Here is a 115,343-nt window from a genome sequence, read left to right as displayed (position 1 = left end):
ACGGCGTAGCTCGACTTGGGGTGCGCCGGCTTCTCCTCCAGGGAGAGCGCGCGACCCGAGGCGTCGAACTCCACGACGCCGTAGGACGTCGCGTCGGCCACCCGGTAGGCGAAGACGGCGCCGCCGTCGATGTCCTGGAACCGCTGGAGGCGCGAGCCGAGGCCCGCGCCGTAGAAGATGTTGTCCCCGAGCACGAGGGCGACGGAGTCCGACCCCACGAAGTCCGCGCCCAGGACGAACGCCTGCGCGAGGCCGTTGGGCTCGGCCTGGACGGTGTAGCTGATGGAGATGCCGAACTGCGACCCGTCACCGAGCAGCCGGCTGAACTGGTCGGCGTCGTGGGGGGTCGTGATGACCAGCACGTCGCGGATCCCGGCGAGGATCAGGGTGGAGAGCGGGTAGTAGATCATCGGCTTGTCGTAGACCGGGACGAGCTGCTTGCTGACGCCCATCGTGATCGGGTGCAGCCGCGTCCCCGAACCGCCGGCCAAGATGATTCCGCGCATGGACGGACAGTCTGCCGCACCGGGAGGGCACGGACCGCAGCGGCACACCCGGGCCCGGGCGCCGTGGTGACCGGTGTGACGTAGCGGGTGGGTGAGGTCCGGGCAACCGGGCGTGACCGGCGGACGGTGGCCGATAGCCTCGACCCGCGGCCGACGGGGGGACAGGGACATGCACAGGATCGGCGGGATCACGCGGGACTACGCGTGGGGGTCTCCCGACGCCATCCCGGCGTTGCTGGACTTCGCCCCGCCGGGTGGCCCGGTGGCCGAGATGTGGTTCGGCGCCCACCCCAGCGCGCCGGCCGGCGTGGACGGCGGCGCCCGCGACCTCGCCGCGCTCATCGCCGCCGACCCCAGCGCCATGCTCGGGGACGACGTGCGGGCTCGCTTCGGGGACCGGCTGCCCTACCTGCTCAAGATCGTGGCCCCGCAGCGGCCGCTGTCGCTGCAGGTCCACCCGAACGTCGAGCGGGCCAGCGCCGGCTTCGACGCGGAGGACCGCGCGGGGGTCCCGATCGACGCGCCCCACCGCAACTACCGCGACCGCAACCACAAGCCCGAGCTCGTCTACGCCCTGACGCCGTTCGAGGCGCTGTGCGGGTTCCGCGCGCCCCGGCGCGCGGCCGAGCTGTTCGCCGGGCTCGCCTCGCCGCTGGCCGAGAAGCTGCACGCCCTGCTCCGGTCCGACCCGTCCCCCGAGGGCGTGCGTGCCGCCTTCACGTGCCTCCTCGACCGCCGCAGCCGGCCGTCGCCGCAGGACGTCCGCGTGCTGGTGGAGGCGTGCCGGGAGCGGCTGCGGAGCGGGTCGACGTCGCCGCGTGCCGACTCCACCGTGCTGACCCTCGCCGCGGCGTACCCCGGTGACCCGGGCATCGTGGCGTCGTTGCTGCTCAACCCCGTGACGCTGCAGCCGGGAGAGGCGCTGTTCGTCCCGGCCGGCGGGGTGCACGCCTATCTCGGGGGGCTCGGCGTCGAGGTCATGGCGAGCTCGGACAACGTGCTCCGGGCCGGCCTGACCACCAAGCACGTCGACGTCGACGAGCTCCTCGGAGCCGTGGACTACGTGGCGGCGCCGCCCATCCGCACGGCGCCGGAGGTGTTCCACGGCGCGACCCGGGTCTTCTACGCACCCGTGGACGACTTCGAGCTGTCCGTCACGGACCTCGTCGACGACGAGGTGCACCCGCTGCCCGGGCGCGGGCCGCGGATCCTGCTCTGCCTGGCGGGCACCGTCACCGTCACGTCGGCCGACGACGAGGTCGTGCTCGTGCAGGGCTCGGCGGTGTTCGTCGCGGCCGTCGAGGGTGTGCTGTCCGCCCGCGGGACGGGGACGCTGGTCCAGGCCGACGTGCCCTGACGCACGGCGCCGGTCGCCGGGCACCCGGTCCGCGAACCCCTCGTAGAGTTCTCGCCGTGCTCGCCCCCATCTGCTGCGTCTGCCTCACCCCGACGGTCCCGGCAGGACCCGACTGGCTGTTCCGCTGCCCGCGGTGCCGCACCCACGCCTCCACGCTCGACGTCCGGATCAACACCGAGGCGTCCGTCATCGACGAGGACTCCCGCGCCACCGGCCTCGCCGGTCTGCGCCGCCAGAACAACGCGACGGTCGTGCGCCGGGTGCTGGACTGGGGCGTGCCCCCGGGCGCGACCCTGCTCGACGTCGGCAGCGCGCACGGCTGGTTCCTGGAGCGCGCGACCGCCGAGGGCCTGCACGCCGTCGGCGTCGAGCCGGACGTCGGCGTCGCCCAGCGCGCCATCGACGCCGGGTCGAGCGTCCGGGTCGGCTTCTTCCCGGACGCCCTGGCGCCGGACGAGCGGTTCGCGGTGATCACCTTCAACGACGTGCTCGAGCACCTGCCCGACCCCCGCGCGGCGCTCGCCCAGTCCGTGGAGCGGCTCGCCCCCGGGGGACTGCTGGTCGTCAACATCCCCGACCGCCGCGGTCTGGTCTACCGCGTGGCGGACGTCCTGCGCCGGGTCGGTGTGACGTCCGTCTTCGAGCGGCTGTGGCAGGTCGGGCTCCCGTCGCCGCACCTGTGGTACTTCGACGGCCCGGGGCTGGTGCGGCTCGGACGGGACCTCGGGCTCGAGCCGGTGGAGGTGTCGCACCTGCCGAGCATGAGCCGCCAGGGCCTGTGGGCCCGCGCCCACTTCGACCGGCGGCCCTCGCCCGTGACGGTCGCCTCGGTGGCGGTCGGGTGGCTGGCGGCGCCGCTGCTGAACTCCCGGGCGCTCAGCGACATCATGCTCGTGGCCTTCCGCCGACCGGCCGGGCCCGTCGTCGGCTGACGCGGTCAGCCCGCGGTGACCCGCTCGGACGCCAGCAGGCGGGCGCGCCGGTCCGGGTCGGCGGCGAGCTCGCGCGCCATCGGGGCCGCGAGGGCGACGACCGAGCCGTCCGCCGCGAGCACGCCGAGCAGTGCCTGCAGCCACGCGGCCACGTCCTCGTCCGACTCGCCGCAGCCGACGACGACCCGCCCCGGCGACGCGGCCGCGCCGGCCCAGCGGAGCAGGTCGGCGTGCGGCACCGGCGGCCGGCCCGGCAGGTCGAGCGCGGTGGCGGACGGGTCCGTGACCGGCGCCCACCCGATCACGTCGCCGTAGGTCATCACGGCGCCCGCCGCGTCGACGGCGCCGTCGGGCAGGTCGCCGTCGAACCGGCGCGCGAGGGCGGGCAGCGACACCGCGACGAGCTGCCGTGCGGCGGCGTGCGCGCCGGGCGCGTCCGTGACGACGACGTCGGCGTCGCCGGCCGCGCCGCCCAGCGCGACCTCGGCGCCGCTGCGCCACGCCGCCAGCGCCCAGACCGCCGTGCGCCAGTGCGGCGGCAGGTCGAGCCCGACCCGGACGCCGGGCTCGACGTCGAGCTCCTCGACGAGCAGGTTGGTGGTCTTCGCCACCCAGTTCGCCAGGACCGCGCCCGACAGCTCGACGCGCTCGCCGTCACCGCCGTACCAGGTCAGGCGAGGACGGCCGGGGTCGGCCGTGACGAGGTCGAGGACGTCGGCGACGGAGCGGGGTGGGATCACGCCGCCAGGCTAGGCGCCGTCCGGGCGGCGGCCGGCACGCGCGGCGGGCGCGACCGGGCCGGTCGGGCGCCGCCATCTACCACCTACCGGCTTGACTATCGCGAACGACACGCGTGTAATTCATGCAGCGAGACACCACCCGTCGACCCGAGCCGGAGGCACCGCCCATGTGGAATCTGCTCGACGCGGACGGACCGTTCCCCTCCGACCACGCCATGGCACCGTCGCCGGTGGCACCCGTCCTGCCGATCTTCGGCGCACCCGCCGACGACGGCCTCATGGGCTGGCAGGAGCGCGCGCTGTGCGCCCAGACCGACCCGGAGGCGTTCTTCCCGGAGAAGGGCGGCTCCACGCGCGAGGCGAAGAAGGTCTGCACCGGCTGTGACGTCCGGGCCGAGTGCCTGGAGTACGCGCTGGAGCACGACGAGCGCTTCGGCATCTGGGGCGGCCTGTCCGAGCGGGAGCGGCGCAAGCTCAAGCGTCGAGCGGTCTGACCGCCACCCCGGTCACGCCGGGGCGCATGATGGACGCCAGGATGACCGACTCACCGCCGACCGTCACCGGCTCCATCCCCGTGACCCGACGTACCCCGCTGACCGCCGTCCTCGTGACGCGCGGTGCGACGCGCTACCTGCCGGCCGCGCTCGCGGCCGTGGCGTCGCAGACCCGTCCCGCTGCCCGTGTCGTGGTGGTCGACGCGGCACCCACCGCGGCCCGGTCCGGTGGGGCCTGCGACCCGCGTGCCCCCCGCGACGCCGACCCCGTCACCCGCCTCGCCGCCGCGGCGTTCGCCGAGCGTGCCACCGACGTGCACGTCGTGGCGGTCCCCGGCGCCCGGACCTTCGGACACGCCGTGCGCGACGGCCTCGCCCAGGTGGCCGCCGACGACGACGCGGGCGGGTGGCTCTGGCTGCTGCACGACGACTGCGCCCCCGCGCCGACCGCGCTCGCCGAGCTGGTCCGGGTGGTGGAGCACGCGCCGTCCGTGGCCGTGGCCGGGGCGAAGCAGCGCGGGTGGGACGACCCGGCGCGGCTCGTCGAGCTGGGTGTGACGACCTCCCGGCTGGGCCGGCGCATGACCGGCGTCGAGCCCGGCGAGGTGGACCAGGGCCAGCACGACGGGCGCGAGGACGTGCTCGCGGTCGGCCTGGCCGGTGCTCTGGTGCGCCGCGACGTGTGGGACGAGCTCGGCGGCACCGAGCCGTCCCTGGGACCGTTCGGCGACGGCCTGGACCTCTGCCGGCGCGCACGGCTGGCCGGGCACCGGGTCGTCGTCGTCCCCCGTGCGGTCGTCCGGCACGCCCAGGCGTCCCTGCGCGGGCTGCGCGAGGACGACCGTCGGACGACCGGCGCCGCCCCGGAGCCGGACCCGCGGCGGTCCTACGCGGCCCGCCGACGGGCGCACGTCCACTCGCGCCTCGCCTCGTCGCCGCTGCCGCTCGTGCCGCTGCTGACCGTCGGGTTCCTCCTCTCCGCCGTCGTGCGGGCGCTGGGTCGCATCGCCGGCAAGGACGGCCGGCTCGCCCTGGCCGAGGTGGCGGCGCCCGTCGTGGCGGTGCTGCACCCGGTCCGCATGGCCCGCGCCCGTGCTCGAGCCCGGCGCACCCGCCGGCTGCCGCGGCGGTCGCTGCGGCCGCTGCAGTCCACCTGGCGCGACGTGCTGCGCGAGGAGCGGGACCGCGCGTTCGGCCGCGCAGCGGCCCGCCGCGTGGTGCGCGCCCCCAGCGAGCTGGAGATCGCGGAGCTGGCGACGCTCACCGCGCGGCGCCGCGCCGGGCTCGCCGCGCTCGTCGTGGCGCTGGTGGCGGTGACCGTGGCCGCGGTCGGGTCGCTCGTCGTCGCGGTCGGGGGCGGCCGCACCCTCGTCGGTGGCGGACTGCTCCCCGCCGGCGGGGACGTCGGCGACCTGTGGCGGTCCGCGACGTCGGGCTGGGTGACGGCCGGCCTGGGCACCGCCGCTCCCGGTGACCCGCTGCTCGCCGTGCTGGTCCCCGTCTCCGCGCTGACCGGCGGGGACGTGCAGCGCGCGGTCGACGTGCTGTTCCTCGGCTCCGTGCTGCTCGGCGGGCTCGGTGCCTGGTTCGCCGCCGGCGCCGCGACCCGCTCGGTCGGCCTGCGCTGGTGGGCGGCGCTGGTCTGGGTGGCCGCCCCGTCCCTCGGCCTCGCCCTCGACCAGGGCCGCGTGGGCGCCGCCCTCGCGCACGCGGCGCTGCCGTGGGTGGCGCTGGGCGTGGCCCGCGCCCTGGGCGTCCAGCGTGCCGACGTCGTGCTGTCCGGCCTCGTCGACGCCCGCCGCGGCGACGCCGACCCGGCCGGCCGGCCGGCCGGGCGCACCCTCCCCGCGGACGGGTCGGCGCCCCCCACGGCGAGGGCGTCGTCCGCCGGCGGCGGCGCCGGCCCGTCGACGGCGGCCCTCACCGGTGCGACGTCGGCAGCCACCTCGCCGTCCGCCACCGTCGCTGTCGCCACCGTGCCGGCCCGCACCGACGCCACGACCGCCCGGCACCCGGACGAGGTCGCGGCGCCGAGCCGGCCGGGCGCGGACGCCGCCCTCGAGGAGCCCGCCCGCACCGAGCCCGGCTCGGTCGTGCCCGGTCCGCACCTCGTCGGCGCGTCCACCCCCGGCACCGCCGCCCCGGCCCCGGCGCTCGGCCGTTCGGGCCCGACGGCGCCCGATTCCGGCCCGTCCGACCCGGCCGCGCCCACGTCCGGCTCGGTCACCGCCGCGGCGGCCGCGGGGCTGGCGTTCGCGGTCGCCGCGGCGGGCGCACCCGTCCTCCTGCCGGCCGGGCTGCTCGTCCTCGCCGTCGTCGCCCCGGCCGCACGCCGGCACCGGCGCCACCTCGTGCTGGTGGCCCTGCCGGCGCTGGCGCTCAGCGGCCCGCTGCTGGCGGACGCCGTCGACCGTCTGCGGGACGGCGGCTGGCGTGCCCTGCTCGCCGAGCCCGGGCTGCCCGTCGGCTCGACCCCCGCTCCGGCGTGGCAGCAGCTGCTCGGGTGGCCCTCGTCGCCCGACGCCCCCCTGGCGGCCGGGCTGGGCCGCGCCACGGCCGACGTCCTGCCGCATCTGCTGGGCGGGTCGCTCCTGCTGCTCGCCCTGCTCGCGCTGCTGCGCGGGCGGTCCGTGGCCCGCGGGGTGCGCGCCGGCTGGACCGTCGCTGCGGTCGGCCTGGCGGCCGCGCTGGTGGCCGGCCAGGTCGAGACCGCCGTCGTCGACGGCGCCGTGCTGCGGGGCTGGCCGGGGGCCGGTGCGTCGCTGGTGGTCGCGGGGCTGCTCGCCGCCGCGGTGCTGGGCGCCGACGGCGTGCGCGCCCGGATGGCCCGCCGCGCGTTCGGGTGGCGTCAGGTCGGGGCCGTCGTGCTCGCCGTGGTGGCCGTGCTGGCCCCGCTCGCCTCGCTCACCGGGTGGCTCGTGCGCGTCCACACCGGCGACGGGGCACCGGTCGTCGCCGGCGTGGAGGGGCCCGTCGTGCCGGCCGTCGCCCAGCAGGCGCAGACGTCCGGCGCCCGCTCGCGCGTGCTGGCCCTGGCTGCGCAGCGGGACGGGGCCGTCGGCTACGCGCTCTGGCGCGGTGACGGGCCGCAGGTCACCGAGACGTCCGCCGCCCAGCGTGCCCGGACGCTGACCGGACCGGCCGGGGACGCCGGCGTGGTCGAGCCCGACGCCGCCACCGGCGAGGTCGAGCTGCTCGTGGCGCGACTGGCCTCCGGCGCGGTGGGGGACGTCTCGGCGGACCTCGGGTCGCTGGCCGTCGGCGCGGTGCTCGTGCCGCCCGCGCAGGCCGGGGACGACGAGGCCGCCCGGGCGCAGCTCGTGGGCCGGCTCGACGCCTCCGCGGGTCTCGAGCGCATCACCGAGAGCCCGGCCGGTGTGGTCTGGCGTGTCGTGGCGCCCGCCGGGGCCCCTGCGGTGGTGTCGTCCTGGGCGCGGCTGGTGACCCCGGGTGCCGACGGCGAGGCGACCGCGACCGCGCTGGCCGCCGGCCCGCTGTCCGTGCGCGACCGCGTGCCGGCCGGGGAGCCGGGCCGGACCGTCGTCCTGGCCGAGCGGCACGACGCCGGGTGGCGCGCGTGGCTGGACGGGCGCCGGCTGCCGGCGGTGGAGGCGGGGTGGCGGCAGGCGTTCGAGGTGGGCCCCGAGGGCGGCACCCTGACCGTGCGCCAGGCGCCCCTCAACCGGGTGCCGTGGCTCGTCGTCCAGGGCCTCGTGCTCGGGCTCACCGTGCTGCTCGCGCTGCCGGTGCGCCGTCGGCGGGGAGGGCCCCGATGAGCCGCACCCCGGGCGGGGCAGGCCGTGCCGGACGCCTCGGCCGCGTGGTGAGCGGGGTCGGCGTCGCCGCGCTCCTCGGGGGCGTGACGGCGCTGGGGCTGCGGCTGCCCGCAGCGGCTCCGGCGGACGACGTCCGCACCGTCGTCCCCGTCCCGCCGACCGCGACCACGCTCGTGTGCCCCGGGCCGGTGGTCCTGGCCGCCGACGACGCCGCGAGCGACGCCGCCTTCGACCCGGCGCCGGTCGAGACCCGCACGACCCTGCGGGCCGTGAGCCTGCCGCCGTCCCCCGACGAGGGTGAGCCGTCCACCGGCACGTCGTCCGACGCGTCCACCGAGACGGAGCCCGCCCCGGACGCCCCGGCCGCCGAGGTGAGCCCGCTCGGCGGCGGCGCGCCCCTGGTCACCCTGGACGACCGGTCCGTGGGCGGGCTCGACGCCGTGCCCGGCCCGACCCTGGTGCGCGCCGAGCCGGCCGGGGACGTCGCCGTGACCGCCGGTGCCGCGAGCGCGTCGATCACCACGCAGGGCGACCTGCGCGGTCTCGCGGCGGCCTCGTGCCGCGCACCGGCGGCGAGCACCTGGCTGGTCGGCGGGAGCACGGAGATCGGCAGCAGCGCGCTGCTGGTCGTGGCCAACCCCGGACGCACCCCCGCCGAGGTGTCGCTGGACCTGTGGGGTCCGACCGGGGCTCTGGACCCGGCCGGCGCGTCGACCTTCCTCGTCGCGCCCGGCGAGCAGCGCGGGGTGCTCCTCGAGGGCGTCGCGGCCGAGCAGCGCCGCGTCGCGGTGCACGTCAGCGCCGCGGGCGGCGTGGTCAGTGCGCATGTGCAGGACAGCCGGCTCAACGGGTTCACGCCCGCCGGCACGGACCTGGTGACGGCGGGCACGGAGCCCGCGACCCGGCAGGTGCTCACCGGCGTCGTCGTGCCCGCGTCCACCCTGGAGGAGCCCGACACCGCGCTCGTGCGCGTGCTGGCTCCCGGTCGCGACCGCGCGGTCGTGCGGCTCACCGTGCTGGGCCCGGACGGGCCGGTCAGCCTGCCGGGCGCGGAGCGCCTGGACCTCGGGCCCGGCGAGGTGACCGACGTCTCGTTGGCCGGCCTGCCCGCCGGTGCGTACACCGTGGTGGTGGACGCCGACACCGCCGTGGTGGCCGGCGCGATGCTCACGCGCGAGGGGAACCCGGTCGAGCTCGGCGACGTGCCGACCCTCGAGCGCGCGTGGGCCGCTGCCGTGCCGGTGGGGGAGACGGGCGTCGTCGCCGTGCCCGGCGGCGTGGTGGGCACCGTCGTCGCGGCCGCCGTGCCCCCCGTGCCCGACGACGTCCTGGAGGGCGGTGCCGGCAGCACGGGTGCCCCGGCGACGGGGGTGCTCCGGGTCCTGGGTACCGACGGCACGGTCCTGAGCAGCCAGGACGTCGACGTCCCGGCAGGCCGGACCGCACGGTTCGACCTGGCCGCCCTCGCCGCGGGGGTCGAGGTCGCCGCGGTGGAGCTCGTCCCGTCCGGGACGGACGACCCCGGCCGGGCCGCGCTCGCGTGGTCGGTCCTGGCCACCAGCGGCTCGGGCGCCCAGGAGCTGGTGTCGGTGCTCAGCCCCGTGCCGGCGCCGGACGCGCAGCCGGACGTCGTCGTCGGCGCGGCCGACCGGCTCGGCCTGCGCTGAGGCCCGGCCGCAGCCGGCTCACCCCGCGCGTCGGGTCAGCAGGACGGCGTCGGGTCAGCCGGGCCGCGTCGACTCGGCCGGGCGGCGTAGGGTCACGCGCGCGGCGTCCGCCGGGTGGCGCGCAGCTCCACGCGCTCCCGCACGGCCATCCCCACGGTGATGGCCAGGCGCAGCGGCGCGTGGTACCAGCGGTGGTAGCGGCGGTGCAGGTAGCGGCGCGCGCTGGCGTGGTGCGCGGAGATCATCCGCGCCGGCCGCTCGCGCCACGACGTGCCGCCGACATGGGTGACGTGCGCGGACGGCACGTAGACGTTGTGCCACCCGGCACGGCCGAGCCGCTCGCCGAGGTCGACGTCCTCGAAGAACATGAAGTACCCGGGGTCGAACCCGCCGACGGCGGCGAACGCCTCCCGGCGCACCAGCAGGCAGGCGCCGGACAGCCAGCCCGCCGTCCGCTCGCCCGCCTGAGCCGACTCCTGACGGCGCTGGTAGGCCGCGGTCCACGGGTTGCCCGGCCACAGCCGCACGAACAGCGCGTGCCCCAGCCCCTGGGTCAGGGACGGCAGCTCACGCGCCGACGGGTACACGGTGCCGTCCGGGTTGAGCAGCGCCGGGCCCAGGGCGCCGGCGCCCGGGTGCCGGTCGGCCGCGTCGATCAGCAGGTCCAGGGAGCTCGGCTCCCAGACGATGTCGGGGTTCACGACGACCAGCCACGGCTCGTCCCCGTCCGCGGCGCCCAGGTTCGCGGCCCGCCCGTAGCCGAGGTTCTCCCCGGCCCGCAGGACGGTGCCGCCGTGCGCCGCGGCGACCTGCTCGGGCCGGTCACCGGCGGAGCCGTTGTCGACGAGCACGAGGTGCACCGGCCGGGTGGTCGCCGTCCTCAGCGACCGCGCGAGGTCGTCCAGCTCCGGGCCCGGGTTGTAGGTCACGCAGATCACGCGGACCGGCTCGTCGGTGGCGGGGCTCATCGGGGCCCAGGCTAGTGCCCGCCGGTGCCCACCCGTGCCGCTCAGTGCCCGCCCGAGTACTCCGGGTCGACCTCCTCCGGCGAGCGGGCCAGCAGGTGCGCGACCTGCTCCACGACGACGTCCCGGACCAGGTCCTCCAGCTCCTCGGCGTCGACGGCGCGCGTCTCGACGGGCCGGCGGTACACGACGATCCGGGGCGCGAGCCCGGCGTCGGACGGGAAGTAGCGACCGAGCGGGACGCCCCCGTGCTCCCAGGGAGCCGGCTGGGACGGCGGGACGTCCTCGACCGCGAACTCGGCGCCGTCCAGCTCGCTCGCCCACCGCTTCTCGAGCCGCTCGACGGCGGCCAGGACGAGGTCGTCGAAGCGCTCGGCCCGGGTCCGGTAGGCCGGCAGACCGGCCGGCAGCAGCGGCCCGCGGGGGCCGCGACCGCGGCGGTCACGGCGCCGTGCGGGTCGCGCTGCCGGGTGGACCGGCTCGCGGGGGGCGGGCGCTCTGCTCACCTGCAGCACCCTAGCCGCGGGCGTGGCCATGGTCGGTGGCGTGCGGTGGCGTGCGGTGGCGCGCGGTGGTCGGGTGCGGCGGCCGGGTGCCGGCGCGGCCCGGTCCGCGCCGGCGGGGTGCCGGCCGCGGGGCCTGCACCGGCGCCCGGGTTCGCAGGTCGCCGCGGGCCGACGGTACGGTCTGCGTGTGAGATCCGTCCGTCAGTGCTCGCGCACGGCCTGCGACAGCGGCGCCGTGGCGACCTTGACGTACGTGTACTCCGACCAGACGGCCGTCCTGGGGCCGCTCGCGAACCACGCCGAGCCGCACTCCTACGACCTGTGCGCCGAGCACGCCGAGCGGCTGACCGCTCCGCGCGGCTGGGAGGTCGTGCGGCTCACCCCCGACTTCGTCCAGTCCGGCCCGAGCCACGACGACCTCCTCGCGCTCGCCGACGCCGTCCGGGAGGCCGGCCGTCCCCGGCACCGGGCCGCCGCCCCCGCGGACCGGACCGTGGACCGTCCGGTCGACCGCTCGGTCGACGTGCCCGAGATCGGTCGCCGCGGGCACCTGCGGGTGCTGCGCGGCGAGGGAGGCTGACGCGCGTCGTGGCCGGGCCCGCGCGTGACCGCGCCCGTGCTGCGGCGCGCTCGGACGCCCCTGCGCTGCCCAGCACGTTCGCGACGCCGGCCGGCGCGGTCGACGCCGCACGCAACGCCGCCCGGCGTGCCGGCCTGCCGTCGCAGCGCGGACGACGCCGGACCGCCGAGGTGCAGGTGCCGCTCGGCTCCCTGGTCACCGCCCCGGCGCCGTCGGCGGCCCAGGTCGCCCGCTGCGGGGAGTGCGCCGGGACGTTCCTCACGCGGCTCGCGATGACCCTCACCGACGGCACCCCCGTGACGTTCGTGTCCTGCCACCAGTGCGAGGCCAAGGCCTGGATCGCCGAGGACGGCGCCCCCCTCGCGCTGGACGAGGTGCTCACCAGCGCCACCCGCAGCTGACCACCCGCCTCCGACACGTCACGCCCGACCCCGCGGCGGCTCGACCGCCCGCGCGCCCTCCGCCCGACCCCACGCGTGACCCGGGTCCGGCCGCCCGGGGTGGCCACGGCCGGGCGTCGGGGCGCGGGCTTAGGCTGTCCGTCGTGCCCGAGAACCTCTCCGACCACCTGGCCGCCCCCGACCTGACCGCCCTGATCAAGGCGTACGACGTGCGCGGCGTCGTGCCCGACCAGCTCGACGCGCGCATCGCGCGGGCGATCGGGGCCGCGTTCGCCGACGTCGTGGTGCTCCCGGACGCGGCGTCGTCCGGCCGGCCCGCGGTGGTGATCGGCAACGACATGCGCCCCTCGGGGCCCGAGCTCGTCGAGGCCTTCGGCGACGGCCTCGCGGCCCGCGGCGTCGACGTCGTGCGGATCGGGCTGTGCTCCACGGACGGCCTCTACTACGCCTCCGGGTCCCTCGGCGTGCCCGGGGCGATGTTCACCGCGAGCCACAACCCGGCGCAGTACAACGGCATCAAGCTCTGCCGCTCCGGCGCGCGGCCCGTGGGGCAGGACACCGGCCTCTCGCAGGTCCGCGACCTGGCGGGCACCTACCTGGCCGACGGCGTCCCGGAGGTGGACCCCGGCGCACGCGGCGCCGTCACCGACCGCGACCTGCTCGCCGACTACGCCGGCTTCCTGCGCTCGCTGGTGGACCTGTCCGGCATCCGCCCGCTCAAGGTCGTGGTCGACGCGGGCAACGGCATGGGCGGGTTCACCGCACCCGCGGTCCTCGGCACGGGGGCCGGCCTGCCCGCGCTGCCGCTCGAGGTCGTCCCGCTGTACTTCGAGCTCGACGGCACCTTCCCCAACCACGAGGCCAACCCGCTCGAGCCGGAGAACCTGCGCGACCTGCAGGCCGCCGTCGTCCAGCACGGCGCCGACCTCGGGCTGGCGTTCGACGGGGACGCCGACCGCTGCTTCGTCATCGACGAGCACGGCGACCCGGTCAGCCCGTCCGCGATCACGGCGCTCGTCGGGCTGCGCGAGATCGAGCGGGAGCGGGCCGCCGGCCGGACCGCGACCGTCATCCACAACCTCATCACCTCCCAGGTCGTCCCGGACCTGGTGACCGCGGCCGGGGCCACCGCCGTCCGCACCCGCGTGGGCCACTCGTTCATCAAGGCGGAGATGGCCGAGCACGACGCCGTCTTCGGCGGCGAGCACAGCGCGCACTACTACTTCCGGGACTTCTGGTTCGCCGACACCGGGATGCTCGCGGCGATGCACGTCCTGGCCGCGCTGGGCGGCGGGAGCACCCCCCTGTCCTTCCTCGCCGAGGCCTACCAGCCGTACGTCGCGTCCGGGGAGATCAACTCCGTGGTGGACGACGTGGCCTCGGCGCGCGAGCGCGTGGTGCACGCCTACGTGACGCAGCAGGGCGCCGGCCCGGTGGAGGTCGACGAGATGGACGGCCTGACGATCAGCCACTGGGAGAGCCACCCGCGCTGGTGGTTCAACCTGCGCGCCTCGAACACCGAGCCGCTGCTGCGCCTGAACGTCGAGGCGGCCGACGAGGACATCATGGAGAAGGTCCGCGGCGACGTGCTCGCCCTCGTGCGCGACACGACGCCGCCGGTCTCGGCCGCGGGTGTCACCGGCGCCACGGGCGTGTCCGGCGCCGACACCGCCGCCAAGGAGAGCCGGTGACCGGGCCGACCGGGGTGCCGGCTGCCGTGCCCGTGCCCGTGCCCGTGCCCGTGCCCGCGCCCGCGCTGGAGCCGTGGCTCCGGGAGATCCTGCGGTGCCCGGTCACCGGCGCGACGCTGGTCGACGGCGTCGGACCGGACGGCTCCCCGGAGCTGGTGTCCACCGACCCGGACGACCCGCTGGCGTACCCCGTCCGGGACGGCATCCCGGTGCTGCTCGCGGACGACGCCCGGCCGGTCGGGCGCACCGCCGGCGGGGCGTGACCCTGCGCCGGAGCGCGGCCCGGCCTACCCTGACGGCGTGACGAGCGCCGCCCGGCGCTGACCGAGACCACACCCGGCGGTCGCGCGCACCGACGAGGAGGACCCCCATGGCCGCAGGCCTGGCAGCGCTCTTGGACGACATCGCGGCACTCGCGAAGGTGGCCGCGGCGTCGGTCGACGACGTCAGCGCGGCCGCCGGACGGGCGAGCGTGAAGGCCGCGGGGGTCGTGGTCGACGACACCGCCGTGACGCCGCGCTACGTCAGCGGGTTCACCCCCGACCGTGAGCTGCCGATGATCCGGCGGATCGCGGTCGGGTCGCTGCGCAACAAGCTGCTGTTCATCCTCCCCGCCGCCCTGCTGCTCAGCCAGTTCCTGCCGTGGCTGCTCACGCCGCTGCTCATGGTGGGCGGCACGTACCTCGCGTTCGAGGGTGCGGAGAAGCTCTACGAGCTCGTCACCGGGCACGGCAAGGAGTCGGCGGAGTCGCCCGAGGTGGGAGACGGCCACCAGACCCCGCTGCCCGCCGGGGCCCAGGGCGAGGACACCGAGAAGGTCATGGTGGCCGGCGCGATCCGGACGGACTTCATCCTGTCGACCGAGATCATGGTCATCGCGCTCAACGAGGTGGCCGACCAGGGGCTGGCGTCGCGCGCGGTCATCCTCGCCGTGGTCGCCGTGATGATCACGGTGCTCGTCTACGGCGTCGTCGCGCTCATCGTGAAGATGGACGACATCGGCCTGCACCTGGCCGCCACCCGCCAGGGACGCGTCGCGGCCGCCGGCCGGATGATGGTGCGGGCGATGCCCAAGGTCCTCGCCGTGCTGTCGACCGTCGGGATCGTCGCGATGCTGTGGGTCGGTGGTCACATCCTGCTCGTCGGGGTCGACGAGCTCGGCTGGCACGCGCCCTACGACGTGGTGCACCACGCCGAGGAGGCCGTGCACGGCGTGGCCGGCGTCGGCGGGGTGCTGGGGTGGCTGACGAACACGCTGGCCTCCGCGCTCGTCGGGCTGCTGGTGGGCGCCGTCGTCGTCGCCGTGCTGCACCTGATCCCCCGGCGCAAGGGCGCCGCGGCCGCGCACTGAGTCGCGGCGCAGGCCGCGCCGCGCCGACGCCGCGCCGACGCCGGGCGGGCGCCACCCGCCCGCGGCCGAGCCGGGTCAGAGCTCCCGGACCGTGCCGCCCTCGACGGCCCACCGGCGGTCCACCCGCACCGCGTCCAGCATCCGCCGGTCGTGCGTGACCAGCAGCAGGGTCCCCGTGTACGACTCCAGCGCGCTCTCGAGCTGCTCGATCGCCGGCAGGTCCAGGTGGTTGCTCGGCTCGTCCAGGACGAGCAGGTTCACCCCGCGCGCCTGCAGCAGTGCGAGGGCCGCGCGCGTGCGCTCACCCGGTGACAGCGAGCCGGCCGGGCGCAGCACGTGCGCCGCCCGGAGCCCGAACTTGGCCAGCAGCGTCCGCACCTCGGCGTCCGGCCAGTCCGGGATCTGGGCGCCGAACGCCTCGAGCAGCGGCAGCGGGGAGTCCAGGACGGCGCGGGCCTGGTCGACCTCGCCGACGGCGACGCTCGAGCCCAGGGACGACGACCCCTCGTCCAGCGGCACGCGCCCGAGGAGCGCACCCAGGAGCGTCGTCTTGCCCGCGCCGTTCGGCCCCGTGACAGCGACCCGGTCCCCGGCCTCCAGCTGCAGGCTGACCGGCCCGAGCGTGAACGCCCCGAGCCGGACGACCGCGCCCCGCAGCGTGGCCGCGACCGAGCTGCCGCGCGGGGCCGCGGCGATCTCGTAGCGCAGCTCCCACTCCTTGCGCGGCTCGGGGACCTCCTCGAGCCGCTCGATCATCCGGTCGGTCTGGCGCGCCTTGGCCGCCTGCTTCTCCGAGCCCTCACGCATGTGGTGGCGGATGTGCTTGTCCGGGTCGCCCTTGCGGATCGCGTTGCGCACGCCCTTGTCCATCCACCCGCGCTGCGTCCGGCCGCGCTCCTCCAGGCCGGACCGGCGGTCGGCGTACTCGTCGTAGGCCTCCCGCGCGTGCCGCCGGGCGGTCCTGCGCTCCTCGAGGTACGCGTCGTACCCGCCGCCGTACACGTTGACCTGCTGCTGGGCGAGGTCCAGCTCGACGACGCCGGTCACGCAGCGGGCCAGGAACTCGCGGTCGTGCGACACCACGACGATGCCCGCGCGCTGGGCCCGGACGAACTCCTCGAGGCGCTCGAGCCCGTCCAGGTCGAGGTCGTTGGTGGGCTCGTCGAGCAGCAGCACGTCGAACCGCGACAGCAGCAGAGCGGCCAGGCCGACCCGGGCCGCCTGCCCGCCGGACAGGCCCGTCATGGGGTGCGTGACGTCGAGCGCCAGCCCCAGGTCGGCCAGCACCTGGCCGGTGCGCTCCTCCAGGTCCGCGGCGCCCAGCGCCATCCATCGGTCGAAGGCCGCGGAGTAGGCGTCGTCGGCGCCCGGGGTGCCGGCGGCCAGGGCGTCGGCGGCCGCGTCCAGGGCCCGCTGGGCGTCCGCCACGCCGGTGCGTCGGGCGAGGTGCCCGGCGACGGTCTCCCCGGGGCGCCGCTCGGTCTCCTGCGGCAGCCAGCCGACGACGGCGTCGGCGGGGGACAGGGTGATGGTCCCGGCGTCCGGGGCGTCCACCCCGGCCAGGAGGCGCAGCAGCGTGGACTTGCCGGCGCCGTTCGCCCCCACGAGCCCGACGACGTCCCCCGGCGCCACGGTCAGCGACAGGTCGGAGAACAGCGTGCGGTCGGCGAAGGCCGCGGCCACGCCGCGGGCCAGGAGCGAGGCGGTCACGGGAACAGTCTCGCAGCGCCGGTGGTTAGGATCGACGAGCACGGCGTCGGTGATGCCAACGGCCCAGAGGGGCCGCGCCGGGCGAGAGGTCGAGGCCATCCGGTCGCGCTGGTGCGCGACACGGCCTCACGCGTGCCCCGTGGGCACCCCTCGAACCGTGCACCCGCCTCCCGAGCACTGGAGTGTCATGACCACGCTGTCCACGTTTGACGAGGTCCCCGGCCGCTACAAGGTCCGCGACCTGTCCCTGGCCACCGCCGGCCGCCACCAGATCCGGCTCGCGGAGCACGAGATGCCGGGCCTCATGGCGCTGCGCGCCGAGTACGGCCCGTCGCAGCCCCTGGCCGGCGCCCGCATCGCCGGGTCGATCCACATGACGGTGCAGACGGCCGTCCTCATCGAGACGCTCACCGCGCTCGGTGCCGAGGTCCGCTGGGCCTCCTGCAACATCTTCTCCACCCAGGACGAGGCCGCTGCCGCCGTCGTCGTGGGCGCCGGCACCCCCGAGGCCCCCACCGGCGTGCCGGTGTTCGCCTGGAAGGGCGAGTCGCTCGAGGAGTACTGGGAGTGCACCGAGCAGATCCTGGTGTGGCCCGGTGACGTGCGCCCGAACATGATCCTGGACGACGGCGGGGACGCCACGCTCCTGGTGCACAAGGGTGCCGAGTTCGAGCGCCTGGGCGTCGTGCCCACCGACGGGCAGCCCGGCGACCGCGGGTACTCCGAGGAGTACAACCTGATCCTCGGTGTGCTGCGCCGGTCCCTCGAGGGGGACCCGCAGCGGTGGACCCGCATCGCCGCCGAGATCCAGGGCGTCACCGAGGAGACCACCACCGGCGTGCACCGCCTGTACCAGCTCCACGAGGCCGGCGAGCTGCTGTTCCCGGCCATCAACGTCAACGACTCGGTCACCAAGTCGAAGTTCGACAACAAGTACGGCATCCGCCACTCGCTGCCCGACGGCATCAACCGCGCCACCGACGTCCTCATGGGCGGCAAGCTCGCGTTCGTCGCCGGCTACGGCGACGTCGGCAAGGGCGCCGCGGAGGCGTTCCGCGGCCAGGGTGCGCGCGTCGTCGTCTCCGAGGTCGACCCGATCTGCGCCCTGCAGGCCGCGATGGACGGCTACCAGGTCGTGCGCCTGGAGGACGTCGTCGGGCAGGCGGACTTCTTCATCACCACGACCGGCAACCGCGACGTCATCACGGCCGAGCACATGCAGGCCATGAAGAACAAGGCGGTCGTCGGCAACATCGGCCACTTCGACAACGAGATCGACATGGCCGGTCTGGCCGCGATCCCGGGCATCGTCCGCACCGAGATCAAGCCGCAGGTGCACGAGTGGGTGTTCCCCGACGGCCGCTCGATCATCGTGCTGTCCGAGGGGCGCCTGCTGAACCTGGGCAACGCGACGGGGCACCCGTCGTTCGTCATGAGCTCCTCGTTCACGAACCAGGTCATCGCCCAGATCGAGCTGTTCACCAAGCGCGAGGAGTACCCGGTCGGCGTCTACCGCCTGCCCAAGGTCCTCGACGAGAAGGTCGCGCGGCTGCACCTGGACGCGCTCGGCGCGCGTCTGACGGTGCTGGACAAGACGCAGGCCGAGTACCTCGGCGTCGATGCGGCCGGCCCGTTCAAGCCGGAGCACTACCGGTACTAGGCCGCCCGCAGGCGCCCCGCCGCGGGCGCCGTACCGCCCGGTCGCAGCAGCGCCCCGGCACGGTCGTCACGACCGTGCCGGGGCGCTGCCGGCATCCGGGCGGTTCCCGGGGTGACCGTCGGTCGGTCCCGGCGTGACCGTCAGTCCGCCGGGTCGGGGATGGCGTGCGGCAGACGCTGCAGCAGGCCGGCCTCCACCTCGGCGGCCTCGGCGGCGTCCGCGGCGGCCGCGTACTCGCGGTCGCGCCGCTCGGCCAGCACCGCCGCGAGGAAGGCCTCCGGGTGCGTCCCGGGCGGGGGCGACGGCGCGACGTACCGGGCCACCTCGCCCGCCAGCCGCTGACCCATCTGCACGCGCGAGGCGGGGTGCAGGGTCGCCGCGCGGCCCAGGAACTGGCGTGCGGAGAGCGCGAGCCCGTCCGGCAGGCGGCGCATGTCCGCGGCCTCGGCCCACCGGGCCAGCCCGTACGGCATGGTCACCGGCGGCAGGGGGCGGGCCGCCCCGCGGACCCGGACCGCGTACGTGCCGGCCAGGATGTCCCCGACCCGCTTGCCGTGGTCGTTGACCAGCGACGTGATGAGCGCCACCGACCCGAACGTCAGCCACAGCTCGCCGATGCCGGTGAGCGCGCGGATGAGCGCCTGCCGGAAGCGGACCGGGCCGCCGTCGTCGCGCACCACCCGGATCCCCGCGGCGAGCTTGCCCAGCGAGCGGCCACGGGTCAGCGTCTCGACGGTGACGGGCACGAGCACCATGACGGTCGCCGCCGCCGCGACGGCCAGCGCCTGACCCGCCTGGGGACCGAGCTCGGGGGCGAGCACCCCGATCACGACGGACAGCCCCAGGAGCAGGATCCCGAGCACGAGCACGTCCAGCAGACCCGCGAGCATGCGGGTCGCGAACGACGCCGGGCGCGCGTCGAGCAGGACCCCCTCGCCGGTGAGGATGCCGTCGGTCATCGTGCTCCGTCCGTCCGCCGTGCCGTCTGGGTGCCCGTCGGCCTGCCTGTCGGCATGCCGCCCGCATGCCTGCGGCGTGCCGGTCCGCGTGCCTGCGGCGTGCTGGTCGGCGTGCCGGGCCGCCGTCGAACGCGCGTCGGCGCCGGGCTCCGGCGGGCCCGGCGGGCCCGGGTGGCGCCTGTGGCAGGGTATCCGCCGTGGACCTCGACGCCTTCACGGCCGTGCGGACGAGTCGGTGGGAGCGGCTGGACGCGCTCGCGCGGCGCCGCCGGCTGTCCGGCGCCGAGGCGGACGAGCTCGTGCGCCTGTACCAGGCGGTCGCGACCGACCTGTCGACGATCCGCTCCGCCGCTCCGGACGCCGTCACCGTGGCGCGCCTGTCGGACCTGCTGGGCCGCGCCCGCAGCACCATCGCCGGCGCGCACGAGCCGGCCTGGACCGACGTCACCCGCTTCGTCGTGCTGTCGCTCCCGGCCGCGCTGTACCGCATCCGCTGGTGGACCGTCGCGGTGACGGTCGCCTGCGTGGTGGTCGCCGTCGTCGCGGGCTCCTGGGTGGCGACCCAGCCGGACGCCCTGCGCGCGATGGGGACGCCCTCGCAGCGCGCGGAGTACGCCCAGGACGCCTTCGCCGAGTACTACGACCCGTCCGCCGGGTTCGCGGCGATGGTCTGGACCAACAACGCCTGGATCGCCGCCCAGTGCGTGGGCCTGGGCATCAGCGGGGTGTGGCCGCTGTTCGTGCTGGCCAACAACGCCGTGATGGTCGGGGCGACGGGCGGGATGATGGCCGACGAGGGCCGGCTGGGCCTGTTCCTGTCCCTCATCGCCCCGCACGGCCTGCTCGAGCTCACCGCGGTGTTCGTCGCCGGCGCTGCGGGCCTGCGCCTGTTCTGGACCTGGGTGGACCCCGGGCGTCGTCCTCGCGCGCGTGCGCTCGCCGAGGAGGGACGCGCCCTGTTCACCGTCGCCGTCGGGCTGGCCGGCGCACTGGCCGTGTCCGGGCTGATCGAGGGGTTCGTCACCGGCTCGACGCTGCCGTGGGCGGTGAAGATCACGATCGGTGCGGCGGCGCTCGCGGCGTTCTGGGCCTACACGATCGTGCTCGGCCGGCGCGCCGTGGCGGCGGGCCACACCGGGGACCTCGACACCGACCGCGCCGGGCACGTCCTGCCCGTCGCCGGCTGACGTCCGCCCGGCTCGCCGGAGGCGGGTGGCGCACTGCCGCCGGCGTCAGCCGCGGTCGGCCAGCCTCGCCCGCAGGTGCGCGAGCAGCTCCGCGCGTGACTCGAGCCCGAGCCGCTGACGCATGCGTGCCACGTGGTGCTCGACGGTCTTGGCCGAGATGTAGAGCCGCTCGGAGATCTCCCGGTAGGTGAGGCCCGCCAGCACCAGGCGCGCGACCTCGAGCTCGCGCTCGGTGAGGTGGATGGTGGCCTCGGTCGGCTCGGGCTGCACCGAGTGCACGCGTGCGGGCTGGTGAGCCGGGTCGCCGGGGCGCTCGCTGCCTTGCTCGCGCACGCGCTCACTGCCCCGCTCGGCCGGCCGCGCCCCGTCCCGCTCGGACGGCCGCTCCGTCGTCCGGTCACCCGGTACCGCGCGGTGCAGGTCGCGCGCGAGCTGCATGAGCTGGGACATGGTCCGGTGGTCGGTCGTCCGGGCGGCGGCGTGCCCCGCGAGGCGCGAGCCGTCCCAGCCCAGGCCGACGGAGTGCAGCCGACGCCCGGCCCGCTCGACCGCGGTGGGGTCGACGCGCCCGGCCAGCACCTGCATCCAGACCTTCCCGGCCTCGGCGAGGATCGCGGCGTACCGGCTGACCTGGGCGCCCCGGACCAGCGCCGTGGCGTGCGGCTCGAGGTCCTGCGGGCGCTCGGCCAGGATCGCGGCGTGCACCCCGTACCAGTGCATCGGCGTGGCCCAGAGCACCGGGTGGCCGGCCGCCGCGAGCAGCTCCTGCGCCCGCTGGCGTGGCACCGCGAGCCGGTGCCCCTGGTCCAGCCGGGCCGCCGCGACCGCGATCTCGCCGAGGGGGAGCAGCGTGAACAGGTCCACCTCGTAGCCCAGCAGGGCCTCGCGGGCGTGCGGCCACAGGCGCACGAGCCCGGGCAGGTCGCTGCTGCGCCGGGCGATGCCGATCTCCAGGGCCTGGTGGAACAGGTGGTCGCGCGGCTCCAGCGGCCGGCCGGTGCGCACGGCCTCGGCCATGTCCGCCCGGGCGGCGTCGAACCGCCCCGCGACCATCGCCGACCACGCCCGCAGCAGCTGGTGACGCGGGCGGGCCACCGGCCCGCCGGCGCCGGACTCCAGCGCCTGGTCGAGGACGCGCTCGGCGTGCACCGGCTCCCCGCCGCTGACCGCGGCCAGCGCCGCGAGAGCGTCGGGGGTGTCGGGCAGCAGCATGCCGCGACCGGCGGCGCGGAGCAGGCCCGAGGCCTGCTGCAGGGTCGGCAGGGCGGCGCCGCCGTCGCCCACGAGGGACTCGCGGACCCCGCGGACGAGCAGCCCCTCGGCGCCCGCCCACAGGGTGGGGGCGCGGTCGCCCGCGCTCGCCGGGGCGCCCGTCCGCCCGGGGACCCCCGCACCCAGGGCGGCGAACGGCTCCAGCGTGGCCGGTCCGCCCCCGGAGTCGGCGAGCCACGTGTACAGCTCCGCACTGCGCCGCAGCAGCCCGCGGTGCGCGAAGGCGGAGGCGGCCACGTGCACGGCGGCGGCCGTCGCCGTCGTCCGGGGTCCGGCCAGCACGTCGTCCGCCAGGCGCAGGGCGGTGTCCAGGTCGCCGGCGAGCGCCTCGCACACCGCGCGGCGGACGGCGGTGTCCGGGGAGGTCGCCCCTGCGGCGACGGCGGCCGCGTAGAAGGACGCCGCCTGCGCCGGGTCGGTCTCACGCATGTCGTCCCCGGCTCGCTCCAGCACGGCCGCCAGCTCGGGCGAGCGCAGCTGCAGCGTGCCGACCCGCCGCGCGACCTGGACCGCCGCGACGCCGCCCGCGGCGTCGGCGGCGATGGACGCGGCCAGGACCGCCTGGGTGCGGGGCGCCGGCGTCGCGGCCAGCGCGACCTGCCGCACCACGGGCACCAGGGTGCCGTCGGACCGCAGGAGCCCGGCGGCCCGCGCCGCCTGCAGCAGCTCGCCCACGGCGGTGGGGGCCAGGTCCAGCACCGTGGCGAGGGTGCCGAGGTCCGGGTCCGTGCCCACGGCCAGGGCGAGCACGACGGCCCGCAGCGGCCCGGCCGGCGCCCCGAGCTCGCCGTCGACCTGCGCCACCAGGTCCCACGGCAGGGGAGCCGAGGCGCGGGGGCCGACGGAGAGGGCCGCGCCGGTCGGGGTCCCGGAGAGCAGCAGCTCCACGAGCCGCGGCACGCCGCCGGTGACCCGCAGCACGTGGTCCACCAGGAGGGCCGGGGCGGGTCGGCCCAGGTGCGCCGCCGCCCGCGCGCACACGGTGGCGCGGTCCATCGGCCCGAGGGCGATCGTCGCGGACCGCAGGCGCAGCTCGTGGACGAGCTCGCCGAGCAGCGGCCGCTCCGGCCAGGGCCGGAACGCGACGACCACCTGGCTGCCGGGCCGCTCGACGGTGGCGAGGAGCACGGCCAGGGCCTCGTCCGGGAGGAGGTGGGCGTCGTCCACGAGCACGGCGCCACCGCCGTGCGCCGTCGCCGACGGCTCCGTGCCGGGGCCCCCGCGGACCGTCGTGACCGTGCGGCCACCCGTCCGCAGCGCGGTCCGCAGCGCCCCCAGCGACGCGGTCTTCCCCGTCCCGCCCACGCCGGACAGCCCGAGCGTCAGCGGTGCGTGCGGGTCGGCCGCCAGCCGCGCCGCGAGCGCCTGCACGGCTGCCGGGACACCGTCGGACGCGCCCGCCGGGGGCGACGAGAGGTCGGGTGCGCCGGCGCCGACCGATCCGGAGAGGCCGACCGACCCAGGGAGGTCGTCGAGCCGGGTGCCCCGGCCGCCGGGGCGACCCGGCGCGGGGGAGGAGGCGACCGCCGTCATCCGACGGACGCCTCCTCGTCGCTCGGGGGAGCCGTGGGAGCCGCGCCGCGCACCGGGTACCCCGGTGCCTGCGGCGGCCGGGGGTCAGCCGGCGCGAGCCACGGCAGCGCGGTCGTCGCCGGTCCGGGCGGATCGAGCACCGTGGGGCCGTCCTCCGTCCCGCCGGTCGCCCCACCGGTCCCCCCGGTGCGGGTCGCGGGGGCGTGCAGGGTGTCGACGCCCTGCACCGCCGTCACGCCGGTCGCCGGGTCGTCCGGCGTGTCGTCACCCGGCGAGGCGAGCGCCGCACCGGAAGCCGCGAGCGCAGCCAGTGCCAGCACGACGGCGCCGCTGCCCAGCAAGGTTGCGAACCGTGCGGGCCGGCGTGGCGCGGGTCGCAGGTGCGCCCGGCGGCCGCGGGCGACGGGCCAGGCGCCCGCTCCCGGCTCGGTCGGCGCATCCGACGAGGTGGCCAGCGAACCCGCCAGCAGCGCAGCGCCGCGCGCGACGGCGCTGGTCTCGCCGCCCAGCACGGTCAGGGGCGCCTCGAAGCGCTCGGCGACCACCTCGGCGAGCAGCGGCATGGTGGCGACCCGGCCGAGCAGCAGCACCCGGTCGACACCGGTGCGGGCGTGACCGGCGACGACGTCGGCAGCGGTCGCCGCCGTGCGGACCGCGCGGCCGCGCAGCCGGTCGTCGAGCTCGGAGGCGACGATGCGGACCTCGTGGCGCGCGTCACCACCGGCCCACGTCACCGTCGTCGCCGGCGTCGTGGCCAGCTCGGCGCCGGCCACCGCGCACACGGCGCGCAGACCGGCCGCGTCCGCGCGGGAGATCGCGGACGTCGCGTCGCCGAGCACGGCCCGCACGTGGGCGACGACGGCGTCCTCCACGTCCAGGGCGCCGAGCCCGGTCAGCGCCCGGGGGACGCCGACCACGGTGGCGGTCTCGTCGTCACGGCCGACCTCGACCACGCTCACGTCCGTGCGGTCGTCGCGCACGTCCAGCACCGCCACCACGTCGTTCGGACGGAGCGCGTCCGACGTCCGGGCGTGCGCCACCGCGGCGAGGGGCGCGGGCACGAGCCCGACCGGGAGCGCGAGGTCGGCGACGGCGGCGCGCAGCAGCCCGACCCGGTACGGACCCCACGACGCGGGGTGGGCCACGACGACGGCCATCGGCGGCGCGCCCACGGTGGTGCGCGCGCGCGCCACCGACCCGGTCACGAGGTCGGCGAGCCCTGCCTCGGGCGATCCGGAGCCGGTGCGCGGGGCCGCCGGGTCACCGAGACGCTCGAGGAGCCGGTCCACCACCTCGGCACCCCCCGGACCGGCAGCTCCCGGACCAGCAGGGCCCGAGCCGCCGACCGTCTGCACACCCTCGGGTCCGCTGATGGCGATGGCGACCGGCCCTCCGCCGAGGTCGACCCCGAGCGCGTACTCCATCGTGTGGTCCTCCCCGTGCGGTGGCCAGGAGGGAGCGTCGTCGCACCCTGGGGCCCCGCGTGGCCATGATGCCCCCCGTATGGTGCCCCAGACCACCCACTATGTCCGTTTCACCCCCATCGAGCGAGGGGGTCGACCCGGTGTCCGCGCGTCGGGCGGGAGTGTTCCCGCCCTTGTCACCCAGCCGTCACCGCGAGGTCACCGCCGCCTGGCGTGCCCTGCGCAGGACCGGTGCGGGCCTGCCCGGACGGGCCTGCGGTGGGCCCGTCCACATCGGGGCGAATCGGACAAATCCCCCAACGCGGCACCGCAAGTAGGGGGGCGGTCCCCGATGGACCTGTCGGCGGGCCTCCCTAGCCTCGCCCGTGGGCAGCACGCCCGCACCGGAACTCGAGAGGGACCGACATGTCCAACGTTGCCAGCTCACTGCTCGACTTCATCCTCAACCTGCTCAAGGACCCCGAGGCCGCGCAGGCCTTCCTGGACGACCCGCAGGCGGCCCTCGAGGACGCCGGCCTGGAGGACATCACCTCCGTCGACCTCGACGACATCATGCCCGTCGTCCTCGACCAGTCCGCCGTCGAGGTGGACTCCAGCTCCGACAAGTCCTACGACACCGGTGGCAACACCGGCGGCGCCACGCTGAGCGGCTCGGGCTCGGCGTCCGGTGGCGGCGCGGGTGGCGGCTCCGGTGCCGCCCCGCAGATCGTCGTCGTCCCGGCGGCGTCGGGCGGCTCCAGCGGCTCCAGCGGCTCCGGCAGCTCGGCGGGTGCGGTGGACGCGGACGACGACGGCGTCGTGCCGGCTCTGCAGAACCTCATCGCGACCTACACCTACAACACGAGCATCGTCGACGACCGCGACACGATCGTGGACTCCTCGGTGAACCAGAACATCTGGGCCGAGGGCGACGTGTCGCAGATGTTCGACATCAACCCGGTCGTCGCCAACGGCGGCGTCGCCGCGGGCGGCAACATCAACGGGGCAGCGGTCGTCGGGTCCGGCAACGTGGTCGGTGACGACAACACCGTGGGCAACCTCGAGGACAACTCGGACAACAGCGACAACTCCGTCGACGACCACTCCGACAACAGCGACAACTCGGACAACTCCGACAACTCGGACAACTCCGACAACTCGGACAACAGCGACAACTCGGTGGACGACCACTCCGACAACTCCGACAACAGCGACAACTCGGACAACTCGGTGGTCGACAACAGCGACAACTCCGACAACAGCGACAACTCGGACAACAGCGACAACTCCGACAACAGCGACAACAGCGACAACTCGGTGACCGACAACAGCGACAACTCGGATAACTCCGACAACTCGGACAACTCCGACAACAGCGACAACTCGGTGACCGACAACAGCGACAACTCGGACAACTCCGACAACTCCGACAACAGCGACAACTCGGACAACTCCGACAACTCGGACAACTCGGACAACTCCGACAACAGCGACAACTCGGACAACTCCGACAACTCGGTGACGGACAACTCCGACAACAGCGACAACTCGGACAACAGCGACAACTCCGACAACTCGGTGACCGACAACTCGGACAACAGCGACAACTCCGACAACTCGGTCACTGACAACTCGGACAACAGCGACAACTCGGTGACCGACAACAGCGACAACTCTGACAACTCGGACAACAGCGACAACTCGGACAACAGCGACAACTCCGACAACTCGGTGACCGACAGCTCGGACAACAGCGACAACTCGGTGACCGACAACAGCGACAACAGCGACAACTCCGACAACTCCGACAACTCGGTGACCGACAACTCCGACAACTCGGACAACTCGGACAACAGCGACAACTCCGTCGACGAGAGCCTGCACATCGACGCGGACGTCAGCATCGACCTCGACAACATCGGGAACGACAACTCCGACAACAGCGACAACAGCGACAACTCCGACAACTCGGTGGACCTCGACGAGGCCCTGCCGGAGGAGCCGGAGATGGACGTCATCTGACGCCCGCGCACGGCTGACCCTGGTCCCGCAGCACCCGCACCCGCGGGTGTTGCGGGACCAGCCCGTGCAGTGGCTTACTCGACCGGACACCTGGAGCTGCCGTGCGATCCCTCTCAGACCTGCTCGACCGCGCCCTCGCGGTCACCGCCACCGCCGACCGACCGGACCTGACGGCCCGGCTCGAGGCCGCGCGACGCCGGCTGCAGGACCCGCACGTGCGGGTGCTCGTCGTGGGGGAGTTCAAGCAGGGCAAGAGCCAGCTCGTCAACGCACTCGTGAACGCCCCGGTGTGCCCGGTCGACGACGACGTCGCGACCTCCGTGCCGACCGTCGTCGCCCACGGCACGCAGCCCACGGCCACGCTGGTCCTGGCCCCGCCCGACGCCCCCGAGGAGCCCGGCGCCCCGACCGAGGCGCTCACCCGCCTCGAGGTCCCGCTCGAGGAGCTCGCCCAGCACGTCTCCGAGCTCGGCAACCCGGGGAACGCCCGGCGCCTCGCCTACGCCGAGGTCACCCTGCCGCGGCAGCTGCTCGCCGGCGGGCTGGTGCTGGTCGACACCCCCGGCGTGGGCGGGCTGGGCTCCACGCACGCCGCGAACACCATGGCGGCCCTGCCGTCGGCCGACGCCGTCCTGCTGGTCTCGGACGCCGCGCAGGAGTACTCCGAGCCCGAGCTGGAGTTCCTCGGGCACGCCATGAAGCTGTGCCCCAACGTCGCCTGCGTCCTGACCAAGACCGACCTGTACCCCAGCTGGCGCGACGTGGCCGAGATCGACCGCCGCCACCTGGACGCGGCCGGGGCCCGGGTGCGGCTCATGCCGGTGTCCTCGTCGCTGCGGCTGCACGCCGCCCGGACCCGGGACCCCGAGCTGCACGAGGAATCCGGCTTCGCCGACCTGGTGCGCCACCTGCGCGACGACGTCGTCGGGCACGCCGGCATGCTGGCCCAGCGCTCCCTGACCCACGACGTGCTCGCGGTGACCGACCACCTGCTGCTGTCGCTGCGAGCCGAGCTGAGCGCCCTGGAGGACCCGGCCGGCAGCGGGGCGATGATCGCCGAGCTGGTCGCCGCGCGGGAGACCACGGGAGAGCTGCGCCGGCGGTCGGCGCGGTGGCAGCAGACGCTCGGCGACGGCGTCACCGACCTCACCTCGGACATCGAGTACGACCTGCGCGACCGGCTGCGCAAGATCACGCGCGAGGCCGAGGAGGCCATCGAGGCGGCCGACCCGGGCATGGTGTGGGACGAGTTCGACGACTGGGTGGTCCAGCGCATCGCCTCGGCGGTGGCGGCCAACTTCGTCTGGGCGCACGAGCGGTCCCAGTGGCTCGCCCAGCGCGTCGCCGACCACTTCGACCGGGACGGCACCGTCGCGCTGCCCGAGCTGCTGCGCGGCGACAGCGACGAGGCGCTGGAGCTGGTCGCCAAGCTGGAGCGGGTCGAGGTCGAGCGCGTGGGGCCGACGCAGAAGGCGCTGATCGCGCTGCGCGGGTCCTACGGCGGCATCCTCATGTTCGGCATGGTCACGGCGGTGGCGTTGGGGATGTCGATCATCAACCCCATCTCGGTCGGCATCGGGGTCATCATGGGCGGCAAGGCGTACCGCGACGACCACAAGGCGCGCGTGAAGCGGCGTCAGGTCGAGGCGAAGGCTGCGGTCCGCCGGCACGTCGACGAGGTGATCTTCCAGGTGAGCAAGGACTCCAAGGACCGGCTCCGGCAGGTCCAGCGCGTGCTGCGGGACCACTTCACCACGACGGCCGAGGAGCTGTTCCGCTCCCTCGACGACTCCGTGCGGACCGCCAAGGAGGCGGCGCGCACCGGCGACGCCGGCCGCACCGAGCGGCTCGCCGCGGTCCGGGCCGCGGTGGGGCGGGTGGAGGCCGTCCGGGCCGAGGCCCAGGACCTGGCGGGGGACCGGCCGGAGCCGGTGAAGGTGCCCGCATGACCCGCACGTCCGGTGCGACGGCCACGTCCGGCATCCCCGCCCCGTCCGGTGCGGACGAGGCACGCCGGCTGCTCCTGGCGGCGGTCGACGTGTACGCCGCCGACCCCGAGGCGCGGGCGGTCCTCGAGCACGCCCTGGACCGGCTGGACGCACCCCTGCAGGTCGCCCTGGCCGGCAAGCTCAAGGCCGGGAAGTCCACCCTGCTCAACGCGCTCATGGGGGTGGAGCTGGCCGCCAGCGACCACGCCGAGTGCACCCGGGTCGTCACCTGGTACCGCTTCGCCGACTCCGCCGCGGTGACGGTGCACCCGGTCCTGGGGGAGCCGTGGTCCAGCCCCCCGCGGCGCGGGACGCACGGGCTGGAGATCGACCTGCGGGGACGGACCGCGGAGGAGGTCGACCACGTCGAGGTGCGCTGGCCCGCTCCCGGGCTGCGCGGGCTCACACTCATCGACACCCCCGGGCTCGACTCGCTGTCCCGCGACGTCTCGCGGCGGACCAGCCACTTCCTGACCGCGGAGGGCGAGGAGTCCGACGTCGACGCGGTCGTCTACCTCATGCGCCACCTGCACGCGACGGACGTGCGGTTCCTGGAGTCGTTCCAGCACGTGCGCTCCGCCCGCGGCGCCACCCCGGGCACGGTGGCCGTGCTGTCACGCGCCGACGAGGTCGGGGTGGGCCGGATCGACGCGATGATCTCGGCCGGCCGGGTGGCCGAGCGGTACCGCGCGGACGCCGCGCTGCGGCCGCTGTGCCAGACCGTGCTGCCGGTGGACGGGCTGCTCGCCCAGACCGGGCAGACGCTGCGCGAGGACGAGCTGGCCGACCTGCGCTCGCTCGCGGCCCTGGACCGGTCCGTCACCGACGGCCTGCTGCTGTCCGTGGACCGGTTCCGGCGCCCGTCGCTGAGCCTGCCCGTGGCGGCCCCGGCGCGTGCGCAGCTGCTCGCCCGGTTCGGGCTCTTCGGGGTCCGGCTGACGCTGGCCCTGCTGCGCACCAAGGAGCTGCGCGCGGCGGCGCTGTCCGAGGAGCTCGTGCGGCGCAGCGGCCTGGCCGAGCTGCGCCGGGTGCTCGACGCCCAGCTGACCGAGCGTCGCGACCACCTGCGGGCGTCGGCGGCGGTCGCTGCGCTGGCCCGGGTCGTCGCGGACCACCCGGTGCCGGGCTCGCCCGAGCTGGCCGCGGAGTGCGAGCGCCTCACCCTGGCGGCGCAGGGGACCCACGAGCTGGAGCTGCTGGCCGCCCTGCGGGCCGCGGACATCGACCTCTCCGCGGCCGACGTCGAGGCGGCCGAGCGGCTGCTCGGGGCGTCCGGGCTCGACCCGGTGGACCGCCTGGGCCTGCGTCCGGGTGCGCGGACGTCCGACGTCGAGGCGGCGGCCGTGCTCGCCCTGACGCGGTGGCAGGACCACGCCGAGGACCCGCTGCTCAACCGGGACACCCGGCACGCGTGCCGGCTGCTGGCCCGCACGTGCGAGGCGCTGCTGTCGGGGGTGCGGTCGACCGGTGCGGTGCCCGCAGCGACCGGCGCGAACGCCCCGGTCGCGGCCGGTCAGGTCAGCGCAGCACCCGCACCCGCCTGAACCACGCCGTCGCCGCGGGCAGCAGCATGGTGACGACCGCCGGCACGATCAGCGTGGCCTGGACGAGCAGCACGATGCGCCCGACGTCGTGCAGAAGACCGCGGGCGGGGTCCGTCACGAGGTCCTGGACGACGATCGCGACGGCGATCCCGAGGACCCCGGTGAGGACCAGCAGGTTCCGGGCCCAGGTCCGGCCGGTGCGCAGGAGCAGTGCGAGCGCGGTGTGGACGGCGGCGACCAGCGCGACGCTGCCGGCGGTCGCCAGGAACGCGTACCGCGCGGCGTCGGTGACGACCTGGGGTGAACGCGTCGGCGCCTGCTCGACGACCATCGCGGCGAACCGTGCGCGGATCGCGTCCTGCTCGAGCCACAGCGCCGCGACGGCGACGCCCGCCGCGACGACGGCGAGCAGCCACAGGACGGTGGACACCGTGACCACGCGGGGCCGCTCGCCCGGGTCCAGGACCGTGGCGAACTGCTCACCGCCGAGCACCGGCCGCTCCGGCGCCTGTGCCGGCCGTGCCGGCACCGGGTCCGCCGGCGCCGGCGACGGCCGCACCGGCACGCCGCTGGGGCGCTCGCGTGCGTCAGGCCCCGAAGTCATGGGGCGACCGTAGTCGGCCGGTGGCGCCGGGGGCGAGGTCGGCGTCCGGGTGCCACACGACCGCGTGAGTGTCCGCCTCGTCCGCCACGAAGCGGACCAGGTGCTCGGCCTCGTCCCGCACGTCGGCGGTCTCCGCGCGGGTCAGGCGCCGGAACGGCTCGACGGTGAGCGTCGCCCGGCGCGCCGCGCGGTCCACCGTCCAGGACCCGGCGACCGTGCCGTCGACGAGCAGCGTGCCGGGGACGGCGCCGTTCGCCCGCCAGAGCCGGCGGCGGGCGTCGTCGTCCACCACCCTGGTGCGGTCCGCGTGGGACAGCAGCAGGTTGTCGTACTCGGGCAGCAGGCGGGCCGGCGCCGGCGTCCCGGGATCCGGTCGGGGCGCGTCCGGCAGGTCGAACAGCTCACGCCCGCGCCCCCTGGACCCGGGTGCGGACCCGGGCGCCGGCTCGGCGCGGAAGGTGACGAGCCGCGGGCGCAGCCGCTCGACCACGGGGGCCAGCCGGGTCAGCCCGCTCCACAGCTGCACGTCCGCGACCGAGGCCGGCCCGAACGCGCGCAGGTACCGCAGCACGAGGTCGTCCAGGGCCGCGTCGTGGGCGTCCGGGTCGGACAGGTCCACGGGGTCGCGCCCGAGCCACGCGCCGGTGGTCGTCCAGGTGGTCGCGCCCGAGCGTCCCCACACCGCGCGAGGTGGCACCTGCACGAGCGGCAGCGTGCCCCGGGCCGCGTACGCGAGGGCCGTGGGGTCCACGTCCGGCCACAGCTCGGCAAGGCGGCGGCCGAGCGGGCCGGTGGCCGTCGGGCTCGCCTCCACCACCGCCCTGGCCGCGGCCTCGAGCCGGGCGAGGTCGACGTCCCGCAGGGCGGGCCCCCAGGCGTTCGTGCGCAGGCCGGCGCGCAGGATCGGCTCGCACAGCGCCGGCAGGACCAGGGCGTCGTCGGCGACGAGGAGGTGGATCGTCCCGCGCATGACCGCGATCCGGACGACCGTGCGGTCCAGCAGCCGGTCGGCCAGGTCGGCGTGCCGGAAGCCGGCCAACCGGGTCCACAGGCCGGTGTACGGAGCCCACGGCGCCTGCGCCTGCAGCCCGACCAGGTGCGCCGTCTCCTCGGCGACCGTCCCCTCGTGCCGGGCGAGCAGGTGCTGGCGGGCCAGCAGGGCGCGCCCCAGCGACCGGCGGTCCAGGGTCGGCGCGTCGGGTCGGGCGGGCGGGACCACGGGTCAGCGGCCGGCGGCCGGGTCGTCGGTGGGCGCGGGGTCGGTGGGCACGTCGTCCGCACGGACGTCGTCGGTCTGTGCGCCGTCGGTCGCGGGACGGACGCCGGACCGGCCGGCCCGGTCTCTCAGCGACGCACGGTGCGCCGCCACGGTGGACCCGGCGGGCGGGTCGGTGCGCGGCGCCGCGAGCAGGGGCCGCACCCGGTCGCCGCGGACGGCGAGCCAGTCGCCGTCGTCGTGCACCAGGACGTCGTCCGGCGCCAGGGTCGCCAGCGCGTGCGCGAGGGCGGCGTCGTCGTCGGTGCGGGCGATGGTCACGGAGCCGGAGCCGGACCCGTCCGCGCCCTGCCGGGCGGTCACGGTGCCTCGGGGTTCCGGCGGGCCGCCCACGGGTGCGACCCAGGTGAACGTCCGCAGCAGCGGCTCGGCGCCCGGGTCACCCGCGACGAACCGCGGGTTCCACGCCCACACGGCCCGGCCCGGCCCGGTCGACCCGGCGCCGCGGAGCACCCGGTCGACGACCGCGTCGTCGGCGGGTGTGCGCTGGTGGGGCGGACGGCGGACCGGCGCGGACGCCGCCAGGGCCGCGACCACGCCCGCCACACCGGCCACGGTGAGCAGCGCGCGCTGGGCGGCGACGGCCGCCAGTCGCGCCTCGGGCGGGGTCGGTCGCATGGTCATGCGGCGATGGTCGCGCGCGCGGCTGCGCACCACAAGGACGACCCTGCTCCACCACGGGCTGCGCGCCCCGGACGGGCGACCCCCGGGCTCCCTGGTCACAGGCGTCCCGCCGCCTTGAGCGCCAGGTAGGTGTCCGCCAGGCGCGGGGCGATCTCGTCGGGCGGTGCGTCGACGACCTCGGCGCCGCGCTGGCGCAGCCGGACCGCCGCCGCGGCCCGCTCGAGCTCGGCGCGCTCGGCGGCCGCGGCGTCGAACACCTCGGACGCGCTGTCCCGCCCGGCGCGCAGCGCGTCCACCTCCGGGTCGCGGACGGAGGCCAGCACCACCTGGTGGTCGCCGGTCAGCTGGCCGATGACGCCCAGCAGCCCGGACTCGACGGTCGCCGGCTCGAGCGCCGAGAGCAGCACGACGAGGGAGCGCTGGGAGAGCCGGGCACGCACGAGCGCGACCACGGCGGGCCAGTCCGTCTCCACGAGGGCGGGCTCCAGCGGCGCGAGCGCGTCGGCGAGCGCCGGTAGCAGCCGCGGACCCTGGGCGCCCGCGACCCGGGCACGCACGCGCCGGTCGTAGGCGACCAGCTCGACCCGGTCACCGGCGCGGGACGCCAGCGCCGCGAGCAGCAGGGCGGCCTCGATGGACGCGTCGAGCCGTGGCGCGTCCCCGATCCGTGCCGCCGACGTGCGCGAGGTGTCCACCACGAGCAGCACCCGGCGGTCGCGCTCGGGACGCCAGGTCCGGACCACGACCTCCGACCGCCGGGCGGACGCGCGCCAGTCGATCGAGCGGACGTCGTCGCCCATGACGTACTCGCGCAGGGAGTCGAACTCGGTGCCCTGCCCGCGCACCTGCACCGCGGCGCCGCCGTCGATCTCGCGGAGCCGGACCAGGCGGCTGGGCAGGTGACGGCGCGAGGCGAACTCGGGCAGCACGCGCAGCGCGGCGGGGGCGGGCACGGAGGCCTGCCGGGCGGCCAGCCCGAGCGGACCGAAGGAGCGGACGGTGACCAGGTCGGCCGGCCGGTCCCCGCGACGCGACGGCACGAGCACGGTCACGACCCGGCGGGACTCACCGGCCGGCAGGTCGACCGCGTGCCGGTTGACCTGGGCCCCGGCGGACGGCGGCCAGGCGTCCCGGACCAGCGCCCGCAGCCGGCGGGCGCTGGTGTTCGTCACCGTGAGCACCGACCGGGTCTGCTCGGTCAGCCGCACGGACGCGGGCACCGAGCGCTGCACCGCCACGAGGCGCGGGGGGGCGGCGAGGGCGGCGTCCACCGCGCACGTCACGGCGACGGCGATCGCCCACACCAGCACCGTCCCCGGGACCGGGACGAGCAGGACCGCGACGACGCCCACGGCGGCGAGGGCCACCGCGCGCCACGTGACCACCACCTAGTGCTCCCCGCCGCTCACCCGGTGCGTCACCGGGGGACCGGCACGGCGGCCAGCACGGTGTCCAGCACGCTCTCGGTGGTGACGCCCTCGAGCTCCGCCTCCGCCCGCAGCTGCACCCGGTGCCGCAGCGTGGGGTGGGCGAGCGCCTTGACGTCGTCGGGCGTCACGTACCCGCGCCCGGACAGCCACGCCCACGCCCGCGCCGTCGCCAGCAGCGCGGTGGCGCCACGCGGGGAGACCCCCAGCGACAGGGACGGCGACTGGCGGGTCGCGCGGCACACGTCGACGGCGTAGCCGAGCACCTCGCGGGCGACCTGGACCCGGGCGACCTCGGCGCGGGCGCGGGCCAGCACCTGCGGTCCGGCGACCGGGCGGATCCCGGCGCCGCGCAGGTCGCGCGGGTCGAAGCCGGCCGCGTGCCGGGCGAGCACCTCGACCTCCTGCTCGCGCTCGGGCAGCGGCAGGACCAGCTTGAGCAGGAACCGGTCCAGCTGGGCCTCGGGCAGCGCGTAGGTCCCCTCGTACTCGACGGGGTTCTGCGTCGCGATCACCAGGAACGGGTCGGGCAGCGGGCGCGGGACGCCGTCCACGCTGACCTGCCGCTCCTCCATCGCCTCCAGCAGCGACGCCTGGGTCTTGGGCGGGGTCCGGTTGATCTCGTCCGCGAGCAGCAGGTTCGTGAACACCGGTCCCTCGCGGAAGGAGAACTCGGCCGACCGGGCGTCGTAGACCAGCGACCCGGTCACGTCGCCGGGCATGAGGTCCGGCGTGAACTGCACCCGCTTGGTGTCCAGGTCCAGGGCGGCGGAGAGGCTGCGCACGAGCAGCGTCTTGGCCACACCCGGCACGCCCTCGAGCAGGACGTGCCCACGGCACAGCAGCGCGATGACCAGCCCGGTCACGGCGGCGTCCTGCCCGACGACGGCCTTGGCCACCTCGGCGCGCACCGCGCCCAGGGTGGCGCGCAGCTCGGCGGACGGTGACGGCGGCGTGGGGGCGGGACCGCCGGTCGGCGCCGCAGGCGTCCCGGGGGCGTGCGTCCCGGGGGCGTGCGCCCCCGCGGGGTGCGGCTCCGGTCCGGGCGCCTGCGTCCCGGCACCGCCCGTCCCCGACGGCTCCGCGCCGGCCACGGGGACGCCGAGGTCGGGCGCCGGCTGGGGCGTGGGGCGGGTCTGCCCCTGGTCCTCGGGCGGGTGCTCGGCGATGGGCGTGGGGCCCGTGGGGTGTGCCTCGGTCACGGTCGGTGAACCTCGCTCTCCAGGTCGTCGAGCCTGCGTGCCAGCTCGGTCAGTCCGGCGTCGTCGGTGGGTGGTGGTCCGTACAGCAGCGCGGCGACGTCGTCCGCGGGACGACCGGCCGCCTGCGCGAGGGCGTCGATGACGGCGACGGCGCCGGCCGAGCGCGGCAGCCCCAGGCGGGCGGCCGTCCGGCTGGCGGTCCCCGCCCGCAGGGAGGCGGCCGCGTGCCCGTAGGCGCGGGAGCGACGGTACAGCCGGCCCCGGCCTCGGGTGGCCTCCGCGGCCTGGACGGTGACCGGCAGCGGTTCGGTGACCAGGCGGCCCAGGCGGCGTCCGCGCCAGAGCGCGGCGACCACGGCCACGACCAGCGCCTGGAGCGCGACGGGACCGGCCCACGGAGGCAGCAGGTCGCCGAGCGCGGGTCCGGGCGCCTCGGTGGTGCCGAGGTCGTCGAAGGACGGCACGTACCAGACCACCCGGTCCTGCGCGCCGAGCAGGCGCAGCGCCAGCGCGGCGTTGCCGTCCTCGGCCAGCCGGGCGTTGGTGAGGACGGACGGCTCCGCGAGCGCGGTCACGCGCCGGTCGCCCTCCACGACGAGCAGCGCCCCGGCCCCGGGGTCGTCGCCGGGGAAGCACGTCGTGGCGTCGTCGGTGAGCGCCCGGTAGCCCGCGCTGCCGGTGCGCAGCGACCCGGCGGCGATCGCGTCGGGGTCGTCGCAGGCCGGCACCCGGTCGGTCTCGGTGCCCGAGCCGGTCGCCGGCTCGGCCGCGTCCGTCACGCCGGCCAGCAGCGACGAGCCCGGGTCCAGCAGGACCAGGTCGTTGTCCGTGCCGGCCAGGGCCTCCTCCTGCTCGGGGAGCAGGAGCGTGCTGGCCGTGACCAGCAGCGTGCCGCCACCGTCGGCGGCGGCGACCGCGGCGTTCGTGCGCCGGACGTACTCGATCTGGACGCCCTGGCGCTCCAGGATGCGGGCGAGCGCCTGTGCTCCGCCGTCGTCGGGGTTGTCCGGCGCGAGCGGGGCGGTCGACCGGGACGGCTCGGGCAGGAGGGCGGCCAGCACGACGAGCAGCGCGAGCCCGACCCCGACCGCCGTCCACCGCCACCGAGCACGTCGCGCGCCGGGCCGGCCGGACGGTCGCGGGTCCTGCCGTCCGGCACCCGCGGGCGTGCCCGACGGCGTGCCGGCGCGCTCGTCCGGCAGACCCGTCCGCTCGGACCCGCCTGACGGGCCCGGCCGACCCGACGGGCCGGGCTGACCCCGCTGACCCGGCTGACCCGGCTGACCCGGCTCACCCGGCGCCAGGCTCGCGACCACGCCGCGAGGGTCGGCCGGCGGTCCGGTGTCCAGGCCGCCCGCGCGCGCCGCCGGACCGGCGGGACGTGCCCCGTTGCTCATCGGGCGGCCACGGGCGCCGGCGGCCCGGCCGGGCGCGTGCCGGCGACCTGGCGGTCCAGGGCGCGCATCCACGCGTCGGCGTCGGCGTCGGCGGACGCCTTGCCGTAGCAGACGTCGTCGAACAGGCGGGCGGCGCGGCGCAGGTCCGCGGTCCGCGCGGGCAGGCGGGCGCCGGCCGCCTCGGCGGCCTCGTCGGCGGTCCGCCCGGGGGAGTCGACGAGCACGGCGCGCTCCTCGAGCGAGCGGACCACCGCTCGGAACCGCTCCAGGACGGCCGCCGCCCAGTCCCCGCGCGCCGCGGCGTCGTCGGCGGCGGCCCGCAGCTGGTCGGCGGTGCGCGTGTCGTCGCCGAGCACGACGACCGACGCGGTGGCCGTCCGGCGTGCGGCCCGCACGGGCCCGGCGACCCAGAACGCGATCCCTACCACCAGGAGCAGGACCAGCACGACGAGCGCCACGACGGCGAGCGGGGGCAGCGGCAGGGCGTCCGGGGCACCGGCGAACAGGGAGTCGAGCCACTCCAGGAACCGGTCGAGCAGGCTGGGGTCCTGGTGGTACGCCGGGTCGGCCAGCTCCTCGGTGGCCCAGCGCCGGGCGGTCTCGGCGTCCGGGACGACGGGGACCTCAGCGCGCACGGGTGGGTCCTCCGCTCACACCGTCTCGCCGGCCGCTCGGGTGAGCTCCACGTCCAGTCCCTCGCGCCGCATCCGCACGTCGATGTAGAGCAGGGCGATCACGGCTGCCATGAAGGACGTCGTCAGGGTGTACGCGATCGCGTTGGCGATCGACGACAGGGCGAGCCCGCCGAAGGACGTCAGCAGCGGGTCCTGCAGGACGAACGCGGAGATCAGCGCCGCCGGCGTGATGATGATCTGGGCGACGATCGCCACCATGATCGAGGTGAGCAGATAGATCCCGAGCAGGCGCCAGAAGCTGCCGCGGGTCAGCCGCCACCCGCGCCGCAGCGCCGTCCCGACGCTCGTGCCCTCGAGCACCAGCGCCGGCGGGATCAGCAGGATCCGCACCAGGAACCACACCGTCGCGACCAGCAGGCCGAGGCCGCCCAGCAGCCCCACCGCCGCGAGCAGCCCCCACTGCTCGGACTCGCCGAGCACCACGAGCAGGCCCACCCAGGCGCCCCACGCCACGAGCACGAGCACGGTGGTCACGAAGGAGAAGACGAGCAGCAGCAGCACGCGCCGCCACGACTGCGACCAGACCTCGCCGACCGGGATCCGCTGCCCGATGACGGACCGGCTCACCGAGACGATCAGCAAGCCGGTCAGCACGGTGGTCGCGATCGCGATCAGCGGCGCGGTGACGACCGACGCCAGCGCCGGCCCGAGCGTCTCGGCGAAGCCGAGCTCGCCGGTCGGGTCCAGGCTCGCCGACACCTCGCCGATCTGGCCGGCCACCAGCCCGCCGACGTACCACTGCAGCACGGCCTGGATCGTGACGGCCACCGCCACGACCACCGCGCTCAGCCCGAACATGACCCGCGGGTTCGCGCGGATCGCGCGGAACGCGCCGTCGAGGATCTCGCCGAGGCCCAGCGGCCGCAGGGGGATGATCCCCGGACGGGGCGCGGGCGGGGCGAACCCGTACGCGGGCGGTCGGGGCATGCCGCCGCTCGGGTCAGGACCCGGGTACCCCGGCACCGACCCCGACGGCCCCGACGGACCGCCCGGGGCGGGCGGCGCCGTCACGGGCGAGGTGTACCCCGGGCCCCAGCCGCCGCCCGCACCCACGGGGGTGATCCCGGGGGAGGTCGGCGCGCCGCCGTACGGGGGCGGGACGGGTCGACCGCCGGCCGCCGTCCCCGGGTCGCCCCCCGTCCCGTCCGGGTCGGGCTGCGGCGCGCCGCCCACCGCGGGCTGGGCCGGGGCGGTCCAGCCGGGCGTCGTCGGTTCGCTCGGGGTCGTCATCGCTGGCCTCTTTCGCACAGGCGGCGGGGCCGCACGGGTCGCGGTGGTCGGTTCACGGAGCAGGTCGGGCGGCAGGTCGGGCGGCAGGTCGGGCGGCCGGTCGCAGGGGCTGGTCGGAGCGCCCGGTCGGGCACGCCGGGCCGCAGGTCGCCCGGCTGCGGCCATCGTGCCACGCGGGTCCGACGTCCACGGGCGTCCACCCGGGTGACGCCCGTCGCGGCGCCCGCACGGGGTGCCGTGTTTCCCCGGCCGTGGACCCGGGCGCGACCGCGGGGATGACACGATGGGGCCATGAAGGGACGTGTGCTGGTGGTCGACGACGACGTCGCGCTCGCGGAGATGATCGGGATCGTGCTGCGCTCGGAGGGCTTCGACCCGGTCCTGTGCGCGGACGGTGACGAGGCGCTGGGCATGTTCCGCCAGGTCCAGCCGGACCTGGTGCTGCTGGACCTCATGCTCCCCGGCAAGGACGGCACCGAGGTGTGCCGCCTCATCCGCGCGGAGTCCGGCGTCCCGATCGTCATGCTGACCGCCAAGAGCGACACGGTCGACGTCGTCCTGGGTCTGGAGTCGGGCGCCGACGACTACATCTCCAAGCCGTTCAAGCCCAAGGAGCTCGTCGCCCGGGTCCGGGCGCGCCTGCGCCGCAGCGACGAGCCGACCCCCGAGCACCTGGCCATCGGGGACCTGGAGATCGACGTCACCGGCCACCGGGTCACCCGGGGCGGGACCGCCATCCCGCTCACGCCGCTGGAGTTCGACCTGCTGGTCGCGCTGGCCCGCAAGCCGTGGCAGGTGTTCACCCGCGAGGTCCTGCTGGAGCGCGTCTGGGGCTACCGGCACGCGGCCGACACCCGGCTGGTCAACGTCCACGTGCAGCGGCTGCGGTCCAAGATCGAGGCCGACCCGGAGCGTCCCGAGATCGTCGTGACGGTGCGCGGGGTCGGCTACAAGGCGGGCGCGACCCCCCGGTGAGCCGGTTCTGGCGGCACACCCGGGTCCGCCTGCTGCTCCTCTCGCGCCGCGCGGTGCGCCGGTGGCGCTCGTCCCTGCAGGTGCGGGTCATCACCTCCACCCTGGTGATCGGCCTGGTGACGCTCCTGGTGCTGGGCGGGTTCCTGTCCGACCGTCTCCGGGACGGCCTCTTCGACCAGCGCCTGCGCGAGGTGCTCGACGAGAGCTCGCGCTCCACCCGCCAGGTGCAGGACACCTTCGACGCCGCCCCGGCCGACACCCAGGTCCAGCAGCTCTTCGTCGACCTCGTCCAGGGCCTGCAGGTGGGCGGCTCCGGCGAGCGCGACGTCTTCATCCAGCGGCCCGTCGGGCAGAACCCCGTGCTCGTGACGTCCGTGGCGTCGGACGAGCGGCTGGTGCCGCTCATCAGCGACGAGCTCCGCCGGCAGGTGTCCGGCGGCGACGGGCAGCGCTGGCAGCCCGTCGGCATCCCCGTCGGCGACCCCGTCGGGTCCCGGGTGGACCCCGGTGTCATGGTCGGGTCCCAGGTCGAGCTGCCCGGCAGCGGTCGCTACGAGCTCTACTACCTCTACACGCTGGCCCCCGAGCAGCGGACCCTGCGCTTCGTCCAGGGCGTGCTGGCAGCCGGCGCCGTCGCCGTCGTCGCGCTGCTCGGCGGCATGACGTGGCTGGTCACCCGGCAGACGGTCAGCCCGGTGCGCAGCGCCGCCCGGGTCGCCGAGCGCCTCGCGGACGGGCACCTCACCGAGCGGATGGAGGTCCGCGGGCAGGACGAGATGGCCACGCTGGCGCGGTCCTTCAACGAGATGGCCGAGTCCCTGCAGGTGCAGATCCGGCGGATGGAGGACCTGTCGGCGCTGCAGCGCAGGTTCGTCTCGGACGTGTCCCACGAGCTGCGCACCCCGCTGACCACGATCCGGATGGCCGGCGAGGTCCTGCACTCGGTGCGCGAGGACTTCCCCCCGGCCGCGCGGCGGTCCGCGGAGCTGCTGACCACGCAGCTGGACCGGTTCGAGGACCTGCTGGCGGACCTGCTGGAGATCAGCCGGTTCGACGCGGGGTTCGCCATGCTCGACGCCGAGGGTCGCGACGTGCGCGACGTCGTGGCGGCGGCGGTGGAGCAGGCACTGCCGCTCGCGTCGTCGAAGGGCACGTGGCTGCGGGTCGACATGCCCGACACCCGGTGCACCGCCGACATCGACCCCCGGCGCGTCGAGCGGATCCTGCGCAACCTGCTCGTCAACGCGATCGAGCACGCCGAGGGCACGGCGGTCGAGGTCACGGTCGGCCTGGACGCGCAGGCGGTCGCCGTGGTGGTGCGCGACCACGGCGTCGGGATGACCCCGGCGGAGGCCGAGCACGTGTTCGACCGGTTCTGGCGGGCGGACCCGGCGCGCGCCCGCACGACCGGCGGGACGGGGCTGGGCCTGGCGATCTCGCTGGAGGACGCGCACCTGCACGGCGGGTGGCTCGAGGCGTGGGGGCGCCGGGCGTACGGCGCGAGCTTCCGGCTCACGCTGCCGCGCCGGGCGGGCATCACGCTGACGTCCTCGCCGCTGCCGCTGGTGCCGGACCTCGCGTCCGACGACGTCCCGGACCTCGCGCTCGACGCGGCCGTCCGCCCGACGTCGGACCCGGCGTCCCTGCCGGACCTTGACCACCTGGAGGCACGATGAGCGCGGCACCCGCCCGGTTGCGACGCCGGCTCGCCGTCGTCGCGGTCTGGGCCGTGACGGTCCTGGTGGCGGGCTGCGTGTCCATCCCGACCGCCGGCCCGGTCGCCGAGGGCGACGGCACGGTGGACGAGCCCGGCAGCGTCTTCCCGCTCGCCTACAGCCCCCCGACCGACGCCTCGCCGACGGCGATCGTGCAGGGGTTCCTGTCCGCGTCGGCGGCGGGCCTGGGCGACAGCTACGCCGTGGCCCGGCAGTACCTCACCGCACCCGCCCGCACCTCGTGGGCCCCGGGCGAGGGCGTCGCCGTGTACTCCACGGCGGAGAACCTGGAGTTCGACGACTCGCGGGACTCGCAGGTCAGCGTCACGTTCCCCATGGTGGCGACGCTCGACGCCGACGGCCGGTACGCCGAGAGCCCGCCGAACGCCGAGCAGGACGCCGTCTTCGACCTCGTGCAGGACGCCCAGGGGCAGTGGCGGATCACCGCCCTGGACAACGGGGTCCTGCTGTCCCAGCCGATCTTCGACTCGGTCTACCGCGCCACGCCGCTGTACTTCCTCGGTCCCACCGCCGACGTCCTGGTGCCGGAGGTGCGCTGGTTCCCCGAGCGCAACACCGCCACGTACGCCGTGCGGGCGCTGCTCCAGGGGCCGTCGCCGTGGCTGCGCGACGCGGTGCGCACCGCCTTCCCGGAGGGCACCGCTCTCGCGCTCGAGTCCGTGCCCGTGGGCGCGGACGGCACGGCGACGGTCGACCTCAGCGCGGCGGTGGCCGCCGCGGGCACGGACGACCGCGCGCTCATGAAGGCCCAGCTCGCCGAGGTGCTCGAGCTGCCCGGCATCCGCGACGTCGCGGTGTCCATCGCCGGGCTGCCCATGGTGGAGCCGGAGCCCGCGGAGCTGCGGCGCGACCCGTCCCCGGGGACGGTGGCGCGGATGATCCGCGACGGCCAGGTCCTTCAGCTCGACGGTGACGAGCCGACCTTCGCCGCCGACGTCGCGCCGCTCGCCGTCCCCGACCCCCACGGGCTCGCGTGGGCACGGGACGGCGGCCCGACCGTGCTGCTGTCCGGCGCCGACACCCTGGTGCTGGCGCCGGCCCCGGGGGGCGCGCCGCGTGCCCTGGTCCAGGGGCCCGCGCTGGTCGCGCCCTCCGTCGACCCGGCGTCGTGGGTGTGGACGGGCCCGTCGCAGTCCGCCGGCCGCCTCACCGCCGTGCAGGTCGACGGACCCGTGGTCGACGTGGGCGCGGAGTGGCTCGACGGGCGGGTGGTGCGCTCGCTGCGGGTGTCCCGCGACGGCGCGCGGGTCGCGATCGTGTCCGCCGGCCCGGACGGTGTGACCGTCGACGTGGCGGGCGTGGTGCGGGACGGGTCCGGCACGCCGCAGCGCCTGACGGAGCGGATGCGCGTCGGCGCACGGCTGCTGACGGCCACGCAGGTCGCCTGGCTGGACGAGTCGACGCTCGCCGTGCTCGGGACGAGCGGGACGATGACCGGTCCCACGGTCCACCTGGTCCCGACCGCCGGACCCACGCGCCCGCTGCCGGCGATCGACGGCGCGGTGTCCCTCGCCGCCGGCCGCGGGGAGCGGGCGCTGTACGTCGCGACCGACGCCGGGGTGCTGCTGACCCTGCGCGGGACGTCCTGGGTCGAGGTCGTCACGGGCGTGCAGTCGCCCGCGTTCCCCGGCTGAGGACGGCCGCGCCGGCTGCCGCCGACGCCGTCCTCGGCCGAGGTCGAGGCTGACCCGGGGTGACCGCCCCGCGTGTCGACCCCCGCGTGTCGACCCCGGGCGGCCCGCGAGCGCGGTCGTCCACCGCGGCCCCGCGGTGCCCTGGTGGGGCGCTCCGGCCGCCGGGGACCCTGGCGCGGTGAGCGTCCCTGATGCGGGTGCGGACCCGTCTCCGCCGCCGCGCTCCAGGGGCGGGTGGCGGGCAGGGCTCGTCCGTGCCGCCCGCGACCTGGCAGGGCTCGTCGTCCCGGTGGAGTGCGCCGGGTGCGGGCTGCTGGACGTGCCGCTGTGCGCGGCGTGCCGGGCGATGCTGGACGGTCCGGCGTGGCGGTGCGAGGCCGGCGCGCCGCGGCTGGACCGGGTGGGACGAGCCCCGCTGCCGGTGTGGACGCTGACCGCGTACACCGGGGCGGTGCGCGAGCTGGTGGTGGCGTGGAAGGACCGCGGGCGCGTCGACCTGACCCCGGTCCTGACCGCGGCGCTCGCCGCGGCGGCGCGGGACGTCGCCCCGGTGCTCCGGGCGGCCGGTGCGACCGGCGCGGCAGGGCCGGCTCGGCCGGCCGGATCCGCGGGGCCCCCCGGGCCGGCCGGCGCCGGGCCACCGCTGCTCGTGGTGCCCGCGCCGTCGTCCGGGGCCGCCCGACGCCGACGCGGCGTCGACCTCACCGGCCGCCTGGCCGTCGCCGTGGCGCGAGCGTGCACGACCCACGGCGTGCCGGCGTCGGCGGCGCCCGTGCTGGTGCAGCGCCGTGGGGCGCGGGACCAGGTGGGCCTGGGGGCGCGGGCCCGGCGCAGCAACGTCGGCGGCCGCATCCGCTGGCGCCGGGGCGCCGCGCGACCCGCCGCGGGGCAGCCGGTGCTGCTCGTCGACGACGTGCTGACCACCGGCGCCACGCTCGCGGCCTGCGACGACGTGGTCCGTGGGGCCGGTGCGCGGGTCGTCGCGGCACTCACCCTGGCCGCCACACCACCGCCCGGGCGGCGGGCCGCCCAGGCGCCCGTCGCGCTGCAGAGAGCCTGCGCCCGGAGCGTGCCGTCTCACGATCCGGTCACGACAACCCCCGCGTGGTGACCCCCAAGAGTCGGGTCTACGGTGGGCCGCAGAGCCGGTCCAGGGCCGTCGGTGCAGAGCTCGCCGACCTCCCCGGGGGTGGACCGCGCGCCCCGTAGCGCGGAGGAGGTGGTGCAGACCCGACCGCCCTCCCAGGGCGCGTCCGCTATCCCGCCGGGCGGCTGAGCCCGCCCCGAAACACCCGGAGGTCCTCATGGACATTGTCGTCGTCGGCCGGCACGCAGAGCTGCCCGAGAAGTTCCGCCGTCACGTGGACGAGAAGCTGGCCAAGGTCGAGCAGCTGGCGCCACGCGCCCAGCGGATCGACGTGGAGGTCACCCACGAGAACAACCCCCGACTCGCCGGCATCCGCGAACGGGTCGAGCTGACGGTGGTGGACAGCGGTCCCGTGGTCCGTGCCGAGGCGACCGCCGACGACCGGTACGCCGCCCTCGACCTCGCCGCCGGCAGGCTGCTCGAACGGCTCCGTCGCAACCGCGACCGACGCAAGGGGCACCGCGGCAACACTCCTCTCACCCCCGTCGACGTGCGCCCACCGGAACCCGTCGTCGACACCGAGCCCGCTCCCGCCCCCGCACCCGGGGAAGCGGTCGAGCACGTGCTCGGGGACTCGCCGGTCGTCATCCGCGAGAAGGTCCACGAGGCCCACCCGATGACCGTGGACGACGCGCTGTACGAGATGGAGATGGTGGGACACGACTTCTACCTGTTCATCGACGCCGAGACGGCGCAGCCGTCGGTCGCCTACCGGCGCCACGGCTGGTCGTACGGGGTCATCAAGCTCGACACCCCGGTGATGCGCGCCGGCCTCGCCGGCTCAGCCGGGCAGGCGGCCGCGGCGGGCTGACGCACGGGGTCCGGCGCGCACGCGGTCCGGCGCGCACGGTCGCGTGCGCGCCGGTCGGGTGCAGGTCCGGGCGATGTGGGTGCGGGGCGGGAGGATGGGCGCATGCTCTCCTCCCGCCCCGTCGACGTCCTGAGCCTGGGCCAGGCCCGCCGGGTGGCGCTCGGCGCGCAGGGCCTGGACCGCCCCCGGCCCGCCGCCGGCAGCCGCGTGACCATGCGCCAGCTGCAGGGTGTGGTCGACCGGCTCGGGCTGCTGCAGATCGACTCGGTGAACGTCCTCGCCCGGGCGCACCTCATGCCCGTCTACTCCCGGCTCGGCGCCTACGACGTCGGGCTGATCGACCGGGCCTCGGGCACGCCGCCGCGCCGGCTCGTGGAGTACTGGGCGCACGTGGCGTCGTACGTCCCGCCGACGACGTACCGGCTGCTGGAGTGGCGCCAGCGCCGGTACGCCACCGAGGCGTGGGGGTCGATCAGCGGTGTGGCCCTGAGCCACTCCGGCATCGTCGCGGAGATCCGCGAGCTGCTCACCGAGCGCGGGCCGATGACCGCGAGCGAGGTGCACGCCCTGTACGAGGCGGACCATCCGCGCACCCGCACCGAGTGGGGCTGGAACTGGACCGTCGCCAAGCGTGCGCTGGAGTTCCTGTTCTTCACCGGTGAGGTCACGTCCGCGCGGCGCAACGCGGCGTTCGAGCGGCTGTACGACCTCACCGAGCGGGTGCTCCCGCCCGAGGTGGTGGCCGCGCCGCCGGTCGCCGAGGACGACGCCGTCCGGGCGCTGGTGGAGATCTCGGCGCGGGCTCACGGCGTCGGGACGCTGTCGTGCCTGGCCGACTACTTCCGGCTGCGGCAGGGCCCCACCCGCAAGGCCGTCGACGAGCTCGTGGAGGACGGCGTCCTGCTGCCCGTGGCGGTCCGCGGCTGGGACCGGCCCGCCTGGCTGCACGCCGACGCCCGACGTCCCCGCGCGGCGACCGCGCGGACCCTGCTGAGTCCCTTCGACCCGCTGGTGTTCGAACGGCGCCGGCTGCAGGAGCTGTTCGGCATGCACTACCGGATCGAGATCTACGTCCCGGCCGAGCAGCGTGTGCACGGGTACTACGTGCTGCCGTTCCTGCTCGGCGAGCAGCTGTGCGCCCGGGTGGACCTCAAGGCCGACCGTGCGGTCCGGGTGCTGCGGGTGGTCGCGGCCCACGCCGAGCCCGGCGCGCCGCCCGAGACGACGTCGGCGCTGGCGGCCGAGCTGCGCGAGATGGCGTCGTGGCTGGGGCTGGACGACGTCGTGGTCGGGCCCGAGCGGGGGGACCTGGCGTCGCGGCTGGCGGCCGAGCTGGCCGGACCGGGGCACGGCGTCGTGGTCGCACCGACCGCCGGTGCGGCGGGGGAGCAGGCCGCGACCTCCCCCCGCGGGAGGGCAGATCCTGGTCGGCCGCTCGCCTAGGATGGGCAGGTCTGTCGAGGCGATGTCGCACAACCGCTGCGGCTCGCGGAGCCAGCCGAACACGGTCCGCCCGGCCACCCGGCCGCGGACGACGGATGACCATGGGAGTCACGCGTGCCTGCGATCCTCGAGAAGGTCCTGCGCTTCGGTGAGGGACGGATCGTCAAGAAGCTGTCCGGCCTCGCGGCGCAGGTCAACGCGCTGGAGGACAGCTTCACCGCGCTGTCCGACACCGAGCTGCGCGAGGAGACCGACCGGTTCAAGGCACGCCTGGCCGAGGGCGAGACGCTCGACGACCTGCTCCCCGAGGCGTTCGCCGCGGTCCGCGAGGCCGCCCGGCGCACGCTCGGCCAGCGGCACTTCGACGTGCAGCTCATGGGTGGGGCGGCCCTGCACCTGGGCAACATCGCCGAGATGAAGACCGGCGAGGGCAAGACCCTGGTGGCGACCGCGCCGGCGTACCTCAACGCGCTGTCCGGCAAGGGCGTGCACGTCGTCACGGTCAACGACTACCTGGCCAGCTACCAGGCCGAGCTCATGGGCCGGGTCTACCGGTTCCTCGGCCTGACCAGCGGCGTCATCCTGTCCGGGCAGACGCCCGCCGAGCGGCGCGAGCAGTACGCGTGCGACATCACCTACGGGACCAACAACGAGTTCGGCTTCGACTACCTGCGCGACAACATGGCGTGGACGACCGAGGAGCTGGTCCAGCGCGGCCACAACTTCGCCATCGTCGACGAGGTCGACTCCATCCTCATCGACGAGGCCCGCACCCCGCTGATCATCTCCGGCCCCGCGTCCGGCGACGCGAACCGCTGGTACGCCGAGTTCGCCAAGGTCGCCCGCCGCCTCCAGGCCGAGCGCGACTACGAGGTTGACGAGAAGAAGCGCACGGTCGGCGTGCTGGAGTCCGGCATCGAGCGCGTCGAGGACTACCTCGGCATCGAGAACCTCTACGAGTCCCTCAACACCCCGCTGATCGGCTTCCTCAACAACGCCATCAAGGCCAAGGAGCTGTTCAAGCGGGACAAGGACTACGTCGTGATGAACGGCGAGGTGCTCATCGTCGACGAGCACACCGGCCGCATCCTGGCCGGCCGCCGCTACAACGAGGGCATGCACCAGGCCATCGAGGCCAAGGAGGGCGTGGTCATCAAGGCCGAGAACCAGACCCTCGCCACGATCACGCTGCAGAACTACTTCCGCCTGTACTCCAAGCTCGCCGGGATGACCGGCACGGCCGAGACCGAGGCCGCCGAGTTCCAGGGCACCTACAAGCTCGGTGTCGTCCCGATCCCCACGAACCGGCCCATGCAGCGCCTGGACCAGGGGGACCTGGTCTACAAGGGCGTGGACGGCAAGTTCGACGCCGTCGTCGCCGACATCGTCGAGCGTCACGCCAAGGGCCAGCCGGTCCTGGTGGGCACGACGAGCGTCGAGAAGAGCGAGCTCCTCTCGGCCAAGCTGCGCAAGCAGGGCGTGCCGCACGAGGTCCTCAACGCCAAGCAGCACGCGCGCGAGGCGTCGATCGTCGCCCAGGCCGGCCGCAAGGGCGCCGTCACGGTGGCGACGAACATGGCCGGCCGCGGGACCGACATCATGCTCGGCGGCAACGCCGAGTTCATGGCCATCGCCGACCTCGCGGCACGCGGCCTGAACCCCGCCGAGACGCCGGAGGAGTACGAGGCCGCGTGGCCGTCCGCCCTGGAGAAGGCGCACGAGGCGGTCAAGGCCGAGCACGAGGAGGTCGTCGAGCTCGGCGGGCTGTACGTGCTCGGGACGGAGCGGCACGAGTCGCGGCGCATCGACAACCAGCTGCGCGGGCGGTCCGGACGCCAGGGTGACCCGGGCGAGTCCCGCTTCTACCTGTCGCTGCAGGACGACCTCATGCGCCTGTTCAACTCCGGGATGGCCGAGTCGCTGATGACCCGCGCCGGGTTCCCGGACGACATGCCGCTCGAGTCCAAGATGGTCACGCGCGGGATCATGAGCGCGCAGTCGCAGGTCGAGTCCCGCAACTTCGAGATCCGCAAGAACGTCCTGAAGTACGACGACGTCCTGTCGCGCCAGCGCTCGGTGATCTACGCCGAGCGCCGCCGCGTGCTCGACGGCGAGGACATGGGCGACCAGGTCCAGCACTTCATCTCCGACGTCATCACCGCCTACGTCGGCGGCGCCACGGCCGAGGGGTCGCCGGAGACCTGGGACCTCGAGGCCCTGTGGACGGCGCTCAAGGCCGTGTACCCGGTGTCCATCACGGTCGAGGAGGTCGTCGAGGAGGCCGGTGGGCCGACCCGCGTCTCGGCCGAGATGCTCACCACCGAGCTGCTCAGCGACGCCCGGCACGCCTACGCCGAGCGCGAGGAGCAGATCGGCGCGGACAACATGCGCCAGCTCGAGCGTCGCGTCGTGCTCAGCGTCCTGGACCGCAAGTGGCGCGAGCACCTCTACGAGATGGACTACCTCAAGGAGGGCATCGGGCTGCGCGCGATGGCCCAGCGCGACCCGCTGGTGGAGTACCAGCGCGAGGGCTTCCAGCTGTTCGGGGCGATGACGGAGGCGATCAAGGAGGAGTCGGTCGGCTTCCTGTTCAACCTCGAGGTCAAGGTGACGCCCGCGCCGGAGGACGGTCCGGCCATCACGGCCGCGTCGGCGGCCCAGGCGGCCGCGAGCGCGGGTGCGGCGGCCGCCGGGCCCCGCAGGTCCGCCGACGACGAGGTGGACACGCTGCCGGCCCCGAGCGGCACGCTCGTCGCCAAGGGACTCGACGGCCCCGACCGGAGCGCCCCGCTGCAGTACACCGCACCGACGGTCGACGGGGACGCCGACGTCAAGACGGTCACCGCCGACGGCCGGACCGGAGCGCCTGCTGCGGCCGGCAACGGCGGCTCCGCCGCCGGCAACCGGGGGGACCGCCGCAAGGCCGAGCGTGAGGGCCGCAGGAAGCCCTGACGGCGCCGGGCCCACCGCGCACCGCCGCCCGACGGCCGAGCCCTCGACGGGCCGGCCGGAGGGCGGCGGACGGGGCGCGCCCGCACGCCGGCGGTGGCCCTGGACTGCGGTGACGGTCCGGCGTGGTGCGTGCGGGCAGGACGGTGCGGGTGAGGCAGGATCTGCGGACCAGACGTCCCCCGCAGAAGTGGAAACCGCGTGTTCCTTCCCAGATCAGCGTCCCGCCGACGTACCGCTGTCGCAGGACTTGCTGCCGCTCTCCTCAGCACCATGATCGCCACCGCGCCGACGGCCGGTGCTGCCGTCGAGGACCCGCCCGTCGCCGTGACCCCGCCGCCGGACGGCGGCCAGCCGCCCGGCGAGGTCGGGACCGACGGGAAGGCGGACGCCAACGACAAGCTCGGTGACCACGACCGCGAGCTGCTCGCCGAGGCGCAGGCCGGCGGCGAGGAGGCCGTGACCGTGCTGCTGGCCACCGAGGCCGGCCAGGCGCCGGCCGTGGCCGAGCAGGTGGCCGGCCTCGGTGGTGACGTCGGGTTCACGGACGACGAGCTCGGCTACGTGCGCGCGCAGCTGCCGACCGGCGCGGTCGAGAAGGCCGCGTCGTCGGACAGCGTCCTGCGGGTGGACCTCAACGAGGGGCTGGCCCTGCCCGACCCGACGGCGGACGAGCGCCGCGAGGCGCGGCGGCCCGGATCGGCGCCGGTGCCCGGCCCGAGCGCGCAGACCCCCGTCCGGAACCCGTACATGCCGACCGCCGAGATCGGCGCCGCGTCGTTCGTCCGCAGCCACCCGGAGTGGGACGGCCGCGGTGTCACGATCGGGATCCTGGACAGCGGGGTCGACCTCGACCACCCGTCCCTGCAGACGACGTCGACCGGCGAGCGCAAGATCGTCGACTGGGTCACCGCGACGGACCCGCTGGTCGACGGCGACCCCACCTGGCGGGCCATGCGCGCCGTCGTGGCGGGCCCGACGTTCGCCTACCAGGGGTCGACGTGGACGGCCCCTGCCGGCGACTTCCGCATCAACCGGTTCTCCGAGGCCATCACCGCCGGCTCCGAGGTCGGCGGCGACGTCAACCGCGACGGGGACACCACGGACGTCTGGGGCGTGCTGTACCGGGCGTCCGACAACGCGATCTGGGTCGACACCGACCAGGACCTGGACTTCACCGACGAGGAGCTGCGGCGCCCGTACGGCGAGGCGTTCCAGGTCGGTCACCTCGGGACCGACGACCCGGCGACCGCCGTGCAGGAGAGCATGCCGTTCGTGGTCGAGTTCCGCGAGGACGTCGACCTGACGCCTGCGGGCTTCGCCGGCCAGACGGCCGACTTCGTCAACATCGGGATCGTCGAGGCCGCCCACGGCTCCCACGTCGCCGGGATCGCCGCGGGCAACGCGCTGTTCGGCGGGGACGTCTCCGGCGCCGCGCCGGGTGCGACGCTCGTGTCCAGCCGCGCCTGCACCTGGAGCGGCAGCTGCACGGCGGTCGCCCTGGTGGAGGGCATGATCGACCTGGTCCGCAACCGCGGGGTCGACGTGGTCAACATGTCGATCGGCGGGCTGCCGGCGCTGAACGACGGCAACAACGCCCGAGCGCTGCTCTACAACCGCCTCATCGCCGAGACCGGCGTGCAGATCTTCCTGTCGGCGGGGAACAGCGGCCCGGGGCTCAACACCGTCGGTGACCCCGGCGTGGCCACGGACGCCGTCGCCGTCGGGGCGGCGGTCTCACGCGACACGTACCTGGCGAACTACGGCGCCGCCGTCTCGGCGGACCAGGCGCTGTTCACCTTCTCCTCGCGCGGCCCGCGGGAGGACGGCGGGCTCAAGCCCAACATCACGGCGCCCGGGTCGGCGATCTCGACCGTGCCGCTGTGGCAGGAGGGTGGGCCGGTGCCGGAGGCCGGGTACGACCTGCCGCCCGGCTACGCGATGTTCAACGGCACGTCCATGGCCTCGCCCATGGCGGCCGGCGGCGCGGCCCTGCTGCTGTCCGCGGCCCGCGCGGAGGAGATCGCGGTCACCCCGGCGCAGCTGCGCAAGGCCATCTACAGCTCGGCCGACTTCGAGCGCGGGCTGCCCAGCTACGAGCAGGGACTGGGGCAGCTGGACGTCCCCGACGCGTGGTCGCTGCTGCGGCGCGCCGACCGGCTCGAGCCGGTCGGGTACGAGGTGACCGCCCCGGTCTGCACCCCGCTGTCCGGGCTGCTCGCGACGCCGCACGTGGGCACGGGCGTCTACGACCGCTGCCCCGCTTCCGCCGGGGGCGCGGTGCCCGGGACCCAGAAGACCTACGAGGTCACGGTGACGCGGACGTCCGGCGACGCCGGCGACCGCGTGCACACCGTGTCCCTGCTGAGTGACGACGGCACCTTCCGGGCGCCTCGCACCGTGCGTCTGCCGCTGGACGTCCCGGTGACCATCCCGGTCCGGGCCAACCCGGCGAGCGGTGCGCACGGCGCCGTGCTCCAGCTCGACGACCCCCGTGTGCTGGGGGTCGAGCAGTCCGTCTCGCTGGTGGTGGTGGCGTCCGACGAGCTCGCGGCGCCGTCGTTCGGGTGGGAGACCTCCGGCAGCGTCGAGCGTGCGCGCACGCAGAGCCACTTCGTCACGGTGCCCGAGGGCGCGGCGGCGCTCCGGGTCAACCTGACCGGCATCGCCGCGGGGAGCCAGACCCGCTTCATCGCGATCAACCCGAACGGCATCGCGGTCGACCCGACCGCGAGCTCGCAGTGCTTCACCAACTTCTCCGACGTCACGGCGTGCGACCCGTCGGCGCGGACGTACGCGGACCCGGCTCCGGGGGTGTGGGAGATCGAGGTCGAGGCTCGCCGGACGACGCCGACCCTGGCCAACCCGTACGTCGTGGGCGCCGGCGTCCTCGGGGTCGAGGTCGAGCCCGCCGTGACGGAGATCGAGTCGGCCGGACTCGGTGAGGTGCTCCCGCTCGCCTGGACGGTCACCAACACGTTCGGCGAGACGACCGTGGCCGGTCAGGGCGGTCCGCTGGGCAGCGGCGCCCGGAGCCGGCAGACGGTCGCCGACGGCGCGACGCAGGAGTACGCCGTCGACGTGCCGGAGGGCGCGGAGCGGCTGGACGTCAGCATCGGGTCGCCGTCCGACGCGCGGGCCGACCTCGACCTGGTCGTGCTCCTCGACGGCGTGCAGGTGGCCATCGACGCGGACGGCGACTCCGAGGAGTCGGTGTCCATCACCGACCCGGCGCCCGGCACCTACACGGTGCTGGTCGACGGGTTCGAGGTGCCGGCCGGGACGACCGAGTTCGACTACCTGGACGTCTTCTACGCCGGCTCGCTGGGCGAGCTGGCGGTGACGTCGGCGCCGGTCACGCTCGCGCCCGGGGCGACCACCGAGATCACCGGCACGGTGACCGTCGGCGCCGTCCCGGCCGCGGGTCGGTCGCTGTTCGGCACCATGTCGGTCGTCACCGGCGACGGTGCGGTGGTCGGGACCGGCAGCGTGCTGGTCCGGGAGGTCCGCCCCTGACGACGGGCTCGTCAGCAGCACACGGGAGGCCCGCGACGGACGTCGCGGGCCTCCCGTGCGCCCGGGCGTTGAGCGTCGAGTCAGCGGGTCGGGGGCGTCAGCGCGCCGTCACCGTCCGGACCAGCAGCGGCGTGCCCTGCTGGCAGGTCGTCATCACGTCCTCGGCGAGCGTGCCCTCGACGGTGACCTCGGCCCCGACGGGCAGCTGGTCGGGGAACCCGAGCAGCAGGTACGTCGTCCCCCCGTCCTCCAGGAGCAGGCAGCCGTGCTCGACCCCCTGCGTGACCGTCCCGGTGGCCTGGACCGGTGTCCCGGTCGCAGCGGGCAGGGGGAGGTCCTCGGGCAGGTCCTCGGACCCGGGTGTGGACGCCGGCGGCGGCGTGGTGGGGACGGACGTGGGTGCGGGACCCGGTCCCGGCGGCGTCGGGGACGACATGGGTGAGGGGACCTCCGATCCCGGCCCAGCACCGCAGCCGGCGAGTGTGCCGAGGAGGACGAGCGCCACCGCGGCGGTCGACGTGCGTCGTGGCCGGGATCCTGCGCGTGTCACGGGCCCACGCTAACCCGGGCCCCGGTCCCGGCCGTTCCCTCGAGCAGGGGTCGCGAGGCCGTGAGTCGCGTCCCGGGCGTCCCGAGCCGGCTTCCCGGCACGAATCCCCGGCGGCCCCGGCTCGCACCTCGGCACAGACGCCGGCACGCATTCCGGCGCGCACCTCGACACACCTCGGGAACGGACCCCGGCACGCACCTCAACACGCCTCCGGCACGGACGCCGGCACGCACCCCGGCACGCAACCGGCACGGACGCCGGCCGTGCATTGGCTGCGTGCCGCCGCTGCCGCGTTGTCCGACTCAGCCGATCTCCATGGCGACGGCCCGCCACCGCCCCCGGTGGCCCTCGAGCCGGACGGCGACCGCGCGGACCCGCGGGCCGTCGTCGACGACGACCGACGCCTCGGCCACCTCCTCGCCGATCCGGAACAGCCGTATCCGGCGGATGCCCGCTCGTGACGCCGTCGGCCGACCGGCTCGCTGGACCAGCTCGGCACGCAGCTGGAGCAGGTCGTAGACCTCGGGGGAGACCCACCGCGTCAGCTGGGCGAGCGGGCGGACGCCCCGGAGGCCCTCGACCGCCGCCTGCACCATCGCGCAGCACAGCGGGGTCGGGTCGGGCAGCGGTCCGGTCGGTGCCGGCGTCTCCACGCCCGGGTAGGTGGTCCGGGCGTGCCGGGCCAGCGCACCCGCCGCCGGGCTGCCGAGGACGGGCGGCACGCCGTGGGCCGGTGCCGTGGCGCGCAGGGGCTGTGCGGACGGCTCGCTTCGGGGCACGAGCCGGACGGTGACCGGGTGCGGAGGCGTCGGCGGGTGCTCGTCGGGTCCGGCGTCGTCCGGGGTGCCGGTCGTCGCGTGGACCGGTGTGCCGGGGCCGGTGGGTCGCCCGGTCGCCGAGCCGGGGTCGGACGCGTCGCGCCCCCGTTCGGGCCCGTCGGGCGCCCCGCCGGACCCGGGCCCATCGGCAGCAGGGCCGGGCCCGCCGGGCGTCCCGTGCCCCTCCGACGCCCCCGAAGGTCGGGTGACCGGCGCGGCTCGGTCCGGCCCCCGCCGGACGTCCGCCTCGTCGAGGTCGTCCGCCCCGTCCGGATCGACGGGCGGACGGGCGAGCGCGAGGGGGACCCGGTCCTGACGGACGTCGCGGCCGTCGACCGTCCGGAGGTCCACGCGGGCGGCGACGGCGGAGTGCGAGACGGCGCTCACGACGCCCCTCCCTTCATGACGGCGACGTCGGTTGCTCCGGGGTGCACGAGGCGCTGCCCCGGCTCGATGACATCGGGATCGGGACCGATCACGTCGCTGTTGGCCGCGTACCAGCGCGGCCAGGCGGCGGCGACGTCCGCGGCCGTGGCGCCGGTGGGCAGGAAGTCCGCGGCGATGCCCCACAGGGTGTCGCCGGGCTGGACGGTGACCGCGGCGATCGGGGCGGCCGCCGTCCCGCTCCGTGCCGCCGGCATCGCGCTCGACACAGGCGGAGCGGTGGTGCCCGTCGCCGGGGCAGCGGCGGTGGCCGGTCCGGTGGACGTGCGGACGGCGGCCGGAGCGGTCGGGTCGAGGCTGTCCCGCACGGGCGCCGACGGGGTGCTCGTCGCAGGGGAGCCCGCCGCCGGTGTGCGTGCGGTTCCGGCCCCGGTATCGCCCGGCGGGACCGCCGCCGGCGAGCCGTCCCCGGTGCCGCTCTGCGCGCCCGGGCTCCCTGGGGCGACCGAGATGGTGGCCGGCGTGCCCGGTCCGTCGACCGGCTCTCCGGCAGGGGCGTCCGGTCCGACGGTCGAGCCGCTCGGCCGAGGGCTCGTCGTGGACGCCGGTGCGGGTATCGGTGCGTCGCCGCCCGAGGAGGGGGCGCCCGGTGCAGGAGTGGGTGCCGCCCGGATCAGACCCGGGCTCGCACTCGGGGTGACAGGTGCGGCGCCGGTGCCCGGCGGCAGGTCGTCGACGGCCTCGGTCCCGTCCGTCACCGGCTCCCGCGCGACGGTCGCGCTCCCCGCGCCACCGGCCGCGCCGCCCACCGTGCCACCTGCCCCCCGCACCGCGCCAACCGCTGTCGAGGACGCTTCCGGTGTGCTGGCCGGGACACCGCCCGGTGGCAGCTCGGACGTCGACCACGGTGGTGCCGAGACGGTCGGGGCCCAGCCGAGATCGACGGGAGGCGGGGACGACTGCGCGACGGCGGGCAGCGCGGCGCCGGCGAGGGCGATGCTCGTCCCTGCGGACAGCGCGATCGCGCGGCGGACCGCCGCCGGAGCGGTCCGGGCGACGAGTCGCTCGCCCGCCCGCCAGCGGTACCCGAGGCCGCGTGCCGCCAGGCACCCGACGGCGGCGACCAGCCCGACCGACCACCACGTGCCCACCGCCGCCCCGGTCAGCACGACGCCTCCCGCCACGAGGTCCTCGACGCGGGTCACCGCCAGCGCCGCGCTCAGCCCATCTCCGGAGCCGAGGACCGAACCGACCCCCCGGACGACGGCCAGCGCCCGCCTGACCAGCCAGGCCGTCAGCGCCGGCGTCACGACGGCCGCGAGCACGACGCCGCCCGTGGTGCCGTGCGCCCCGCCCCGGGTCTCTCGCCGTATGTTTGCCGTCATACCCGCCGCCTCGTTGGATGCCGTTTGATGCTGTTTGCCATACCTAGGTGTACGCGCCTCGGCCCCCCGGTGTCTACGTCGCGGGAGACCCTGGGGACGGCGTGGGGCAGCGCGGTTGGACGGCGGCCGGCGAGCGTTCCACCGCGACGACGTGACAGCGTCGTCGGCGCCGCTCGGCCCCTACGGTGTGGCCATGCGGTGGGAGGCGTTGTTCGCCGACATGGAGGGCCAGGTCGACGCGGCCAACACGGCTGACCTGCTCGCCGGCGTGCCCGACCTGACTCGCGCCGAGCGGGCGACGGTCACGCTCGCGGGACGGCTACGAGCCGCCGGTTCCGCCGAGGTCGTGCTCCGGGTGCGCAGCGGTGAGCTGGTCAGCGGATCGGTGGTGGACGTGGCGGACCAGTGGGTGCTGCTCGGCGACGAGGTGCGGCGGGCGCTGGTGCCGTCCGCGTCGGTGGTCGGTGCGCGAGGTCTGGAGCGGGCATCGTCCCCGGAGGTCGGCGTCGTGGGCAGGCGGCTTGGCCTGGGTCACGCGCTGCGCGCGCTGGCGCGGGACCGCGCCGCGGTGCGGGTCGTGACCATCGGCGGCGAGCTCGCCGGACGCCTCGACCGGGTGGGGTCCGACCACGTCGACCTGGTCGCCGTCGCGGACGGCCCGCGGTCGGCCGGCACATCGCCGACCACGTGGGCGGTCCCCTTCGCCGCGATCGACGTCGTCCACTCCGGCTGACGAGGGCCAGGCCCGGAGCGGGCGGACGCGCGGCCGACCACGGCTCAGCGGTCGGCGGACTCCGGCCGCTGCTCGGCCCGGGCGGCGTCGGCGGGGCGCTCGTGGTCGCCGTCCAGCCGTGCGCGCGTCTGGGCGTACATCCGCTGGATGTACGCCTCCAGCTCGGTGGCCTCCACCCGCCACTGCAGCCGTCCACCGATCTGGATCGCGGGCAGCTCGCCGGAGCGGACCAGCGCGTACGCCTGCGGGGCGGAGATGTTGAGGATCTCCATCACGTCGGCGAGCGTGAGGAACCGCGGAGGCATGGCCCGAAGTCTGGCATGCCGCACCCGTCGCCCGAACGTCGTGCACAGGCGCCTGCGGCGGGCGGCGGCGACTCGGCATGATGGGGCCTTCGCCACGCGGAGGGCAGGACGCCGGGATGGACACGATGGTCGGTACACCGGTCAGCCCCGTCGGCGTGCGCCTGCGCCGCCCCAGCTGGCGCGACCCCAAGCTCGTCGTCGGGGTCCTCATGGTGGCCGCCGCGGTGGCCCTGGGCTCCTGGGCGGTGTCGGCAGCTGAGGCCAGCACGCCGGTCTACGTGGCGACGGAGGCGCTCACCCCAGGGGAGACGCTCGACGACGACCAGGTCGCCGTCGCCCGGGTGCGGCTGGAGAGCGCCGAGGCGGACCGCTACCTCCTCGCGACCGAGCCGCTGCCGTCCGGTGCCGTCGCCGTCCGCGCCGTCGGCGACGGCGAGCTGCTCCCGCGCGCCGCTGTCGCCGGCTCGGCGGACCTGGACGTCCGGCCGGTGGCGGTGCCGGTCACCGAGCCACCGTCCGCCGGGGTGGCCGAGGGCGCGCTGGTGGACGTGTGGGTGACGCCCGAGGTCCGGGACGGGCAGGCACCGGTCCCGCGCCTGCTCGCCGAGGGGCTGACGGTCGCGGAGGTCGCCCGGCCGTCCGGGGCGTTCGCGGTGGGTGCGGAGACGACCGTGCACGTGCTGGTCCCGACCGACTCCCTGGCGGAGGTCCTGGGTGCGCTCGCGACGCGCCAGGCGGTGAACGTGGTGCTCGTGCCGGGCACCGGGCAGGCGTCGTGACGGTCGCCGTCCTGTCCGCCCTGCGCGGACCGGGGGAGGCGGCCGTCGTCACGGCCCTGGAGGGTGCGGCCGGACGCGTGTCCGTCACCCGCCGCTGCGCCGACCTCGCCGAGCTGCTGGGCGCCGCCGACGCCGGCCTCGGCCAGGTCGGGGTGCTCTCCCCGGACCTGCCGCTGCTCGACCGGGAGGCGGTGGCGCGGCTGCGGCACGCCGGCGTGCGGGTCCTCGCGCTCGTCGACGCGGACCCGCGGGTCGCCGAGCGGATGACCGCCCTGGGGGTGGACGCGCTGGTCGACGCGTCCGCGCCGGTGGGGGACCTGGTGGCGACGGTGCTCGCGCTCGCGGGGGCCGACGGGGACCCGTCCGGCCCGCGCCCGGCGATGCCGCCCGTGCCGGCCCTCCCGCCCCTGCCCGCCGGTGACACCGGCCCGCGCTCCCCGCAGGACCGGCGCCCCGACGGCACCGAGGTGACGACGGCCCGAGGTCGGGTGGTCGCCGTGTGGGGACCGACGGGTGCGCCGGGTCGCACGACCGTCGCGGTGAACCTCGCCGCCGAGCTGGCGGCGCTGACCCCGGACCCCCCGTCCGCTGCCCCGTCCAGCCTGCCGGGTCGCCCCTCGTCCAGGTGGGGAGCGCGCCGTGGTCGTGCTCGATCCGCGGACGCGCCGGCGCCTGACGCAGGGACGGCGGGGACGGCGGTGACGGCCGGTGCGACGACGTCCGCGGCGGACCGACGTGCGATCGACGGGGTGGACGGCCGCAGCGGCGCGGACCGGGTGGCGCCGGCCGCTCCCGGCCCGGGCGGCGCGCTGCTGGTGGACGCCGACACCTACGGCGGGACGGTGGCCCAGGTCGTCGGGCTGCTCGACGAGGCGCCGGGCATCGCCGCGGCCGCGCGGTCCGCCGGGCACGGGACGCTCGACGCGGTGGGTCTCGCGCGGCTGACGCCCGTGGTCGCCCCGGGCCTGCGGGCGCTCACCGGCATCTCGCGTGCGGACCGGTGGCCGGAGCTGCCCGGCTCGTCGCTCGACGTGGTGTGGGAGACCGCTCGGCTGCTCGCCACCTGGGTCGTCGTGGACTGCGGGTTCAGCCTCGAGCAGGACGAGGTCCTGAGCTACGACACCCATGCGCCCCGGCGCAACGCGGCCACGCTGTCCGCGCTGGGGGCCGCCGACGTCGTCGTGGTGGTCGGCACCGGGGACCCGGTCGGGGTGCAGCGGCTCGTGCGCGGGCTGGCCGAGCTCGCCGACAGCGGCGCCGCGGCCGGCGCCGAGCGCGTCGTCGTGGTGAACCGCGTGCGGGCCTCGGCCGCCGGTCAGCGGCCCGAGCGGGCCGTCGCCGAGGCCCTGGAGCGCTATGCCGGGGTCACCGGCGCACACCTGCTCCCGGACGACCGGCCGGGGGTCGACGCGGCGCTGCTGCGCGGGGCCACGCTCGCGGAGGCCGTGCCGCAGTCGCCGGTCCGCGCGGCGCTCGCCCGGCTCGCCGCAGAGCTCGCCGGGGTCCCGGCCGGCCCGGCACGGGCCTCCGGACGGCGCGGCCTGCGGTCGGCGGCGCGGGTCTGAGGCGGCAGACTGGCCCCGTGCGCATCTACCTGCCGGTGACCCTGCTCGACGTCGACCTCGCCGGGACCTCCGGCGCCGTGGAGGTCGAGCGGGCGCACGCCGTGACCCCGGCGCTGCGTGAGCTCTTCCCGGACGAGGACGACGAGGGCCTGGAGTACGCGGCGCAGCTGGCGGCCGCCGACGACTCGCTCGAGCTCCTGGGCCGGACCGCGGACGCCCCCCGGCTGCGTGCGGTGCTGTCCGCCGACGTCGACGACGCCGCGGTGACGGTGCTGGACGAGGACGTGCCCAGCGTGGTCGCCCTGTCGGCCCCCGTGCCGTGGACCGCGGTCGTGTGCGCCCTGGTCGACGAGCCGGCCGCGGCCGACGACGTGGTGGCCGCGCTCACGCAGGACGAGGAGGCGGTGGAGCGTCTCGACGACCGCGACCTGCTCTGGTACGACGCGACCGAGCTGCAGACGATCCCGCGCTGACACCGCCGCCACGCACCCATCCGAGCGCCACCCACCCGAGCAGGGCCGGGGCGCTCAGTCCTCGAGCAGCGGGTCCAGGATCTGCAGGGCCGCGTCGTGCAGCTTGCCGTTGCTGACCAGCGCCGAGCCGCCGTACGGCCCCGGCTCCCCCTGCACGGAGGTGAACCGCCCACCGGCCTCGGTGACGATGGGCACCAGCGCCGCCATGTCGTGCAGCGCGAGCTCGGGCTCGCAGGACAGGTCGACCGACCCCTCGGCGACCATGACGTGCGACCAGAAGTCGCCGTACGCCCGCGTCCGCCACACCGAGCGGGTCAGGCGCAGGAAGTGCTCGAGGCGCCCGCGCTCCTCCCAGCCGCTCAGGCTCGAGTAGGACAGGGACGCGTCCGCCAGGCGCCCGACGCCGGACACGTGCAGCCGCGTCGCGGAGGACAGCGACCTGCCGGTCCACGCGCCGGACCCCTTCGCCGCCCACCAGCGCCGTCCGAGCGCCGGGGCGCTGACCACGCCGAGCACCGGCTCGCCCGCGTCCAGCAGGGCGATCAGCGTCGCCCAGACCGGCACCCCGCGCACGAAGTTCTTGGTGCCGTCGATCGGGTCGACGACCCATTGGCGCGGCCCGTGCCCGGTGTCGCCCATCTCCTCGCCGTGGACGGCGTCGCGCGGCCGGGTGCGGGAGAGCTGCGAGCGGATCATCTGCTCGGCGCTGCGGTCGGCGTCGGAGACCGGGGTGGTGTCGGGCTTGGTCTCCACCGCGAGGTCCAGCGCCTTGAACCGGCTCATCGTCAGCGAGTCGACCTGGTCGGCGATCACGTGGGCCAGGCGGAGGTCGTCGTCGTAGCCGGACCGCATCATGGGCCCACCGTACGGCGCGGGCCACGGGCCCCGGGGGTGCCTCGCCGGAGCCGGCGTCCGTCAGCGGCTCTCGCGCTCCGCGCCCTCGCCGGGCGTCGGGACGCCCGTGCGGCTGGCCAGCAGGCGGCGGAACGACCGCACGCGGGCCGCCCGGGCCGCGCGGGTCTCCTCGTCGGCAGCAGCGGTGACCCACTCGTCCAGCTCGCAGTCCGGTGAGCCGTCGGTGTGCGTGCAGCCCCGCGGGCACTCGTCGGCGACCCGGGCCAGGTCCCCGAACGGGGCGAGCAGGTTCGCCACCTGCACGTGCGCCAGGCCGAACGACCGCACGCCGGGGGTGTCGATGACCCATCCGCCGGGCAGGGCTGCGTCCTCACCCGCCGGGACGTCGCCCTCGCCCTCACCGGGGGACGGCGCCGCCGCAGGCGACGGCGGCATCCGTAGCGCCACCGCGGACGTCGAGGTGTGCCGCCCGCGTCCGGTCACGTCGTTGACGATGCCGACGGATCGGAAGGCGTCCGGGACCAGCGCGTTGACGAGGGTCGACTTCCCGACGCCGGAGTGGCCCACCAGGACCGAGGTGCGTCCGGCCAGCGCGCGCCGGACGTCCTCCAGCCCCACCCAACGCCCGTCGGCGTCGCGGCGGGTGACCACGACATCGACGCCGATCGGCTCGTACATCGCGACCAGCTCGGCCGGGTCCGCCAGGTCGGCCTTGGTCAGCGCCAGCAGGACGTGCATGCCGGCGTCGACCCCGGCGACCACGCACCGGTCGATCATGCGGGTGCGCGGCTCGGGGTCGGCGAGCGCGGTGACGATCACGAGCTGGTCGGCGTTGGCGACGATGACCCGCTCGACGGGGTCGGTGTCGTCGGCGGTGCGGCGCAGCACCGTCCGGCGCTCGGTGATCCGCACGATCCGGCTCAGGCTCCCGGGCTCGCCCGAGGTGTCGCCGACGACGTCCACCAGGTCGCCGGGGACCACGCGCTCGCGGCCGAGCTCCCGCGCCTTCATCGCGACGGCGCGACGCTCGCCCGGGCCGTCGGGGTCGACGAGCAGGGTGTACCGGCCCCGGTCCACGCCGGTGACCATGGCGCTCTCGGCGTCGGCGTGCTCCGGGCGCTGCTTCGTGCGGGGGCGGGACGATCGCTTGCCGGGCCGGATGCGGACGTCGGACTCGTCCGGGCGGCGCGTGCTCATCCCGCCGGCCCGAGCATCCGCTGCCACATGCCCACGAAGTCCGGCAGGGTCTTGCCCGTCGTGGCGACGTCCTCGACCTTCACGCCGGGCACGCGCAAGCCCAGCAGGGCGCCCGCGGTGGCCATCCGGTGGTCGTGGTACGTGCGCACGACGCCGGCGTGCAGCGGGCGCGGGGTGATGACGAGCCCGTCGGACGTCTGCTCCGCCCACCCGCCCAGGCGGGTGATCTCGGTGGCGAGGGCGGTCAGCCGGTCGGTCTCGTGACCGCGCAGGTGCGCGATGCCCCGCAGCCGGGAGGGGGAGTCGGCCAGCGCCGCGAGGGCGGCGATCGTCGGGGCCAGCTCGCCCGCCTCGTGCAGGTCGAGGTCGAGGCCGTGGACCGTGCCGGTGCCCGTGACCGCCAGGACGTCACCCTCCAGGCGCGTGGTGGCGCCCATCCGCTCGAGGATGCCCGGCAGCAGCGCGCCCGGCTGGGTGGTGCGCGCGGGCCACCCCGGGACGCGGACCGTGCCGCCCGCCACCAGCGCCGCGGCGAGGAACGCCCCGGCGTTGGACAGGTCCGGCTCGACCCGGACGTCGCGGCCGGCGATCGGTCCGGGAGCGACCTCCCACAGCGCCGGCCGCGAGTCGTCCACGGTGACCCCCGCCTCGCGGAGGACCTCCACCGTCATGTCGATGTGCGGCAGGCTCGGCAGCGTCCGGCCGGTGTGCCGCAGCAGCAGGCCGCGCTCGAACCGGGCCGCCGCCAGCAGCAGACCGGAGACGAACTGGCTCGACGCGGTCGCGTCGACGTCGACCGGTCCACCCGCCACCGCGCCGGCACCGACCACGGTGAACGGCAGGTGCCCCCGCTCCCCGTGCGGGACGACCTCGACGTCCAGGCCGTGCAGGGCGGTCAGCACCGGGCCCATCGGCCGGGCCCGGGCGCCCGCATCGCCGTCGAACCGGACCGCGCCGTCGGCGAGCGCGGCGACCGGGGGCAGGAACCGCATGACCGTCCCGGCCAGACCGCAGTCGACCTCGACGCCGCCGCGCAGCGTCGCGGGCGTGATGACCCAGTCGCCGCCGTCGTCCTCGATGCCGACGCCCAGGGATCGCAGTGCCGCGGCCATCAGCACGGTGTCGCGCGAGCGCAGCGCCCCGCGCAGCCGGCCCGGCCCGTCGGCGAGCGCGGCGAGCACGAGATAGCGGTTGGTGAGGGACTTCGAGCCCGGGACGTCGACCAGCGCGTCCAGCGGGCCTGCCGCCACCGGGGCCGCCCACACGTCGCCGGGGAGGCGGTCGGCGTCGACGGGTGCGAGCGGCTGCGCGACGTCCACCGGGCCGAGCGGGTCGACGGCGTCGGGCGTGCGGCGGCCCGGGCCGGGCGTCGTGGTCATGGCGTCAGGCTAGCCGCCGGCCGGCAGGCCGCCGGGCGCCGGGCCCGCACGCGCCCGGGTGTCGGACCGGCGGCGTGCCGGTCGGCGGCCGCGTGCCGGTGCGGCGTCGACGACCTCAGCGGCGGCGTCCGCGACGCGGGGCGACGGACTCCGCGGCGGCGGCCTCGGTCGCCGCCGTGACGGCGACGACCTCGGCCTCGTGCGCGGCAGCGGCCGCCTCGGTCGCCTCGGCGGCGTGCTCGCCCGCGACCTGCGCGGCGATCACGTCGGCGTAGCCGGACACCTTGGCGGCCTTCGCCTCGGCGCGACGGGCGGCGCGCGAGCCGGGACGCTTGGCCTGAGCCGCGGCGGTCAGCTCGGCTGCCTTCGCGGCGGTGGCGGCCTGGGCGGCGGCGAGCTTGGCGGTCCGCGCGTCGGCGCGTCGGGCCGACCGGGACCCAGCGGCCTTCGCTGCCTGCTTGGCAGCCTTCGCCTCGGCGGCGGAGGCGACCTTCGCGGCCTTCTCCGCGGCAGCGGCCTCGGCCGCGGCTGCCTTGACCGCCTTCGCGTCGGCCCGGCTCGGCCGCGTCGTCCCCTCGGTCGCCCGCGAGGCCTTGCGTCCCCGCCTGCCGGCGCCGTCCGTCGCCGCGGTCGCGGCCGTCGCGGCTCCGCCCGCGGCGAGCGCCTTCGCCGCCTTGCGGGCGGCCTTGGACTCCTTGGCCGCCTTCGCGCCCTTGGCCACGGCCGCCGTCTCGGCAGCCTTGAGCGCCTTGGCTCCCTTGAGGGCCTTGCCCGACGACGTGCCGGCCTTCCCGCCGACGTTCTTGGCGGCCTTCGCGCCCGACTTCGCTGCGCCGGCGACTGCGGTGGCCGCACCGGCGGCGGCGAGCTCGCGGGCGTGCGCCACCTTCCACGCGAGCCCGGGCCGGCCCTCGCGGTCGGCTGCGGCGATGAGCGCCGCACCCGTGAACGACACCGCGCGGACGATCCGGTCCTGCCGCTCCTTCTTCACCGCCGCCGGGACGGTGCCCTTGCGTGCCCCGATGGCGTTGACCACGACGGACGGGAAGGTCAGCGCGGCGAGCAGCAGCGCAGCCACCCGGGGAGCCTTGCCCAGGGCCAGCGCGAGCCCGGCGCCGACGGTCGCGGCGCCGTGCACCTGGACGATGGTCCGCAGCTGGGCGTCGGTCGGACGCGTCACGCCCGCCTTCTCGACGAGGACGTCGACGCCGGCGCGTGCCGGGTCGACGTGGGCGGGAGCACCGCGGAATGCTGCGGTCCCCTCGCTGACGAACCAGGCGGCGAGCATGGGGCGGGCTATCCGGCGGAGCATCATCACGGTCGGCACTCTTCTCGTTCGGGGCCTCGGCTCGGCGGCGAGCGGTACGGCCGGCGCAGCGGGAGCGGTCACCGCCGACGCTAGCCGGTCGAGCCGCCGGTGGCAGCAGGGACGTGGGCGTCCGTCGACGGCGGCCGGTCGTGCGGCGAGGTGCTGCGGTGTGGTCGCGCGGCGCGGGCGGGAATGCCCGGTGACGCACGCCGCGTTGCACCGACCATGACGTGCGCGCTGGCCGAGAGACCGACGGGACGGCTCGCACGGCCGTCGGCCGTCGTCCGCCCGGGCCGCGTGGTACCTGCCGGGCTAGGCTCGTGGGTGATGAGCGAGGACACGAACCGAGCCCCCGAGGCCGAGGACCCCAGCGCACGCGCCGAACGCTTCGAGGCCGAGGCGCTGGTGTACCTGGACCAGCTGTACGCGGCTGCCCTGCGGATGACCCGCAACCCGACCGACGCCGAGGACCTGGTCCAGGAGGCGTTCGCGAAGGCCTTCGCCGCCTTCCACCAGTACCGGCCGGGCACCAACCTCAAGGCGTGGCTGTACCGGATCCTCACCAACACGTTCATCAACTCGTACCGGAAGAAGCAGCGCGAGCCGCAGCAGTCCGGTGCGGAGGACGTCGAGGACTGGCAGATCGCCCGCGCCGCGTCGCACACGTCCAGCGGCCTGCGGTCCGCCGAGGCCGAGGCGCTGGACCACCTGCCGGACTCGGACGTCAAGGACGCCCTCCAGCAGATCCCCGAGGACTTCCGCATCGCCGTGTACCTGGCCGATGTCGAGGGCTTCGCCTACAAGGAGATCGCCGAGATCATGGGGACGCCGATCGGGACCGTGATGTCGCGGCTCCACCGAGGAAGACAGCAGCTGCGTGAGCTGTTGAGTGACTATGCCCGCGGGCGGGGGCTCGTCGGAGCGACGGACAAGGGGAACGGGTCATGAGCACGCAGGAGACTGACGCGGGCAGAGCCGCGCACGGTGCCGTGAACTGCGAGCAGGCGCTGGGGAAGCTGTTCGAGTTCCTCGACTCCGAGCTGCCCGAGGCGGACGGTGACCGGATCCGGGAGCACCTCGCGTACTGCGAGCCGTGCCTGGCCGAGTACGACGTCGAGGAGCACGTGCGCGCCCTGGTGCGCCGCTCCTGCACGGAGTGCGCGCCCGTGGAGCTGCACGTCCGGATCCGCGAGTCGCTGACCGTGCTCCGCGCCCAGATCACCTGAGCCGCGACGACCACGACCGACCGGCAGGGAGCGGGGCCGTCCCCGGCCCTCCCGGCATGACAGAACGGGCCCGGTGCGAGTGATCGCACCGGGCCCGTGTCACGTCACGTCAGGCGTTGGGGCGCTTGCCGTGGTTCGCGCCGCTCGTCTTCCGGGCGCGACGCTTGCGTCCACGCTTGCTCATGGTCTTCTCCTTGTGCCGTTCGCCGTCGGCCACGGCGGGCTCGGCGAGATCTAGGTCGCCCCATGGTCCCACACCGGCCGGGGTGCGGCGCACGACGGACCGCTCAGGCGGCGTCGTCGGGCAGGCCCAGCCAGGCGTGCCAGCCCGTGTGCAGGACGAGCCACGCGATCATCCCGTAGCCGGCCTGCCCCGGCAGCAGGCCGTCGCCCGCCGCGAGATCACCCAGCCACTGCTCGTGCGTCGCCAGCGGGGTGAAGGTGTCGACGTACGGCACGCGCCGGCGGTTCGCGACGTCGGCGTACGCGGCGGAGAGGTCGGCGATGCGCTCGGCGTCCGCGGCGCGACCCGGGGGCGGCCCGACGACGAACGTCGGGATCCTCCGGGAGTCCGCGACGTCCAGCACGTTGGCCAGGTTCAGCCGGCTGCGGGCGATCGAGAGCCCGGCGCCGAGGTCCGCGCGGCCGAGGGCGACGACGAGCCGGTTGTCCGCCTCGGAGGAGAACCGGCGGCCCGCCTCGTCCTCCCAGCGGGAGCCGAGCGCGCTGCTGGACTCCCCGGGAACGGCCAGGGTCAGGAAGGTCGCCGGGGTGGGGGTGTGCGTGCGGGCGGCCACGCGCCCGACCCAGCCGAGCCCCTTGGGATCACCTGCGCCGGCAGCCAGCTCGTCGCCGACCACCACCACGCGCATCGGCAGCTCGCTCACACCCTCACCCACCCGTCCCTCGCACGCCCCGCTCCGCACGGCGCCATGGGGGCGCCCGGGTCAGTGTCCCAAAGTGCGGCGCACGACAGCGCGCGGCGCGCGGGAGGGACGGCGGGGCGTCAGCCGAACGCGAGGGACGGGCGGCACGCGCCGGTGGTGGTTCCGGCGCCTCGCCCGTCGGGCACGGGTCGGACCGTCAGCAGGCGCGACGTGTCACGCGGCCCGACCGGTCGACGGGAGCACGGCGTCGTCCCAGGCCGGGTGCGAGTGCGGCGGCTCGGACGTGCCGTAGCCGTCCCGGCGGACGACCACGAGGACGGCGGCCACGAGGAGCGTGACGGCCAGCAGGACGAGGACCACGGCGACGAGGCTCATGGCAGGAAACCTATGACCACCGACATCGTGCCACGAGTGGCAGGACTGCCGCTGCGCGTCAACTTCCTGCCACACTGGGCCCCATGCTGAGGTCGGTCGCCGCCGTGGTCATGCCGGACGTCGCGCCCTTCGAGCTGGGCGTGGTCTGCGAGGTGTTCGGGATCGATCGGACGGACACCGGCGGTCCACAGTTCGACTTCCGGGTGTGCACGGAGGTGCCCGGGCCGGTGACCACCAAGCTGGGGTTCGACCTCGTCGTCCCCCTGGGCCTGGACGCAGCGGCGGACGCCGACCTCGTCGTCGTGCCCGCCTACGGAGCCTCCCACCGGGTGTCGCCCGCCGTCCTGGAGGTCCTGCGTGCCGCGCACGCCCGGGGCGCCTGGGTGCTCGGCGTGTGCAGCGGCTCCTTCGCGCTCGGCCAGGCCGGCCTGCTGGACGGGCGGCGCTGCACCACCCACTGGATGTACACCGAGCGACTGGCGGCGGAGCACCCGACCGCGGTCGTGGACCCGGCGGTGCTCTACGTCGAGGACCGGGGCGTGGTGACGAGCGCCGGCACCGCGGCCGGGATCGACGCGTGCCTGCACCTGGTGCGCCGGGAGCTCGGGGCGGCGGCCGCCGCGGCCGTCGCCCGGCGCATGGTCGTCCCGCCGCACCGCGACGGCGGGCAGGCGCAGTACATCGAGACGCCGCTGCCGGTCGAGGCCGACACCCTCGAGCCGCTGCTCGCGTGGATGGTCGAGCACGTCGAAGAGGACCTGTCCGTGCCGGACCTCGCGGCCCGCGCGCTGATGTCCGAGCGGACGTTCGCCCGCCGGTTCCGCGCCGAGACCGGGACGACGCCGGGCGCGTGGCTGATCCGCCAGCGCCTGCTGCGCGCGCAGGAGCTGCTGGAGCGGACCGATGCGGGGGTGGAGGAGATCGCGCGGCGGTGCGGGTTCGGCACGGCCGCTGCGCTGCGCCACCACTTCACCCGGACGCTGGGCACGAGCCCGCTGGCCTACCGGCGCACGTTCGCGGTGCCGGCGCGCGCGGGCCGCCCGGCCTGACGACACGTCCCCGCGAACGCCGCGTCACCAGGCCGGACGGCACGAGGCCGCCGCCCCGGCGTGGGGGCGACGGCCTCGTGGCGTCGGGGTGCGGCCGGATCAGCGGGCGAACGACGCCCGCAGCAGCTCGGCCTGCTCGGCCTGGTGCTTCTTGGCGGACCCGGCGGCCGGCGACGCCGACGCGGGCCGGGACACGACCTGCAGCGGCCGTCCCACGATCGGTGCCAGGTTCATCGCCATGTGGCCCCAGCCGCCCTGGTTCGCCGGCTCCTCCTGGACCCACACCAGCTCGGCGTCGCCGAACGGGGCCAGTGCGGACGCGATGACCTCGGGCTCGAGCGGGTACAGCTGCTCGAAGCGGACGATCGCCGTGCGGGTGTCGCCGACCTCGGTGCGGTGCGCCACCAGGTCCCAGTAGACCTTGCCCGAGCAGAGCAGCACGCGGTCCACGCCACCGCCCTGCGCGGCGACGTCGTCGGCGATGACCTCGCGGAAGGTGCCGGACGTGAAGTCCTCCGCCGGCGACGACGCGGCCTTGAGCCGCAGCATCGACTTGGGCGTCATGACCACCAGCGGGCGGCGCGGCCGGGCGTAGGCCTGGCGGCGCAGCAGGTGGAAGTACGACGCCGGCGTCGACGGCGCCGCGACCGTCATGTTGTTCTCGGCGCACAGCTGCAGGAACCGCTCCGGGCGGGCGGAGGAGTGGTCCGGCCCCTGGCCCTCGAAGCCGTGGGGCAGCAGCAGCACGACGCCGCTGCGCTGGGCCCACTTCTGCTCCGCGGAGGAGATGAACTCGTCGATGACCGTCTGCGCGCCGTTGACGAAGTCGCCGAACTGCGCCTCCCACAGCACCAGGGCGTCGGGACGCTCGACGGAGTACCCGTACTCGAACCCGAGCGCCGCGTACTCCGACAGGGACGAGTCGTAGACCCAGAACTTCGCCTGGTCGGCGGACAGGTACAGCAGCGGCGTCCACTCCGCGCCGGTCTGCCGGTCGTGCATGACGGCGTGGCGCTGCACGAACGTCCCGCGGCGCGAGTCCTGCCCGGCCAGGCGCACCGGGGTGCCCTCGATGAGCAGGGACCCGAAGGCGAGCACCTCGCCGTAGCCCCAGTCGATGCCGCCCTCGCGGGACATCTGCTCGCGGCGCTGCAGCAGCTGGGCGAGCTTGGGGTGGACGGTGAAGCCCTCCGGGGCGCGGGTGTGGGCGCGGCCGATGCGGTCCAGGACCGCCTGGTCGACCGCGGTCCGCCAGCCGATCATCGCCCCGGCGTCCTCCCGCTGGGCCTCCGGGCGCTCCAGGCCGGCGACCGGCTCGGAGTCGGCCGACGCCGTGTAGCCGCCCTCGCGGGTCTCGGTGAAGACGCGCTCGAGCTGGGCCTGGTAGTCCTGCAGCACCTGCTCGGCCTCGTCGAGCGTGATGTCGCCGCGGGCCACGAGCGCCTCGGTGTACAGCTTGCGCACCGAGCGCTTGGCCTCGATGAGGTTGTACATCAGCGGCTGGGTCATCGACGGGTCGTCGCCCTCGTTGTGACCCCGGCGGCGGTAGCAGACCATGTCGATGATGACGTCGCGGTCGAACTGCTCGCGGTAGTCGAACGCGAGCTCGGCCACCCGGACGCACGCCTCGGGGTCGTCCCCGTTGACGTGGAAGATCGGTACCTGCAGACCCTTGGCGACGTCGGTGGGGTACAGCGTCGAGCGTGACGAGCTCGGCCCGGTGGTAAACCCGACCTGGTTGTTGATGATCACGTGGATCGTGCCGCCGGTGCGGTACCCGCGCAGCTGCGACAGGTTGAGCGTCTCGGTCACGACGCCCTGGCCGGCGAACGCGGCGTCCCCGTGGATGAGGATCGGCAGCACGGAGAAGCCGTCCCCGCCCAGGTCGATGCGGTCCTGCTTGGCGCGGACGATGCCCTCGAGGACCGGGTCGACGGCCTCCAGGTGCGACGGGTTCGCCGCCAGGTAGACCTTCGTGGTCGCGCCGGACTCGGCGGTGAACTTGCCCTCGGTGCCGAGGTGGTACTTCACGTCGCCGGAGCCCTGGACGGACTTGGGGTCCTGGTTGCCCTCGAACTCGCTGAAGATCTGGCCGTAGCTCTTGCCGGCGATGTTCGCCAGGACGTTGAGCCGCCCGCGGTGCGCCATGCCGATGCCGACCTCGTCCAGGCCGTTGTTCGCGGCCTTGGACAGCACGGCGTCCAGCAGCGGGATGACCGACTCGCCGCCCTCGAGCGAGAAGCGCTTCTGGCCGACGTACTTCGTCTGCAGGAAGTTCTCGAACGCCTCGGCCGCGTTCAGGCGCCGCAGCACGCGCAGCTGGTCCTCGCGCGGGGTGCGGGCGTAGCCGTGCTCGAGCCGGTCCTGCAGCCAGGCACGCTGCCTGCGGTCCGACAGGTGCATGTACTCCACGCCGATGCTGCGGCAGTAGGAGTCACGCAGCAGCCCGAGGATGTCGCGCAGCGCCATCCGCGGCTTGCCGCCGAACCCGCCGGTGGGGAACGTCCGGTCCAGGTCCCACAGGGTCAGCCCGTGGGTCTGCACGTCCAGGTCGGGGTGCTTGCGCTGGCGGTAGGACAACGGGTCGGTGTCGGCCAGCAGGTGCCCGCGGGAGCGGTAGGAGTGGATGAGCTCGGCGATGCGGCCGGGCTTGTCCTCGTCGTCCGACGGGTCGGACGGGTCCCGGACCCACCGGACGGGCTCGTAGGGCACCCGCAGCGAGGCGAAGACGCGGTCGTAGAACCCGTCCTGGCCGAGCAGCTTGTTCGCGACGATCCGCAGGAAGTCCCCGGACTGCGCGCCCTGGATGATCCGGTGGTCGTAGGTCGACGTCAGGGTGAGCACCTTGGAGATGCCCATGCTGTTGAGCTGCTTCTCGGAGGTGCCCGCGAACTCCGCCGGGTAGTCCATCGCGCCGACGCCGACGATCGTGCCCTGGCCGGCCATGAGGCGCGGCACGGAGTGCACGGTCCCGATGGTGCCGGGGTTGGTCAGCGAGATCGTCGTGCCGGCGAAGTCGGCGACGGTGAGCTTGTTGTTGCGGGCCCGTCGGACGACGTCCTCGTAGGCCGCCCAGAACTGGGCGAAGTCCATCTGGTCCGCGCCCTTGATGCTGGGCACGAGCAGCTGCCGGGTGCCGTCCGGCTTGGCCAGGTCGATCGCCAGACCCAGGTTCACGTGGGCGGGGGTGACCACGGCAGGCTTGCCGTCCTCGAGCGTGTAGCCGCCGTTCATGGCGGGCATGTCGCCCAGCGCCTCGACGACCGCGAAGCCGATGAGGTGGGTGAAGGACACCTTCCCGCCGCGGCTGCGGGTCAGGTGGTTGTTGATGACGATGCGGTTGTCGACCATCAGCTTGGCCGCGACCGCGCGGACCGACGTCGCCGTCGGGACCTCGAGGCTCGCCTCCATGTTGGTCACGACGCGGGCGGCGGGGCCGCGCAGCCGCTGGACCTCGTCCTCACCGTCGTCGGCACCGACGGCGCGGGCGGCGATGGGGACCTGCTCGGCGTACGGCGCGGTGGCGGGCTGCGCGGTGGCGACCGGGGGAGCCTCGGTCTGCGCCTGCGTGCCGTCCGCCTGCGGCGCGTCCGCGGGAGTGCCGCCCTGCCCGGCCGGCTGCGGGGCGGAGGCGGGCCTGGCGACCGGCGACGCGGTGGGCGTCGTGCCGCGCGGGGCGGGCACCGGCTTCGGCGCGGTGGCCTGCGGGGTCGGTGCGGGCGCGGGGACCGCCTCGGTGGGCGGCAGCGCCGGCTTCTGCGGGGCGGGGACGGACTGCTCGACGGCCTCGGCCGGGACGGTCCCCGGGGCGAAGTCGGCGGCCGGGCCGACCGACGTGCCGGTGGAGACCGGCTGCCCGTTCACCTCGGTCTCGGAGCCGCTCCCCGTGTCCGTGGGGGTGTAGTCCTCGAAGAACTCCCACCACGCGGGGTCCACCGCGTTCTTGTCCTTGAGGTACTGCTCGTACAGCTCGTCGACAAGCCATTCGTTGGCGCCGAACGCGGCACGGATCGAGTCTGGCTCAGCCTTCTGGGACACGCGAAGTTCGCCCACTTCCGCCGCGGTGCGGAGACCGCTTCGTTGGAGATCAGAGGATTCGTCCAACCCTATGCCCTCACCCGTGCCGGGACGACCGTGCCGCCGGGGTGTCGGCTGGGCCGTCCGGGTGAAGTGGGCCCGGCCGGGCGCGGGTGTCAAGGCCAGGCAATCCCCGGGCCCGGCGCGCCCCAACGGAGGGTCCGCAGGGGGTCGCGGTGGATTGGCGGTGGCGGTCGACGGCGGGTCGGTGGCGGTCGGCTCCGGCGTAGAGCCGGGGCTCGAGCCGGTCCGCCGATGCCCGCAGCCGGTCAGGTGATGTCGCGGCGCAGAGACAGCATCCGGCCCAGCACGGCGAACAGCAGCGCGTACCCGAGCAGCACCGCCAGGCCGCCGGCGGACGACAGCAGCTCGGGGCCGATGCCGCTGCCGGTGTAGAACGACGCCCCGGTGATGGCGTCCCCGGCCGCGCCGGGCAGGTACTTCGCGATGCCCTCGGACCACTCCAGCTGCCCGAGGACCAGCCGCAGGATCGGCTCGACGAACTGCGTGAACGCGAGCAGCACGACGATGACCGCGACCTGGTTGGTCAGGAGCGTGCCGAAGCCGACCCCGACGACCGTCCACACCGTCAGCGCGAGCACCGACAGGGCCGCACTGCGCAGGACGATGGGCTCGGTGAGCTGCGGGTCCTCCCCGAGCAGGGCGAGAATCCCGGCTCCCGCGCCGACCGTGGCGAGCGTGCCGACGAGGCCGAACAGCAGCCCGACCACGACGCTGGACACCATCTTGGCGGCGAGCACGACCGTCCGCCGCGGCTCTGCGAGCAGCGTCGGGGTGATGGTCTGGTGGCGGAACTCGCCCGTCATCGCCAGGGCGCCCACGATCACCGGGAACACGTACCCCAGCGACGTGGCCAGCGTGTAGACGGTCTGCGCGATCTGCTCCGCGCTCAGCGGCTCGGGCTGGGCGCTGGGGTCGGCGAACGGGTTCGCACCCGCGCTCGGGACCCGGGTCAGCACGTAGGACATGGCTGCGGCGAGGACGGCCATGTAGCCCGCCATGGCCAGCAGAAGCACCCACCACAGCCGCGTGGTGACGAGCTTGCGGTACTCGGTGAGCAGCGCCGTCATCGCCCGTCCCCGTCCGGCCGGGCGGCCACGCCGCCGTCCTCGACCAGCCGCAGGAAGGTCTCCTCCAGGCCGACGTCCCGCGGAGCCAGCTCGTGCAGCTCCACGCCGGCGGTGAACGCACGCGCGCCGATCTCCGCCGCCGGGACCCGGCGCAGGACGAGCGTCCCCGGTCGCCCGCCGGGCGCCCGGGTGGCCAGGCCAGCCCAGCCGGCGTCGGCCACGAGGGCGTGCAGGCCCGCGGGGTCGGGGGAGGAGACCCGGACGGTCGGCTCGGCCAGCGCCGCGAGCTCGGGCAGGGACGAGGCGTGCACGAGGCGGCCGCGGGCGATGATGACGACGTCGTCGACCGTCTGCTCCACCTCGGACAGCACGTGGCTGGACACCAGCACGGTCCGGCCCTCGCCGGCCAGGTGCCGCAGGAACGCCCGCAGCCACGCGATGCCCTCCGGGTCGAGCCCGTTGGCGGGCTCGTCGAGCAGCAGGACGCCGGGGTCGCCCAGCAGGGTCGTGGCCAGGGCGAGCCGCTGCCGCATCCCCAGGGAGAAGCCCCCCGCCCGGCGCCGGGCGACGCCGTCGAGCCCCACGATCCGGAGCACCTCGTGGCAGCGGGCGTCGTCGACCCCGGCCTGCGGGGCGTAGACGCGCAGGTGGTCCAGCGCCGACCGGCCGGGGTGGAAGCTGGCCGCCTCCAGCGCGGCGCCGACCGTGTGCACGGGGCGCCGGAGCTCTCCGTACGTGCGGCCGCCGATGGTGGCGGTGCCCGACGTGGGGCGGACCAGACCCAGGAGCATCCGCAGCGTCGTCGTCTTGCCGGCGCCGTTGGGGCCGAGGAAGCCGGTGACCCGTCCCGGACGCACGGTGAACGACAGGTCGTCCACCGCGTGTACCGGCCCGAACCGCTTGGTCAGGTGGTCGATGACGAGGGTGCGGTCGCCTCGGTCGGCCCCCTCGGCTCGGTCGTCCCGGTCGCCTTCGTCCCCTCGATCGACTCGGTCGGCTCCGCCGCGCGAGCCGCCCAAGCGGCCCGTGCCGGCTGAGTCGCCCGTGCCCGCCGAGCCGCCCGCGTCCCCGCGCGGGCCGGAGGCGACCGCCGAGCCGGCCGCTCGCCGCCCGCTGGGCCGCGTCGGTGCCCCGGTCGGTCGCTCGGCGTCCCCGTCGCCGGGTGCGGCGTGCCGGCTCACGTGGCGACCTCCTCGCGTCGGCGGACGTCGTGCCCGCCCGGTTCCGCGGTGGGCCGCTGGGCCGGCAGCGTCAGGCGCATGGTGCAGCCGGTCGGGGTGTCGGCGACCTCGACCGAGCCGCCGTGCAGGCCGATCGCCCACCGCACGATGGCCAGGCCGATGCCGGTGCCGCCGGTGGGGATCTGCCCCGTCTGCGCCGGGCTGTTGCCCCGGGCGAAGCGCTCGAACACGCGGTCGCGCTGCTCACGGGCGATGCCGGGACCGTGGTCCACGACGTCGATGACCACGCGGTCCCCGCGGCGGGTGGCCTCCAGCCGCACCTCCTCGCCGGGCGGCGAGTGCCGGACGGCGTTGTGCAGCAGGTTGGCGACGACCTGGTGCAGCCGCTCGGCGTCGGCGGGCACCGTGAGGTCCGCCGGACGGACCACGACCGGGAAGCGCAGGTGCTTGTCGGCGCCGACCAGCGCGGCGGCGTCGGCGGCCTCCTGCAGGAACCGCGCCAGCGGCAGGTCCTGGACGTCCAGCCCGACGGCGCCGGCCTCAACCCGGGACAGGTCGAGCAGGTAGGTGACGAGGCGGCCCAGACGCTCGGTCTGCGCCAGCGCGGCCTGCATCGTGGCCGGGTCCGGCTCGCTGACGCCGTCGACGATGTTCTCCAGCTGCGCCTGCAGCGCGGTCACCGGGGTGCGCAGCTCGTGCGACACGTTCGCGACCATCTCCCGGCGCAGCAGGTCCGTGGACGCGAGGTCCTCGGCCATCGTGTTGAAGGCGTGGGCCAGCTGCCCCACCTCGTCCCTGCTGGTGGAGCGGACGCGCTGGTTGTAGTCCCCACCGGCCATGGCCCGTGCCGCGGTGGTCATCTCGCGCAGCGGCGACGTCATGCCGCGGGCGAGGACCTGGGTCAGCAGCAGCGACAGGACGATCGCGAGCGGCAGCGTCCGGGTCGGGCCCAGGTGGTAGTGCAGGCCTGCCCAGGTGAGGAAGGCTGCCATGGACACCGTGGCCGCGACGAGCACCCCGAGCTTGATCTTGATCGTGCGGAAGCGGTCCAGCGGCCGGACGTCCGGCAGCCGTCCGCGGTGCCCGCGCGCGTGCCGAGGGGTGGGCACGGGTCAGGCTCCGCCCGGGACGGCCGAGGAGGTCCCGGCGGCCGCCTCGGTGGGCGGCTCGAAGGCGTAGCCGACCCCGTGCACGGTCCGCACGAGGTCCGCGCCGAGCTTGCGACGCAGTGCCTTGACGTGGGAGTCGACGGTCCGCGTGCCAGACGCGTCGGCCCAGTCCCAGACCTCGGCGAGCAGCCGCTCGCGGGTGAGCACCGTGCGGGGGCTGGTGGCCAGGGTGACGAGGAGGTCGAACTCGGTCGGGGTCAGGTGCACCGGCTGGTCGCCGCGCGAGACCCGGCGCTGCGCCCGGTCGATGAGCACGTCCCCGAAGGTGATCGGCGGCTCCGCCTGCTCGGTGCCCACGGTCCGGGCGGCCAGCACGGCGCGCTCGGTGCGCCGCAGCAGCGCCTTGCAGCGCGCGACCAGCTCGCGCATGGAGAAGGGCTTGGTCATGTAGTCGTCCGCACCGACGCCCAGGCCGATCAGCATGTCGGTCTCGTCGTCCCGTGCGGTGAGCATGAGCACGGGCACCGCGCGCTCCGCCTGGATGCGGCGGCACACCTCCAGGCCGTCGATCCCGGGCAGCATGACGTCCAGCACGACCAGCCCCGGCCGCAGCCTCGTGGCCGCCTCGACCCCGGCGTGCCCGTCCCCGGCGACGTGCACGGCCCACCCCTCCGCGGAGAGCCGGTTGGCCACGGCGGTGGCGATGGCCGGCTCGTCCTCGACGACCAGCACGACGACGGAGGAGGCGGAGGTCACGGCCATGCCGCCAGCCTGGCACATGCCCCTGACACGGTCCCGCGTATCATCGGACGCACCATGAGCAGCTCAAGTAGCGGCCGGCGGCACGCCCTGCGGGTGTGCAGTGCCGGCCCTTCCCCTGTCACCCGTACCCGTGCCGCCGGCCGTCCCGGCAGCGCCCGTCCTCTCGGGGTCGCCGCCCGTGGTCGACGATGATCGAGCTCTGGCTGCTCGTCGCCCTCGGCGTGGTGCTCACCGCCGGGACGGCCGTGTTCGTCGCGAGCGAGTTCGCCCTGGTGACGCTCGACCTGGCGATCGTCGAGAAGAGCACCGCTCCAGGTGACCGGCGTGGCGGCTCGGTGGTCAAGGCGCTGCGCCACCTGTCCACCGAGCTGTCCGGGGCCCAGGTCGGGATCACGGTCACCACGATCCTGCTCGGGTACACCACCCAGCCGGCGGTCCTGGAGCTGCTCGGCGGGCCGCTCAAGGCGTCACCGCTGGGCGAGGCCGTCGGGGGCGCGGTCGCGGTCGCGCTGGCGCTCGTCCTGGTGAACGGCTTCTCCATGCTGTTCGGCGAGCTCGTCCCGAAGAACTTCGCCCTCAGCCGCCCGCTGGGCACCGCGCGCACCGTCGCGCCGCTCCAGCGCGCCTTCACCAAGGCGCTGCGCCCGGTGATCTCCTTCTTCAACGGCAGCGCGAACGCGCTGCTGCGCCGCGTGGGGGTCGAGCCGCGCGAGGAGCTGTCCGGCGGTCGCTCCGCGCAGGAGCTCGCCTCCCTCGTCCGGCGCTCCGCCGAGGTGGGGACGCTCGACGAGGGCACCGCGGCGCTGCTGACGAACACGATCCAGCTCGACGACCTCACCGCGGTCGACGTCATGACCGACCGCATGCGGATGGTCGTCGTGCGGCGCGAGGACACCGCGGCCGACGTCGTGGACCGGGCCCGCCAGACCGGTCACTCCCGGTTCCCCGTGATCGACGAGTCGCGCGACGACATCGTCGGCCTGGTCAACCTGCGCCGCGCAATCGCGGTGCCCTTCGAGCGTCGCGCGGAGGTCCCCGCGGCCGCGCTCATGGTCGAGGCGCCGCGCGTCCCCGAGACCGTCCGGCTCGGCCCGCTGCTGGTCGAGCTGCGCGGGCTGGGCCTGCAGATGGCCGTCGTCGTCGACGAGTACGGCGGCACGTCCGGCGTGGTGACCTTCGAGGACGTCGTCGAGGAGATCGTCGGCGAGGTGTCCGACGAGCACGACCGCCGCCGGGCCGGCACCGCGCGCCTCGTCGACGGCTCGTGGAGCCTGCCCGGCGGGCTGCGCCCGGACGAGGTCGAGGAGGTCACGGCCCTGTCCGTCCCGGAGGACGGTCCCTACGAGACGATCGGCGGGCTGATCATGGCCGAGCTGGGCCGGATCCCCGCGGTCGGCGACGAGGTGGAGGTCCCCGGCGTGCGGATCCGCGTGGACCAGATGGCCGGACGTCGTGTCGAGCGCGTCCGGGTCACCGCGATGGACCGGGCGGAGGAGCACGCATGAGCAGCACCACCGCGCTCCTGATCGGCGTCGCGCTGCTGGCCGGCAACGCCTTCTTCGTCGGTGCCGAGTTCGCGATCCTGTCCGCCCGGCGCAGCTCGATCGAGCCGCTGGCCGAGGCCGGCGACCGGCGCGCACGCACGGTGCTGTGGGCGATGGAGCACGTCTCGCTCATGCTGGCCTGCGCGCAGCTCGGCGTGACCGTGTGCTCGACCACCCTCGGCCTGGTGGCGGAGCCGGCCGTCGCCCACCTGATCGAGGAGCCCCTGCACGCGCTCGGCGTCAGCTCCAGCCTGACCCACCCCATCGCCTTCGTGGTGGCGCTGTCGATCGTCGTGTACCTGCACGTCGTCCTGGGGGAGATGGTCCCCAAGAACCTCGCCGTGGCCGGTCCGGACCGCGCGGTGATGTGGTTCGGACCGCCGCTGGTGTGGCTGGGCCGCGTCCTGTCCCCGCTCATCACCGCGCTGAACTGGATCGCCAACCACGTCCTGCGCTCGTTCGGGGTCGAGCCCAAGGACGAGGTCGCCTCCGCGTTCACCGCGCAGGAGGTGCAGTCCATCGTCGAGGCGTCGCAGGCGGAGGGGCTGCTGGACGACGCCCAGGGGCTGCTGTCCGGTGCGCTCGAGTTCTCCGACCGCACCGCGGGTGACGTCATGGTGCCGATCGAGCAGCTGCTGACCCTGCCGCCGGACGCCACGCCGGAGGACGTCGAGCGGCTCGTCGCGCGTACCGGGTACAGCCGCTTCCCGGTCGCGGCGCACCTCACGGCGGACGGCGCCCCGGTGACCGACGTCGCCGGCTACCTGCACCTGAAGGACGTGCTGTACGCGACCGGGGACGAGCGGGCGCACCCGGTCCCGCGGTGGCGCGTGCGCGCCCTGGCGTCTGTGGCGCCGGGCGTCGAGGTGGAGGAGGCGCTGGCCACGATGCAGCGCAGCGGGGTCCACCTCGCGCGCGTCGACGACGGTGGCCGCTGCGTCGGCGTCGTGTTCCTCGAGGACATCCTCGAGGAGCTGGTCGGGGAGGTCCGGGACGTCATGCAGCGCGACCCGGCGCACTCCGGACGGGACGCCGGCTCGCGCTGAGACTGCTCTCGAGCCCGACGCCGGACGTGCGGCGTCGGGCTCCGGAGGCGCGCCGGCCCACGCCCGGCCGGGGCTGCCGCGTCGGTGCGACCCCCGGTCGTCCCGGACGGCGGGCCGTCCCGGTGTGACGCAACCGGCCTTTGAGCGGGACAGCCGTTCCGTTATGGTTTCGTGACCGCCCGCGCTGAGCGTCCCTGGACCATGTCCGGACGCCGGAGCCGGCGGTGCCCTTTCTCGCAAGTCCACAGGTGAGCCGTCCCGGAGGTGTCGTGGGGTCCCAGCGCGCGGTTGCACAGGTCCCCCCGGAGTCCCGGCGAGCTCGCCGCGAGGCGGAGCTGCGCTCCCGCAAGCCGTCCCGCCCGCTGCCCGGCCGGTGGCTCGCCCGTGGCGGCGTCCTGGCTGCCCTGGCCGGCATCACCGTCGTGCTGCCCCTCACGCAGGGTGCCGACCCCGGCACCGGATCCCTGGTCGCGACCGCACAGGCCGCCGAGGCGGGCCTGCCGAACACCGTCGAGGCGCTGACGTCCCGGCCGGTCGACACCGCTCCGCCGGCGTCGATCGCCGCGAGCACGGGTCCGGTCGACCGGTCCTCGTTCGCCGCGAGCCGGTCCTTCGAGCGCAGCCCGCTGCCCGGTTGCGACGGCACCACGCGTCCGTCCGGCGCGAACGGCCAGCTCGCCACGGAGGACCTGTGCACCCTGTGGGACGGCTCGATGCAGTTGCGGGCCGACGCCGCGTCGTCCATGGCCGAGATGAACCTCGCCTTCCGGGCCAAGTTCGGTCGCGACCTGTGCATCACCGACGCCTACCGGACGCTGTCCGAGCAGCGCGTCCTCAAGCGCCAGAAGGGCGGCATGGCTGCCGTCCCGGGCCGCAGCAACCACGGCTGGGGGCTGGCGATCGACCTGTGCTCGACGGACACCCGCGGCGAGGTCTTCGACTGGATCAAGGAGAACGGCGCCGTCTACGGCTGGGAGAACCCGGCCTGGGCGCTGAGCTCGGGCAGCGGTCCGTTCGAGCCGTGGCACTGGGAGTACACCCGCGGCGTCCAGGAGGACGGCGAGTACTACAGCTCCTGAGCATCGCCGGGCGCACGAGCGCACCGCCGGCACGAAGGGGGCACCACCGGCCGGTGGTGCCCCCTTCGTCGTCCCCGGCGTCCCGTGCCCGGGGTGGCCGTGGGGCGGCCACGCCCGCGATCACAGCAGCGTGGCGCCCCACGTGACGGTGTGGCTCTGCCCGGGCGCCAGGTGCACGAGCCGCTCCCCGGTGCGGAACGCGTCCGCGATGCAGCTCATCGGCTCCGCGGCGACCCCGGTGCGGTTGGCGACCGGGATGAGCTCGTCGCCGGTGCACACCTGGAAGGTGTCCATGGACCCGTCCATCCACACGGCGGCCGTGCGCCCGTCCGGGGCGGCGAGCTGGATCCACGCCAGACCCTGCTCGTCGCGGACGACGTCGACGTAGGCGTCGTCGAGCGCCACGTCCCGCAGGGTCGAGGGGGTCCGGAAGTCGAACTTCCTGGCGGCCGGCTCCGTCCCGGTCGGCAGCAGGCGGTCGTCCACCGTCACCTTCGTCGCCGCGTCCAGCCGCAGCGTGCAGTCGTCCAGGTCCGCGCCGTTCGGGGACAGCCACGGGTGGAAGCCGGTGCCGTAGGGCGCGGTCCGGTCGCCCTCGTTCGTCGCGACCAGGTCCACGCGCAGGCCGTCGTCGGACAGCGCGTACGTGATCGTCAACCGCACCGGGAACGGGTAGCCCGGCGTGGGGACGAGCGCCAGCTCGAGCGTCACCGAGGTGTGGGTGTGCTCGGTCGCCGTCCAGCGCTGCCAGTTGCCCAGCCCGTGCAGGGACGTCATGCGGTCCGGCTCGTTGATCGGCAGCTGGTAGTCCACGCCCTCGTACGTGTACCTCCCGTCCCGCAGGCGGTTGGGCCACGGGACCAGGACCGCGCCGTTGCCGGCCGGCGGCAGGGCGTCCTCCGGGAAGGGGTGGACGACGTCGCGGCCGCCGACGGCGTACTCGCGGAGGGTCGCGCCGACCTCCGTCACGGTCGCGGCGTGGTCGTCGTGGCGGATGCGGTACTGGACGCCGGTCGGCGCGGCCTTGCTCGGCACTGTCGTGGTCACGCCGTCACGGTAGTCGCGGGGTCCGACGTGCGCCCGGACGGTGCCCACCGACCGCGCGCACGGTGCACGCCGCCGCTCCGCTTTCGGCCGCGCGTCGGCCGCGCGTGGGCGCGCGCCGAGCGTCCCGGCGCCCACGCACCTACGGTGTCCGGATGAGCCCTGTCAGCCGCGCCGCGGACGCCCTCATCCGGCAGTACCAGCAGCGCCTGTCGCCGCGGAAGGGCTGGAGCTGCGCGCACCGCGTCGCGCACGGCGGGCCCTCGTGCTCGACGGCGGTCCGGGACATCGTCCGGCGCCGCGGGGTGCTGCGGGGCGCACGACCGACGGTGCTGCGGTTCGTCGCCTGCTACCAGGCGGCGAGCCTGCTCATGGCGTCGGACGTGCGCGGGGTCTGCTGCTGCGGTCCGATCCCGATCCCGTTCAAGTTCTGACCCGGACCGCCGCCGAGCCCGGCCGCGCCGCGGGGCTCGACCGGCGGCGGCTCGAGCGCCGCGGGGCTCGACCGGCGGCGGTCCGAGCGCGCCGCACGGCTCAACCGGCGGCGGGGCCGCTCAGCGCCTGCCGGACCCGCTGCGACAGCGCCTTGCCATCCACGCGCCCGAGCTCGGCCGCCGCAGCGGTGGCGGCCTTCATGACGGTGCCCATGTCGCGCATGCTGGTGGCGCCGGTGGACGTCACAGCCTCGGCGACCAGCGCGTCCAGCTGCTCCTCGCTCACCGCCGCGGGCAGGTACGCCTCGATCACGTCGGCCTCGGCGGTCTCCGTCGCGGCCCGGTCCGCCGCACCCGCCCCGCTATAGATCTCCGCCGACTCCCGGCGCTTCTTGACCTCCGACGCGAGCACGGCCTGGACCTGCTCGTCGGTGAGCTCCCGGACGGCCGGTCCCGCCTTCTCCGCGACGCGGACCGCGGCGATCGCCTGGCGCAGCGTGCCGGTGCGGGCGGTGTCGCGCGCCTTCATCGAGGCGGTGAGGTCGGCGGTCAGTCGCTCCATGGTGCTCATGGGACCAGGGTGCCCTACCCGTCGGGGCCGGGTGACCCGCGACCGGACCCGCTCGGCGTCCGCGCCGGGGCCCACCGCCCACGGCCCGGGACCCGCCGTCACCGCGCGACGTAGCCCCGGACGGACCGCACCTGGGCCCTCTTCGGGTAGCCGGCCGGCTCGGGCCCGTCCTGCGTGGGCAGCTCGAAGAGGTCGACCATGACCTGCAGCGGGTAGCCGAGCCCCTGCTCCACCGTGTGCACGAGTTGGTCGTCGACGTAGAACCGCACCCGCCGGGCATCCCACTCCGCGGCGTAGGTGTGGAGCTCGGTCGCGTCCAGGTCGAGCGCCAGGTCCACCATGTCCGTCGTCAGCGCAGGGTCGTGGTGCGCCTTGACCCCGAGCCGGACCTGCGAGCCGCGCGGGCCGACGGCGTGACCGAACAGCTCCGCGACGCAGATCTCCCCGGACGCCTCCGGGGACTCCTCCTCGAGGCCCACCAGCCAGAACGCGAGCAGGGTCGCCGGGTCGGCGGTGGCACGCAGGGTGGCCTCGACCAGCCCGGCAGTGGGCGTCCACAGGCGGCGTGTCGGCTGGGCGGTCCGCACCCGCAGGTCCGGGCGGTGACGGTGCTGCCCGACCGGGGAGCCCACCGGCCCGGAGAACGACCCCGTCTGCAGGTTCGACACCCGCAGCGCCCCGTCCTCGGGGTGCCACGGCGGCTGGTCCGCGTCGATCCGCAGCTCCAGACCGTCGGCGCCGAGCGTGTAGCGGGCGGCGGACCGGTCCGGCGTCGTCCAGTGCGGCAGGTAGTGCGCGAGCCACCGCGACTCGTCCAGCCGCGGACCGGAGAAGTCGTCGTCGAGGACGAGGTCGAACGCGCTGCGGTCGAGCAGCTGCGAGTCGTTCACGTCGGTCCCTTCGCCGGGTGGCAGGAGCGGTGGACACGATGGCACGACCCACCGACAGCGGACGCCGGCTCGTGAGCCCGTGCGGGCGAGCGGCGGTGGGCGTCGTCGGCGGTCGTCGGGGGGGCGCGCGGTTGTCCACATTCACCCCCACGGGTGATGGCTCGTCCCCTACTGTCGGCATCTTCGTGGCGCAGGTGCCGACGTGGGGGGGCCGTGTGGACGGTGTCGCCATCCTCGAGTCCGAGGTGCGTGAGCTGATCCGTCGGCGCGGCCTGGACCCGGTCCGTGACCACCAGGGCGTGCGGGACCTGGTCTCCGCCGTGGTCGCGGACTACGACGAGCGGTCGCTGCTCGGGGCCGTCCCCCCGTTGGCCGACCCGACCGCCGCCTCCAAGGCCGTGGTCGACGCGGTCGCGGGGCTGGGGCCGCTCCAGCGCTACCTCGACGACGACGACGTGGAGGAGATCTGGATCAACGCACCGGCCCAGGTCTTCGTCGCTCGGCACGGACGTCCCGAGCTGACCTCGACGATCCTCACCGAGCACGCGGTGCGTGACCTGGTCGAGCAGATGCTCAAGGCGTCCGGGCGTCGCCTCGACTTGTCCAGCCCGTTCGTCGACGCCTCGCTGCCGGGCGGCGAGCGCCTGCACGTCGTCATCCCCGACGTCACACGCCGCCACTGGGCGGTGAACATCCGCAAGCACGTGGTCCGGGCGCGCCGGCTGGGGGACCTCGTCGCGCTCGGGTCGCTGACGCCGCACGCCGCCGCGTTCCTCGACGCCGCGGTCGCCGTGGGGCTGAACGTCCTCGTCGCCGGCGCGACGCAGGCCGGCAAGACCACGATGCTCAACGCCCTGGCGGGGTCCATCCCGCCGCGGCAGCGGATCGTCACCTGCGAGGAGGTGTTCGAGCTCCGCATCGACCACCGCGACGTCGTCGCGCTGCAGTGCCGCCAGCCGAGCCTGGAGGGCACCGGCGAGATCGCGCTGCGACGCCTGGTCAAGGAGGCGCTGCGGATGCGCCCCGACCGGATCATCGTCGGCGAGGTCCGGGAGGCGGAGAGCCTGGACATGCTCGTCGCGCTCAACGCCGGCATCCCCGGGATGTCGACCCTGCACGCCAACAGCGGCCGTGAGGCGCTGACCAAGATCTGCACGCTGCCGCTGCTGGCCGGGGAGAACATCTCCGACCGGTTCGTCGTGCCGACCGTGGCCGCCGCGATCGACCTGGTCCTGCACCTGGGTGTCGACCGGCACGGACGGCGCCGGCTGCGAGAGGTCGTCGGCGTCCCGGGCCGGGTCGAGGCCGGGGTCGTGGAGACCGCCGACCTGTTCCACCTGCGTGACGACGAGCTGGTCCGTGGCGAGGGCTACCCGCCGCACCAGGACCGGTTCGCCGCTGCGGGGTTCGACCTGCCCGCCCTCCTGCGCGGGCACTGAGGGGCGCGCGGTGGGCGTCGTCGTGGGGCTGGTCCTCGGTGCGGGGCTGTTCTGCATCTGGTGGTCGTTCTGGCCGCCCGCACCGGCCCGGCCGCGGACCACCGGCGGGTGGGCCGCGCGCGTCCAGGACCTGCTCGTCCAGGCGGGCGCTCCCACCGTCACCCCGTCCGCGTTGGTCGGCGCGAGCGTGGTGACCGGCCTGGTCGTCGCCGCGGGCGCCTCGGCGCTCACCCGGGCGCCGGCCGTCGCCGCCTGCTTCGCCGCGATCGCCGCAGCCGCCCCCGGTGCCCTGGTGCGCGCCCGCGCACGACGACGCCGCACGGCGCTGCGCGACGTCTGGCCCGAGGTCGTCGACCACCTGGCCTCGGGTGTGCGTGCCGGGCTGTCGCTGCCCGAGGCCGTGGCGCAGCTCGGCGAGCGCGGACCGGTCGAGCTGCGTGACGCGTTCCGCGCGTTCGGCGAGGACTACCGCGCGACCGGGCGGTTCGGGCCGTGCCTCGACGCCCTCAAGGAGCGCCTGGCGGACCCGGTCGCGGACCGGATCATCGAGGCGCTGCGGATCACCCGCGACGTCGGCGGCACGGACCTCGGGCGGCTGCTGCGCACCCTGTCCGCCTTCCTGCGCGAGGACGCGCGGACCCGCGGTGAGCTCGAGGCGCGGCAGAGCTGGACGGTCAACGCCGCCCGGCTCGCCGTCGCCGCGCCGTGGATCGTGCTGGCACTACTGGCCACCCGGCCGGAGGCCGCCGAGGCGTTCAACTCGGTCGCGGGGACGGTCGTGCTGCTCGCCGGCGCCGGGTGCTCGATCGTGGCCTACCAGCTCATGCTGCGCGTCGGACGGCTGCCCGACGAGGCGCGGGTGCTGCGGTGAACGGCGCGGCGACCGGCGCCCTCATCGGGGCGCTCGGCGGTGCGGGCCTCGTCGTGGTGGCCTGGCGCCTGCGGGCGCGGCGGGTCACGCTCGACGACCGCCTCGCGCCGTACCTGCGGGTGCAGCGGCCGACGTCGGCGCTGCTGCGGGAGCCGGCGCCCAGCACGCCGTTCCCCACCCTGGCGCGGCTGCTCGCCCCGGTGATGGCCGACGCCGTGCGCCTCGTCGAGCGGCTCGGGTCCCCGACCGCCGACCTGCGCCGGCGGACCGTGCGCGCCGGCCGCCGGGAGACGGTGGAGCAGGTCCGCGCCGCGCAGGTCCTGTGGGGCGTGATCGGGTTGCTCGGTGGGCTCGTGCTGGCGCTGCTGCTGGCCTCGTCCCGCGGGTCGTCCCCGGTCGTCCTCGCGGTGCTGGTGCTGGTGTGCGGGCTGAGCGGCGTCGTCGCGCGGGACCAGCTGCTCTCCCGTCAGGTGCGCCAGCGCGAGCAACGGCTCCTCGCCGAGCTGCCCACCGTCGCCGAGCTGCTCGCGCTGTCGGTGGTCGCGGGGGAGGGTCCCGTCGGGGCGCTGGAGCGGGTGGTGCGGTCCACGCGCGGTGCCCTGGCGGACGAGCTCGGTCAGACCCTCGCCGACGCCCGGGCCGGGCGGCCGCTGGTGCAGGCGCTCGAGGGGCTCGCCGACCGCACCGGACTGGCGCCCCTGACCCGCTTCGCCGAGGGGGTCGCGGTCGCCATCGAGCGCGGCACCCCGCTGGCCGACGTGCTGCGCGCGCAGGCCCAGGACGTCCGCGAGTCCGGACGCCGCGCGCTGATGGAGCAGGGCGGCAGGAAGGAGGTCCTGATGATGGTGCCGGTCGTGTTCCTCATCCTGCCCGTCACCGTGGCGTTCGCCGTCTTCCCCAGCATCGCCGTCCTGCGGCTCGCGCCGTGACGGCCCGCAGGCTCGACAGATCCCGAACCGACGAGGAGAGTCCCATGCCCGGTACGCCCGCCGCCCGCTCCCCGCTCACGTCCCACGAGCATGCCCGCGAGCGTGCCCGCAACCACGTGCACGGTCGGTTCCGGCTGCGGACCGCGCGATGGGCGGCGGCGAGGGTGGGCGCCCGCACGGTCGGGGCGGCCGCTGACGGCGAGCGCGGCGACGTGCCCGGCTGGGTGCTCGTCACGCTCATGACCGCCGGGCTCGTGCTCGCGCTGTGGGCGCTCGCCGGTCCAGCGCTGACCGCCGTCTTCTCCGACTCGATCGCGCGAGTGACGGGTGCGATCGGCGGCTGACGCGCCCGCGCGCCCGGAGGACGTCGCCATCCCGGGCCCCGGCCGGCCGGTGCGGCGTGGCCGGGTCGGCGACCCCGAGCGGGGCTCCGCGGTCGTGGACTTCGCCCTGGTCTCCGGGCTGGTGGCCCTGCTGTTCGCCGCCGTCGTGCAGGTCACCCTCGCCGTGCACGTGCGCAACACGCTCGTCGACTGCGCCGCCGAGGGCGCGCGCTACGCGGCGCTGGCCGACCGCACACCGCAGGACGGCGCCGACCGGGCGCGGGCGCTCATCGCGGCGTCGCTGGCGCCAGGATTCGCCGACGACGTCACCGCGACGGACACCGAGCTGCACGGGCTGCCCGTGGTGGAGGTGAGGGTCTCCGCGCCGCTGCCGATCGCGGGGCTCGTCGGCCCGGGCGGGGTGCTGTCGGTGTCCGGCCACGCGCTCCGGGAGCCGGGCGCATGAGGATCGCCGCTCGTCTCCCAGCGCGGCTACGTGCCGGTGCCTGTGCCGGTGCCCGTGCCGGTGCGCGCCTGCGCGCCCGCGCCCATGCCGGACCGCGTCACAGCGCCGGCACCGCCCGACGCCCGCCCACCGGCGAGGCTCACGGCGACGACCGGGGGAGCGCCGTGGTGGAGTTCCTCGCCGCCGCGCTGCTGCTGCTCCTGCCCGTGCTGTACCTCGTCGTGGTGCTCGGCCGGCTGCAGGCCGCGACGTTCGCCGCGGAGGGCGCCGCCCGTGAGGCCGGACGGTCCTTCACGACGTCGCCGACGGTCGCCGAGGCGCTGCCGCGTGCCACCGCCTCGGTGCGCATCGCGCTGGACGACCAGGGCTTCACCGACGTGGACGCCGGCTCCGCGCTCGCGGTCACCTGCTCCACGACGCCGTGCCTGCAGCCCGGCAGCGACGTGCTGGTCCAGGTGGCCTTCGAGGTCCGGCTGCCGGCGGTCCCCGCGTTCGTGCAGGGCGTCGTCCCCCTAGCCGTCCCGGTCACCGCCGAGCATGTCGCCCCGGTCGACTCGTTCCTGGTGACGCCATGACCCAGGCGCCCCGCACGGGCAGCGGCCGGCTCACCCGCCGCCTCGGCGACCGCGAGGCCGGGCACATCACGCTGCTGTCCATCGCGTTCGCCGCGCTCGCGCTCCTCCTGCTCACCGCCGTGGTGTCGGCGACCGGCATCCACCTCGAGCGCAAGCGCCTGCTGGTCCTCGCCGACGAGCTCGCCCTGGAGGCGGCCGACGCCGTGGACGAGGCGTCGTTCTACCGCGGCGAGGCGCGCCGGCCGACGGCGGACGGCGTCATCCCGCTCACCGACGCCGACGTGCGGCGGGCGGTGGAGGAGTACCTCTCCGCGCACCCGTCGGTGGCGGCCCGGCACGAGCGGCTGACCGTCACCGAGGCCGTGTCGGACGACGGCCGGACGGCTCGCGTCAGCGTCGCCGCGCTCGCGCGTCCGCCGCTGGTCAGCTGGGTCACCGCCCCGTGGTCGGACGGGATCGCGCTCAGCGCGACGTCGAGCGCCCGGGCCTGGTGACAGGCTCCACGCGGGCCACCGGGCGGCCGGCTTCGCCGACGCCCGTGTGGCGACCCCCGGCCCATCGGCGCGCGAGCCGATCACGTGAGCCCGGGACCGGCGCCGCACCGACGACTCACCCGGTCGGCGCGCCACCCGCGCAGCGCTGCCGCGGACACCTGCTTCCCGACGGGACGTGCCCGGTGGTGGAATGGCGGACGCAGAAGCCGCCGTCGTGCCGGCGTCTGCTCGCACCCGCCGCCACCCGGGAGCCGCCATGGTCGCCGTCGCCGAGGACCGTCCCGTGCGTCGCCCCACCCGAGGGGTCCGGCTCCTCCTGGTCGCGTTCTGCTGCCTGACGGCGGCCGCCGTCGTCTCTCTGGTCGTGCTGGCGGACCGGACGGAGCAGACCTTCGCCTGGACCATCCAGCCGCCGGTCACCGCCGCGTTCCTCGGCTCCGGGTACGCGGCCGGGCTGGTGCTGAGCGCGTTGGCGCTGCGGTCGGACGACTGGCCGGCCGTGCGCGTCCCGTACGTCACCGTGCTGGTGTTCACCTGGTTCACGGCGGCGGCGACGTTCGTGCACCTGGACCGCATGCACGTGAACACCCCCGGGACCGGACCGGTCGCCGTCCCGGCCGCCTGGCTGTGGCTGGTCGTCTACGTCGTGATCCCGGTCGGCATGGCGGTGCTGCTCGTCCGGCAGGAGCGCCCGGAGCGCGGCCGGGCGCCGGACGTGCCGATCCCGCGTGCGCTCGCGGCGGTGCTCGCGCTCCAGGGCGTCGTCCTGCTCGTGGTCGGGGTGGCGCTGTTCGTCGCCCCCACGCTGAGCGAGCGGCTGTGGCCGTGGACGCTGACGCCGCTGACCGCACGCGTCGTGGCGGCGTGGCTGCTGGCGTTCGCGGTCGCCGTCGGGCTGTCCGTGGCCGACGGCGACCTGCTGCGCCTGCGCATCGCGACCGTCGCCTACACCGCGTTCGGGGTGTTCCAGGTCGTCACGCTGCTGCGGTTCCGCGACGAGGTGCAGTGGTCAGGGCTGCCCGCGCGGGTGCTGGTCGCGATGCTGGTGGCGATCATCGCCACGGGCGCGGTCGGGTGGGCGCTGTCCCGCCGGGGCTCACGCGCACTCATCTACGGCCGCCAAGGCTGACGCCTGACCACTCCCGTCGAACGGCAGGCCTCTCTCACCTCAGCCGCCGCCGCCGGCGCCTGAACACACCTCCGCCGGGCGGCTGAGCCCCACCCGGGACCCTCAGCGCGCCGAGCCCCGGGCCAGCCACGCGGCCAGCCCCTGCCCGCCGCGCCGAGCAGCCCGGTCGTGGCTCCACCGGAACGCCGGCGCCGCGACCGGCGCGAGCAGGCGCATCCACCACCGGGTCGCGGTGACCTCCCACAGCTGGTCCACCCGCACCCCGCCCGGCTCGGGGACGAACTCCCACCTGCCGGACCCGGCGAGCTGGCCGATCACCTCCACCACCACGACCCGCGGGGCCACGGCTTCGGTGATCCGCGTCCGCACCGCCAGCCGGTATCCGAGCGGCGCGCGCAGCCAGTACGACACGCGCTGCCCCACCCCGTCACGTCCGCCCGGCTCGGTGATCTCCGTCCGGGTGACGGCGGGCCACCACGACGGCCACTCCTGCGGCCGGTGGACGACGGCGTCCCACGCCGCCTGCGCCGTACCCGGCACGTGCCAGGACGACAGGAACCGGTAGGTCGGCACCGCACGCTCCAGTCGGTCGGGCAGGTGGTCGAGGTGGGTGGCCCGAAGGGCCGGCCGAGCACCATTGCAGCACCGGCGCCGGACGGCCGGAAAGCCCTTGACCGCCCCCTCCGGCCGCGCGTACACAGAGGTTCCATGCCTGTGCAGGCGCCCACGCCGTCGACCGTCCCCCCGCGCCTCGAGCGGCCGCGCGCCGCGATCGTGGTCGTCTCCCGCGACCCGGAGGTCCGCGCCCAGGTCCTCGACGAGCTCGAGCACCGGTACACCGGGGACTACGCGGTCGCCGCCGTCCCGCCCCAGGAGGCGGACCCGCTGCTGGCGAGCCTGCAGGAGGCCGGGACGCCGGTGGCCCTGTTCATGGGCGGGTTCGGCGGCCAGGACGCCGACGGCCTGGAGGTCCTCACCTCGCTGTGCTACCTCGCACCGGGGTCGCTGCGGTTCGCGGTCGTGCGGTGGGGGGACTTCACCACCGCCGCGCCGATCTTCCAGGCGCTGACCGTCGGGCGGCTCGACCGCTGGACGTACCGGCCCGAGTCGCGCCCGGACGAGGACTTCCACCGCGCCGTCACCGAGGCGCTGGAGGAGTGGACCGCCAGCACCGGCGGCGGCTTCGAGGCGGTGCGGCTCATCGGGCAGGCGTGGGACCCGCGCTCGCAGGCCCTGCGGGACATGTTCGGCCGCAACCGCGTCCCCACGGGCTTCCACGACGTCGACACCCCCGACGGGCAGCGGGCGGTGGCAGCGCTGCACCTGGACCACGCCCCCGAGCTGCCGGTCGTGGTCCTGCGGTTCCGGCCCGACCACCTCGTCCTGGAGAACCCGACGCCGGTCCAGATCGCGGAGGCGTTCGGGCTGACCACACCGCTGCCCGCGGACGCCCGGTTCGACGTCGCGATCGTCGGTGCAGGACCGTCCGGGCTCGGCGCGGCGGTGTACGCGGCGTCCGAGGGCCTGCGCACCGTCGTCCTCGAGGAGCTCGCCGTCGGCGGGCAGGCCGGGACCAGCTCGCTCATCCGCAACTACCTCGGCTTCCCGACCGGGATCAGCGGCAACCGGCTCGCCGAGAACGCGTACCGGCAGGCGTGGACGTTCGGCGCCTACTTCCACTTCGCCCGATCCGTGCAGCGGCTACGGGTCGACGGGGACGAGCGGGTCCTCGAGCTGTCCGACGGCACGACGGTCACCTCGCGAGCCGTCATCGTCGCCACCGGCGCGAGCTACCGGCGGCTCGGGGTGCCCGAGCTCGAGCGCCTGCAGGGTCGCGGGGTGTTCTACGGCGCCGCCGTCACCGAGGCGCCGGCGATGCGCGGCCGGCACGTGTTCGTCGCCGGGGGCGCCAACTCGGCCGGGCAGGCCGCGATCCACCTCGCCCGGTACGCGCAGCGGGTGACGATCATCGTGCGCCGCTCGACCCTCGCCGAGACGATGTCCGACTACCTCATCCGGCAGATCGAGTCCGACCCCAGCATCGACGTGCTGTACCGGACCGGCATCGTCGGCGGGACGGGCAGCGAGTTCCTGGAGTCCATCCGCCTGCGCGACCTGGACACCGGTGAGGAGACCTCGGTCTCCGGGTTCCTGTTCGTGCTCATCGGCGCCTCGCCCAAGACCGACTGGCTCGAGGGCGTGGTGGCGCGCGACCGCTCGGGCTCCATCATCACCGGCGCGGAGCTGGACGCCGACGGCGTCGCCCCGCGCTGGCCGCTCACGCGCCCACCCGCCCTCCTGGAGACGAGCGTCCCGGGCGTCTTCGCGGTGGGCGACGTCCGCCGCAGCTCGGTCAAGCGCGTCGCCTCGGCAGTGGGGGAGGGCGCGCTCGCGGTGCACCTGCTCCACCAGTACCTCGCGGGCCACTGAGGCGATCCGCCGACGACGTCCTCGGCGGGGCGCCCAGGGGCGGGGCGCAGCGGGCTCAGTCGGCGGCCGGGTCGTGGCCCCAGTTCATCAGCGAGTACCGCCACCTGGTCTCGGTCACGTCGCCGTCCGGTCGCTGGGCCAGGTGGCGGTGGACGTAGCCGACCACCTTGCGCATGTGCGCGGCGTCGTCGGCGGTCAGGTCGGACTTGTTCGTGCGCAGGATCTGCGCGATGCGCCGGCCGGACGCGTGCCCGGTGGACTCCCCGTCGCCGCCGGTGTCCCCGACGGACCGGGACTCGTCGGTCTCCAGCCACGCGTCCAGCTGCGACGGCGTCATGGTGACCGCCTCGGACCACTCGTCCCAGACCTCGGCGACGGCGGGGTCGGTGCTCGGGCTCATCGGTGGTCCTCTCGGGTGGGAAGGGCGGGCGGGCGATGTGCGGCCGTTGCGCCCTCCCACCCTGCCGGGAGGGGGCGCCGTCGGCCACCGGGGTGCTGCCCGTCACGTGCGCCTGACCCCGCAGGGGCCCGCCGGGGCCCGGTCGCGTGGCGAGCCTCGGGTAGCCTGGAACACCGTGGCAGCCACTGACTTCGCGGTCGAGATCCGCAACCTCCGCAGCACGCTCGAGACGATCAGCGCGGTGAGCGACCCGACGGCGCTGCGGGCGAAGATCGCCGACCTCTCCGAGAAGGCGTCGCAGCCGGACCTGTGGGACGACCCCGACGCGGCGCAGAAGATCACCTCCGCGCTGTCGGCGAGCCAGGCCGAGCTGGACCGGGTGCAGAACCTGCGCGGGCGGATCGACGACCTGGAGACCCTGGTCGAGATGGCGACGGAGGACGGCGGCGACGCCGACACCCTGGCCGAGGCGGAGGCCGAGCTCAGGACCATCGCCAAGGACCTCGGCGAGCTCGAGGTCCGCACGCTGCTGTCGGGGGAGTACGACATCCGCGAGGCCGTCGTCACCATCCGTGCCGGCGCGGGCGGGGTCGACGCCGCGGACTTCGCCGAGATGCTCATGCGCATGTACCTGCGCTGGGCCGAGCGCCACGGCTACCCGACGTCGGTGCTGGACACCTCCTACGCGGAGGAGGCGGGCCTGAAGTCCGCGACGTTCGAGGTCAAGGTGCCGTACGCGTTCGGGAACCTGTCCGTCGAGGCCGGCACGCACCGCCTGGTGCGGATCTCCCCGTACGACAACCAGGGCCGCCGGCAGACGTCGTTCGCCGCGGTCGAGGTCATCCCGCTCATCGAGCAGACGGACTCCATCGAGATCCCCGAGAGCGAGATCAAGGTCGACGTGTTCCGCTCGTCCGGCCCCGGCGGGCAGTCGGTCAACACGACGGACTCCGCGGTCCGGATGACGCACATCCCGACCGGCATCGTCGTGTCGATGCAGAACGAGAAGTCGCAGATCCAGAACCGCGCCGCCGCGCTGCGCGTCCTGCAGTCCCGGCTGCTGCTGCAGCGCCAGGCCGAGGAGTCGGCCGCCAAGAAGGCGATGGCGGGCGACATCAAGGCGAGCTGGGGCGACCAGATGCGCTCCTACGTGCTGCACCCGTACCAGATGGTCAAGGACCTGCGCACGGAGTACGAGGTCGGCAACACCTCCGCGGTGTTCGACGGCGACATCGACGGCTTCATGGAGGCGGGCATCCGCTGGCGGATGGCGCAGCAGGCCGAGCCCGAGGCGTCCTGACCGCGGGTCCGGCGACGGCTGGACGCGTCGTCGGCTCGGGCCCCTCGTGGGCAGATGGCCCGTGCGCTCTCGGACCGGATGGCGAGCGGGCCCGAGGGTAGCGGTGCCGGTCAGGTCGGCTGGGCCGGCTGGTCGGTCCCCTCGCGGAGCAGTGCCTCGCATGCGACGCGGAGGCGGTCGATCGGCTCGGTGATCGTGGCCCGGACGATCTGCGCGTCCAGGCGGTAGTAGTGGTGACCGATGAGGTCTCGCATCCGCGCCACGTCCGACCACGGGACGTCCGGCCGGCTGCCGGTGAGGTCCCGGGGCAGCGCCTTGACGGCCTCCCCGATCGTGAAGACGTGGAACTGCACTGCGGCCAGGACGACGTCGGGCAGGTCGGCGTCGTGCGGGTGACGCTGCCCCACCGCGTCCGCGCGGTCGATGGCGCCGATGGCCGCCAGGATGTCCTGCAGCCGCTGGGCGCTCGTCCTGCTCACAGCGGGACGGCTTCCGCAAGAGCCGACTCGGCGACCTCCGGAGCGAGCGCCCCGGTCGGCGCGACGTCGACGCGCTCGCCGAGCAGTGCCGAGAGCTCGTCGGCGATCGCTCCGAGCGGCAGCAGGCCGGCGGTCCGCACGTCGAGGTCGACGAGCAGGTCGATGTCGGAGTCCGGACCGTCCTCGCCTCGCGCGACCGACCCGAAGACCCGGACGTTGGAGGCGCCATGGCGTTGGGCCGTCCGACGGATGCGGTCCCGGTGGGCGCGCAGCTTCGCCATCCGTGGTGTGCGCACGTCCAGTCGCCGCTGGGCGGTCACGGTGCTCAGCTCGAGACGCTCACCCATCACGGCGAGAAGGCGGTCGAGCGTCTCCACCGACGGGGAGCTGGCCCCGGACTCGTAGCGGGAGACGGCCGGCTGCGACGTTCCCGCACGCGCCGCCAGGGCACCTTGACTCAGCCCTGCCGCCTCACGCACGGAGCGCAGAAGCTCGGCCGCGTCCATCACGGCACCATACCGCTACAGGTATGGCCTGGGACAGACCCGGGTCGGTCCGCTGGCCGCCACTGCGCCATTGCGTCGGGAGCGAGCAGCCGGATGCGGAGATGCACCCCGCGGGACCGCTCACGCGACGTCGTCGTCGGCCGACAGGACCGCCGTGGCGGCGCGGACGGGGCAAAGGTCGCATCCTGCCGTACCCGGACCCGTCCACCCTGTGAGGGCGACCGTACGCGGCGTGTCTGCGGCTGTTCGGGTGAGCGATCTGCCTAACCTCGGTGACGGTCAGCGCTCCGCACCCTCCTGTCCCCTCCTCTGACCACGGCAGCTGTGATCCGTCTCGAGAACGTCAGCAAGGTCTACGCGCGCGGCGCGCGGCCCGCCCTCGACCAGGTGTCCCTGGAGGTCGAGCGCGGGGAGTTCGTCTTCCTCGTCGGCGCCTCCGGGTCCGGCAAGTCGACGTTCCTGCGCCTGGTGCTGCGCGAGGAGCGACCGACCGCCGGCAAGGTGTTCGTCGCCGGACGGGATCTGTCGACCCTGTCGACCTGGAAGGTGCCGCACCTGCGCCGCCAGATCGGCGCGGTGTTCCAGGACTTCCGCCTCCTGCCCAACAAGACGGTGTTCGAGAACGTGGCGTTCGCGCTGCAGGTGATCGGCAAGCCGCGCCACCACATCATGACGACCGTCCCGGACACCCTGGAGATGGTCGGTCTGGGCGGCAAGGAGAAGCGTCGCCCGCACGAGCTGTCCGGCGGTGAGCAGCAGCGCGTGGCGATCGCGCGCGCGTTCGTCAACCGCCCGTCGATCCTGCTCGCCGACGAGCCGACCGGGAACCTCGACCCCACCACGTCCCTCGGCATCATGCGGCTGCTGGACCGGATCAACCGGACCGGCACCACCGTGGTGATGGCCACCCATGACGACGAGATCGTCGACCAGATGCGCAAGCGCGTGATCGAGCTCGTCGGCGGGGAGATGGTCCGCGACCAGTCCCGCGGCGTGTACGGCTCGGCACGTTGAGCACGGTGAAGGGCCCCACGTGAGACTCCAGTTCATCCTGTCCGAGATCGGCATCGGCCTGCGCCGGAACCTGTCGATGGCGGTGTCGGTCATCCTGGTGACGTTCGTGTCGCTGACCTTCGTCGGGGCGGCGGCGCTGCTGCAGCAGCAGATCACCCAGATGAAGGACGACTGGTACGACAAGGTCGAGGTGTCGGTCTTCCTGTGCGCGCAGGGCTCGGAGGAGCCGACCTGCGCGGCCGGCGAGGTGACCGAGGAGCAGAAGGCGGCGATCCAGGCGCAGCTCGAGGCGCCGGAGATCGAGCCGTTCGTGCAGACGGTCTACTTCGAGACCAAGGAGCAGGCGTTCGCCTCGTTCCAGGAGAAGATGTCCGACCAGTGGTGGGCCGCCGAGGTCACCGCGGAGGACATGCCGTCGTCGTACCGGATCAAGCTCGCCGACCCCGAGAAGTACCAGGTGGTCGCGGACGTCCTGACCGGCCGGCAGGGGGTCGAGGAGGTCCTCGACCAGCGCCGGCTATTCGACTCCCTCTTCCTCGTCCTCAACCGGGCGACGCTGGTGTCGATCGGCATCGCGGGCGTCATGCTGCTCGCCGCGGTGCTGCTCATCACGACGACCATCCGGCTGTCGGCGATGAGCCGGCGCCGCGAGACGGGGATCATGCGCCTGGTCGGTGCGTCGAACCTGTTCATCCAGCTGCCGTTCATGCTGGAGGGCGCGATCGCGGCGACCGTAGGGGCCGCGATCGCCGTCGGCGCGCTCTGGCTCGGGGTGAGGTACCTCGTGACGGACTGGCTGGGGACGCAGGTGCAGTGGATCGACTACGTCGACGCCGCCGACGTGCTCGCGATCGCCCCGTTCCTCGCCGCCATCGCCATCGTGCTCGCCGCGATCTCGTCGGTGGTCACCCTGAGTCGCTACACGAAGGTCTGAGGTCATGAGGTCCTTGCGTCCGCAGTCGCGCCGCCGGCAGCCCCGCCGCGTGGTCGCCGCGACCGTCGCCGGTGCGCTCGCGGTCCTGGCGGCGGTCGGCGCGCCCGCGGTCGCCGACGAGCTCGACGACCAGCGCGCCGCCGCGGAGGCCCGCTCGGCCGCTGCCGACCGCCAGGTCGAGGAGCTCGAGGCGTCGATCGAGGGACTGTCCGCCCAGCTCGGCCAGGCGGTCCTGGACCTGCAGGCCACCCAGTCCCGCCTGCCCGCCGCGCAGGCCGAGCTCGCCGCCGCGCAGGACGAGCTCGAGCGCTCCCAGCGCGAGGCCGACCTCATCGCCGCCCGCCTCCAGGACGCGCAGGACCAGGAGGCGACGATTACCGAGTCCATCGCCGCCGACGACGAGCGCGGTCAGAAGATCCGCACCGCCGTCGGGCAGATGGCCCGGCAGGCCTACAAGGGCGAGTCGTCCACCAGCGGGCTGAGCGTCGTCATGGGCGCGGAGTCCACGGAGGACTTCGTCGACCAGTACGGCATGGTCTCCACCGCCATGCGGACGCAGAGCCAGGCGCTGGACGAGCTGCAGCAGCTCGAGGCGACCAACCGCAACAGCAAGGCCCGGCTGACCGCCGTCCGCGAGCGGGTCGCCGAGCTCAAGGTCGAGGCGGACGCGAAGGTCGTCCAGGCCGACGCGGCCCGGGAGGCCGCGGCGGACCGCACGGCCGAGATCGAGAGTCTCATCGCCCAGCAGGCCGCGCAGCAGGCTGCGATCGAGGGCATGAAGGCCGACGCCGAGGCGCAGGCTGCCGAGGCGGAGGCCCAGCGCGCCGCCATCGAGAACGAGCTGCAGGGCATCATCGCCGCCCAGCGCGCCGCCGCCGAGGCCGCCGCCGCGAAGGCGGCCGAGGAGGCGGCCGCCCGGGCCGCCGAGCGCGCCAGGTCCAGCGCCGGAGCCGCCGCCCCGCCCGCCCCCGCGGCGCCCCCCGCGCCCAGTGGTGCCGCCGAGCCGCCGTCGGGCACGGTGCGGGGTGCCCTGTTCGGCAACCCGACGTCGATCAACCCGATCTACGTCACCTCGGACTACGGCATGCGCTTCCACCCGACGCTGCACTACACGCGTCTGCACGCCGGGATCGACCTGCGCACGTACTGCAGCACCCCGCTCTACGCCGCCAAGGCGGGCACGGTGCAGTGGGCGAAGTCCCGCAGCGGCTTCGGCAACCAGGTCATGCTCGACCACGGGTACGTGGACGGGAACTCGCTGATGTCCAGCTACAACCACATGACGCGGTTCGTGGTGCGGGCGGGGCAGTCGGTGGACCGCGGGACGCTGCTCGGGTACTCCGGCAACACCGGGACGTCGGCGGCCTGCCACCTGCACTTCGAGGTCTACGTCAACGGCGCCACCACCGACCCACGGCCGCTGCTCGGCCTCTAGCGAACCTCGCGCCGTCCGGCCGCCCCCCGGCCGCGCGCCCCACTAGCCTGGACCGGCTGCACGACGACGTCGTGCACGGGACGCAGTGCTGGTGGACGAGGGACGGTGCGCACGCGATGGGCAAGGACACCGGGCGCAAGCTCGTGGCCAACAACAAGAAGGCCCGGCACGACTTCACGATCGAGGACGTGTTCGAGGCAGGCCTCGTGCTGTCCGGGACCGAGGTCAAGGCGCTGCGCGCCGGCCGCGCGTCCCTCGTCGACGGCTGGTGCACCATCGAGCGCGGCGAGGCGTGGCTCGAGGGCGTGCACATCCCGGAGTACACGCAGGGCACCTGGACCAACCACGCGCCCCGGCGCAAGCGCAAGCTGCTGCTGCACCGCACCGAGATCGACCGGCTCGAGTCGAAGACCAAGGAGAAGGGGCAGACGATCGTCCCGCTGTCCCTGTACTTCCTGGACGGGCGCGCGAAGGTCGAGATCGCCCTCGCCCGAGGCAAGCGCGAGTACGACAAGCGCCAGACGTTGCGCGAACGGCAGGACAACCTCGAGGCCGTGCGCGCGATGCGCGCCAAGCGCGACCGCTGAGGCAGGGCGGCGGCGATGGGGGAGCGTCGTCGGAGGCCTGACCGCGCCGGCTCCGGGCGGCCGCCGAGACGCGACACGCTGTTCTGGCTCCGCGTGGTGGCGTGGGCGCTCGCCGGGATCACCATGGTCCTCGCCCTGGTCGTGCGGGCGGACCGGGCCTCGGCGCAGACCGAGGGCCAGGAGATCACCCGCTACTCGGCGAACGTCGCGGTGAGGGCCGACGGCGTCGCGGACGTGCGGCTCGAGCTCACGTTCGACTTCGGGGATGAGCCCGGGCACGGCCCGTTCGTCACCTTGCCGACCCGGCAGGCGATCGCCGGCGACCCCGAGCGGGACCGGCTGTTCCGCATCACCGACGTGCGCGCGTCCAGCGACACCGCGCCGGACGACCTCGACGTCGAGAGGACCCGCCAAGGACTGATGCTGCGGATCGGCGACGAGGACGTCGACGACGTCTCGGGGTCGCACGTGTACGTGGTGACCTACCGGGTCGAGGGATGGGTCAACCCCGCCGGGACGCGGCTGACCGACGACCCCCGTGTCGTCCCGCCGACCGGCGACGAGCTGTACCTGGATGTGATCGGCGGCGCGTGGGAGATCCCGCTGTCCGACGTCGGCGTGACCGTCAACGGTCCGGCGCCGGTGGACGAGGTGCTGTGCTTCGCGGGGGGCGACGTCGGCCGGCCGTGCACGCAGGGCACCGACGTCGACGGCGACACCGCGACGTCCTCGGTGGCCGCGCTGCGCCCGGGGGAGCCGTTCACCATCGTGGTCGTCTGGCCGGCCGGGACGTTCCCCGGCGTCAGGCCGATCGTCGGGGACGCCGTCGACTACACCGACCCGTGGGTCCCGACCCGGACGACCGGCGGCACGGCGCTGCTGATCGCCGGCGTCGGGTCGGCCCTGGCGGTGGCCCGCGCGCGCCGCGGCGGACGCGACCGCGCGGCGCTCGGCCTGCCGACCGGCATGGTCGCCGGCGCCCCGGGCGGCGGGGGAGCGTTCCGCGAGCACCGCCCGCCGGTCGCCGTGCAGTCCACGCCGCCCGACGGCGTGCTGCCCGGCGAGCTCGGCACGCTGCTGGACGAGGTCGCCGACCCGCGCGACGTCACCGCGACGATCGTCGACCTCGCGGTCCGCGGGTACCTGGAGATCCGGGAGGTGCCGGGGCCGCCGCGGGACGTGCCGGGCGACTGGGAGCTGGTCGAGGTCTCCCGGGACCGGTCGACTCTGACGGCGTTCGAGTCGCGGCTGCTGGCGGACCTGTTCAGGAAGCGGGACACGGTGCGGATGTCCCGGGTGAGGACGACGTTCGCGTCGTCCATGGCCGCCGTCCAGGAGCTGCTCTACGCGCACGTGACCGAGCGCGGGTGGTTCACCGCGAACCCGCGGACCGTCCGGCACCGGTGGTACACCGTGGCCGTCGCGCTGCTGGTGCTCGGGATCGCCGGGGTCGGGGTGGCGATCGCCGCGCTGGTCGACGGGCTCGCGCTGGTCGGCGTCGCGCTGGTGGTGGTCGGTGTGGTGGTGCTGGTGTGCGCCGGGGCCGCGCCGGCCCGCACCGCCGCAGGGACTGAGGTGCTGGCGCAGGCCGTGGCGTTCAAGCGCTACCTGGAGACGGCGGACCCCGACGCGCTGCGGCTGGTGCACGGGGAGGACCTGTTCAGCCGGTACCTGCCGTACGCCATCGCGTTCGGCGTGACCGACCGGTGGTCCGGCGGGTTCGAGGCGCTGGCGTCCCGGGGGGAGTCGGTGCCGGAGCCGACCTGGTACCGGGGCGTGGGGGTGCCGTACGGGGTCTGGGGCGTCGGCGGGTTCGGGCAGAGCGTCGAGAGCTTCACCGCCGTCACGACCCAGTCCATCTCCGCCGCGACGCCGGCGTCGTCCGGGTCCAGCGGCTCCGGCGGCCGCGGGTTCGCCGGCGGCGGAGTGGGCGGCGGTGGTGGCGGGGGCTGGTGAGCGTGGTGGGGGCTGGCGAAGCGTGCCCGGCGCTGGTCACGCGTGCCGGCTCGGGCCCCCGCGTCCGGGCGGGAATGGTCGTGCCGCCGGCGGGGTTGACGACTATGCTTGACCTGCTCCACCCGACCCGGCCGCTCGCGGCAGGGGACGGCGGAGTGGTTGACAACTGCACAGGGGGTGATCGGTTTCGACGGTGATCGTCGATCCAGGAGAAGCGTGCCGAGGACGCAGGGTTATCTCGTAAACGATCCTTGCAAACCAATAGGTGCCGATACCAATCGCGCCGACTTCGCTCTCGCCGCCTGAGCGAGTACCGAAGTCCGTCAGCCTGAGCTCGCTCTCGTCTCAGTAGCTGGCGTCATCTAGAGAGCCACTGCTCCCAGCATTCGTCGGTGATGCTGGGGGGACTCTTAGCCGACTGGGCCCGTCCATGACATGTCTGCTAGATCATGGGGGCCGAGAAAATCGCAGCAGACTGCGCACGGAGAAGTCCTGGTTCACAGTCATCGGACGCGGGTTCGATTCCCGCCACCTCCACCCCTGAAGACCTGCGGAAACGCTGGCCATGTTGACAGGAAGGTAGCCAATCGTTGACACGATTGGCTACCTTTTCCTGTATGGCCTCTCTGCGGGAGCGGCGTCGCGCGGACGGGACGCGGGCGTTCGCGGTGCTCTGGCGTGACCCCGAGACGGGACGCCAGACGTCCCTGACGTACGACGACGAACGCGAGGCGATCGTCGCCAAGAAGCTGATCGAGGCGGCCGGCGGATACGCCGCCGAGGCGGCGCGAGTTGCTGACGCCATCCGCAAGTTCGGACCCACCGTCGCCCAGGTCGTCGCCGAGCACATCGACCTCCTGACCGCGGTCGGCACTGACACCCGCGCCCATTATTGCCAGCAGATGGCGGCCCATATCGTCCCGACGCTCGGTGCCTTCCCGGTCTCCGCGCTGACCTACCGGCAGGTGGCCGGCTGGGTCGCGGACATGTCGAAGAAGGGCCTGGCGCCCAAGACCATCGCCAACGTCCACGGGCTCTTCTCCGCGTCGATGGCGACCGCGGTGCGGCTCGGGTACCGACCTGACAACCCGTGCGCCGGCGTCCTGCTGCCCAAGTCGCAGTCCACCCGCGACGACATGACGGTGCTCACCCCCGACGAGTTCATGCTCCTGCTGTCCAAGATCCCGCCGCACTACCAGCCGCTCGTGCTGACCCTCGTCGCCACCGGGCTGCGCTGGGGTGAGGCCACCGCGCTCACCACGGGCGACGTCGACCTCGTGTCCCGCCCGGCGACGATCAAGGTGACCAAGGCATGGAAGCGGGATCAGGATCGGCACTGGTACGTCGGCCCGCCGAAGACCAAGCGCGCGTGGCGCACCGTGTCGCTGCGGGACGACCTGGTCGACGTGCTCTCCCCGCTCGTCGCCGGCAAGGCGCCCGGCGAGCTCCTGTTCACCAACACCGTCGGCGCGCATTTGCAGTCGCCGCGGTTCTGGACGACCACGTGGACGCCGGCGCTCGACGCCGCCCGCAACCCCCGACGGTCCGACGGATCGCCCGACCCCGATGCCCCCCGACTGACCAAGCGGCCGCGCGTGCACGACCTGAGGCACACGCACGCGTCGTGGATGATCGCCGCGGGAACGGACCTGTTCGTGCTGCAGCGCCGCCTCGGGCACGAGTCGATCACGACAACGACCGAGACCTACGCGCACCTCCTCCCCGACCAGCAGCGAGCCGCCGCGGACGCCGCCTCCCGTGCCATGGCCGGGCTGCGCCTTCACCCAACGGGTGGACGGTAGGGCGAGGGCGCCCAGCGACTGATCGACGGTCAGGCGGACGGGAAGGCGGACGCCAGGGGGCGGTGCACCTGCTGCGTCATCGCGTCGTCCAGCTCGCCGGAAGTCGTCATGCCAGCCGAAGACTGTCGCCACGTTGGTGAGTAGAGGTGCGGCACCACTGTCTGCGTGATTGACCGGTCCGCTATCGGCGGAGTCGCCCGCCGGCGAGTTGACCGAAAGGGGCTCTCGCTGTGGTCGGCAGTCGCACCTCGCGGGGCGAACCGCGTGGCTCAAGACAGTTGGCGATCGCCGGCCACGTGTGGACGACGCCGATGTGCCGCGAGGGACTTGACGGTCGGGCCGAGCGCGCTGAGGTCACTCGAGGTGGTCACGGCCGGCTTGGCATCTTCAGCGACGCAATCGACTGTGATGAGCCTGAAGAGAGCGTCGACGTGCTCGGGCAGAAACCGGATCTGGCCCCTGCCAACTCGCAGGTGCGGAATACGTCCACGGCGAGCCTGCTCCCTGACCCACCACGGCGAGGTGCCGAGCGTCCTAGCGACATCCTCCGGGGTCAGCGTCACGTAGCTGGTCACGTGTCCTCTCCTTCGTCTTCACCTGCAGGTCCACGAAGGACCGCAAGAGACCCGGTCCGGAGTTCAAGCGTGGCTGCCTCCGTCTCGCTCACAGTGGTCACAGGTCGACGTCTGGCTCTGGTGGACGGGTGGTCGGCCACCCGTGGGACGTGCGCCACGCGCCATGGATCTGGCCGCCCTGGAGCTGGGAGGGCAGGTACCGCCGGGCGCCCTCGATGACCCACCCGCCGGCGCTGCCCGCCACCCCGGGATCGCCCGGTGCTGCGGCGGTCAGGCCATCGCGCACCGCACCGGCCGCCAGGCTCCCGAGCGCCAGGCTCACCTCCCGGTCGAAGGTCGCGCCGTCACCGACGACCGTCAGGGACGGGCGGCCCCAGACGCTCGCCTCCACCTCGACGGATCCCAGCACCTGCTCGGGGTGGTCGTCGAAGTACCGGTTCAACACGACGTCCCCGCCGGGCAGCGAGATCTGGACCGTCGTCTCGAACGCCCGGGTCCCGGTCGCGTGCGGCGGGCCCGCGGCCGTGAACACCATGAGATCCACGACGTTGTCGGTACCCGCCGCCGGCCGCAGCACCCCGGCGGGCAGCCGGACCGCACCGAGGAACGCCGCGTGCTGCATGATCGCCCGGCGCTCCCCGGGGTCGGGGGCGTCCATCAGGTCGTGCGTGGCCAGCACGGCAATCAGCCCGCCGGGCCGGGCCAGGGTCGCCGCGCCGATCGTCATCTGCGCCTGACGCACCACCCGCTGCGCCCACCTGGCAGGGTCGCGTAGCTGTACATCGGCCCACGGCAAAGAGGCGACCACCACGTCGAAGCAGCCCACATCGCTGCTGGCGCCAGGAGTCACGGCCGCGGAGGCGGACCCGCCCAGGGGCACGAGCCGGGCAGCCACGAAGTCCACGGACCGCTCCTGGCCGCCGGGCATGCCTAACAGGGTCGGGGCGCCGTCACCGAGGACCAGGACCTCACCACCGTCGAACCCCAGCGTGTGCAGGGTCGCCCACAGCGGGCCGCGGAGCCGGGCGTAGGCGTCGTGGGCGCCGGTCGAGGCGTGATCGGTCAGCGCGGCCAGGTCGGCCAGCTCGCGCTCCAGGGCGCCGGGCATCCGGTGCATCACGCACCCCCGGACCGGCCGGGCGACGACAGCGCGGTGGCCATCGCCTCCGCGGCGTCAAGCCGTTCCTGGACGTCGGCGCGGACCATGTCCTGGAAGTCCGCGTCCCGGTCGGTGATCGCCCGGGCGGGCTCCACGTCGCGCGGGGGCTGTCCGGGCCAGGACGCCACCAAGGTGGGCCGGTCGGCACCGCCCTGGGTGCCGCAGGCAGCGACCCAGCGGCGCAGGCGGTGGCGGGCGTCGTCGAAGTCCCGGTGCCACTGCAACGGCGCCGAGCCCGACGCACCCTCGCCGTAGCAGGCCAGCCAGTGCTGATGCAGGGCCGAGAGCTCCCACACCAGCTCGTCATGGCGGTGCCATAACGGCGGGATCTCCAGCACCGACAGCCCGTAGGCGGTGCGCAGCCAGGACACCCACGCCTCCAGCGCCACCCAGCGCGCGGCCGCCTCCGCCGCCGGCAGGGTGTTCCAGTTGACCGGCCCGACGGGCTCCTCCTCCTCACCCGCGAAGACCCCGAGCTGCGGCGCCGGGGGGCGCCCCGCTCGCGACGGCCCACCCATGTCCGGGTCCACCATGGCGACCACCGGTCGTACCGTGCCGGATCGGGCGCCGGGACCGGCGTGACGAACGCCGCGACCGAGGACCGCCTGGGGGCACGACGCCGCGACGGCGGCCCCGCGACCGGCGCGGACCGAGCCACCGTGTACTCGGTACGCCAGGCCTCGTGCCCGAACCACCGCATGACGAACTCCTCACCGGTCCGCGGCTCGGCGCCCTGGTCATGCGAGTAGGTGCGGACATAGCCGGCGGCGACGATGACGTCCCCCTGGCGCACCCGGCTGCGGCCACGCTCGGCGGCGCGCCCGTACGCGACGAGATTGTGGAAAGACTCCACCGGCTCCCCGTAGGTGCCGTCCTCTCGCGGGCGACGGGCCCCGATCTTAATGCGGGCGAACAACCGCACCGTGCCATCGCTCGTCTTCGACCACTCCGGCTGGGAGGCGATCTCACCGACGATGCACTGCCTGGTCGGGATCGACATCACGGGCCTCCTGCACGCCACGCGGCACCGCGCCGGTGAACGCTGTTGCCTCCAGGTGTGCCAAGGCCGTCGTGCACTCGGCCACCGGGACCGGTTCGCGCGCCGACCGGTCGCCCACTCGGCCCACGGTCCGCTGCCGAGGCGGGGACTATCGACCGATCGGCACGGATCTGATGATGGCTCTGGCGGCGAACCCTCAAACGCCCGCAGATGTGCTGGCTCGGTTCGCCCAATACGCCTACGCCGACGGCAACCGCGCGATCGCCGTGAGCAATCCTTCCTTCCCAGAGCTCGCGTTTCTCGACCTTGCGGGGAGAACAACCATCGACTCAAGGCTCCTCCGCGCGGCCGCAGGGAAAGGCTCGAGCAAGGTGCGTGAGGCGGTTGCCGCGAACACGGCAACGCCCTCTGACGTTCTCGCGGCCCTCGCCGGCGATCCCAATCCGGGAGGTGGAAAGCGCCTGGTGACAAAGCCCAGCACTCCGCCCGAGGCGTTGGTTGAACTGATCGACAGGTCAGAGGACGAGTAGGCCGTGAATGGAGGCGGGGCGCTCGCCCACGAGCCGTCGGGTCAAGTCCGTGGACGTGGTGTGGCGCGCTTCGGTGTGATCCGTTGCTCTCAGGCGGTGAGGGCCAATGGCGGGTCGGTCTTTCTGGGCTCGGTGTTGGTGATCAGGTTGAGGCGCGGTGGAGGACGCCGCTCGTGGAGCTCGGCGACCCGACTTCACCTGCAAGGCCGTCTGGGCTGGTGAGCCCCTCGAAGCACAAGGACATCTCGCCCGCACCGGCCACCCAAGCCGCGTGACTACTCGCCATCAGTTGTCCGTGCAGCACGCCCCTCCGGCGTGCCCCCGGCCTCGATCTGGCCACCTGGCGTCTGTATGAGTGCTTTCCTTTCGGCGTCGGGCAGCATCATCGAATCGGCTAGAACCGCGGCGAGCGCGGCGACCTGCGAGGGGTCCGTGTCGGCATGGAAGCCCCACCTGAAGTCGACCTCGCGCGAGATGAGGTCCACTTCGGGCCGTCGATCTGCCCCGAGGGCGCTCCTCGCCCGCACGTATCGCACGTCGTCGAGGGGTATCTGTCGGCCGATCCGACCTTCTCGGCGGAACTCGCTCGCCCGCGACGTGATGACTCGCCGGTCTGTGACGGCAACGAGCGTGGCCCACTTCTCCGGTTCGATGCGACTGAGCACATTCTGGCCGAGGGCGACGACGTCTAACTCGTCACGGTCGTAGCAGAAGGCGATGCAGCGCAGTGTCTCGTCTGCGTCGATGGTCCACCGCAGGACTCGGAGGTACGGGTCCAGGTCCACGTCCTCGAACGAGCAGACAATCGTTGGGGCACTAACCGGCGGCGGAGTGGGCCGCAGTGCGTCGGCGAGGGGTTCGATCGCCCTGAGTAGGTCGTTGCTGGTCACGCGGGCGGCGCGATGGTCACGGCGCTTGCGGGTCAGGGGGATCGTCATGGGTCCGGCGGGTTCGGCAACCAGTCGTAGCTCGCGGGTAACGGCGTCGACGAGCTGCGTCGCGTCGGCGAGGGCTGCCTCTAGCTCGGTGCGGGTATCCCGGATGATGACGTCGACGAGCCGTGCCTCGTAGGCGTCGCCGTCCCCTGCGCTTCGAGCCCTACCGGCCTGAAGGGCCTTGTATCCGGTCCACGCCTTCAGCGAGGACATCAGGGCGTGGGAGTCGAAGACGATCGCCTCGGCGTTGGCGTCGAGATACTCCCGACGGGCACGTGTGTTGGGTTGGTCGATCCCTCTGAGATGGCCGCCAACATGACGACGGTAGAGGTCGACCTGCTTGCGCAGAGCGGCCTCGTCCCCGGCGATCGTCTCCCAGAGTGATTTCGGAATCGACTCGATCTCACGTGCCTGCGCCAGAGCCCGGTCGATCGCGGCGACATGTCCGCTCAGCTCGGCCCACTGCTCGCTGCGAAGGGCGCCAAGCACCTGCGTCGTCAGGGCAATGTTTGTGCGGACCAGACCAGTGATCTCGTTCAGCTGCATCTGAATGGCGACCATCGCAACCGCTGGGCCGATCGCCGCAGCGACCGAAGCAGCGCTGGCGGCGCTGACCGGGATGAAGCGCGCCTGCGCCACCAGGTCGCCATTCATCCAGACGGAACCAAGGTTCGCACCGTCCTTGACGGCGAGGACGGCCCCATTGTTGAGCAAGGCTTGAGTGGCGGAACTGACTTGGTACAGCCCCTGCGTACTCGACACCGCGTTGGCGATGTTGCCGCCCACGGTGGCGGTGTTGCCGATCAACGAACCGAGAGCCGTGGCGAGTTGCTTGCGGTCCGCTGCGGGGACGAACCCGAAGTCCACCAGGTCCAGACCTAGGCCAGCGGGGACGTCCCCGAAGGCGATCACGACGCCCGGCAGTACTTCGACTAGGGCGGCCGAGGGCCCTTCTCCAGGCGCGGCGGGCGGCTGATCCCGGGCGAGGTCGCCGTCAGGCGCAACCTGCGCGTCATCCTCTTCGACATCGCGCGGTGCGTTGGTGAGGTCGTCCATGTCGCTCCTCGGGTAATAGCGCCCGTGGCGAAACGTCGCGGGCATTCACGGCGGAGTCTAGGGCGACACGCCGGCGCTGGGGGCAAGGTCCGAGCGCGTCAGGCAAGGGGAGCCTCAAGCCGAGCAGAACCCCTTCCGCATGACGCTGACGACAGCTCGTACCGCGGCCGATCTGCCGGGCGTTGCCGACGAGTCATTGGGCCGAGACGGTGCCGTGGGCGTCGACCCACCACACCTCGGTACACGCGGCAGCGGGGGACGTGCCGGTGTCCTCGCGCAAGGTGCGATACCGCGGGAAGTCCGGCCGCGCGATCACACTGGGCCGGCCCGGCTCCCGGCCCTATGCGCCTCGCGTGCAGCCTCTACCTTGGTCGGGTGCTGGCCAGCGAGCCCCAGCTTCGCTCGCTTGTGGGCAGGGTCTGGACCCCGTCAGCGAGTCCGAAGGACGTTCGCCGGAGCTCAGCGGAGGTCGTTGACGGATCGTCAGCCCGTGCAGTGCATGGCTACCGGGTGCCGGCGTGTCGCCCGCCTGGTCCAGCGGAGTGCTCATCGCACTCTCACTGCGGCATGAGCGTGTACGCGGGTCACCACGCGGTGTCAGCAGCGCGACGTTGTCGACCTGACTACTGGCGCTGCCAAGATGTTCCGTATGGGTCTCATGTTGCGTAAGGGCGAGAAGGTCTCGATGAAGGGCCGGACGATTACGGTGACGGACACCGCGTTCGGGAGCTTGCCACGAGTGCGCGATAGGTTGATTGAGGCAGCTGTGGCACGAGAGACGGTGACGTACGGCGAGTTGCGGGGGAGCTCAACTTGCCGTACCTCGTGCATGGTATGGGCCGGCTGCTGGACCTCCTCTCGGAGGACTGCTTCCGGCGCAACGAGCCCTCGCTCGCCAGCATCGTTGTCAATGCTTCGACTGGTGAGGTTGGCGCAGACTTCGACGGTGACGCAAGTGCTGAACGTGAGTTGGTGTTCGACCACCTGCGCTGGTCGTAGTCGCGACTGAGCTTTACATACCTTGGCGGCGAGGGAGCGTCTGAGCGCGCACGCGGCACGGCCGCGCACACTTCGCGGCAGAGTCGGATGATGCCTCGCAGTGTAGCGACGCGGGATTGCGAGCCCGCCGACGTCCACCGTGCCGAATGGGAAGGACTCCCGTACTAGCTCAACGACGAGCCGCCCGGGCGCCTTGACGGGGAGGCCGAGGCCCCGCCATGGGGCCCCGCGATGCGGGTGCTTCGCGCCCTCCGCGGACCGCGCCCTAACGCGCCCTAACGCGCCCTAACGCGCCGGCCTAGCAGCGCTGAACGCGGCCCGGATCAGCCCCGGTGCGTCGGGCGAGCACGCTTCCTATGTACGCGGATCTCTCTGAGGGAACGCGGCGAAGAGGCCTGAGACATCAGGGGCAGCGGACGACGCGCAGGCACCCGCTCTATGCCAGAGTCATCCCGTGGTCATTGCCAAGGAGACGACGCTGCAGGAGCTGCTCGAGGGCTCGAAGCAGTACCGCGTGCCCCTCTACCAGCGCACCTACTCCTGGGGAGAGGCACAACTCAAGCGCCTGTGGGACGACGTGGAGAAGCTCGCCGACGACCGCCAGCACGATCAGACGGCCACGCACTTCATCGGCTCTGTCGTCCTCGCCCCTAGCCCTGGCCTCGGCCCCGTCGGGGTGCAGGAGTACCTCGTCGTCGACGGCCAGCAGCGTTTGACGACGCTCACGCTGCTGCTGTGCGCCATCCGAGACCACCGTCAGGCGACGGAAGGTGGAGACCACCGGCAGCGCCTTGACGAACTGTTCCTCACGAACAAGTACAGGCCCGCCGCAGAGCGCCCGAAGGTCGTGCCGACACAGGCGGACCGCCCGGCGTACGAGGCCGTCCTGGATGCGACGCCGCAGGCGGGCGGGCCAGATCGGGTGGGTGCCGCGTACCGCTACTTCCGCAGTCAGTTGGTCCGTGTCGACGATGCCGACGACCCGTTGGATGTCGACCGTATCGAGGGCGCCGTCATCCGCGGGCTGTCGCTTGTGTCCGTCACGGCGCAGCCCGGCGACAACGCCTACCGAATCTTCGAGTCGCTCAACAACACCGGCCTTGCGCTCAAGCAGGGCGACCTTCTGCGCAACTACCTCTTCATGCGACTGCCCACGGCCGGCGAGCGTGTCTACAACGGCGTTTGGCTGCCGCTGCAGCAGGCGTTGAGCTCGGACGACCTGGAACTGCTGTTCTGGCTCGACCTGGTGCGCAAGGACAGCCGCATCAAGCAGACCGAAATCTACGAGCAGCAGCAGCGCCGGCTCGAGCGGCTGACCATGGAGACCGAGATTGAAGCGGAGGTGGCGCGCTTCGCCCGTCTCGGCCGACTCCTGCGCTCGGTACTCGACCCGGAGCAGGAGCATGACCCCAGCGTTCGACGGCGCCTCCAGCGACTGAAGGACTGGGGAACGACGACGGTCTACCCGTTGGCGCTGCACCTGCTGGACCTGCGTGAACGCGGACAGACCGACAGTGCCGCTGTAGCGCAGGCGCTGCTAGTGGTCGAAAGCTTTCTCGTGCGGCGACTGCTCATCGGCCGGGCTACGGCGAACATCAACCGCGTGCTGCTCGACGTCGTTCCGTCGCTGGACGAGAATCTGCCCGTCGACGAGGCGGTACACCGTTACCTGTCGTCTGGCCGCAAGTACTTCGCCCGCGACGACGACGTGCGCGCCGCGCTGCAGACAGTGCCGTTCTACCTCAACGGCCGGGCGCCCCAGCGCGCGCTGCTTCTCCGCTGGGTCGAGGAGACATACCACAACCGCGAGCCGGTGCAGGGCGATCGGCTTACGATCGAGCACGTTCTACCGCAGACCCTCACCGAATCGTGGCTTGAGGTGCTGTCCGAGGACGCCGGCGAGAACGAGGAGCCGGAGGATCTGCACCGAGAGCTACTGCACACCCTCGGCAACCTCACGCTGACCGGCTATAACTCGCCGCTCGGTAACAAGCCCTTCGCGGTCAAGCGCACGACGCTGCAGACCAGCGGTGTGGCCATGACAAGGGACATCGCCTCGCAGGAGCGGTGGGGTCGACCCGAGATCCTTGCCCGCGCCGACCGGCTCGCCGACCGCATCTGCGCCTACTGGCCCGCACCGCTCGCTGGCGTCCGCTCGGCTGGTGAGCCGGCATGGGACGTGCTGGAGGCGGCGGTCGCGGCGCTGCCGGCCGGGTCGTGGACTTCCTACCTCGACCTAGCGGCGCTAATCGGCAGCCACCAAGTGCCGGTGGGACAGCGCGTGGCCAATCACGAGATGCCAAACGCTCACCGCGTCCGCAAAAGCTCGGGCGCGGTCCCGCCCGGGTTCCGCTGGAACGACCCAGACCGAGACGACGACCCCACGGAGATGCTTCGCCAGGAAGGCGTTCCTGTCGACGAGCAAGGCCGCGCTGACCAGTCGCGCCGCATGCGCGTCGATGAACTGGCCGTTCTAGTTGGTCTCGACCCGGCCGAGCTCCCCGACGCCGTGCCGGACCTGGGCGAGGAGGACGAGGCTGCGAGCCGCTTCCAGGAGCAGCTCTATTCGGCCCACGAGCCGCCCGTGGCCAAGGCGGTGCTATCCGTGTTGGCCGCCTGGCAGGACATGGGCGGCGTGCTCGCGTACGGCTCGGCGGACGAGACGACGGCCTTCCTCATGGTCGACGAGCGCGACATCCGACACGGTGGAGTTTGGCCGGCGGCCATCTACCCCTCGGGCAAATTCGAGGTGGTCTTCCAGTGGATGCAGTACCGGCCGCCCTTCGACGACGTAGCGCTACGCGAGGCATTGCGGCAGCGGCTCAACGCCGTGCCAGGCGTCAACCTGCCGGCCGTCAAACTCGCAATGCGGCCTGGGTTCGAGGTGACGCTGCTCGCCGAGGGGCGGTCACAGGAGCGCCTGCTCGAGGCGCTGGCCTGGTTCCGCGGTACGGCGACGGCAGTCCGCAGTGCACCCTGAAGGGCAGCGCGCCGCGGCGGACAACCTCGCCCTGCAGGCCTGTGACCGCCAGGCGACATGAGTAGAGCACTATGGCGCCCCTCCTGCCCAGCGGCATGTCCGTGCGCGTCGATCGAGTCGGTCTGGGCGCAGGTGACAGGTGCTGGAAGCGGGAAGCGCGGCGTCGTGAACGCGCCATAAGCGACAGGCCAGGGAAACCTATGGCCAATACCGCACGGGGTTCTGGCCAGTGTCGCCGTACTGGGAGCCGACCAGGTCTGGCAGCGGCCTCCCGAGTCCGAACTCGACCCGCCCTGGGCGTTCAGCACTGGGCTCGACGCCGAGGTACTCCCACGCACCTACGACCCGTTGCTGCACCACAGCTGCGACTCCTACGGGAGGCTCGGACCGCACTCGCTCGATCGAGAGGCGCCATGACTTCCGAGCCCGTTCGCGGAGGGTCGTGTCGTCCAAACCCGCCGCGTCTGGGTTGAGTTTTACAAGGATCAATCGTTGATCGTCCGGCAAGGAGCGAGCCGCGCCGGGACTCGATGCGCCCCGTACGAGTGGACTGGCGCCGCGAACAGAAGTCACGGCGGCCTCCGCGATGAGCGCCACAACCTGATCCTGAGCCGCGTCACCACCACCGGCAATGTCGACGTAGGCCACGGCGGACTCCACTACAGTTCTATCGACGTGGATCTCATCGCCTTCGATTCGGGTACGCCCGTCGGTGGCAATCCATAACCGCGGCGGCGACTCGACGGCCGCATCGGAAAGCATGCGCCAAACATCGTCCGGGCATGACCCGCGCACGTCTTCGCGTAGCACCGCGAGTGCCTCATTGCGCCCGTTGTCGTCGGCGGCGCCGTGCCGGCAGATCTCGACGATCCGGGCCCGACCTAGCGCGCGCTGTCGAGGATCACTCGAACCGAGCATGTCTAGGGCCGCTTGGAAGCGGCGTCCCCACTCTTGCGCGCGACCGACGCGGTACACGAGCCATGCTCCGACGGCCGCGCCCACGAACGAGAGGACCGGTGATGCCCACTCAGCGACTGACATCTTGCTCCCGGGAGTTCGTGCTGTGAGGGAGACCTTGCCACGAGACCACGACCCGTGCCCCGGCGGCCAGCCCCCCGCAGGTGGTCCGTGTTTCGCGGGGCCGTTCTAGGAGAGCGAGAGGACTGAGCGCAAGTCCCGACTCGTCGCTCGTGAGACCGGCATGTGCAGACGGCCCGCGCGTGGCCCAGCGCGCCCGGTATGGCCGACAACGCCGAGCCGCAACCCAGGAGCCGTGTAACCCGTAACGCGTCGCTACGCGTTCTTGGTGGTTGTTCGCACCCGTCTCCGAGAGAGGTCACGCCCATGGGTGAAGTACGCCATCTCGATCGCGTCCGCCCGGACGTGCTCGCCAGTCGCCTCGGATTCTTGGCGGGCCATGCCGTGGGCGAGGTCCAGCCAGCGTCCATACGTCTCGGGTGACCAGCCGGCCTGCTCGGGGAGAGACCAACGGTGCAGGTCGTTCAGGGCGATCGCTACGAACTGATCGAGGATCAGGGCACGACCACATGAGCCGTCACCCGGGGCGGCGGCCGCGTAGAGAAACTTGGTGAAGAACGAAGCGCGCATGTGCTTGACGCGGTTCGGGCCGCCATCGTGCAACGCGGCGTAGGCGGCGACAGGCCCGTCCCTCTCCATGGTGTGCCGAGCAGAGGCAAGGCGTGCGTTGAGGTCGTCCGGCTGGGTGTCACGGAAGACTCGGGCGCGCCTTGGAGCGAGCCATCCGCCGTTTCCAGTTCCCCAGACGTTGCAGGCCAGGAGCAGCCTGCCGTCCGCGTTCGACGAGGTGAAATCGAAGCTGGTGAGAAGGTCGTGACGTGTGAAGTGGTGGTAACCGCGCCCCTGGACTGCGGCTGGTAGGTCGGCGAGGAACGCCCCCCATGACGCTTCCATCCTGGGCTGCCACCACGTGGGACGAAAAGTCGAAGCCGTGCGCCAGGACCTCTTGCCTGGTGGGCAGACTGTTGAGAACCGAAGTTGTCATGCAGTCACTGTGCCAGCCGTAGGTGGCTATGACGCGCGCTCCGCGGACGTTGCGCAGCCGCGGCGTGACGTGCCCTGCCGATTAAGAACGACCCTGGCAGGAGGACCACGGGACACACCTCAAGGCTCGGCCAGCCGGCAAGTGCGAGAGCTGACTGGCGCGTCACCCGGTGCGCGTGACCTGCGGCATGACCGGAAACTCATTGCGCCGTCGGGGCGTCCGCCAGACTGGGCGACGTGAGGAAGGACCGGGAGGGCGGAGGGCCGCGCGACCCGCTCCGCGACGAGGCATCGGGCGCCGGACCTGAGCGCGCGTTTCGACCGATGGGATCCGAACGATGCCACTGGGAGTGGTGTAGCGCTTGGCGTGATCTTCGTGCTGGTCAAGAGTGAGGGGCTAGTCGGTCGCCTTCGTGGTGTAGGGACGGGATTCAGGCGGGACTTGGCCAGGACGTCCAGGGGTTGGTCCACACTGATCGCAAGCACACCCGACGGAGGACCGGATGCCGGCACGCACGAACTTCGACTCGCTTGACGACGCAATGGCTGCACTCGGTGTCCCGATCGAGAGCCGAGCGCTTGCACGTGCGCTTACGCCCGACGTCCCGTCGGAGATCTGGATGCCCGCAAAGAGTCCCTACATCGCAGTACGCCCACTCGGCGAACGCGTGGTTGAGACGTACGTGAACCGCACGTACATCGACCAGTAGCTCGCCCCCACACGCTACAAGCGGACGCACATCGTCGGCGGGATCGCAGATGGGCCCCACTAGCAGGCGGCCAAGCAAACTCCGGGAGAACGGGTGTTGGCACTCGCGGGGCGCCCCATGACGGGGACCCGGCCCGGGCATCAGGACGACACGGAGCCGGCAGACACCCTTACGGTCGCGCGCGCTCTCGCGGCAGATCCGTGCGGGCGTAGCCGCCCGCACTGCGGCATGAGCGAGCGCGTGCCCTGACCCCCGCCCGATCGATCAGCCGCTTGGGCTCGCCGACAACGGCTCAGCGATGCCCTACACGTGCTGAATTCGGTTTACGCATCACGTCGCAGGGGCAATGGACGCGCGGGCGCGACACGGGAAAGAGGTCAGCCGTGATCTTCCGGATCTCGTTCGTTCTCGCGGCACTGTACGTCAACTTCTCCCAGAAGTACTTCCCAACGAACATAATGGCCCGCTGGATGCGCCAGCCGGGTCACCTGCGCTTCGCCTGGCCGCTGTCCGTCGGCCTATACCTCACCTACTACGGCGTCGCTCGCTGGATCCACTCGGTCCCCGCGACCGAAACCAGCGGCTGGCTCCAGTTCGCGCTCGCGTTCGCGTGCCTTGATGCCCTGGAGTTCGCCTGCGGCGCCGTCGTGTGGCCATTCATGGGCACCTACCGCGGGCTGCGACACGCCACGCGGGCGGCCGAGATCGGCTACGACGCCTGGCGCAGCGAACGCACCCACGACGACTGACCGCCGGCCCGGCCCCCGTCGCAAACACGGCCGGGTGGCCCTGCCTGCACACCTGAGCATGAAACGACGCCGTACTGCCGCAAGGCAGCAAGCGCGTCGCGATCGCGCACACTCAGGAGCACACGTTGACCAACAATGAAGCCGCCGAGCCGGCGCCCGCGCGCAACATCACCAACAGCACGTGGTGTACGCGGCTACCCGCGCCGCTCTCATCGGCCTGGCCGAGACCGTCCCGTGGAACAGCCTCCTGGACTACGACATCGCGGTCGAACTCCTCGACGCGCTCTACGACCCCTTCGACCTGCCCGCAGCCGACCCACCACCGGCCCCCTCCAGGCAGTGCTTGCACGACCAGGCCCGCAGCGGCCTCGACGCCCTGACCCGCTACGCGAAAGACCGCGGAGTGCTGAGGGTGTGCCGCAGCATCCTGGACGTCACCTGGGCGGCCGACCCCGACCACACCACGCCCGACGCCGGCGGCCAGCGATGACCTACGGCGAGGTAAACAACGACGTCCGCGCCGCCGTCGCCGACCTGTTCGGGTACCGGCGC

Annotated in this window: 98 protein-coding genes, 1 other RNA gene and 1 pseudogene (2 of these 100 cut by a window edge); 56 read left to right on the top strand and 44 right to left on the bottom strand. The window is 74.6% G+C overall.

Annotated elements, in window-relative coordinates:
* Positions 1-506, bottom strand: the 5' portion of a protein-coding gene (gene rfbA / locus CAE01nite_RS10865) for a glucose-1-phosphate thymidylyltransferase RfbA (protein ID WP_146903891.1). Its footprint begins 367 nt before the window's first position; 506 of the gene's 873 nt are visible here — the first part of the coding sequence; it begins with the start codon at positions 504-506; its stop codon lies off the left edge, out of view.
* A 169-nt stretch (positions 507-675) separates the two neighbouring features.
* Here rfbA and manA point away from each other — a divergent pair, with 169 nt between their 5' ends.
* Both manA and CAE01nite_RS10855 read left to right on the top strand, forming a co-directional pair.
* A complete protein-coding gene (gene manA, locus CAE01nite_RS10860; protein ID WP_146903888.1) occupies positions 676-1,863 on the top strand; it encodes a mannose-6-phosphate isomerase, class I in 1,188 nt (395 codons plus the stop codon).
* Between the two features lie 56 nt (positions 1,864-1,919).
* Complete coding sequence (locus CAE01nite_RS10855) at positions 1,920-2,795, top strand: class I SAM-dependent methyltransferase (protein ID WP_186816532.1); 876 nt, start codon at positions 1,920-1,922, stop codon at positions 2,793-2,795.
* Positions 2,796-2,800: 5 nt separating this feature from the next.
* Here the strand turns inward: CAE01nite_RS10855 and CAE01nite_RS10850 are convergent, their stop codons facing one another.
* The gene (locus tag CAE01nite_RS10850; protein WP_246131140.1) at positions 2,801-3,535 is read right to left on the bottom strand and encodes a TIGR03089 family protein; all 735 of its coding nucleotides are present in this window, start codon (positions 3,533-3,535) and stop codon (positions 2,801-2,803) included.
* A gap of 167 nt (positions 3,536-3,702) precedes the next feature.
* On the opposite strand from CAE01nite_RS10850, the gene CAE01nite_RS10845 reads away from it, so the two are divergent.
* The 3 genes from CAE01nite_RS10845 to CAE01nite_RS18170 are packed head-to-tail and all read left to right on the top strand — an operon-like array spanning position 3,703 to position 9,472.
* Positions 3,703-4,029, top strand: coding sequence for a WhiB family transcriptional regulator (locus CAE01nite_RS10845; RefSeq protein ID WP_146903882.1), 327 nt, complete (start codon positions 3,703-3,705; stop codon positions 4,027-4,029).
* 41 nt (positions 4,030-4,070) lie between these two features.
* Positions 4,071-7,805: a glycosyltransferase gene (locus tag CAE01nite_RS10840; RefSeq protein WP_146903880.1), complete on the top strand. Its 3,735-nt coding sequence runs from the start codon at positions 4,071-4,073 to the stop codon at positions 7,803-7,805.
* Entirely contained in the window at positions 7,802-9,472 is a 1,671-nt protein-coding gene (locus tag CAE01nite_RS18170; RefSeq protein WP_186816531.1) for a DUF5719 family protein, read from the top strand. The genes CAE01nite_RS10840 and CAE01nite_RS18170 overlap by 4 nt, the downstream gene beginning before the upstream one ends.
* Before the next feature lie 92 nt (positions 9,473-9,564).
* On the opposite strand, the gene CAE01nite_RS10830 is transcribed toward CAE01nite_RS18170, so the two are convergent.
* Entirely contained in the window at positions 9,565-10,440 is an 876-nt protein-coding gene (locus tag CAE01nite_RS10830) for a glycosyltransferase family 2 protein (RefSeq protein WP_146903877.1), read from the bottom strand.
* Positions 10,441-10,481: 41 nt separating this feature from the next.
* Positions 10,482-10,943, bottom strand: a complete 462-nt coding sequence (locus CAE01nite_RS10825; protein ID WP_246131139.1) for a metallopeptidase family protein — start codon at positions 10,941-10,943, stop codon at positions 10,482-10,484.
* A gap of 187 nt (positions 10,944-11,130) precedes the next feature.
* Here CAE01nite_RS10825 and CAE01nite_RS10820 point away from each other — a divergent pair, with 187 nt between their 5' ends.
* The 5 genes from CAE01nite_RS10820 (at position 11,131) to CAE01nite_RS10800 (ending at position 14,966) form a co-directional block, all read left to right on the top strand.
* Positions 11,131-11,523 (top strand): DUF3499 domain-containing protein, encoded by a 393-nt coding sequence (locus tag CAE01nite_RS10820; RefSeq protein WP_146903872.1) that lies wholly within the window; start codon positions 11,131-11,133, stop codon positions 11,521-11,523.
* 8 nt (positions 11,524-11,531) lie between these two features.
* Positions 11,532-11,924, top strand: coding sequence for a hypothetical protein (locus CAE01nite_RS10815; RefSeq protein WP_146903870.1), 393 nt, complete (start codon positions 11,532-11,534; stop codon positions 11,922-11,924).
* Positions 11,925-12,067: 143 nt separating this feature from the next.
* A complete protein-coding gene (locus CAE01nite_RS10810; RefSeq protein ID WP_246131138.1) occupies positions 12,068-13,615 on the top strand; it encodes a phosphomannomutase/phosphoglucomutase in 1,548 nt (515 codons plus the stop codon).
* Positions 13,616-13,665: 50 nt separating this feature from the next.
* The gene (locus CAE01nite_RS10805; protein WP_146904123.1) at positions 13,666-13,878 is read left to right on the top strand and encodes a Trm112 family protein; all 213 of its coding nucleotides are present in this window, start codon (positions 13,666-13,668) and stop codon (positions 13,876-13,878) included.
* 107 nt (positions 13,879-13,985) lie between these two features.
* Positions 13,986-14,966, top strand: a complete 981-nt coding sequence (locus CAE01nite_RS10800) for a DUF808 domain-containing protein (protein WP_146903867.1) — start codon at positions 13,986-13,988, stop codon at positions 14,964-14,966.
* Between the two features lie 75 nt (positions 14,967-15,041).
* On the opposite strand, the gene CAE01nite_RS10795 is transcribed toward CAE01nite_RS10800, so the two are convergent.
* A complete protein-coding gene (locus CAE01nite_RS10795; RefSeq protein ID WP_146903865.1) occupies positions 15,042-16,676 on the bottom strand; it encodes an ABC-F family ATP-binding cassette domain-containing protein in 1,635 nt (544 codons plus the stop codon).
* 187 nt (positions 16,677-16,863) lie between these two features.
* On the opposite strand from CAE01nite_RS10795, the gene ahcY reads away from it, so the two are divergent.
* Positions 16,864-18,336, top strand: coding sequence for an adenosylhomocysteinase (gene ahcY, locus CAE01nite_RS10790; RefSeq protein ID WP_146903862.1), 1,473 nt, complete (start codon positions 16,864-16,866; stop codon positions 18,334-18,336).
* Between the two features lie 140 nt (positions 18,337-18,476).
* Here the strand turns inward: ahcY and CAE01nite_RS10785 are convergent, their stop codons facing one another.
* Complete coding sequence (locus CAE01nite_RS10785) at positions 18,477-19,295, bottom strand: RDD family protein (protein ID WP_146903859.1); 819 nt, start codon at positions 19,293-19,295, stop codon at positions 18,477-18,479.
* Positions 19,296-19,492: 197 nt separating this feature from the next.
* Between CAE01nite_RS10785 and CAE01nite_RS10780 the strand changes: the two genes are divergently transcribed.
* Entirely contained in the window at positions 19,493-20,482 is a 990-nt protein-coding gene (locus CAE01nite_RS10780; protein ID WP_146903856.1) for a stage II sporulation protein M, read from the top strand.
* Positions 20,483-20,527: 45 nt separating this feature from the next.
* Here the strand turns inward: CAE01nite_RS10780 and CAE01nite_RS18350 are convergent, their stop codons facing one another.
* Both CAE01nite_RS18350 and CAE01nite_RS10770 read right to left on the bottom strand, forming a co-directional pair.
* On the bottom strand, positions 20,528-23,287 hold the full coding sequence (locus tag CAE01nite_RS18350; RefSeq protein WP_222595884.1) for a helix-turn-helix transcriptional regulator: 2,760 nt from the start codon (positions 23,285-23,287) through the stop codon (positions 20,528-20,530).
* Positions 23,284-24,711: an Hsp70 family protein gene (locus CAE01nite_RS10770; protein ID WP_146903854.1), complete on the bottom strand. Its 1,428-nt coding sequence runs from the start codon at positions 24,709-24,711 to the stop codon at positions 23,284-23,286. Before CAE01nite_RS10770 ends, CAE01nite_RS18350 begins: the two co-directional genes overlap by 4 nt.
* Positions 24,712-25,116: 405 nt before the next feature.
* On the opposite strand from CAE01nite_RS10770, the gene CAE01nite_RS18165 reads away from it, so the two are divergent.
* From CAE01nite_RS18165 to CAE01nite_RS10760, 3 genes are all read left to right on the top strand, one after another.
* Positions 25,117-26,712: an IniB N-terminal domain-containing protein gene (locus CAE01nite_RS18165; RefSeq protein ID WP_246131137.1), complete on the top strand. Its 1,596-nt coding sequence runs from the start codon at positions 25,117-25,119 to the stop codon at positions 26,710-26,712.
* Between the two features lie 101 nt (positions 26,713-26,813).
* Positions 26,814-28,661: a dynamin family protein gene (locus tag CAE01nite_RS10765; protein ID WP_146903851.1), complete on the top strand. Its 1,848-nt coding sequence runs from the start codon at positions 26,814-26,816 to the stop codon at positions 28,659-28,661.
* Positions 28,658-30,244, top strand: a complete 1,587-nt coding sequence (locus CAE01nite_RS10760) for a GTPase (RefSeq protein ID WP_146903848.1) — start codon at positions 28,658-28,660, stop codon at positions 30,242-30,244. The genes CAE01nite_RS10765 and CAE01nite_RS10760 overlap by 4 nt, the downstream gene beginning before the upstream one ends.
* Here the strand turns inward: CAE01nite_RS10760 and CAE01nite_RS18160 are convergent.
* From CAE01nite_RS18160 to CAE01nite_RS10720, 8 genes are all read right to left on the bottom strand, one after another.
* Entirely contained in the window at positions 30,219-30,848 is a 630-nt protein-coding gene (locus tag CAE01nite_RS18160) for a hypothetical protein (RefSeq protein WP_186816530.1), read from the bottom strand. The genes CAE01nite_RS10760 and CAE01nite_RS18160 overlap by 26 nt on opposite strands.
* Positions 30,832-32,067, bottom strand: a complete 1,236-nt coding sequence (locus tag CAE01nite_RS10750; RefSeq protein ID WP_146903846.1) for a winged helix DNA-binding domain-containing protein — start codon at positions 32,065-32,067, stop codon at positions 30,832-30,834. The genes CAE01nite_RS18160 and CAE01nite_RS10750 overlap by 17 nt, the downstream gene beginning before the upstream one ends.
* Before the next feature lie 3 nt (positions 32,068-32,070).
* Positions 32,071-32,748: a hypothetical protein gene (locus CAE01nite_RS10745; RefSeq protein ID WP_146903843.1), complete on the bottom strand. Its 678-nt coding sequence runs from the start codon at positions 32,746-32,748 to the stop codon at positions 32,071-32,073.
* Between the two features lie 95 nt (positions 32,749-32,843).
* On the bottom strand, positions 32,844-34,136 hold the full coding sequence (locus tag CAE01nite_RS10740; protein WP_146903840.1) for a DUF58 domain-containing protein: 1,293 nt from the start codon (positions 34,134-34,136) through the stop codon (positions 32,844-32,846).
* A 29-nt stretch (positions 34,137-34,165) separates the two neighbouring features.
* Positions 34,166-35,269, bottom strand: coding sequence for an AAA family ATPase (locus CAE01nite_RS10735; protein WP_371862898.1), 1,104 nt, complete (start codon positions 35,267-35,269; stop codon positions 34,166-34,168).
* Positions 35,270-35,373: 104 nt separating this feature from the next.
* Positions 35,374-36,693, bottom strand: a complete 1,320-nt coding sequence (locus CAE01nite_RS10730; protein ID WP_146903838.1) for a DUF4350 domain-containing protein — start codon at positions 36,691-36,693, stop codon at positions 35,374-35,376.
* 77 nt (positions 36,694-36,770) lie between these two features.
* Positions 36,771-37,409 carry a DUF4129 domain-containing protein gene (locus tag CAE01nite_RS10725; protein WP_146903836.1) on the bottom strand — a complete coding sequence of 213 codons (639 nt, stop codon included), beginning with the start codon at positions 37,407-37,409 and terminating at the stop codon, positions 36,771-36,773.
* A gap of 15 nt (positions 37,410-37,424) precedes the next feature.
* Positions 37,425-38,699, bottom strand: coding sequence for a DUF7847 domain-containing protein (locus CAE01nite_RS10720; protein ID WP_146903833.1), 1,275 nt, complete (start codon positions 38,697-38,699; stop codon positions 37,425-37,427).
* A gap of 291 nt (positions 38,700-38,990) precedes the next feature.
* Here CAE01nite_RS10720 and mtrA point away from each other — a divergent pair, with 291 nt between their 5' ends.
* The 8 genes from mtrA to CAE01nite_RS10680 all read left to right on the top strand — a co-directional run bounded on the left by mtrA (position 38,991) and on the right by CAE01nite_RS10680 (position 52,910).
* Entirely contained in the window at positions 38,991-39,674 is a 684-nt protein-coding gene (gene mtrA, locus CAE01nite_RS10715; protein ID WP_146903830.1) for an MtrAB system response regulator MtrA, read from the top strand.
* Positions 39,671-41,350 carry an MtrAB system histidine kinase MtrB gene (gene mtrB, locus CAE01nite_RS10710; protein ID WP_307724992.1) on the top strand — a complete coding sequence of 560 codons (1,680 nt, stop codon included), beginning with the start codon at positions 39,671-39,673 and terminating at the stop codon, positions 41,348-41,350. Before mtrA ends, mtrB begins: the two co-directional genes overlap by 4 nt.
* Positions 41,347-43,044, top strand: coding sequence for an LpqB family beta-propeller domain-containing protein (locus CAE01nite_RS10705; RefSeq protein WP_146903827.1), 1,698 nt, complete (start codon positions 41,347-41,349; stop codon positions 43,042-43,044). The genes mtrB and CAE01nite_RS10705 overlap by 4 nt, the downstream gene beginning before the upstream one ends.
* 178 nt (positions 43,045-43,222) lie before the next feature.
* The gene (locus CAE01nite_RS10700; protein WP_186816529.1) at positions 43,223-44,155 is read left to right on the top strand and encodes a ComF family protein; all 933 of its coding nucleotides are present in this window, start codon (positions 43,223-43,225) and stop codon (positions 44,153-44,155) included.
* 193 nt (positions 44,156-44,348) lie between these two features.
* Positions 44,349-45,002: a ribosome hibernation-promoting factor, HPF/YfiA family gene (hpf, locus tag CAE01nite_RS10695; protein ID WP_146903825.1), complete on the top strand. Its 654-nt coding sequence runs from the start codon at positions 44,349-44,351 to the stop codon at positions 45,000-45,002.
* A 102-nt stretch (positions 45,003-45,104) separates the two neighbouring features.
* Positions 45,105-46,445: a winged helix-turn-helix domain-containing protein gene (locus tag CAE01nite_RS10690; protein ID WP_146903823.1), complete on the top strand. Its 1,341-nt coding sequence runs from the start codon at positions 45,105-45,107 to the stop codon at positions 46,443-46,445.
* 114 nt (positions 46,446-46,559) lie between these two features.
* A complete protein-coding gene (secA, locus tag CAE01nite_RS10685) occupies positions 46,560-49,397 on the top strand; it encodes a preprotein translocase subunit SecA (RefSeq protein ID WP_146903820.1) in 2,838 nt (945 codons plus the stop codon).
* A 270-nt stretch (positions 49,398-49,667) separates the two neighbouring features.
* Positions 49,668-52,910: a S8 family serine peptidase gene (locus CAE01nite_RS10680; protein ID WP_222595883.1), complete on the top strand. Its 3,243-nt coding sequence runs from the start codon at positions 49,668-49,670 to the stop codon at positions 52,908-52,910.
* Positions 52,911-53,007: 97 nt separating this feature from the next.
* Here the strand turns inward: CAE01nite_RS10680 and CAE01nite_RS10675 are convergent, their stop codons facing one another.
* From CAE01nite_RS10675 to CAE01nite_RS10665, 3 genes are all read right to left on the bottom strand, one after another.
* Complete coding sequence (locus CAE01nite_RS10675) at positions 53,008-53,346, bottom strand: hypothetical protein (RefSeq protein ID WP_222595882.1); 339 nt, start codon at positions 53,344-53,346, stop codon at positions 53,008-53,010.
* A 416-nt stretch (positions 53,347-53,762) separates the two neighbouring features.
* The gene (locus CAE01nite_RS10670) at positions 53,763-54,239 is read right to left on the bottom strand and encodes an Rv3235 family protein (protein WP_146903813.1); all 477 of its coding nucleotides are present in this window, start codon (positions 54,237-54,239) and stop codon (positions 53,763-53,765) included.
* 422 nt (positions 54,240-54,661) lie between these two features.
* The gene (locus CAE01nite_RS10665) at positions 54,662-56,047 is read right to left on the bottom strand and encodes a LysM peptidoglycan-binding domain-containing protein (protein ID WP_146903810.1); all 1,386 of its coding nucleotides are present in this window, start codon (positions 56,045-56,047) and stop codon (positions 54,662-54,664) included.
* A 193-nt stretch (positions 56,048-56,240) separates the two neighbouring features.
* Here CAE01nite_RS10665 and CAE01nite_RS18155 point away from each other — a divergent pair, with 193 nt between their 5' ends.
* Positions 56,241-56,780, top strand: a complete 540-nt coding sequence (locus tag CAE01nite_RS18155) for a hypothetical protein (protein WP_186816528.1) — start codon at positions 56,241-56,243, stop codon at positions 56,778-56,780.
* 44 nt (positions 56,781-56,824) lie between these two features.
* Here CAE01nite_RS18155 and CAE01nite_RS10655 read toward each other — a convergent pair whose 3' ends face one another.
* Positions 56,825-57,085 carry a helix-turn-helix domain-containing protein gene (locus tag CAE01nite_RS10655; protein ID WP_146903804.1) on the bottom strand — a complete coding sequence of 87 codons (261 nt, stop codon included), beginning with the start codon at positions 57,083-57,085 and terminating at the stop codon, positions 56,825-56,827.
* Positions 57,086-57,201: 116 nt separating this feature from the next.
* Between CAE01nite_RS10655 and CAE01nite_RS10650 the strand changes: the two genes are divergently transcribed.
* Genes CAE01nite_RS10650 through CAE01nite_RS10640 form a run of 3 tightly spaced genes read left to right on the top strand, consistent with a single transcriptional unit; the run spans position 57,202 to position 59,902 of the window.
* Positions 57,202-57,864, top strand: a complete 663-nt coding sequence (locus tag CAE01nite_RS10650; protein WP_146903803.1) for an SAF domain-containing protein — start codon at positions 57,202-57,204, stop codon at positions 57,862-57,864.
* Positions 57,861-59,429, top strand: a complete 1,569-nt coding sequence (locus CAE01nite_RS18150; RefSeq protein WP_186816527.1) for a CpaE/TadZ family protein — start codon at positions 57,861-57,863, stop codon at positions 59,427-59,429. Before CAE01nite_RS10650 ends, CAE01nite_RS18150 begins: the two co-directional genes overlap by 4 nt.
* A gap of 17 nt (positions 59,430-59,446) precedes the next feature.
* Positions 59,447-59,902, top strand: a complete 456-nt coding sequence (locus CAE01nite_RS10640) for a DUF6912 family protein (RefSeq protein WP_146903800.1) — start codon at positions 59,447-59,449, stop codon at positions 59,900-59,902.
* A gap of 54 nt (positions 59,903-59,956) precedes the next feature.
* Here CAE01nite_RS10640 and hisN read toward each other — a convergent pair whose 3' ends face one another.
* From hisN to CAE01nite_RS18345, 4 genes are all read right to left on the bottom strand, one after another.
* A complete protein-coding gene (gene hisN / locus CAE01nite_RS10635; RefSeq protein ID WP_146903797.1) occupies positions 59,957-60,757 on the bottom strand; it encodes a histidinol-phosphatase in 801 nt (266 codons plus the stop codon).
* A 60-nt stretch (positions 60,758-60,817) separates the two neighbouring features.
* Entirely contained in the window at positions 60,818-61,954 is a 1,137-nt protein-coding gene (gene rsgA / locus CAE01nite_RS10630; RefSeq protein WP_146903794.1) for a ribosome small subunit-dependent GTPase A, read from the bottom strand.
* A complete protein-coding gene (gene aroA / locus CAE01nite_RS10625) occupies positions 61,951-63,333 on the bottom strand; it encodes a 3-phosphoshikimate 1-carboxyvinyltransferase (protein WP_146903792.1) in 1,383 nt (460 codons plus the stop codon). The genes rsgA and aroA overlap by 4 nt, the downstream gene beginning before the upstream one ends.
* 115 nt (positions 63,334-63,448) lie before the next feature.
* Positions 63,449-64,651, bottom strand: coding sequence for a hypothetical protein (locus CAE01nite_RS18345; RefSeq protein WP_344466742.1), 1,203 nt, complete (start codon positions 64,649-64,651; stop codon positions 63,449-63,451).
* 216 nt (positions 64,652-64,867) lie between these two features.
* Between CAE01nite_RS18345 and CAE01nite_RS10615 the strand changes: the two genes are divergently transcribed.
* Positions 64,868-65,590, top strand: coding sequence for a sigma-70 family RNA polymerase sigma factor (locus CAE01nite_RS10615; protein WP_146903789.1), 723 nt, complete (start codon positions 64,868-64,870; stop codon positions 65,588-65,590).
* The gene (gene rsrA / locus CAE01nite_RS10610; RefSeq protein WP_146903786.1) at positions 65,587-65,868 is read left to right on the top strand and encodes a mycothiol system anti-sigma-R factor; all 282 of its coding nucleotides are present in this window, start codon (positions 65,587-65,589) and stop codon (positions 65,866-65,868) included. Before CAE01nite_RS10615 ends, rsrA begins: the two co-directional genes overlap by 4 nt.
* A 109-nt stretch (positions 65,869-65,977) precedes the next feature.
* On the opposite strand, the gene CAE01nite_RS18960 is transcribed toward rsrA, so the two are convergent.
* The 3 genes from CAE01nite_RS18960 to CAE01nite_RS18140 all read right to left on the bottom strand — a co-directional run bounded on the left by CAE01nite_RS18960 (position 65,978) and on the right by CAE01nite_RS18140 (position 67,130).
* Positions 65,978-66,052, bottom strand: a complete 75-nt coding sequence (locus CAE01nite_RS18960; protein WP_371862897.1) for a 50S ribosomal protein bL37 — start codon at positions 66,050-66,052, stop codon at positions 65,978-65,980.
* 103 nt (positions 66,053-66,155) lie between these two features.
* A complete protein-coding gene (locus CAE01nite_RS10605; RefSeq protein WP_146904112.1) occupies positions 66,156-66,740 on the bottom strand; it encodes a GDSL-type esterase/lipase family protein in 585 nt (194 codons plus the stop codon).
* Between the two features lie 228 nt (positions 66,741-66,968).
* A complete protein-coding gene (locus CAE01nite_RS18140; protein WP_186816525.1) occupies positions 66,969-67,130 on the bottom strand; it encodes a hypothetical protein in 162 nt (53 codons plus the stop codon).
* Between the two features lie 83 nt (positions 67,131-67,213).
* Between CAE01nite_RS18140 and CAE01nite_RS10600 the strand changes: the two genes are divergently transcribed.
* On the top strand, positions 67,214-68,179 hold the full coding sequence (locus tag CAE01nite_RS10600; protein WP_146903783.1) for a GlxA family transcriptional regulator: 966 nt from the start codon (positions 67,214-67,216) through the stop codon (positions 68,177-68,179).
* A gap of 99 nt (positions 68,180-68,278) precedes the next feature.
* On the opposite strand, the gene CAE01nite_RS10595 is transcribed toward CAE01nite_RS10600, so the two are convergent.
* The 5 genes from CAE01nite_RS10595 to CAE01nite_RS10575 all read right to left on the bottom strand — a co-directional run bounded on the left by CAE01nite_RS10595 (position 68,279) and on the right by CAE01nite_RS10575 (position 76,399).
* On the bottom strand, positions 68,279-72,217 hold the full coding sequence (locus CAE01nite_RS10595) for a multifunctional oxoglutarate decarboxylase/oxoglutarate dehydrogenase thiamine pyrophosphate-binding subunit/dihydrolipoyllysine-residue succinyltransferase subunit (RefSeq protein WP_246131135.1): 3,939 nt from the start codon (positions 72,215-72,217) through the stop codon (positions 68,279-68,281).
* 308 nt (positions 72,218-72,525) lie between these two features.
* Positions 72,526-73,347, bottom strand: coding sequence for a DUF2705 family protein (locus CAE01nite_RS10590; protein ID WP_146903780.1), 822 nt, complete (start codon positions 73,345-73,347; stop codon positions 72,526-72,528).
* Entirely contained in the window at positions 73,344-74,225 is an 882-nt protein-coding gene (locus tag CAE01nite_RS10585) for an ATP-binding cassette domain-containing protein (RefSeq protein ID WP_307724991.1), read from the bottom strand. Before CAE01nite_RS10585 ends, CAE01nite_RS10590 begins: the two co-directional genes overlap by 4 nt.
* Positions 74,226-74,524: 299 nt before the next feature.
* A complete protein-coding gene (locus tag CAE01nite_RS10580; protein WP_146903778.1) occupies positions 74,525-75,637 on the bottom strand; it encodes a HAMP domain-containing sensor histidine kinase in 1,113 nt (370 codons plus the stop codon).
* A 3-nt stretch (positions 75,638-75,640) separates the two neighbouring features.
* Complete coding sequence (locus CAE01nite_RS10575; protein ID WP_246131134.1) at positions 75,641-76,399, bottom strand: response regulator transcription factor; 759 nt, start codon at positions 76,397-76,399, stop codon at positions 75,641-75,643.
* Between the two features lie 188 nt (positions 76,400-76,587).
* Here CAE01nite_RS10575 and CAE01nite_RS10570 point away from each other — a divergent pair, with 188 nt between their 5' ends.
* The 3 genes from CAE01nite_RS10570 to CAE01nite_RS10560 all read left to right on the top strand — a co-directional run bounded on the left by CAE01nite_RS10570 (position 76,588) and on the right by CAE01nite_RS10560 (position 80,068).
* Complete coding sequence (locus tag CAE01nite_RS10570; protein WP_146903771.1) at positions 76,588-77,904, top strand: hemolysin family protein; 1,317 nt, start codon at positions 76,588-76,590, stop codon at positions 77,902-77,904.
* A complete protein-coding gene (locus CAE01nite_RS10565; protein ID WP_146903769.1) occupies positions 77,901-78,989 on the top strand; it encodes a hemolysin family protein in 1,089 nt (362 codons plus the stop codon). Before CAE01nite_RS10570 ends, CAE01nite_RS10565 begins: the two co-directional genes overlap by 4 nt.
* A 269-nt stretch (positions 78,990-79,258) precedes the next feature.
* Positions 79,259-80,068 (top strand): M15 family metallopeptidase, encoded by an 810-nt coding sequence (locus CAE01nite_RS10560; RefSeq protein WP_146903767.1) that lies wholly within the window; start codon positions 79,259-79,261, stop codon positions 80,066-80,068.
* A 120-nt stretch (positions 80,069-80,188) separates the two neighbouring features.
* On the opposite strand, the gene CAE01nite_RS10555 is transcribed toward CAE01nite_RS10560, so the two are convergent.
* The gene (locus tag CAE01nite_RS10555) at positions 80,189-81,115 is read right to left on the bottom strand and encodes an aldose 1-epimerase family protein (RefSeq protein ID WP_146903764.1); all 927 of its coding nucleotides are present in this window, start codon (positions 81,113-81,115) and stop codon (positions 80,189-80,191) included.
* Positions 81,116-81,267: 152 nt separating this feature from the next.
* Here CAE01nite_RS10555 and yidD point away from each other — a divergent pair, with 152 nt between their 5' ends.
* Positions 81,268-81,546, top strand: coding sequence for a membrane protein insertion efficiency factor YidD (gene yidD, locus CAE01nite_RS10550; RefSeq protein ID WP_146903761.1), 279 nt, complete (start codon positions 81,268-81,270; stop codon positions 81,544-81,546).
* Positions 81,547-81,646: 100 nt separating this feature from the next.
* Here the strand turns inward: yidD and CAE01nite_RS10545 are convergent, their stop codons facing one another.
* Together CAE01nite_RS10545 and CAE01nite_RS10540 are read right to left on the bottom strand one after the other, a co-directional pair.
* A complete protein-coding gene (locus CAE01nite_RS10545; protein ID WP_146903758.1) occupies positions 81,647-82,117 on the bottom strand; it encodes a GatB/YqeY domain-containing protein in 471 nt (156 codons plus the stop codon).
* Between the two features lie 98 nt (positions 82,118-82,215).
* The gene (locus CAE01nite_RS10540; protein ID WP_222595881.1) at positions 82,216-83,007 is read right to left on the bottom strand and encodes a glycoside hydrolase family 16 protein; all 792 of its coding nucleotides are present in this window, start codon (positions 83,005-83,007) and stop codon (positions 82,216-82,218) included.
* A gap of 215 nt (positions 83,008-83,222) precedes the next feature.
* Between CAE01nite_RS10540 and CAE01nite_RS10535 the strand changes: the two genes are divergently transcribed.
* The 8 genes from CAE01nite_RS10535 (at position 83,223) to CAE01nite_RS10495 (ending at position 89,233) form a co-directional block, all read left to right on the top strand.
* Entirely contained in the window at positions 83,223-84,446 is a 1,224-nt protein-coding gene (locus tag CAE01nite_RS10535) for a TadA family conjugal transfer-associated ATPase (RefSeq protein ID WP_146903753.1), read from the top strand.
* 10 nt (positions 84,447-84,456) lie between these two features.
* Complete coding sequence (locus CAE01nite_RS10530) at positions 84,457-85,317, top strand: type II secretion system F family protein (RefSeq protein WP_146903750.1); 861 nt, start codon at positions 84,457-84,459, stop codon at positions 85,315-85,317.
* On the top strand, positions 85,314-86,246 hold the full coding sequence (locus tag CAE01nite_RS10525) for a type II secretion system F family protein (RefSeq protein WP_146903748.1): 933 nt from the start codon (positions 85,314-85,316) through the stop codon (positions 86,244-86,246). Before CAE01nite_RS10530 ends, CAE01nite_RS10525 begins: the two co-directional genes overlap by 4 nt.
* A 164-nt stretch (positions 86,247-86,410) precedes the next feature.
* Complete coding sequence (locus tag CAE01nite_RS18135; protein ID WP_186816545.1) at positions 86,411-86,590, top strand: hypothetical protein; 180 nt, start codon at positions 86,411-86,413, stop codon at positions 86,588-86,590.
* The gene (locus CAE01nite_RS10515; RefSeq protein WP_307724990.1) at positions 86,574-87,035 is read left to right on the top strand and encodes a TadE family protein; all 462 of its coding nucleotides are present in this window, start codon (positions 86,574-86,576) and stop codon (positions 87,033-87,035) included. The genes CAE01nite_RS18135 and CAE01nite_RS10515 overlap by 17 nt, the downstream gene beginning before the upstream one ends.
* Before the next feature lie 164 nt (positions 87,036-87,199).
* On the top strand, positions 87,200-87,610 hold the full coding sequence (locus CAE01nite_RS10505) for a pilus assembly protein (RefSeq protein WP_146903742.1): 411 nt from the start codon (positions 87,200-87,202) through the stop codon (positions 87,608-87,610).
* Positions 87,607-88,104: a hypothetical protein gene (locus CAE01nite_RS10500; protein WP_246131133.1), complete on the top strand. Its 498-nt coding sequence runs from the start codon at positions 87,607-87,609 to the stop codon at positions 88,102-88,104. The genes CAE01nite_RS10505 and CAE01nite_RS10500 overlap by 4 nt, the downstream gene beginning before the upstream one ends.
* Positions 88,105-88,360: 256 nt before the next feature.
* Positions 88,361-89,233: a hypothetical protein gene (locus CAE01nite_RS10495; protein ID WP_146903740.1), complete on the top strand. Its 873-nt coding sequence runs from the start codon at positions 88,361-88,363 to the stop codon at positions 89,231-89,233.
* A gap of 102 nt (positions 89,234-89,335) precedes the next feature.
* Here CAE01nite_RS10495 and CAE01nite_RS18130 read toward each other — a convergent pair whose 3' ends face one another.
* The gene (locus tag CAE01nite_RS18130; RefSeq protein WP_186816524.1) at positions 89,336-89,806 is read right to left on the bottom strand and encodes an SRPBCC family protein; all 471 of its coding nucleotides are present in this window, start codon (positions 89,804-89,806) and stop codon (positions 89,336-89,338) included.
* A gap of 135 nt (positions 89,807-89,941) precedes the next feature.
* Between CAE01nite_RS18130 and CAE01nite_RS10485 the strand changes: the two genes are divergently transcribed.
* Complete coding sequence (locus CAE01nite_RS10485; protein ID WP_146903737.1) at positions 89,942-91,663, top strand: NAD(P)/FAD-dependent oxidoreductase; 1,722 nt, start codon at positions 89,942-89,944, stop codon at positions 91,661-91,663.
* A gap of 55 nt (positions 91,664-91,718) precedes the next feature.
* Here the strand turns inward: CAE01nite_RS10485 and CAE01nite_RS10480 are convergent, their stop codons facing one another.
* On the bottom strand, positions 91,719-92,063 hold the full coding sequence (locus CAE01nite_RS10480; protein WP_146903734.1) for a DUF3140 domain-containing protein: 345 nt from the start codon (positions 92,061-92,063) through the stop codon (positions 91,719-91,721).
* Between the two features lie 175 nt (positions 92,064-92,238).
* Between CAE01nite_RS10480 and prfB the strand changes: the two genes are divergently transcribed.
* Entirely contained in the window at positions 92,239-93,363 is a 1,125-nt protein-coding gene (gene prfB / locus CAE01nite_RS10475; protein WP_146903731.1) for a peptide chain release factor 2, read from the top strand.
* A 110-nt stretch (positions 93,364-93,473) separates the two neighbouring features.
* Here the strand turns inward: prfB and CAE01nite_RS10470 are convergent, their stop codons facing one another.
* Entirely contained in the window at positions 93,474-93,842 is a 369-nt protein-coding gene (locus tag CAE01nite_RS10470; RefSeq protein WP_146903728.1) for a HepT-like ribonuclease domain-containing protein, read from the bottom strand.
* Positions 93,839-94,348: a helix-turn-helix domain-containing protein gene (locus CAE01nite_RS10465; RefSeq protein ID WP_146903725.1), complete on the bottom strand. Its 510-nt coding sequence runs from the start codon at positions 94,346-94,348 to the stop codon at positions 93,839-93,841. Before CAE01nite_RS10465 ends, CAE01nite_RS10470 begins: the two co-directional genes overlap by 4 nt.
* A gap of 324 nt (positions 94,349-94,672) precedes the next feature.
* Between CAE01nite_RS10465 and ftsE the strand changes: the two genes are divergently transcribed.
* The 7 genes from ftsE (at position 94,673) to CAE01nite_RS10430 (ending at position 102,076) form a co-directional block, all read left to right on the top strand.
* On the top strand, positions 94,673-95,362 hold the full coding sequence (ftsE, locus tag CAE01nite_RS10460) for a cell division ATP-binding protein FtsE (RefSeq protein WP_146903723.1): 690 nt from the start codon (positions 94,673-94,675) through the stop codon (positions 95,360-95,362).
* 19 nt (positions 95,363-95,381) lie between these two features.
* Positions 95,382-96,296: a permease-like cell division protein FtsX gene (gene ftsX / locus CAE01nite_RS10455; protein ID WP_146903720.1), complete on the top strand. Its 915-nt coding sequence runs from the start codon at positions 95,382-95,384 to the stop codon at positions 96,294-96,296.
* 4 nt (positions 96,297-96,300) lie between these two features.
* Complete coding sequence (locus tag CAE01nite_RS10450; RefSeq protein WP_146903717.1) at positions 96,301-97,731, top strand: M23 family metallopeptidase; 1,431 nt, start codon at positions 96,301-96,303, stop codon at positions 97,729-97,731.
* A gap of 116 nt (positions 97,732-97,847) precedes the next feature.
* Positions 97,848-98,318, top strand: a complete 471-nt coding sequence (gene smpB / locus CAE01nite_RS10445; RefSeq protein WP_146903714.1) for an SsrA-binding protein SmpB — start codon at positions 97,848-97,850, stop codon at positions 98,316-98,318.
* 93 nt (positions 98,319-98,411) lie between these two features.
* Complete coding sequence (locus tag CAE01nite_RS10440) at positions 98,412-100,274, top strand: DUF2207 domain-containing protein (RefSeq protein ID WP_222595880.1); 1,863 nt, start codon at positions 98,412-98,414, stop codon at positions 100,272-100,274.
* A 173-nt stretch (positions 100,275-100,447) separates the two neighbouring features.
* Positions 100,448-100,814, top strand: a transfer-messenger RNA (tmRNA) gene (ssrA, locus tag CAE01nite_RS10435).
* Between the two features lie 77 nt (positions 100,815-100,891).
* Positions 100,892-102,076 (top strand): tyrosine-type recombinase/integrase, encoded by a 1,185-nt coding sequence (locus CAE01nite_RS10430; protein WP_146903709.1) that lies wholly within the window; start codon positions 100,892-100,894, stop codon positions 102,074-102,076.
* Positions 102,077-102,345: 269 nt separating this feature from the next.
* On the opposite strand, the gene CAE01nite_RS10425 is transcribed toward CAE01nite_RS10430, so the two are convergent.
* The 3 genes from CAE01nite_RS10425 to CAE01nite_RS10415 all read right to left on the bottom strand — a co-directional run bounded on the left by CAE01nite_RS10425 (position 102,346) and on the right by CAE01nite_RS10415 (position 104,343).
* Positions 102,346-102,651 carry a helix-turn-helix domain-containing protein gene (locus CAE01nite_RS10425; RefSeq protein ID WP_222595879.1) on the bottom strand — a complete coding sequence of 102 codons (306 nt, stop codon included), beginning with the start codon at positions 102,649-102,651 and terminating at the stop codon, positions 102,346-102,348.
* A 97-nt stretch (positions 102,652-102,748) separates the two neighbouring features.
* Positions 102,749-103,768, bottom strand: a complete 1,020-nt coding sequence (locus tag CAE01nite_RS10420) for a hypothetical protein (RefSeq protein WP_146903706.1) — start codon at positions 103,766-103,768, stop codon at positions 102,749-102,751.
* On the bottom strand, positions 103,768-104,343 hold the full coding sequence (locus CAE01nite_RS10415; RefSeq protein WP_246131152.1) for a hypothetical protein: 576 nt from the start codon (positions 104,341-104,343) through the stop codon (positions 103,768-103,770). Before CAE01nite_RS10415 ends, CAE01nite_RS10420 begins: the two co-directional genes overlap by 1 nt.
* Before the next feature lie 643 nt (positions 104,344-104,986).
* Here CAE01nite_RS10415 and CAE01nite_RS10405 point away from each other — a divergent pair.
* On the top strand, positions 104,987-105,340 hold the full coding sequence (locus CAE01nite_RS10405; protein WP_186816522.1) for a hypothetical protein: 354 nt from the start codon (positions 104,987-104,989) through the stop codon (positions 105,338-105,340).
* A gap of 275 nt (positions 105,341-105,615) precedes the next feature.
* On the opposite strand, the gene CAE01nite_RS10400 is transcribed toward CAE01nite_RS10405, so the two are convergent.
* The gene (locus tag CAE01nite_RS10400; protein WP_146903701.1) at positions 105,616-107,331 is read right to left on the bottom strand and encodes a hypothetical protein; all 1,716 of its coding nucleotides are present in this window, start codon (positions 107,329-107,331) and stop codon (positions 105,616-105,618) included.
* Positions 107,332-108,784: 1,453 nt separating this feature from the next.
* On the opposite strand from CAE01nite_RS10400, the gene CAE01nite_RS10395 reads away from it, so the two are divergent.
* Positions 108,785-111,310 (top strand): GmrSD restriction endonuclease domain-containing protein, encoded by a 2,526-nt coding sequence (locus CAE01nite_RS10395; protein ID WP_146903698.1) that lies wholly within the window; start codon positions 108,785-108,787, stop codon positions 111,308-111,310.
* Between the two features lie 1,293 nt (positions 111,311-112,603).
* Here CAE01nite_RS10395 and CAE01nite_RS10390 read toward each other — a convergent pair.
* Positions 112,604-113,269, bottom strand: a pseudogene (locus tag CAE01nite_RS10390) (8-oxoguanine DNA glycosylase OGG fold protein); the annotation flags it as partial.
* A gap of 1,156 nt (positions 113,270-114,425) precedes the next feature.
* On the opposite strand from CAE01nite_RS10390, the gene CAE01nite_RS10385 reads away from it, so the two are divergent.
* The 3 genes from CAE01nite_RS10385 to CAE01nite_RS10375 form a co-directional block, all read left to right on the top strand.
* Positions 114,426-114,791 carry a hypothetical protein gene (locus CAE01nite_RS10385; protein WP_146903693.1) on the top strand — a complete coding sequence of 122 codons (366 nt, stop codon included), beginning with the start codon at positions 114,426-114,428 and terminating at the stop codon, positions 114,789-114,791.
* Between the two features lie 181 nt (positions 114,792-114,972).
* Positions 114,973-115,281, top strand: a complete 309-nt coding sequence (locus CAE01nite_RS10380; protein WP_146903691.1) for a hypothetical protein — start codon at positions 114,973-114,975, stop codon at positions 115,279-115,281.
* Positions 115,278-115,343, top strand: the 5' portion of a protein-coding gene (locus CAE01nite_RS10375) for a hypothetical protein (protein ID WP_146903689.1). It continues 1,113 nt past the right edge of the window; the window shows 66 of its 1,179 coding nt (coding positions 1-66); its start codon is at positions 115,278-115,280; its stop codon lies beyond the right edge, outside the window. Before CAE01nite_RS10380 ends, CAE01nite_RS10375 begins: the two co-directional genes overlap by 4 nt.

The sequence above is a fragment of the Cellulomonas aerilata genome (assembly GCF_007991755.1).
Taxonomy (GTDB): Bacteria; Actinomycetota; Actinomycetes; order Actinomycetales; family Cellulomonadaceae; genus Pengzhenrongella; species Pengzhenrongella aerilata.
This window is presented reverse-complemented; position numbering and strand designations above follow the sequence as displayed.

What these genes read in the sequence shown, in the direction of transcription:
- mtrA (WP_146903830.1), top strand. Translation starts at nt 38,991, where the DNA reads ATGAAGGGACGTGTGCTGGTGGTCGACGACGACGTCGCGCTCGCGGAG.
- CAE01nite_RS10480 (WP_146903734.1), bottom strand. Translation starts at nt 92,063, where the DNA reads ATGAGCCCGAGCACCGACCCCGCCGTCGCCGAGGTCTGGGACGAGTGG.
- CAE01nite_RS10570 (WP_146903771.1), top strand. Translation starts at nt 76,588, where the DNA reads ATGATCGAGCTCTGGCTGCTCGTCGCCCTCGGCGTGGTGCTCACCGCC.
- aroA (WP_146903792.1), bottom strand. Translation starts at nt 63,333, where the DNA reads ATGACCACGACGCCCGGCCCGGGCCGCCGCACGCCCGACGCCGTCGAC.
- rsrA (WP_146903786.1), top strand. Translation starts at nt 65,587, where the DNA reads ATGAGCACGCAGGAGACTGACGCGGGCAGAGCCGCGCACGGTGCCGTG.
- hpf (WP_146903825.1), top strand. Translation starts at nt 44,349, where the DNA reads ATGGACATTGTCGTCGTCGGCCGGCACGCAGAGCTGCCCGAGAAGTTC.
- CAE01nite_RS10745 (WP_146903843.1), bottom strand. Translation starts at nt 32,748, where the DNA reads ATGACCATGCGACCGACCCCGCCCGAGGCGCGACTGGCGGCCGTCGCC.
- CAE01nite_RS10785 (WP_146903859.1), bottom strand. Translation starts at nt 19,295, where the DNA reads ATGACCGACGGCATCCTCACCGGCGAGGGGGTCCTGCTCGACGCGCGC.
- CAE01nite_RS10450 (WP_146903717.1), top strand. Translation starts at nt 96,301, where the DNA reads ATGAGGTCCTTGCGTCCGCAGTCGCGCCGCCGGCAGCCCCGCCGCGTG.
- CAE01nite_RS10770 (WP_146903854.1), bottom strand. Translation starts at nt 24,711, where the DNA reads ATGGAGTACGCGCTCGGGGTCGACCTCGGCGGAGGGCCGGTCGCCATC.
- CAE01nite_RS10800 (WP_146903867.1), top strand. Translation starts at nt 13,986, where the DNA reads ATGGCCGCAGGCCTGGCAGCGCTCTTGGACGACATCGCGGCACTCGCG.
- CAE01nite_RS18170 (WP_186816531.1), top strand. Translation starts at nt 7,802, where the DNA reads ATGAGCCGCACCCCGGGCGGGGCAGGCCGTGCCGGACGCCTCGGCCGC.
- CAE01nite_RS18350 (WP_222595884.1), bottom strand. Translation starts at nt 23,287, where the DNA reads ATGACGGCGGTCGCCTCCTCCCCCGCGCCGGGTCGCCCCGGCGGCCGG.
- CAE01nite_RS10665 (WP_146903810.1), bottom strand. Translation starts at nt 56,047, where the DNA reads ATGACGGCAAACATACGGCGAGAGACCCGGGGCGGGGCGCACGGCACC.
- CAE01nite_RS10565 (WP_146903769.1), top strand. Translation starts at nt 77,901, where the DNA reads ATGAGCAGCACCACCGCGCTCCTGATCGGCGTCGCGCTGCTGGCCGGC.
- CAE01nite_RS10400 (WP_146903701.1), bottom strand. Translation starts at nt 107,331, where the DNA reads ATGGACGACCTCACCAACGCACCGCGCGATGTCGAAGAGGATGACGCG.
- CAE01nite_RS10415 (WP_246131152.1), bottom strand. Translation starts at nt 104,343, where the DNA reads ATGGTGGACCCGGACATGGGTGGGCCGTCGCGAGCGGGGCGCCCCCCG.
- manA (WP_146903888.1), top strand. Translation starts at nt 676, where the DNA reads ATGCACAGGATCGGCGGGATCACGCGGGACTACGCGTGGGGGTCTCCC.
- rsgA (WP_146903794.1), bottom strand. Translation starts at nt 61,954, where the DNA reads ATGAGCACGCGCCGCCCGGACGAGTCCGACGTCCGCATCCGGCCCGGC.
- CAE01nite_RS10590 (WP_146903780.1), bottom strand. Translation starts at nt 73,347, where the DNA reads ATGACGGCGCTGCTCACCGAGTACCGCAAGCTCGTCACCACGCGGCTG.
- CAE01nite_RS10830 (WP_146903877.1), bottom strand. Translation starts at nt 10,440, where the DNA reads ATGAGCCCCGCCACCGACGAGCCGGTCCGCGTGATCTGCGTGACCTAC.
- CAE01nite_RS18140 (WP_186816525.1), bottom strand. Translation starts at nt 67,130, where the DNA reads ATGAGCCTCGTCGCCGTGGTCCTCGTCCTGCTGGCCGTCACGCTCCTC.
- CAE01nite_RS10680 (WP_222595883.1), top strand. Translation starts at nt 49,668, where the DNA reads ATGATCGCCACCGCGCCGACGGCCGGTGCTGCCGTCGAGGACCCGCCC.
- CAE01nite_RS10405 (WP_186816522.1), top strand. Translation starts at nt 104,987, where the DNA reads ATGGCTCTGGCGGCGAACCCTCAAACGCCCGCAGATGTGCTGGCTCGG.
- ahcY (WP_146903862.1), top strand. Translation starts at nt 16,864, where the DNA reads ATGACCACGCTGTCCACGTTTGACGAGGTCCCCGGCCGCTACAAGGTC.
- CAE01nite_RS10705 (WP_146903827.1), top strand. Translation starts at nt 41,347, where the DNA reads ATGAGCGCGGCACCCGCCCGGTTGCGACGCCGGCTCGCCGTCGTCGCG.
- CAE01nite_RS10465 (WP_146903725.1), bottom strand. Translation starts at nt 94,348, where the DNA reads ATGGACGCGGCCGAGCTTCTGCGCTCCGTGCGTGAGGCGGCAGGGCTG.
- CAE01nite_RS10485 (WP_146903737.1), top strand. Translation starts at nt 89,942, where the DNA reads ATGCCTGTGCAGGCGCCCACGCCGTCGACCGTCCCCCCGCGCCTCGAG.
- CAE01nite_RS10495 (WP_146903740.1), top strand. Translation starts at nt 88,361, where the DNA reads ATGGTCGCCGTCGCCGAGGACCGTCCCGTGCGTCGCCCCACCCGAGGG.
- CAE01nite_RS10420 (WP_146903706.1), bottom strand. Translation starts at nt 103,768, where the DNA reads ATGCACCGGATGCCCGGCGCCCTGGAGCGCGAGCTGGCCGACCTGGCC.
- CAE01nite_RS10650 (WP_146903803.1), top strand. Translation starts at nt 57,202, where the DNA reads ATGGACACGATGGTCGGTACACCGGTCAGCCCCGTCGGCGTGCGCCTG.
- CAE01nite_RS10575 (WP_246131134.1), bottom strand. Translation starts at nt 76,399, where the DNA reads ATGGCCGTGACCTCCGCCTCCTCCGTCGTCGTGCTGGTCGTCGAGGAC.
- CAE01nite_RS18160 (WP_186816530.1), bottom strand. Translation starts at nt 30,848, where the DNA reads ATGACTTCGGGGCCTGACGCACGCGAGCGCCCCAGCGGCGTGCCGGTG.
- CAE01nite_RS10760 (WP_146903848.1), top strand. Translation starts at nt 28,658, where the DNA reads ATGACCCGCACGTCCGGTGCGACGGCCACGTCCGGCATCCCCGCCCCG.
- CAE01nite_RS10430 (WP_146903709.1), top strand. Translation starts at nt 100,892, where the DNA reads ATGGCCTCTCTGCGGGAGCGGCGTCGCGCGGACGGGACGCGGGCGTTC.
- CAE01nite_RS10600 (WP_146903783.1), top strand. Translation starts at nt 67,214, where the DNA reads ATGCTGAGGTCGGTCGCCGCCGTGGTCATGCCGGACGTCGCGCCCTTC.
- CAE01nite_RS10675 (WP_222595882.1), bottom strand. Translation starts at nt 53,346, where the DNA reads ATGTCGTCCCCGACGCCGCCGGGACCGGGTCCCGCACCCACGTCCGTC.
- yidD (WP_146903761.1), top strand. Translation starts at nt 81,268, where the DNA reads ATGAGCCCTGTCAGCCGCGCCGCGGACGCCCTCATCCGGCAGTACCAG.
- CAE01nite_RS10845 (WP_146903882.1), top strand. Translation starts at nt 3,703, where the DNA reads ATGTGGAATCTGCTCGACGCGGACGGACCGTTCCCCTCCGACCACGCC.
- CAE01nite_RS10720 (WP_146903833.1), bottom strand. Translation starts at nt 38,699, where the DNA reads ATGACGACCCCGAGCGAACCGACGACGCCCGGCTGGACCGCCCCGGCC.
- CAE01nite_RS10615 (WP_146903789.1), top strand. Translation starts at nt 64,868, where the DNA reads ATGACGTGCGCGCTGGCCGAGAGACCGACGGGACGGCTCGCACGGCCG.
- CAE01nite_RS10545 (WP_146903758.1), bottom strand. Translation starts at nt 82,117, where the DNA reads ATGAGCACCATGGAGCGACTGACCGCCGACCTCACCGCCTCGATGAAG.
- CAE01nite_RS18165 (WP_246131137.1), top strand. Translation starts at nt 25,117, where the DNA reads ATGTCCAACGTTGCCAGCTCACTGCTCGACTTCATCCTCAACCTGCTC.
- CAE01nite_RS10605 (WP_146904112.1), bottom strand. Translation starts at nt 66,740, where the DNA reads ATGCGCGTGGTGGTGGTCGGCGACGAGCTGGCTGCCGGCGCAGGTGAT.
- CAE01nite_RS10690 (WP_146903823.1), top strand. Translation starts at nt 45,105, where the DNA reads ATGCTCTCCTCCCGCCCCGTCGACGTCCTGAGCCTGGGCCAGGCCCGC.
- CAE01nite_RS10500 (WP_246131133.1), top strand. Translation starts at nt 87,607, where the DNA reads ATGACCCAGGCGCCCCGCACGGGCAGCGGCCGGCTCACCCGCCGCCTC.
- CAE01nite_RS10840 (WP_146903880.1), top strand. Translation starts at nt 4,071, where the DNA reads ATGACCGACTCACCGCCGACCGTCACCGGCTCCATCCCCGTGACCCGA.
- CAE01nite_RS18155 (WP_186816528.1), top strand. Translation starts at nt 56,241, where the DNA reads ATGCGGTGGGAGGCGTTGTTCGCCGACATGGAGGGCCAGGTCGACGCG.
- smpB (WP_146903714.1), top strand. Translation starts at nt 97,848, where the DNA reads ATGGGCAAGGACACCGGGCGCAAGCTCGTGGCCAACAACAAGAAGGCC.
- hisN (WP_146903797.1), bottom strand. Translation starts at nt 60,757, where the DNA reads ATGATGCGGTCCGGCTACGACGACGACCTCCGCCTGGCCCACGTGATC.
- CAE01nite_RS10655 (WP_146903804.1), bottom strand. Translation starts at nt 57,085, where the DNA reads ATGCCTCCGCGGTTCCTCACGCTCGCCGACGTGATGGAGATCCTCAAC.